The sequence below is a fragment of the Neobacillus sp. S1227 genome (genome assembly GCF_055385255.1).
The window spans coordinates 3,561,713-3,677,055 of the sequence record NZ_AP038276.1 but is presented as its reverse complement, the minus strand read 5'-3'; the positions used below and the strand labels follow the sequence as shown (position 1 = coordinate 3,677,055).

General features: G+C 40.8%; 113 protein-coding genes, 1 other RNA gene, 3 pseudogenes and 1 riboswitch (1 of these 118 cut by a window edge). Of the genes and pseudogenes, 96 read left to right on the top strand and 21 right to left on the bottom strand.

What is annotated here, in order from left to right; all coding sequences use genetic code 11:
* On the bottom strand, positions 1 to 887 hold the 5' portion of the coding sequence (gene speD, locus ACZ5AE_RS18325; RefSeq protein ID WP_464566039.1) for an adenosylmethionine decarboxylase. It extends 424 nt beyond the left edge of the window; the window shows 887 of its 1,311 coding nt (coding positions 1–887); the start codon lies at positions 885 to 887; the stop codon falls past the left edge of the window.
* 704 nt (positions 888 to 1,591) lie between these two features.
* On the opposite strand from speD, the gene ACZ5AE_RS18320 reads away from it, so the two are divergent.
* A complete protein-coding gene (locus tag ACZ5AE_RS18320) occupies positions 1,592 to 1,897 on the top strand; it encodes a BC1872 family protein (RefSeq protein ID WP_464566038.1) in 306 nt (101 codons plus the stop codon).
* 176 nt (positions 1,898 to 2,073) lie between these two features.
* On the opposite strand, the gene ACZ5AE_RS18315 is transcribed toward ACZ5AE_RS18320, so the two are convergent.
* Positions 2,074 to 2,967: an aldo/keto reductase gene (locus tag ACZ5AE_RS18315; RefSeq protein ID WP_464566037.1), complete on the bottom strand. Its 894-nt coding sequence runs from the start codon at positions 2,965 to 2,967 to the stop codon at positions 2,074 to 2,076.
* A gap of 174 nt (positions 2,968 to 3,141) precedes the next feature.
* Here ACZ5AE_RS18315 and ACZ5AE_RS18310 point away from each other — a divergent pair, with 174 nt between their 5' ends.
* The 8 genes from ACZ5AE_RS18310 (at position 3,142) to ACZ5AE_RS18275 (ending at position 8,224) form a co-directional block, all read left to right on the top strand.
* Positions 3,142 to 3,282, top strand: coding sequence for a hypothetical protein (locus ACZ5AE_RS18310; RefSeq protein WP_464566036.1), 141 nt, complete (start codon positions 3,142 to 3,144; stop codon positions 3,280 to 3,282).
* Positions 3,283 to 3,567: 285 nt separating this feature from the next.
* Complete coding sequence (locus ACZ5AE_RS18305; RefSeq protein WP_464566035.1) at positions 3,568 to 3,762, top strand: hypothetical protein; 195 nt, start codon at positions 3,568 to 3,570, stop codon at positions 3,760 to 3,762.
* 32 nt (positions 3,763 to 3,794) lie between these two features.
* Positions 3,795 to 4,373, top strand: a complete 579-nt coding sequence (locus ACZ5AE_RS18300; protein ID WP_464566034.1) for a DUF2087 domain-containing protein — start codon at positions 3,795 to 3,797, stop codon at positions 4,371 to 4,373.
* Between the two features lie 64 nt (positions 4,374 to 4,437).
* Positions 4,438 to 5,673: an MFS transporter gene (locus ACZ5AE_RS18295; RefSeq protein ID WP_464566033.1), complete on the top strand. Its 1,236-nt coding sequence runs from the start codon at positions 4,438 to 4,440 to the stop codon at positions 5,671 to 5,673.
* A gap of 118 nt (positions 5,674 to 5,791) precedes the next feature.
* Complete coding sequence (locus ACZ5AE_RS18290; protein WP_213119029.1) at positions 5,792 to 5,914, top strand: YjcZ family sporulation protein; 123 nt, start codon at positions 5,792 to 5,794, stop codon at positions 5,912 to 5,914.
* A gap of 111 nt (positions 5,915 to 6,025) precedes the next feature.
* A complete protein-coding gene (locus ACZ5AE_RS18285) occupies positions 6,026 to 6,748 on the top strand; it encodes a ZIP family metal transporter (RefSeq protein WP_464566032.1) in 723 nt (240 codons plus the stop codon).
* Positions 6,749 to 6,955: 207 nt separating this feature from the next.
* Positions 6,956 to 7,483 carry an N-acetyltransferase family protein gene (locus ACZ5AE_RS18280; protein ID WP_464566031.1) on the top strand — a complete coding sequence of 176 codons (528 nt, stop codon included), beginning with the start codon at positions 6,956 to 6,958 and terminating at the stop codon, positions 7,481 to 7,483.
* A 228-nt stretch (positions 7,484 to 7,711) separates the two neighbouring features.
* A complete protein-coding gene (locus ACZ5AE_RS18275; RefSeq protein ID WP_464566030.1) occupies positions 7,712 to 8,224 on the top strand; it encodes a DUF3231 family protein in 513 nt (170 codons plus the stop codon).
* 62 nt (positions 8,225 to 8,286) lie between these two features.
* On the opposite strand, the gene ACZ5AE_RS18270 is transcribed toward ACZ5AE_RS18275, so the two are convergent.
* Complete coding sequence (locus ACZ5AE_RS18270; RefSeq protein ID WP_464566029.1) at positions 8,287 to 9,399, bottom strand: CdaR family transcriptional regulator; 1,113 nt, start codon at positions 9,397 to 9,399, stop codon at positions 8,287 to 8,289.
* A gap of 145 nt (positions 9,400 to 9,544) precedes the next feature.
* Between ACZ5AE_RS18270 and ACZ5AE_RS18265 the strand changes: the two genes are divergently transcribed.
* From ACZ5AE_RS18265 to ACZ5AE_RS18195, 15 genes are all read left to right on the top strand, one after another.
* Complete coding sequence (locus ACZ5AE_RS18265; protein ID WP_464566028.1) at positions 9,545 to 10,708, top strand: glycerate kinase; 1,164 nt, start codon at positions 9,545 to 9,547, stop codon at positions 10,706 to 10,708.
* 107 nt (positions 10,709 to 10,815) lie between these two features.
* Positions 10,816 to 11,784 (top strand): 2-keto-3-deoxygluconate permease, encoded by a 969-nt coding sequence (locus tag ACZ5AE_RS18260; protein WP_464566027.1) that lies wholly within the window; start codon positions 10,816 to 10,818, stop codon positions 11,782 to 11,784.
* 237 nt (positions 11,785 to 12,021) lie between these two features.
* Complete coding sequence (larA, locus tag ACZ5AE_RS18255; RefSeq protein WP_464566026.1) at positions 12,022 to 13,284, top strand: nickel-dependent lactate racemase; 1,263 nt, start codon at positions 12,022 to 12,024, stop codon at positions 13,282 to 13,284.
* Between the two features lie 277 nt (positions 13,285 to 13,561).
* On the top strand, positions 13,562 to 14,377 hold the full coding sequence (locus ACZ5AE_RS18250; RefSeq protein WP_464566025.1) for a formate/nitrite transporter family protein: 816 nt from the start codon (positions 13,562 to 13,564) through the stop codon (positions 14,375 to 14,377).
* Between the two features lie 258 nt (positions 14,378 to 14,635).
* Positions 14,636 to 17,608 carry a formate dehydrogenase subunit alpha gene (fdhF, locus tag ACZ5AE_RS18245; protein ID WP_464566024.1) on the top strand — a complete coding sequence of 991 codons (2,973 nt, stop codon included), beginning with the start codon at positions 14,636 to 14,638 and terminating at the stop codon, positions 17,606 to 17,608.
* Entirely contained in the window at positions 17,608 to 18,087 is a 480-nt protein-coding gene (locus tag ACZ5AE_RS18240; RefSeq protein WP_464566023.1) for a helical membrane plugin domain-containing protein, read from the top strand. The genes fdhF and ACZ5AE_RS18240 overlap by 1 nt, the downstream gene beginning before the upstream one ends.
* A 96-nt stretch (positions 18,088 to 18,183) precedes the next feature.
* Positions 18,184 to 18,546, top strand: a complete 363-nt coding sequence (locus tag ACZ5AE_RS18235; RefSeq protein WP_464566022.1) for a Na-translocating system protein MpsC family protein — start codon at positions 18,184 to 18,186, stop codon at positions 18,544 to 18,546.
* Between the two features lie 14 nt (positions 18,547 to 18,560).
* Positions 18,561 to 19,370: a formate dehydrogenase accessory sulfurtransferase FdhD gene (gene fdhD, locus ACZ5AE_RS18230; RefSeq protein WP_464566021.1), complete on the top strand. Its 810-nt coding sequence runs from the start codon at positions 18,561 to 18,563 to the stop codon at positions 19,368 to 19,370.
* A 108-nt stretch (positions 19,371 to 19,478) separates the two neighbouring features.
* Entirely contained in the window at positions 19,479 to 20,360 is an 882-nt protein-coding gene (locus tag ACZ5AE_RS18225) for a LysR substrate-binding domain-containing protein (protein ID WP_464566020.1), read from the top strand.
* Positions 20,361 to 20,499: 139 nt separating this feature from the next.
* Positions 20,500 to 20,868 (top strand): CidA/LrgA family protein, encoded by a 369-nt coding sequence (locus tag ACZ5AE_RS18220; protein WP_464566019.1) that lies wholly within the window; start codon positions 20,500 to 20,502, stop codon positions 20,866 to 20,868.
* Complete coding sequence (locus ACZ5AE_RS18215) at positions 20,868 to 21,542, top strand: LrgB family protein (RefSeq protein ID WP_464566018.1); 675 nt, start codon at positions 20,868 to 20,870, stop codon at positions 21,540 to 21,542. Before ACZ5AE_RS18220 ends, ACZ5AE_RS18215 begins: the two co-directional genes overlap by 1 nt.
* 123 nt (positions 21,543 to 21,665) lie before the next feature.
* Positions 21,666 to 23,843 (top strand): transglycosylase domain-containing protein, encoded by a 2,178-nt coding sequence (locus tag ACZ5AE_RS18210; RefSeq protein ID WP_464566017.1) that lies wholly within the window; start codon positions 21,666 to 21,668, stop codon positions 23,841 to 23,843.
* 199 nt (positions 23,844 to 24,042) lie between these two features.
* Positions 24,043 to 24,465: a MarR family winged helix-turn-helix transcriptional regulator gene (locus ACZ5AE_RS18205; protein WP_464566016.1), complete on the top strand. Its 423-nt coding sequence runs from the start codon at positions 24,043 to 24,045 to the stop codon at positions 24,463 to 24,465.
* Positions 24,407 to 25,843 carry an MFS transporter gene (locus tag ACZ5AE_RS18200; protein WP_464566015.1) on the top strand — a complete coding sequence of 479 codons (1,437 nt, stop codon included), beginning with the start codon at positions 24,407 to 24,409 and terminating at the stop codon, positions 25,841 to 25,843. The genes ACZ5AE_RS18205 and ACZ5AE_RS18200 overlap by 59 nt, the downstream gene beginning before the upstream one ends.
* A 40-nt stretch (positions 25,844 to 25,883) precedes the next feature.
* Complete coding sequence (locus tag ACZ5AE_RS18195; RefSeq protein ID WP_464566014.1) at positions 25,884 to 26,330, top strand: PaaI family thioesterase; 447 nt, start codon at positions 25,884 to 25,886, stop codon at positions 26,328 to 26,330.
* 116 nt (positions 26,331 to 26,446) lie between these two features.
* Here the strand turns inward: ACZ5AE_RS18195 and ACZ5AE_RS18190 are convergent, their stop codons facing one another.
* Positions 26,447 to 26,749, bottom strand: coding sequence for a hypothetical protein (locus ACZ5AE_RS18190; protein WP_464566013.1), 303 nt, complete (start codon positions 26,747 to 26,749; stop codon positions 26,447 to 26,449).
* Positions 26,750 to 26,940: 191 nt separating this feature from the next.
* On the opposite strand from ACZ5AE_RS18190, the pseudogene ACZ5AE_RS18185 reads away from it, so the two are divergent.
* A pseudogene (locus ACZ5AE_RS18185) lies at positions 26,941 to 27,417 on the top strand (NAD(P)-dependent alcohol dehydrogenase); the annotation flags it as partial.
* Between the two features lie 869 nt (positions 27,418 to 28,286).
* Here the strand turns inward: ACZ5AE_RS18185 and ACZ5AE_RS18180 are convergent.
* Positions 28,287 to 29,393 (bottom strand): histidine kinase N-terminal domain-containing protein, encoded by a 1,107-nt coding sequence (locus ACZ5AE_RS18180; protein ID WP_464566012.1) that lies wholly within the window; start codon positions 29,391 to 29,393, stop codon positions 28,287 to 28,289.
* Positions 29,394 to 29,606: 213 nt separating this feature from the next.
* Positions 29,607 to 29,715: riboswitch (TPP riboswitch) on the top strand.
* 75 nt (positions 29,716 to 29,790) lie between these two features.
* Between ACZ5AE_RS18180 and tenI the strand changes: the two genes are divergently transcribed.
* From tenI to ACZ5AE_RS18160, 4 genes are read left to right on the top strand one after another with little or no spacing between them, the layout of a single operon-like run.
* Complete coding sequence (gene tenI, locus ACZ5AE_RS18175) at positions 29,791 to 30,474, top strand: thiazole tautomerase TenI (protein ID WP_464566011.1); 684 nt, start codon at positions 29,791 to 29,793, stop codon at positions 30,472 to 30,474.
* Positions 30,471 to 30,674: a sulfur carrier protein ThiS gene (gene thiS / locus ACZ5AE_RS18170; protein WP_464566010.1), complete on the top strand. Its 204-nt coding sequence runs from the start codon at positions 30,471 to 30,473 to the stop codon at positions 30,672 to 30,674. Before tenI ends, thiS begins: the two co-directional genes overlap by 4 nt.
* 1 nt (position 30,675) lies before the next feature.
* The gene (locus ACZ5AE_RS18165; protein WP_464566009.1) at positions 30,676 to 31,443 is read left to right on the top strand and encodes a thiazole synthase; all 768 of its coding nucleotides are present in this window, start codon (positions 30,676 to 30,678) and stop codon (positions 31,441 to 31,443) included.
* A complete protein-coding gene (locus ACZ5AE_RS18160) occupies positions 31,440 to 32,459 on the top strand; it encodes a thiazole biosynthesis adenylyltransferase ThiF (RefSeq protein ID WP_464566008.1) in 1,020 nt (339 codons plus the stop codon). Before ACZ5AE_RS18165 ends, ACZ5AE_RS18160 begins: the two co-directional genes overlap by 4 nt.
* A gap of 50 nt (positions 32,460 to 32,509) precedes the next feature.
* Here the strand turns inward: ACZ5AE_RS18160 and ACZ5AE_RS18155 are convergent, their stop codons facing one another.
* The gene (locus ACZ5AE_RS18155) at positions 32,510 to 33,040 is read right to left on the bottom strand and encodes an HD domain-containing protein (protein ID WP_464566007.1); all 531 of its coding nucleotides are present in this window, start codon (positions 33,038 to 33,040) and stop codon (positions 32,510 to 32,512) included.
* A gap of 231 nt (positions 33,041 to 33,271) precedes the next feature.
* Here ACZ5AE_RS18155 and ACZ5AE_RS18150 point away from each other — a divergent pair, with 231 nt between their 5' ends.
* Positions 33,272 to 33,463 (top strand): hypothetical protein, encoded by a 192-nt coding sequence (locus ACZ5AE_RS18150; RefSeq protein ID WP_464566006.1) that lies wholly within the window; start codon positions 33,272 to 33,274, stop codon positions 33,461 to 33,463.
* A gap of 115 nt (positions 33,464 to 33,578) precedes the next feature.
* Positions 33,579 to 33,758, top strand: a complete 180-nt coding sequence (locus ACZ5AE_RS18145) for a hypothetical protein (RefSeq protein WP_464566005.1) — start codon at positions 33,579 to 33,581, stop codon at positions 33,756 to 33,758.
* Between the two features lie 71 nt (positions 33,759 to 33,829).
* On the opposite strand, the gene rnpB is transcribed toward ACZ5AE_RS18145, so the two are convergent.
* Positions 33,830 to 34,214, bottom strand: an RNA gene (gene rnpB / locus ACZ5AE_RS18140) — RNase P RNA component class B.
* A 621-nt stretch (positions 34,215 to 34,835) separates the two neighbouring features.
* Here rnpB and ACZ5AE_RS18135 point away from each other — a divergent pair.
* Together ACZ5AE_RS18135 and ACZ5AE_RS18130 are read left to right on the top strand one after the other, a co-directional pair.
* Positions 34,836 to 35,885 carry a hypothetical protein gene (locus tag ACZ5AE_RS18135; RefSeq protein WP_464566004.1) on the top strand — a complete coding sequence of 350 codons (1,050 nt, stop codon included), beginning with the start codon at positions 34,836 to 34,838 and terminating at the stop codon, positions 35,883 to 35,885.
* Positions 35,872 to 36,642, top strand: a complete 771-nt coding sequence (locus ACZ5AE_RS18130) for a hypothetical protein (RefSeq protein ID WP_464566003.1) — start codon at positions 35,872 to 35,874, stop codon at positions 36,640 to 36,642. The genes ACZ5AE_RS18135 and ACZ5AE_RS18130 overlap by 14 nt, the downstream gene beginning before the upstream one ends.
* 161 nt (positions 36,643 to 36,803) lie before the next feature.
* Here the strand turns inward: ACZ5AE_RS18130 and ACZ5AE_RS18125 are convergent, their stop codons facing one another.
* The 4 genes and pseudogenes from ACZ5AE_RS18125 to ACZ5AE_RS18110 all read right to left on the bottom strand — a co-directional run bounded on the left by ACZ5AE_RS18125 (position 36,804) and on the right by ACZ5AE_RS18110 (position 38,127).
* The gene (locus tag ACZ5AE_RS18125; RefSeq protein ID WP_464566002.1) at positions 36,804 to 37,214 is read right to left on the bottom strand and encodes a GNAT family N-acetyltransferase; all 411 of its coding nucleotides are present in this window, start codon (positions 37,212 to 37,214) and stop codon (positions 36,804 to 36,806) included.
* Positions 37,215 to 37,316: 102 nt separating this feature from the next.
* Positions 37,317 to 37,523, bottom strand: a complete 207-nt coding sequence (locus ACZ5AE_RS18120; protein ID WP_464573758.1) for a hypothetical protein — start codon at positions 37,521 to 37,523, stop codon at positions 37,317 to 37,319.
* A 15-nt stretch (positions 37,524 to 37,538) separates the two neighbouring features.
* Positions 37,539 to 37,685 (bottom strand): annotated as a pseudogene (locus ACZ5AE_RS18115) (recombinase zinc beta ribbon domain-containing protein); the annotation flags it as partial.
* Between the two features lie 166 nt (positions 37,686 to 37,851).
* On the bottom strand, positions 37,852 to 38,127 hold the full coding sequence (locus tag ACZ5AE_RS18110; protein ID WP_464573659.1) for a hypothetical protein: 276 nt from the start codon (positions 38,125 to 38,127) through the stop codon (positions 37,852 to 37,854).
* Positions 38,128 to 38,286: 159 nt separating this feature from the next.
* Between ACZ5AE_RS18110 and ACZ5AE_RS18105 the strand changes: the two genes are divergently transcribed.
* The 14 genes from ACZ5AE_RS18105 (at position 38,287) to ACZ5AE_RS18040 (ending at position 48,698) form a co-directional block, all read left to right on the top strand.
* Positions 38,287 to 38,703 carry a MarR family winged helix-turn-helix transcriptional regulator gene (locus ACZ5AE_RS18105; protein ID WP_464566001.1) on the top strand — a complete coding sequence of 139 codons (417 nt, stop codon included), beginning with the start codon at positions 38,287 to 38,289 and terminating at the stop codon, positions 38,701 to 38,703.
* 66 nt (positions 38,704 to 38,769) lie between these two features.
* Entirely contained in the window at positions 38,770 to 39,168 is a 399-nt protein-coding gene (locus tag ACZ5AE_RS18100; RefSeq protein ID WP_464566000.1) for a DoxX family protein, read from the top strand.
* Positions 39,169 to 39,291: 123 nt separating this feature from the next.
* A complete protein-coding gene (locus tag ACZ5AE_RS18095) occupies positions 39,292 to 40,230 on the top strand; it encodes a ring-cleaving dioxygenase (protein WP_464565999.1) in 939 nt (312 codons plus the stop codon).
* 23 nt (positions 40,231 to 40,253) lie between these two features.
* The gene (locus ACZ5AE_RS18090; protein ID WP_464565998.1) at positions 40,254 to 40,862 is read left to right on the top strand and encodes a flavin reductase family protein; all 609 of its coding nucleotides are present in this window, start codon (positions 40,254 to 40,256) and stop codon (positions 40,860 to 40,862) included.
* A gap of 25 nt (positions 40,863 to 40,887) precedes the next feature.
* On the top strand, positions 40,888 to 41,499 hold the full coding sequence (locus ACZ5AE_RS18085; RefSeq protein ID WP_464565997.1) for an alpha/beta hydrolase: 612 nt from the start codon (positions 40,888 to 40,890) through the stop codon (positions 41,497 to 41,499).
* A 44-nt stretch (positions 41,500 to 41,543) separates the two neighbouring features.
* Complete coding sequence (gene rpiA, locus ACZ5AE_RS18080; protein ID WP_464565996.1) at positions 41,544 to 42,236, top strand: ribose-5-phosphate isomerase RpiA; 693 nt, start codon at positions 41,544 to 41,546, stop codon at positions 42,234 to 42,236.
* Positions 42,237 to 42,238: 2 nt separating this feature from the next.
* Positions 42,239 to 43,225, top strand: a complete 987-nt coding sequence (locus ACZ5AE_RS18075) for a ring-cleaving dioxygenase (RefSeq protein ID WP_464565995.1) — start codon at positions 42,239 to 42,241, stop codon at positions 43,223 to 43,225.
* A 449-nt stretch (positions 43,226 to 43,674) separates the two neighbouring features.
* The gene (locus tag ACZ5AE_RS18070; protein WP_464573658.1) at positions 43,675 to 44,193 is read left to right on the top strand and encodes a LemA family protein; all 519 of its coding nucleotides are present in this window, start codon (positions 43,675 to 43,677) and stop codon (positions 44,191 to 44,193) included.
* On the top strand, positions 44,193 to 44,921 hold the full coding sequence (locus tag ACZ5AE_RS18065; RefSeq protein WP_464565994.1) for a TPM domain-containing protein: 729 nt from the start codon (positions 44,193 to 44,195) through the stop codon (positions 44,919 to 44,921). The genes ACZ5AE_RS18070 and ACZ5AE_RS18065 overlap by 1 nt, the downstream gene beginning before the upstream one ends.
* Positions 44,922 to 45,292: 371 nt before the next feature.
* Complete coding sequence (locus ACZ5AE_RS18060) at positions 45,293 to 46,000, top strand: GntR family transcriptional regulator (protein WP_464565993.1); 708 nt, start codon at positions 45,293 to 45,295, stop codon at positions 45,998 to 46,000.
* Between the two features lie 3 nt (positions 46,001 to 46,003).
* A complete protein-coding gene (locus ACZ5AE_RS18055; protein ID WP_464565992.1) occupies positions 46,004 to 46,846 on the top strand; it encodes a fumarate hydratase in 843 nt (280 codons plus the stop codon).
* A gap of 11 nt (positions 46,847 to 46,857) precedes the next feature.
* Entirely contained in the window at positions 46,858 to 47,442 is a 585-nt protein-coding gene (locus tag ACZ5AE_RS18050; RefSeq protein ID WP_464565991.1) for a FumA C-terminus/TtdB family hydratase beta subunit, read from the top strand.
* Between the two features lies 1 nt (position 47,443).
* The gene (locus ACZ5AE_RS18045; RefSeq protein WP_464565990.1) at positions 47,444 to 48,514 is read left to right on the top strand and encodes a tartrate dehydrogenase; all 1,071 of its coding nucleotides are present in this window, start codon (positions 47,444 to 47,446) and stop codon (positions 48,512 to 48,514) included.
* A 37-nt stretch (positions 48,515 to 48,551) separates the two neighbouring features.
* Positions 48,552 to 48,698 carry a hypothetical protein gene (locus tag ACZ5AE_RS18040; protein ID WP_464565989.1) on the top strand — a complete coding sequence of 49 codons (147 nt, stop codon included), beginning with the start codon at positions 48,552 to 48,554 and terminating at the stop codon, positions 48,696 to 48,698.
* A gap of 574 nt (positions 48,699 to 49,272) precedes the next feature.
* On the opposite strand, the gene ACZ5AE_RS18035 is transcribed toward ACZ5AE_RS18040, so the two are convergent.
* The 3 genes and pseudogenes from ACZ5AE_RS18035 to ACZ5AE_RS18025 all read right to left on the bottom strand — a co-directional run bounded on the left by ACZ5AE_RS18035 (position 49,273) and on the right by ACZ5AE_RS18025 (position 50,956).
* Positions 49,273 to 50,331: a DctP family TRAP transporter solute-binding subunit gene (locus ACZ5AE_RS18035; RefSeq protein ID WP_464565988.1), complete on the bottom strand. Its 1,059-nt coding sequence runs from the start codon at positions 50,329 to 50,331 to the stop codon at positions 49,273 to 49,275.
* 404 nt (positions 50,332 to 50,735) lie between these two features.
* Positions 50,736 to 50,819: pseudogene (locus ACZ5AE_RS18030) on the bottom strand (NAD(P)-binding domain-containing protein); the annotation flags it as partial.
* Between the two features lie 8 nt (positions 50,820 to 50,827).
* A complete protein-coding gene (locus ACZ5AE_RS18025; RefSeq protein WP_464565987.1) occupies positions 50,828 to 50,956 on the bottom strand; it encodes a hypothetical protein in 129 nt (42 codons plus the stop codon).
* 208 nt (positions 50,957 to 51,164) lie between these two features.
* Here ACZ5AE_RS18025 and ACZ5AE_RS18020 point away from each other — a divergent pair, with 208 nt between their 5' ends.
* The 16 genes from ACZ5AE_RS18020 (at position 51,165) to ACZ5AE_RS17945 (ending at position 68,453) form a co-directional block, all read left to right on the top strand.
* Positions 51,165 to 51,722, top strand: coding sequence for a TRAP transporter small permease (locus ACZ5AE_RS18020; protein ID WP_464565986.1), 558 nt, complete (start codon positions 51,165 to 51,167; stop codon positions 51,720 to 51,722).
* The gene (locus ACZ5AE_RS18015; RefSeq protein ID WP_464565985.1) at positions 51,719 to 52,987 is read left to right on the top strand and encodes a TRAP transporter large permease; all 1,269 of its coding nucleotides are present in this window, start codon (positions 51,719 to 51,721) and stop codon (positions 52,985 to 52,987) included. Before ACZ5AE_RS18020 ends, ACZ5AE_RS18015 begins: the two co-directional genes overlap by 4 nt.
* Positions 52,988 to 53,078: 91 nt before the next feature.
* A complete protein-coding gene (locus ACZ5AE_RS18010; RefSeq protein ID WP_464565984.1) occupies positions 53,079 to 53,939 on the top strand; it encodes an HpcH/HpaI aldolase/citrate lyase family protein in 861 nt (286 codons plus the stop codon).
* Between the two features lie 114 nt (positions 53,940 to 54,053).
* The gene (locus ACZ5AE_RS18005) at positions 54,054 to 55,406 is read left to right on the top strand and encodes an MmgE/PrpD family protein (RefSeq protein ID WP_464565983.1); all 1,353 of its coding nucleotides are present in this window, start codon (positions 54,054 to 54,056) and stop codon (positions 55,404 to 55,406) included.
* Between the two features lie 72 nt (positions 55,407 to 55,478).
* Entirely contained in the window at positions 55,479 to 56,945 is a 1,467-nt protein-coding gene (locus tag ACZ5AE_RS18000) for an SLC13 family permease (protein WP_464565982.1), read from the top strand.
* Between the two features lie 91 nt (positions 56,946 to 57,036).
* A complete protein-coding gene (locus tag ACZ5AE_RS17995; RefSeq protein WP_464565981.1) occupies positions 57,037 to 57,702 on the top strand; it encodes a GntR family transcriptional regulator in 666 nt (221 codons plus the stop codon).
* Between the two features lie 59 nt (positions 57,703 to 57,761).
* Entirely contained in the window at positions 57,762 to 59,117 is a 1,356-nt protein-coding gene (locus ACZ5AE_RS17990; RefSeq protein ID WP_464565980.1) for an MmgE/PrpD family protein, read from the top strand.
* 53 nt (positions 59,118 to 59,170) lie between these two features.
* On the top strand, positions 59,171 to 60,688 hold the full coding sequence (locus tag ACZ5AE_RS17985) for an FAD-binding protein (RefSeq protein WP_464565979.1): 1,518 nt from the start codon (positions 59,171 to 59,173) through the stop codon (positions 60,686 to 60,688).
* A 28-nt stretch (positions 60,689 to 60,716) separates the two neighbouring features.
* The gene (locus ACZ5AE_RS17980; protein WP_464565978.1) at positions 60,717 to 61,562 is read left to right on the top strand and encodes a fumarate hydratase; all 846 of its coding nucleotides are present in this window, start codon (positions 60,717 to 60,719) and stop codon (positions 61,560 to 61,562) included.
* A gap of 12 nt (positions 61,563 to 61,574) precedes the next feature.
* A complete protein-coding gene (locus ACZ5AE_RS17975) occupies positions 61,575 to 62,153 on the top strand; it encodes a Fe-S-containing hydro-lyase (protein ID WP_464565977.1) in 579 nt (192 codons plus the stop codon).
* Between the two features lie 118 nt (positions 62,154 to 62,271).
* Positions 62,272 to 63,213 (top strand): hydroxymethylglutaryl-CoA lyase, encoded by a 942-nt coding sequence (locus ACZ5AE_RS17970; RefSeq protein WP_464565976.1) that lies wholly within the window; start codon positions 62,272 to 62,274, stop codon positions 63,211 to 63,213.
* Positions 63,214 to 63,227: 14 nt separating this feature from the next.
* A complete protein-coding gene (locus ACZ5AE_RS17965) occupies positions 63,228 to 64,028 on the top strand; it encodes an enoyl-CoA hydratase/isomerase family protein (protein WP_464565975.1) in 801 nt (266 codons plus the stop codon).
* A 296-nt stretch (positions 64,029 to 64,324) separates the two neighbouring features.
* The gene (locus ACZ5AE_RS17960) at positions 64,325 to 65,494 is read left to right on the top strand and encodes an acyl-CoA dehydrogenase family protein (protein ID WP_464565974.1); all 1,170 of its coding nucleotides are present in this window, start codon (positions 64,325 to 64,327) and stop codon (positions 65,492 to 65,494) included.
* 58 nt (positions 65,495 to 65,552) lie between these two features.
* Positions 65,553 to 66,770 (top strand): CaiB/BaiF CoA transferase family protein, encoded by a 1,218-nt coding sequence (locus ACZ5AE_RS17955; RefSeq protein WP_464565973.1) that lies wholly within the window; start codon positions 65,553 to 65,555, stop codon positions 66,768 to 66,770.
* A gap of 112 nt (positions 66,771 to 66,882) precedes the next feature.
* On the top strand, positions 66,883 to 67,866 hold the full coding sequence (locus ACZ5AE_RS17950) for a quinone oxidoreductase family protein (RefSeq protein ID WP_464565972.1): 984 nt from the start codon (positions 66,883 to 66,885) through the stop codon (positions 67,864 to 67,866).
* 74 nt (positions 67,867 to 67,940) lie between these two features.
* Positions 67,941 to 68,453, top strand: coding sequence for a DUF3189 family protein (locus ACZ5AE_RS17945; protein ID WP_464565971.1), 513 nt, complete (start codon positions 67,941 to 67,943; stop codon positions 68,451 to 68,453).
* Positions 68,454 to 68,553: 100 nt separating this feature from the next.
* Here the strand turns inward: ACZ5AE_RS17945 and ACZ5AE_RS17940 are convergent, their stop codons facing one another.
* On the bottom strand, positions 68,554 to 68,865 hold the full coding sequence (locus tag ACZ5AE_RS17940; protein WP_464565970.1) for a hypothetical protein: 312 nt from the start codon (positions 68,863 to 68,865) through the stop codon (positions 68,554 to 68,556).
* A 247-nt stretch (positions 68,866 to 69,112) separates the two neighbouring features.
* Here ACZ5AE_RS17940 and ACZ5AE_RS17935 point away from each other — a divergent pair, with 247 nt between their 5' ends.
* From ACZ5AE_RS17935 to ACZ5AE_RS17915, 5 genes are all read left to right on the top strand, one after another.
* Positions 69,113 to 69,325: a hypothetical protein gene (locus tag ACZ5AE_RS17935; RefSeq protein ID WP_464565969.1), complete on the top strand. Its 213-nt coding sequence runs from the start codon at positions 69,113 to 69,115 to the stop codon at positions 69,323 to 69,325.
* Positions 69,326 to 69,482: 157 nt separating this feature from the next.
* A complete protein-coding gene (locus tag ACZ5AE_RS17930) occupies positions 69,483 to 71,090 on the top strand; it encodes a sigma 54-interacting transcriptional regulator (protein ID WP_464565968.1) in 1,608 nt (535 codons plus the stop codon).
* Positions 71,091 to 71,258: 168 nt separating this feature from the next.
* Entirely contained in the window at positions 71,259 to 72,410 is a 1,152-nt protein-coding gene (locus ACZ5AE_RS17925) for an iron-containing alcohol dehydrogenase (protein ID WP_464565967.1), read from the top strand.
* 18 nt (positions 72,411 to 72,428) lie between these two features.
* Positions 72,429 to 73,820, top strand: coding sequence for a hypothetical protein (locus ACZ5AE_RS17920; protein WP_464565966.1), 1,392 nt, complete (start codon positions 72,429 to 72,431; stop codon positions 73,818 to 73,820).
* Positions 73,821 to 73,875: 55 nt separating this feature from the next.
* Positions 73,876 to 75,294, top strand: a complete 1,419-nt coding sequence (locus ACZ5AE_RS17915; RefSeq protein ID WP_464565965.1) for an NAD-dependent succinate-semialdehyde dehydrogenase — start codon at positions 73,876 to 73,878, stop codon at positions 75,292 to 75,294.
* 676 nt (positions 75,295 to 75,970) lie between these two features.
* On the opposite strand, the gene ACZ5AE_RS17910 is transcribed toward ACZ5AE_RS17915, so the two are convergent.
* A complete protein-coding gene (locus tag ACZ5AE_RS17910) occupies positions 75,971 to 76,342 on the bottom strand; it encodes a winged helix-turn-helix transcriptional regulator (RefSeq protein WP_464565964.1) in 372 nt (123 codons plus the stop codon).
* 199 nt (positions 76,343 to 76,541) lie between these two features.
* Between ACZ5AE_RS17910 and ACZ5AE_RS17905 the strand changes: the two genes are divergently transcribed.
* The 3 genes from ACZ5AE_RS17905 to ACZ5AE_RS17895 all read left to right on the top strand — a co-directional run bounded on the left by ACZ5AE_RS17905 (position 76,542) and on the right by ACZ5AE_RS17895 (position 80,408).
* Positions 76,542 to 77,765: an MFS transporter gene (locus ACZ5AE_RS17905; protein WP_464565963.1), complete on the top strand. Its 1,224-nt coding sequence runs from the start codon at positions 76,542 to 76,544 to the stop codon at positions 77,763 to 77,765.
* 13 nt (positions 77,766 to 77,778) lie between these two features.
* A complete protein-coding gene (locus ACZ5AE_RS17900) occupies positions 77,779 to 78,624 on the top strand; it encodes an aldo/keto reductase (protein WP_464565962.1) in 846 nt (281 codons plus the stop codon).
* 1,514 nt (positions 78,625 to 80,138) lie between these two features.
* Complete coding sequence (locus ACZ5AE_RS17895) at positions 80,139 to 80,408, top strand: AEC family transporter (protein ID WP_464573657.1); 270 nt, start codon at positions 80,139 to 80,141, stop codon at positions 80,406 to 80,408.
* A 118-nt stretch (positions 80,409 to 80,526) separates the two neighbouring features.
* Here the strand turns inward: ACZ5AE_RS17895 and ACZ5AE_RS17890 are convergent, their stop codons facing one another.
* Positions 80,527 to 81,909, bottom strand: coding sequence for a chloride channel protein (locus ACZ5AE_RS17890; RefSeq protein ID WP_464565961.1), 1,383 nt, complete (start codon positions 81,907 to 81,909; stop codon positions 80,527 to 80,529).
* A 338-nt stretch (positions 81,910 to 82,247) separates the two neighbouring features.
* Here ACZ5AE_RS17890 and ACZ5AE_RS17885 point away from each other — a divergent pair, with 338 nt between their 5' ends.
* The 5 genes from ACZ5AE_RS17885 (at position 82,248) to ACZ5AE_RS17865 (ending at position 88,861) form a co-directional block, all read left to right on the top strand.
* Complete coding sequence (locus tag ACZ5AE_RS17885) at positions 82,248 to 84,089, top strand: S9 family peptidase (protein WP_464565960.1); 1,842 nt, start codon at positions 82,248 to 82,250, stop codon at positions 84,087 to 84,089.
* 239 nt (positions 84,090 to 84,328) lie between these two features.
* Complete coding sequence (locus tag ACZ5AE_RS17880; RefSeq protein ID WP_464565959.1) at positions 84,329 to 85,102, top strand: MurR/RpiR family transcriptional regulator; 774 nt, start codon at positions 84,329 to 84,331, stop codon at positions 85,100 to 85,102.
* Positions 85,103 to 85,231: 129 nt separating this feature from the next.
* Positions 85,232 to 86,833 (top strand): PTS transporter subunit EIIC, encoded by a 1,602-nt coding sequence (locus ACZ5AE_RS17875; protein WP_464565958.1) that lies wholly within the window; start codon positions 85,232 to 85,234, stop codon positions 86,831 to 86,833.
* Positions 86,834 to 86,901: 68 nt separating this feature from the next.
* Entirely contained in the window at positions 86,902 to 88,227 is a 1,326-nt protein-coding gene (locus ACZ5AE_RS17870; RefSeq protein ID WP_464565957.1) for a 6-phospho-alpha-glucosidase, read from the top strand.
* 139 nt (positions 88,228 to 88,366) lie between these two features.
* The gene (locus tag ACZ5AE_RS17865; RefSeq protein WP_464565956.1) at positions 88,367 to 88,861 is read left to right on the top strand and encodes a PTS sugar transporter subunit IIA; all 495 of its coding nucleotides are present in this window, start codon (positions 88,367 to 88,369) and stop codon (positions 88,859 to 88,861) included.
* Between the two features lie 676 nt (positions 88,862 to 89,537).
* On the opposite strand, the gene ACZ5AE_RS17860 is transcribed toward ACZ5AE_RS17865, so the two are convergent.
* On the bottom strand, positions 89,538 to 90,254 hold the full coding sequence (locus tag ACZ5AE_RS17860) for an urease accessory protein UreH domain-containing protein (RefSeq protein WP_464565955.1): 717 nt from the start codon (positions 90,252 to 90,254) through the stop codon (positions 89,538 to 89,540).
* Between the two features lie 180 nt (positions 90,255 to 90,434).
* On the opposite strand from ACZ5AE_RS17860, the gene ACZ5AE_RS17855 reads away from it, so the two are divergent.
* Together ACZ5AE_RS17855 and ACZ5AE_RS17850 are read left to right on the top strand one after the other, a co-directional pair.
* On the top strand, positions 90,435 to 91,106 hold the full coding sequence (locus tag ACZ5AE_RS17855; protein WP_464565954.1) for an AraC family transcriptional regulator: 672 nt from the start codon (positions 90,435 to 90,437) through the stop codon (positions 91,104 to 91,106).
* A 217-nt stretch (positions 91,107 to 91,323) separates the two neighbouring features.
* A complete protein-coding gene (locus tag ACZ5AE_RS17850; RefSeq protein WP_464565953.1) occupies positions 91,324 to 91,698 on the top strand; it encodes a nuclear transport factor 2 family protein in 375 nt (124 codons plus the stop codon).
* Positions 91,699 to 91,832: 134 nt separating this feature from the next.
* Here ACZ5AE_RS17850 and ACZ5AE_RS17845 read toward each other — a convergent pair whose 3' ends face one another.
* On the bottom strand, positions 91,833 to 93,314 hold the full coding sequence (locus ACZ5AE_RS17845; protein WP_464565952.1) for an aldehyde dehydrogenase family protein: 1,482 nt from the start codon (positions 93,312 to 93,314) through the stop codon (positions 91,833 to 91,835).
* 518 nt (positions 93,315 to 93,832) lie between these two features.
* Here ACZ5AE_RS17845 and ACZ5AE_RS17840 point away from each other — a divergent pair.
* From ACZ5AE_RS17840 to ACZ5AE_RS17755, 18 genes are all read left to right on the top strand, one after another.
* Positions 93,833 to 94,600 carry a carboxymuconolactone decarboxylase family protein gene (locus tag ACZ5AE_RS17840; protein ID WP_464565951.1) on the top strand — a complete coding sequence of 256 codons (768 nt, stop codon included), beginning with the start codon at positions 93,833 to 93,835 and terminating at the stop codon, positions 94,598 to 94,600.
* A gap of 24 nt (positions 94,601 to 94,624) precedes the next feature.
* Positions 94,625 to 95,710, top strand: coding sequence for a TRAP transporter substrate-binding protein DctP (dctP, locus tag ACZ5AE_RS17835; RefSeq protein ID WP_464565950.1), 1,086 nt, complete (start codon positions 94,625 to 94,627; stop codon positions 95,708 to 95,710).
* Between the two features lie 150 nt (positions 95,711 to 95,860).
* Positions 95,861 to 96,607 carry an SDR family NAD(P)-dependent oxidoreductase gene (locus ACZ5AE_RS17830; RefSeq protein WP_464565949.1) on the top strand — a complete coding sequence of 249 codons (747 nt, stop codon included), beginning with the start codon at positions 95,861 to 95,863 and terminating at the stop codon, positions 96,605 to 96,607.
* A 56-nt stretch (positions 96,608 to 96,663) separates the two neighbouring features.
* Positions 96,664 to 97,665 carry an NADP-dependent oxidoreductase gene (locus ACZ5AE_RS17825; protein WP_464565948.1) on the top strand — a complete coding sequence of 334 codons (1,002 nt, stop codon included), beginning with the start codon at positions 96,664 to 96,666 and terminating at the stop codon, positions 97,663 to 97,665.
* A gap of 69 nt (positions 97,666 to 97,734) precedes the next feature.
* Positions 97,735 to 98,484, top strand: a complete 750-nt coding sequence (locus tag ACZ5AE_RS17820; RefSeq protein WP_464565947.1) for an SDR family NAD(P)-dependent oxidoreductase — start codon at positions 97,735 to 97,737, stop codon at positions 98,482 to 98,484.
* A gap of 248 nt (positions 98,485 to 98,732) precedes the next feature.
* Positions 98,733 to 100,856 carry an acetate--CoA ligase family protein gene (locus ACZ5AE_RS17815; protein WP_464565946.1) on the top strand — a complete coding sequence of 708 codons (2,124 nt, stop codon included), beginning with the start codon at positions 98,733 to 98,735 and terminating at the stop codon, positions 100,854 to 100,856.
* 31 nt (positions 100,857 to 100,887) lie between these two features.
* On the top strand, positions 100,888 to 102,120 hold the full coding sequence (locus ACZ5AE_RS17810) for an acyl-CoA dehydrogenase family protein (RefSeq protein ID WP_464565945.1): 1,233 nt from the start codon (positions 100,888 to 100,890) through the stop codon (positions 102,118 to 102,120).
* A 60-nt stretch (positions 102,121 to 102,180) separates the two neighbouring features.
* Positions 102,181 to 102,600: a PaaI family thioesterase gene (locus tag ACZ5AE_RS17805; RefSeq protein ID WP_464565944.1), complete on the top strand. Its 420-nt coding sequence runs from the start codon at positions 102,181 to 102,183 to the stop codon at positions 102,598 to 102,600.
* A 37-nt stretch (positions 102,601 to 102,637) separates the two neighbouring features.
* Positions 102,638 to 103,432: an enoyl-CoA hydratase/isomerase family protein gene (locus tag ACZ5AE_RS17800; RefSeq protein ID WP_464565943.1), complete on the top strand. Its 795-nt coding sequence runs from the start codon at positions 102,638 to 102,640 to the stop codon at positions 103,430 to 103,432.
* Positions 103,433 to 103,528: 96 nt separating this feature from the next.
* The gene (locus ACZ5AE_RS17795; protein ID WP_464565942.1) at positions 103,529 to 105,148 is read left to right on the top strand and encodes a long-chain fatty acid--CoA ligase; all 1,620 of its coding nucleotides are present in this window, start codon (positions 103,529 to 103,531) and stop codon (positions 105,146 to 105,148) included.
* Positions 105,149 to 105,614: 466 nt separating this feature from the next.
* Positions 105,615 to 106,679 carry an LLM class flavin-dependent oxidoreductase gene (locus ACZ5AE_RS17790; protein ID WP_464565941.1) on the top strand — a complete coding sequence of 355 codons (1,065 nt, stop codon included), beginning with the start codon at positions 105,615 to 105,617 and terminating at the stop codon, positions 106,677 to 106,679.
* A 156-nt stretch (positions 106,680 to 106,835) separates the two neighbouring features.
* Positions 106,836 to 107,294 carry a TRAP transporter small permease gene (locus ACZ5AE_RS17785; protein WP_464565940.1) on the top strand — a complete coding sequence of 153 codons (459 nt, stop codon included), beginning with the start codon at positions 106,836 to 106,838 and terminating at the stop codon, positions 107,292 to 107,294.
* 38 nt (positions 107,295 to 107,332) lie between these two features.
* The gene (locus ACZ5AE_RS17780; protein WP_464565939.1) at positions 107,333 to 108,646 is read left to right on the top strand and encodes a TRAP transporter large permease; all 1,314 of its coding nucleotides are present in this window, start codon (positions 107,333 to 107,335) and stop codon (positions 108,644 to 108,646) included.
* 106 nt (positions 108,647 to 108,752) lie between these two features.
* The gene (locus ACZ5AE_RS17775; protein ID WP_464565938.1) at positions 108,753 to 110,660 is read left to right on the top strand and encodes a sigma 54-interacting transcriptional regulator; all 1,908 of its coding nucleotides are present in this window, start codon (positions 108,753 to 108,755) and stop codon (positions 110,658 to 110,660) included.
* A gap of 64 nt (positions 110,661 to 110,724) precedes the next feature.
* A complete protein-coding gene (locus ACZ5AE_RS17770; protein ID WP_464565937.1) occupies positions 110,725 to 111,603 on the top strand; it encodes an SMP-30/gluconolactonase/LRE family protein in 879 nt (292 codons plus the stop codon).
* A gap of 84 nt (positions 111,604 to 111,687) precedes the next feature.
* On the top strand, positions 111,688 to 111,993 hold the full coding sequence (locus tag ACZ5AE_RS17765; RefSeq protein ID WP_464565936.1) for a hypothetical protein: 306 nt from the start codon (positions 111,688 to 111,690) through the stop codon (positions 111,991 to 111,993).
* A 38-nt stretch (positions 111,994 to 112,031) separates the two neighbouring features.
* Positions 112,032 to 112,532, top strand: a complete 501-nt coding sequence (locus tag ACZ5AE_RS17760) for a flavin reductase family protein (RefSeq protein ID WP_464565935.1) — start codon at positions 112,032 to 112,034, stop codon at positions 112,530 to 112,532.
* A 46-nt stretch (positions 112,533 to 112,578) separates the two neighbouring features.
* A complete protein-coding gene (locus ACZ5AE_RS17755) occupies positions 112,579 to 113,130 on the top strand; it encodes an NADPH-dependent FMN reductase (RefSeq protein WP_464565934.1) in 552 nt (183 codons plus the stop codon).
* Between the two features lie 1,079 nt (positions 113,131 to 114,209).
* Here the strand turns inward: ACZ5AE_RS17755 and ACZ5AE_RS17750 are convergent.
* Both ACZ5AE_RS17750 and ACZ5AE_RS17745 read right to left on the bottom strand, forming a co-directional pair.
* Positions 114,210 to 114,470: a Spo0E family sporulation regulatory protein-aspartic acid phosphatase gene (locus ACZ5AE_RS17750; protein ID WP_464565933.1), complete on the bottom strand. Its 261-nt coding sequence runs from the start codon at positions 114,468 to 114,470 to the stop codon at positions 114,210 to 114,212.
* A 263-nt stretch (positions 114,471 to 114,733) separates the two neighbouring features.
* On the bottom strand, positions 114,734 to 115,255 hold the full coding sequence (locus ACZ5AE_RS17745; RefSeq protein WP_464565932.1) for an ECF transporter S component: 522 nt from the start codon (positions 115,253 to 115,255) through the stop codon (positions 114,734 to 114,736).
* Between the last annotated feature and the right edge of the window lie 88 nt (positions 115,256 to 115,343).

Here is a 115,343-nt window from a genome sequence, read left to right as displayed (position 1 = left end):
ATGATGACATCATATTCTTTCATTTTGCCCTTTAAATAAAGCTTCGCATCCAAAATATGAATCTTCAGCCTGTTATCTTTCAAAGAACCCTCATTAACATCAACAAATGCTGGTTCATTTGTAGCAAGCTTGATAATCATCGGGTCAATTTCAACTAGGTCGATATGAACGACATCATGATATTTAATGACTTCCCGAACGGCAAGGCCATCCCCGCCGCCCAATATCAGTACCCGTTTCCTTGATTTTGCGAGTTCCATCGCGGGCAGGACCAAGGCTTCGTGGTAATGTCTTTCATCCAGCGAAGAAAACTGGAATTCTTCATTTAGGTACAATCGAAGGTCCTTTGCCTCGACAAGCAAAATGTCATTGAGCTCACTCGTTCCATGGTAGAGGATATGGTGCCCTCCATTCTTAATTTCCTTAAGAATTTTCATGTCCCATGCATTTCCCGGGCGTCTGTTGGCTAAGGGCCTTGGATGTGGCTCTTTTAAATATTTAGGAGAAATCTGCCTTTCCATCCCTCTTTCAATTTCAATCACAGTGGCCCGCCCGGCACCGATTTTTCTAAGGAATTTTCTTAAGACAGGCCAAGCATCCTGAGGGGAGCAGGTATATAAATCAAAGGCTGCATACGCGTATTCGGGCCAGGTATGAATGGAAAAATGGGAGGTCGAAATCGCGATGATTCCCGTTACTCCTTGAGGTGAAAAGGCATGAAAGTAAGCCAGTAGAATTTCCAATTCCAGCTCATGGAGTGTATCAAGCATCAAGGTTTTTAATTCATCAGCGTTATTTAAGAGCTCCGCCCGACAATCGTAGGCATCCACGATGAGGTGTTGACCTTTCATCTCCATACTTCCAGCCCTTTCTCCATTTTGATTCATTTTGTTGTTTAAAAAAAATTTTCATAAATAAGGTATGTGAATGTAATTCGGGAAGTGATAAACATGCAAAATCGAACAAGCAGAAAAAAACAGAGAAGTGTTCTCATGTAAGTCCTATGCTATGAGGCCAAAGCAAGCGGGAAAAACCAAAGAAGTGTCCTCATGAAAGGTTCATGAGGACAAAACAAACAGAAAAACCCAGAGAAGTGCCCTCATGAAGGGCTTATGAGGACAAAGCAAGCAGAAAAACCCAGGGAAGTGTCCTCATGAAAGGTTCATGAGGACAAAACCAGCAGAATAACTCAGAGAAGTGTCCTCATGAAAGGCTTATGAGGACAAAACAAGCAGGAAAAACAAGGGAAGTTCCTCATGAAGGCTTATGAGGACAAAGCAAGCAGAAAACCCCAGGGAAGTGTCCTCATGAAGGGCTTATGAGGACAAATCAAGCAGGAAAAACAAGGGAAGTGTGCTCATGAAGGGCTTATGAGGACAACAAAAAAGGCAGAAAAACAAGGGAAATGTCCTCATAGAAAGACCCATGAGGACAAAAAAAGCAGAAAAACCAGAGAAGTGCCCTCAAAACGTCCATAGGGATAGTCAATAAATTAACAAGATCAATCTAGCGTGTGTGAAAATTGATACAGGCTTCAGCACATGAAAATGGTAAAATAGGAAAATCAATTTAGGATAGGGAGCTAGAGGCTATGAACAAAACTGAAATAATTGCGCGCAGAATACTAGGCTGGAAGTTAAATAGATGGGATCGATGGTATGATTTTGAAAAGGGAATTTTCATATCAGTAGATGAGTTTCAGCCCGAGCAGAACCTAGAGCACGCGATGCTAATCGTTGGAAGATTGAAAGAGTTGGGATTTACATATAAAACAGACGGGAATTGCCAGGCGTGCTTTAATGATGTTTGTGAAACCGGGAATACGCTGGCAGCGGCCATAACCGAGGCAGCCTTTGCAATCGCTGATAATAGTTCGGTTCCGGATGAATGGCTATAATTTATATAATGATATTATGTGAACTTAAACCTGTATATTAGCGACCGAATTGTTCACACATTCGGTCGCTGCAGCCCGGTCTGCTTTTTTGGCAGAAGCTCGGTTCAGACATCATGAATAATAGAATAAATGCCAGGTACCGTCCGAAAAAGGCAAGCTGCCTGGCACTTTTATCTTTAAATAATATCCAGGGGGACTTTGCTTACGGGTGCAGGGAAAACCTCTTCAAGTCTAGCTAATTCCTCTGTTGTTAATTCAATACAGGCAGCCGCCGCATTTTGCATGACGTGTACAGGTTGGACGGCTTTTGGAATGGCAATCACCTGATTGGAACGGATACACCAGGCTAGCACAATCTGCAATGGCTGCACATTGTGACTGTGTGCAATATTGAGAATGGTAGAATCACACAGCAGCTGTCTTCTTAAGGAACCTCCCTGGGCGATCGGGCTATAGGCCATTATGGGCATTTGATGCTTCCTTTGCCATGGGAGCAAATCAAATTCAATTCCACGTGAGCCTAAATGGTATAAAACTTGGTTGATTATACAATTTGTCCCGTTGGCGGCCGAAACTAGCTCTTCCATATCATCCGTGTCAAAGTTGGACACACCCCAGCGCTGAATTTTTCCCTCTTTTATTAGTTTCTCCATTCCTTCGATGGTTTCCTCAAGTGGAATTCGGCCCCGCCAATGTAACAGATATAAATCCAAATAATCTGTTTGCAGCCGTTTTAAACTGTTTTCACAGGCTTCGGCTATTTTATTTTTTCCAGCGTTATGAGGATAGACCTTGGAGACTAGAAAGACCTTCTCCCTGAGTCCTTTTATAGCTTCTCCGACAACTCGCTCTGCACCGCCATTACCGTACATCTCAGCCGTATCAATTAACGTCATGCCGAGTTCAATTCCAAGCTGGAGGGCTTTTATTTCCTGCTCTTTTGCACGGATGTTTTCTCCCATATTCCAAGTTCCCTGTCCCAAAACCGGTACAGACGAACCATCAGGAAGGGGAATTACACGCTTATTTAGGGTTTCCCTGATTTCAGATATTTTCCTGCTTTCAACCATTAAACCCGCCTCCTATATCCAGCTTTCATATAGAAAATAATACCATATTAACTAGTAATACGACCGGTCGGAAGTGGTAAATTTAAAAATAAAAATCTCAAAAAATATGCACGTTTTTTAACAATCGTCATATATTAGCTTCTGTGTGAGAAACTACGCAGGAAGGAAGTATGGATGATGAAAAAAAGCCAAGTATTAACACCAATCAAGAACAAGGGCAAAGATCTTGGAAATGGCGGATTTAAGATCGTTGAAATCAATGTGACTGACCCGTCTGAAAATTTATTTGCTGTGTGTACGCCTGTTAAAAAATAATAAAAAGACTATCCAGAAAAACTATCTTTTTTGTAAAAATACATAGAAAGATAGTTTTTTTTAGTTAATAGGATGTTAGAAATTTCAACTGCGCCTCTGTCTTCGTTCGATCGGACTCGCCAATCTGCGAGTTTTTATTTATTTCTCCTAATTTAGTGTTTTTCATATATGTAAGCGCATACATTGGTATTGAGCAATGGAGGTGATACCTTTGATGTATATTTATGGTAATGACTATATTAAGTATTTAAACGATGACAGCGCAGGACATTTGACCTACGATCAATGGAAAATAAAAAAGAGTCAACAGGACACCGATCAATGTGTTTCATGCGGAGCGGTAAAGGAACACTTACAGCCTTGTCCGAAATGCAGACATTAACTGTTATGTTTGAAAAATCCACCAAGCGGTGGGTTTTTTTATTTGCTAAAAAAGCCACTGGCTTATTGCAAATGAATCTAAATTCGAATAATATCTAATTAGATAATTATTAAAGTAGGTGTATGCAAACATGCAATTAAACAAAATCGTGGAATTTCATAAAGCCCTTGGTGACCTTACCAGAATCAAGATTATCGCTCTGCTGCAGCAAGGCCCTTTGCACGGTCAGGCGATTGCCGGAAAGCTGGGACTTAAACCGCCAACGATTACCCATCACATGGCCAAATTAAGAGAGGTGGGGTTGATCAAGGAGCGGCGTGATAAAAACACCATCTATTTTTCTCTCAATACAAAAATATTAGAGATGAGTGCCAAGGCGATATTGAAAGTTGGTACGGGAGGGGGAGCAGAAATGGAAATGTCAGTAACTGCTGATGAAAGGGAAGCAATTATAAAAAATTTCTTTACCAATGAAGGTAAATTGAAAACCTACCCAGCGCAGCGAAAGAAAAAACTTGTCGTGCTTGAGCATATGGTCAAAGGACTGGAACTGGGGAAAGTTTATCAGGAAAATGAAATCAATGAATATTTAAAACAATACCATGAGGATTATGCAACGTTACGGCGTGAACTGATTATGTGCCAGTTTATGTATCGTGAAAATAATCAATATGAGTTAAATCCAGTTGAGGTATGGTGGTTGAAATAAATTTTTTTACACATCTAATTAGATGGTTATGAAATTAGGTGACAGTGAAAGGAGTTCCTGGGAGATGGCTCTTGCCTTTATAAAAAAGGAAAAACAATACCAGAAGTTATTTCTGGCTGGAATCGTGAATGGAATCGGCGACCGCTTTAGTTCTGTTGCTGTCTTAGCTCTTGCGATCGAATTAACAGGGTCAGGCTTTGCAGTCGGCATGACGCTAGCGATTCGGCTGTTGCCCTTTGTTATCTTCGCGCCAATTGGGGGCAGGCTGGCAGACCGTTTTTCAAGAAGAACCATTTTAGTGGCAACAGACCTCATCCGCATCGTGTTTGCTTTATCGTTTCTATTAGTTCATGGGAAAGAGGACCTTTGGATTGTTTATGTAAGTACCTTCATGTTAGCGGTGGGCGAGGCTATTTATGCGCCAGCGAGAAAAGCAGCGATACCGCTGCTTGTCAACAAAGCCCATCTGATAAAAATAAATAGTCTGGAACAAGTATTGGTTGGGATTGTATTAATCGTCGGCGCCTTTTCAGGGGGGATTGTTTCTTACCTATTTGGGGCCGGATTAACCTTTTTGATTAATGCGGCCTCTTTTTTAGGTGCAGCAATTATCATTTCTTCCATCACATTTCCTGATGACAACTCCCTTCAGGATGAAAAGCAGTATCAAAAGGAAAAGCTGATTCCAACCATAAAAAAGGTAATTTTATTGTCCGTCCCGGTCCAAATTCTTCTTTTCTGTGAAGTGGTTATTGCGTCTATGAACGGCATTGATAATGTGCTGATTACCGTGTATGCCATAAAGGAGTACCATTTGGGTGATATAGGTGTAGGGCTCTTTTATGGGGCGTTGGGGATTGGTTTAACGTTAAGCTATTCTGTCGCCAACCGTCTGCGAAAAAATATTCTCGGGATTGGGTTGGCCTGTCTCATGCTCGAGGGGGCTTTCCTTATAGTATTGAGCCAAACCCATTATATAGCCGCAGCGTTTCTTGTGTTTTGCGCGTCTGCTTTTATGTCGGGGATTGGGAATGCCTGTTTTGATACTGTTCTAATGAAGGAAATTCCTGAGGAACACCAGGGAACAATGTTTGGGTTATTAGCATCCATTGGCAATCCATTATTAGGTGTTTCGATGCTTTTATCAGGGGCCGCTTTAGAATACCTGACCCCGCGAACCTTGGGGTTAATTGGCGGCAGCGCGTATATGTTCATCGCCATTTTCCTGATGGTCTTCCTTTCTATTAAACGTGTGCGGGAAAGGGAAACCATACCGAGTCCGCCATTTTTGAAAAAATAAGCGATTGTAAACCGAGCGGTGACAAACATCCATTTTTAAAAAGCTCGTATTTTCGCATTTACGTTTATGGTCAAGGCTGCATAAGAATAATTAAACCAATTAGAGAGGTGACTTCATTATGTGCGGCTGGTGCGGTTGCGGTGGTTATGGCTATGGTTTCGGGTATGGCGGCTTTAGCCCATTTGTATTAATAGTTGTATTGTTTATTCTTTTAATTATCGTTGGGGCTAGCTTTTATTAATTATAAGTAAAAAATGAGGTGTTCTTTGAAAGCACCTCATTTTTAATTGGTAATCTTTTTTCAGAGCGGTGAATACATAATGAGGAATAAACAAAAAAGGGGAGGATTATCTTGACCACAACTGTGTTGCTCGTTGTTTTAATCTCATCTCTTGCCTATATTCTTGGCGGATTTCTAGTTTTATTAAGGAAAAATTGGTCGGAAAGAACCTTATTATCACTGGTTGCTCTAAGCGCTGGATTGTTATTATCAATTGCTCTTTTGCATTTAATTCCACACGCTCAAGAAGACTTTCATGACAGCAGTTTGTTTGTAATGATTGGTTTCCTGATCATGTATTTTATTTTTCTGCCAGGGTCATTTAATCAGAAAAATGGAATAGAATATGGCGGGAAGTCTAGTGTAACGGGATTAACAGTGGGTATGCTGCTCCACAATTTATTTGAGGGATTATCCATTGGTATCAGCTATTCTGCCTCTTTTGAATTAGGTATTTTTGTTACCATTGCATTGGTGATCCATAAAATACCGGAGGGACTGTCCTATACTTCGGTCATGCTGGCCTTTTTAAATGGTCGTAAAAAAACAGCCATTTATCTTGTCATTCAGGGACTTTTCACCTGGGTGGGAGCAGGAAGTGCGGTTTTGCTTTCAGAAGTGAAGGATTTTCAAGAAACAATTGCAGCTATGTGTTTATCTGTAACAGCTGGGATTTTCCTATATCTTAGCGGGTCCATGTTATTGCCCTTAATTAATCGGGGAACCTTTAAAAGCACGCCTCTTTTCTTTATTGGTGGAATCTTGCTATTTTTTATCATACATAGTGTGGTCTAGCGCCAGGTGCAGGATCCCAAAATTGAACAATTGATAAAGTCGTAAAGAGCTGCGAAAGCAAGCAACTCTTTTCTTTTTTAGGAAGAGACTCTTAATTAGTCGAAATAGAAAAAATATGTCAGATTTTCTGACAAAGGAATATATAAACAACCTATATATTTGATACATTTGATCCATATTTTATAAATAGGGATTTGGGGGATTTTCATGGAAAATGGTGTAGGTGGTAGTAAAAATTTAAAAATAGAGAGATGCGTCTCTATTGAAGAACATTTGAACGAACTATCAGCACTTCTCACCCAGGTTGTTCGGGATGGAGCTTCGATTGGATTTTTACCGCCATTAAAGGAAAACGCGGCAAAGAAATATTGGGAATCTGTCTTAAATCCAAAGGTGATCTTATTTGTTGCTAAGATCAATAATATCATCGCCGGAAGTGTTCAATTACATCTATGTTCAAAGCAGAACGGCAAACATAGGGCTGAAATTGCCAAGCTCATGACTCATCCGAATTTTCGCCGAATTGGTATTGGGCGTTACCTAATGGAGAAGGCTCATGAAACTGCCATTCAAATGGGGAGAACTCTAGTTGTGCTTGATACCAGGGAAGGTGATCCGTCTAATAGACTTTATACTTCTCTTGGTTACATTCAAGCTGGTCGGATTCCAAACTTTGCAATGTCTGAAAATGGGAAATTAGATGCAACGATTATATACTATAAAAATCTGATTTAAAAGTTTGAGGTAACAATGGGGTGAAAGACTTTCTTCGCTCCTTTTGTTTAAACTAAAAGAAGACTCACTTTCACTAAAATAATGAGGCAAAGAACCGTCCCCGTGCATCGTTTTAAATAAAGTAAAAATCATCGTTAATTTTTCAGATTTTGGGAAACCTATTGGATGTGCTTTAGGAAAGGTGGCACGAATATGAATAATTTTTCCAATAATTTAAGGAGGATTGCGATGGGAATTTTAAGTGGAAATCCAAAGGAGGAGCCGATGCACTATGGCGAAGTATTCGATCTTTGGGCATCAGTTCTAGTTGGTAATGGCAAGATTGCAGGTTATCAAACGATGATAAACCATACAGGGGACGATGATTTAAAGAAATTATTAAAAGAAGCAATTGAGCTTTGTCAGCAGGAAAAGAAACAAGTGGAAGAACTTTTAAAAGAAAATGGAATTGGGTTGCCTCCAGCGTCACCCGAACCTCCGGAAGCTTGTTTAGAAGATATTCCGGTGGGAGCGCGCATTCCAGATCCCGCTATTGCAGCTGGTCTTTCTGCCGATATTGCAGCGTCATTAGTGACTTGCAGCCAAGTTATAGGTAAATCCATTCGGGAAGATATCGCCATGATGTATGTTCAAATCCATAACCAAAAGGCAGCGCTTGGTGGTAAAGTTCTTCGGTTAAACAAAGAAAAAGGCTGGCTTATCCCGCCTCCGTTACATCCAAATAAACAGGGTGACTGTTAAGAATATTAGGATGAAGACAAATTTGTCTCCATCCTTTATTTCATCATTGTTAAGTTAATGAACTATAGCCTGGATTCCGGTCTATCCAAGTTCAATTTTTTAGTGGTCCAGATCGCCAGCTGCAAAGTCAGAGCATCCCTAAAATCTTTGGGATCGTACCCTGTTTCTTCTTTAATTTTATTTAACCGATAAATTAATGTATTTCGATGGATAAAAAGGGCATCAGCTGTGTTTTGGATGTTTAGATTGTGATCGAAAAACGCTTCCAATGTCTCCAAGTAGCTTTTCAATGTACTATTCATAATTCGTTTAGAGAATTTTTCTGCATCTTCCCACTTGGTCTTATAGATAAGGGCTTTTGATTCGACCTTGGAGAAGGGGACGATTTCCAGCTTAATATCGGTAATATCGAGCGCGAGGTCACAGTCCAAATAAGATTCATGAAAATTCTTTATATCGTAAAAAGGAGTGCTGAATGATAGGCGGTGGGAGACCTTAAGGCGCCTCAGTTCATGAGCAATCCTATCAAACACTTTTGATGTTTCAGTCAGGGTGCATTCCGAAAAGGCGATAAAAATTCTATTTATGTTAATGAAGCCAATAATTGCATTTTGTCCACTAATCGTTAATTCCAATTGTTTTATAAGCGTATTGTTAGAGATGGAACGCTCGTTCATTTGGATTATGCATGAAATAAAAGGGGGATGAAGCTGTTTATCCAACAAACTTAGTCCCCGTTCAATATTAGTAATAGACGGTACCGATTTTAGCAATTCTTCTAAAATCATATCCTTGGTTCGCTGCTGCCATTCAAGCTGCGTGGAAATATAATTTTGCATGATCATGAGCTCCGTTGTCATTTTGACTAATCCTCCGAAATCCTGTGTTTCGATAGGATTTCCGGTAATGCCTATGACTCCAACGATGCTGTCTTTAAACACGATAGGCAGATTTATTCCCGGCTGAGAACCTTTTAATCCTCTTGCCTGCTCCTCTGAAATAGTTACTGTTTTACCGGTCTTTAAGACTGCTACAGCTCCTTCATGAATATCTCCTATTCTCGAAGAATCCCCGGAAGCAATGATGATCCCATGTTCATCCATTATGTTTATATTGCGATCAAGGCGAAGCGAGGTTTCCTTTACAATGGTGGAAGCGATTTCCTTTGTTAACATAATTCCTCCAATAAATTAGTTATACCTAACAAAAAACAATATATTTTTTTTGATATTTTTGTTTATTATACACGATGAATTACAAAAGTAGAAAAAGTATAATAATTCTATAAATTTAATGAAAACGTTTTCCGAGGAGGTTGCCATGAAAATAGTAATCGCCCCTGACTCTTTTAAAGGCAGCATGAGTTCAGTAGAGGCAGCAAGCTCAATTGAAAAAGGAATTCTCCGAGCGTTCCCTGCGGCAGAAACAGTCTTATTGCCCGTTGGCGACGGCGGAGAAGGCACATTGGAAACGCTTGTATCCGCAACGAACGGAAATACTGTTCCGGTGAATGTTACAGGTCCTTTAGGGGACAAGGTTTCAGCAGAGTACGGTGTTTTGGGTGACGGTGAAACATGTGTAATCGAAATGGCAAAGGCATCGGGACTTGCACTTGTGCCGCCATCTCAGTTGAATCCGTTAAAAGCAACAACCTACGGAACTGGGGAATTGATTAAACGGGCACTTGATGATGGATACAAATCCTTCATTCTCGCAGTAGGCGGTTCAGCCACTAATGACGGAGGAGCTGGAATGCTGCAAGCTCTTGGCTTAAAACTTCTAGATGCAGATGGCACTGAGATTGGCTTTGGCGGTGGAGAACTAAGAAAAGTTGCAATCATCGATATGTCATTATTTGATACGAGAGTTGCAGATTGCAAGTTTCTTATCGCATCAGATGTCCAAAATCCTTTAATTGGTCCCGATGGTGCATCTAGTGTCTTCGGACCTCAAAAAGGAGCATCACCAAATGATGTGGATTTTCTTGATGCATGTTTATCTAATTTTGCAGATGTCATTGAAAAAACAACAGGGATCCATATTCATAATCTTCCCGGATCAGGTGCGGCGGGAGGGATTGGCGGTGCTTTTCAAGCCTTTTTCCCATCCAAGATGAGACGAGGTATTGATGTGGTCATTGAGTATACCCGGCTGAATCATCTGGTCGAGGGTGCGGATCTTGTCATTACGGGCGAGGGAAGAGTAGACTTCCAAACTGCTTCCGGTAAAACTCCAATGGGAGTGGCACAGGTTGCACAATTAAAAAATATACCTACAATCATTCTGGCAGGTTCTGTTGGTAAGGGTATTGATGCGCTTTATCAATATGGCGTTGTAAGCGTTCAGAGTATTATTAATCGCCCGATGGATTTAAATGAGGCAATGGAAAATGCAGGAGAATTAACAGAATTTGCCGCAGAGCAAATCGTTCGATCGTTTTTTTATCAGAAGAAGCTGATTGAAAACCAAGTTAAGAATGGTTAAAAAGTAAAATCAGTTGATAATTCTAAGTTCAATTGCTTTTCGAAGATTCACTTTAGTGTTTGTCATTGCAAGTAATTAATATTATCCTAGAGAGGAGCTTTAAATCTATGAAAATCAAAGCTACACTTGATAGAATTCCTGGTTCGATGATGCTGTTCCCCCTGCTCATTGGTGCAACACTAAACACGCTATTCCCAGGCACTCCTACTTTTTTCGGGTCATTCACCGGGGCACTTTGGGGAGGAGCAATGCCAATACTAGCAGTATTCTTCTTCTGCATGGGTACAACCTTAAGTTTTAAAGCTACACCTTACATCGCCAAGAAGGGCGGCGCGTTACTATTAACCAAAATTGGTGTGGCAGCCATAATCGGTATCATAGCGGCACAGTTTATCGGTAATGGAATGGTCCTTGGAGGATTGTCAGTATTGGCGATTGTTGCTTCCATGAATGATACAAATGGTGGTATGTACATGGCGTTGATGGGCCAATTCGGTAAAGCTGAGGATGCCGGTGCATACTCTATCATGTCACTTGAGTCCGGTCCTTTCTTGACAATGGTTTCTCTAGGTCTTGCCGGCCTTGCTGGTTTCCCATGGCAAACGATGGTTGGCGCGATTTTACCAATGGTTTTAGGGATGATTATTGGAAACTTGGATCCGGATTGCCGTGAGTTTTTCGGAAAAGCAGCTCCTGTTTTAATCCCTTTCTTCGCATTTGGACTTGGCGCCGGGCTGGATTTCAACAAAGTCGCAACTGCCGGTTTAACAGGAATTTTATTAGGTATTGGTGTTGTAGTTATTACTGGTTCAGCTTTATTCGTTGTAGACAAATTGACAGGCGGAAATGGAATTGCAGGACTAGCCGCCGCTACCACTGCAGGTAATGCTGCTGGTGTTCCTGCTGCCGTTGCTGCTGCCAACCCTGCTTATGCAGAGGTTGCTGGGTCTGCAACAATCATGGTAGCAGCGAGCGTCATTGTAACAGCAATTTTATGTCCAATTGTTACTGCATGGTATGCAAATAGACTTAAGAAAAAAGAGCAATTTAAACTTCAAGTGAACAGAGCAAGTTAACGATATCTGGAAAATCATCCGTTATTCAATATGGATTAATACTTGATCAGCATTAATTATGCTTTAAGGTGTTTAACAAAAGGCAATGTAAAGCAACGATAAACCCCTGAGAGCGATCTCAGGGGTTTGGCAGTTAGGGTGTCTTCTCCTAAATGGAGATAAATAGTTTGAAATGCCGACCTAACTGGCAGCACGATAGCATTTCCTGAAAACATTTGCGAAAGAGAGTGTATAGACATGAAAACAAACCTGTTGTACGGCCAAAACGGACTTGAAATTGAAGTCCCTGATCATTCATTTGTTGTAGAACCAAAAGATCTGCCTGCGATGGAAAATGAACGGGAAGCGATTAAACAAGCATTAAGGAACCCAATTGGAACCCCGTCCTTAAAAGAGATGGTCAAGTCTACAGATACGGTTGCCATTGCAATCAGCGATATTACCAGACCAACCCCGAACCATATTCTTGTCCCGTTATTAATTGAAGAATTAAGCCACGTTCCATTGGAGAATTTTGTTGTCATCAATGGAACAGGGACTCATCGCGATCAGACCAGAGAAGAGTTTGTGCAAATGCTCGGTGAATGGGTTGTCGATAATATCCGAATCATCAATAATAACTGTCATGATAAAAGCACCCAGGTAAACATCGGACGAAGCAAATTTGGCTGTGATGTGTATCTCAATAAAGACTATGTCGAAGCCGATTTCCGGATTGTAACTGGATTTATTGAACCTCACTTTTTTGCTGGATTCTCCGGAGGGCCAAAAGGAATCATGCCAGGCATTGCCGGGATTGATACGATTATGACCTTCCACAATGCCAGAATGATCGGCGACCCGCTGTCAACATGGGGAAATATGGTCAATAACCCAGTCCAGGACATGACAAGGGAAATCAATGGACTTTGTAAACCACACTTTATGTTAAATGTTACACTGAATAAAGAAAAAGAAATCACAAACGTATTTGCAGGAGAGTTATACGAAGCCCATGACAAGGGATGTGCTTTTGTAAAGGAACATGCTATGGTCCGATGTGATGAGCGGTTTGATGTAGTCATTACCTCCAATTCTGGATATCCGTTGGACCAGAATCTTTATCAGGCCGTCAAAGGGATGAGCGCTGCACAAAAGATTGTTAAAAAAGGCGGGGCCATTATTGTTGCTTCAGAATGCTCTGATGGACTGCCAAGTCATGGGAATTATGCAAAAATCTTTGAGTTCGCAGACAGTCCGCAAGGCTTACTTGACCTGATCAACAATCCTGAATTTAAAATGTTTGACCAATGGCAGGTGCAAAAACAGGCGGTAATCCAAGTTTGGTCAGATGTTTACGTCTATTCGAAGCTAACAGACGAACAAGTCAAGGGTGCCATGCTTAAACCAACACATAATATTGAGAAAACACTTGAAGAACTTAAACAGGCATATGGAGAAAACATGACTGTGGCTGTCTTACCGCTAGGGCCGCTGACAATTCCATATGTTGAAGAGTAGTAGTTTGAAATAAAAAAAGTCACAAAATGTTCACAAAAAATAACAAATATGTTATCTTATAAAATGTTATTAGAAATAGAATGTTCATTGATGAAATGTAACATGATGTCGCACTTTCATTCTGTTATTCTATTTTTATAGTTGGCGGGAAGGATTTCTAGTATTTTTAAATGCTTAGATATTAGCCCATCATAAACGGTTTATGTGAATTTGTTTGCATGAAACCGCTTTATGGTGGGCTATTTTTATTGAAAAAATACATAATGGAGGAAAATATATGGCATTTCATAATCCTGATCAAATTGCCCGAAAAGTAGTTGAAGCTGGCGCGAAAAAAGCAGTAATGCCGATTCGTCATGCCCTGCTGTTAGGTTTCTTAGGAGGAGCGTTTATAGCATTGGGCTTTCTATTAGACATACGTGTAATTGGCAACTTGCCAAAAGAATGGGGGTCATTCGGCTCATTTCTCGGCGCTTCGGTTTTTCCGGTCGGCCTCATGCTGATTATTATTGCCGGCGGCGAACTGCTCACGGGAAATATGATGGCCTTGCCGATGGCAGTATTGGCTAAGCGGGCAACAATCCTGCAACTAATGAGGAATTGGCTGCTGATTGTTGTTAGTAACTTTGTCGGTGCTATCTTTGTAGCTTACTTCTTTGGCCATGTGGTGGGCTTGACAGAAACAGGACCATTTTTGGAAAAAACAGTGGCAATCGCCCAAGCAAAAACAGGCGAAACTTTTGTTCAAGCATTAATTTCTGCAGTCGGCTGTAACTGGCTGGTCTGTTTGGCGGTGTGGATGGCATTTGGTGCTGAAGACATTGGTGGAAAGATGTTTGCAATTTGGTTCCCTATCATGGGATTCGTTGCAATCGGTTTCCAGCACGTCGTGGCCAATATGTTCGTGATTCCAGCCGCCATTTTTGCCGGCAGCCTCAGCTGGACCGATTATTTTAGTAACTTTGTACCGGTATTTATTGGCAATGCCATTGGCGGAGGAATTTTCGTCGCCTTGATCTACTGGATGGTATATAAAGAGACATTACGGACTAATGCTTCACATGCATTAAACAACATAAAAAAGGCCGTTTAACAATCTAACTTGCTTTAGTTCGCAAAAAATATAAATTTATGATATATTCATAGTGTTAATGTTAAAATTAGTGAAGAAGGCATTGAAATCAGGTAACAGTTGTTGCTTTGATTTCCTGCTTGTCACAGATAATATGGCGGGAATGATCGCTAGTATATAAAAAATATGCTCAGAAATTCTCCCCCCATGAAACGGTTTATACCAATTAGGTATAGCAACTGTTTTATGGGGGTTTTTTGTGTTTAGGAGGGACGTATTTTGTCGGAAAAAGTGAATGTGTTTATTAATGGAACCGCGCGTGAGATTGAGGCGGGAACTCGAATCTTGGATTACCTTATTTCACAGGATATCCAGCATCCACATGTTTGTTATTCAGAAATTCTTGGTCCAGTCCAAAGCTGTGATACCTGTATGTGTGAGGTGAACGGCACGATTATGCGGGCCTGTTCGACTGTCATGGAGGAAGGGATGAATATCCTGACAGCATCTGAGGTGGCGAAAAAGGCGCAGGAAGAAGCGATGGACCGGATTTTGGAAAATCACTTATTGTACTGTACAGTCTGCGACAATAACAACGGCAATTGCCGTGTCCATAATACAGCGGAAATGATGGGAGTCGAACATCAAACTCGTCCCCACCGCTCAAAGGGATATGAAGTGGATATGTCCCATCCATTTTACCGTTATGACCCGGACCAATGTATCTTGTGCGGACGCTGCGTGGAAACCTGTCAGGACCTGCAGGTCAATGAAACATTGACGATTGACTGGGAGCGCCAGCAGCCTCGTGTGTTGTGGGATGGGGGAAAAAGTATCAATGAATCTTCCTGCGTTTCCTGTGGACAGTGTGTCACGGTTTGTCCATGTAATGCCTTAATGGAAAAATCGATGCTTGGAAATGCCGGATTCATGACCGGAATCGAAGATGACTTACTGACGCCGATGATTGACCTTGTCAAAGCGGTGGAGCCGGATTACCAAACCATCTTTGCTGTATCCGAAGTCGAAGCAGCCATGCGTGACACACGCATTGAGAAAACAAAAACAGTTTGTACGTTCTGCGGTGTCGGCTGCTCATTTGAAGTCTGGACAAAAGACCACGAGATATTAAAAATTGAACCATCTGAAAATGCCCCAGTCAACAGCGTATCTACGTGTGTGAAAGGGAAATTCGGCTGGGATTTTGTCAATTCAAAAGAGCGGATTACCACACCATTAATACGTAAGGGCGATGTGTTTGTTGAAGCCTCTTGGGATGAAGCCTTAGATCTTGTGGCTGAAAAATTAGGCGGCATCAAAAATATGTACGGAAGCGATGCATTAGGATTTATTGCTTCTTCAAAAATCACTAATGAAGAGAACTACCTGATTCAAAAATTAAGCCGTCAGGTATTTGGCACCAACAACGTGGATAACTGCTCCCGTTATTGCCAATCGCCGGCGTCTTGGGGCTTGCAGCAAACAGGCGGCATCGGCGGCGATTCTGCAACAATTCAAGACATCGCCGGCGCAGGACTGGTGATTTTGGTCGGCTGTGCGCCGGCAGAGGGACATCCTGTTCTTGCCACACGAATTAAAAGAGCACATAAGCTTCATGGACAAAAGCTGATCACCGTTGATGTACGCAAACATGAAATGGCCGACCGTGCCGATTTGTTTGTACGTCCAAGACAAGGTACGGATTATGTTTGGCTGTCTGCTGTAACAAAATACATCATTGACCAAGGCTGGCATGATGAAGAGTTTATTCAAAAGCATGTGAATCATTATGATGAATTTATAAACATGATTGAGCCTTATACTCTTGAAGAAGCAGAAAGAATGACCGGTATTTCACAAAAGGCATTAATCCAAATGGCGGAAATGATTCGGGATGCAGACGGAACCGCAATTTGCTGGGGTATGGGTGTAACGCAAAACATCGCCGGTTCTCATACATCTGTTGCCATTGCCAATCTTCTGCTTTCTACTGGAAATATGATGCGCCGCAATGCAGGGGCATTCCCGCTTCGTGGACATAACAACGTACAAGGTGCTGCTGACATGGGCACGATGCCAAATATCTTCCCTGGCTATCAGCAAGTAGCAAACGACGAAGTTCGTACAAAGTTTGAAAAAGCTTATGGCGTAACACTACCTGCAAAGCCTGGTCTTGATAATATTGAGATGCTTGAAGCAATTGATAAGGGCGAATTGAAAGGAATGTATATCGTCGGGGAGGACATGGCATGGGTGGATGCCGATTCCAATCATACTCAAGCAATGCTTGCTAAACTCGATTTCCTTGTCGTTCAAGAAATTTTCTTAACGACAACGGCTCAGTTTGCAGATGTGATTTTACCAGGCGTGCCTTCCCTTGAGAAAGAGGGTACATTCACCAATACAGAGCGCCGTGTCCAACGATTATACCAGGCATTGGAGACAACTGGTGACAGCAAGCCTGACTGGTGGATTCTACAGCAGGTGGCAAACCACATGGGCTTTAACTGGAATTATACCCATCCAAGTGAGATTTTTTCAGAAATGGCAAGCTTGACCCCGTTTTTTACACATTGTAACTACAATGTGCTTGAAGGCTGGAACAGCTTTACATGGGGATCGCCAGACGGAACGGACACGCCTGTTCTATACCTGGACGGCTTTAACTTCCCTGATAAGAAAGCTCGATTCGGCTTGTTTGATTACGTACCACCGGTGGAATTCCCGGATGAGTTTGACTTAGCTCTTGATAACGGACGTTTACTTGAACACTTCCATGAAGGGAACCTTACGCATAAATCAGAAGGGCTTCAGTACAAGTTCCCGAAAGTTTTTGTTGAAGTTTCACCAGAGCTTGCCAAAGAGCGTGGGGTGAAGGATGGCACGATTGTCCGTCTCGTTTCACCATATGGTGCGATTCGTCTTCCGGTTCTTGTAACAGACCGTGTTGAAGGAAAAACCGTGTATGTCCCAATGCACTCCTCAAGCCATGAGAGCGCCGTAAACTTGTTGACAGGCGGGGCGGTTGATGTTGTAACACATACACCTGCTTATAAACAAACAAAGGTGCGAATGGAAGTGCTGCAAACAGAGGGAGAAAATCCGCTGCCAAGATTCAACCCGCGCAACGCCACACGCACTCCGCAGATGGGTCTTGAAATCTACCGGAAATGGGAACGCGGCGATTACGTGCCGATTTCAAGTGTCAATGAACATGTACAGCCTGGCCTGTATGACAGGAGGAACGCATAGTGGCTCAGCCAATTAAAAGCATTAAAAAAGTAGAATTGACAGAAGAGCAACAAAAAACGCAATCCTTGGAGAGTCTTCTCTCCGAGGTTGCCCAAAATAAAGATTCCTTGCTGGATACGCTTCAACTGTTGCAAGAGCTTCACAACAGCGGTATTTTGGATGCGATGAACAGCCTTGTCAAAGCAAAAGAGCAAGTGGCAAAAATTGCGGTTGGCCAAATGACACGAGAGCCCGTTACGAATCTCATCAACAACGCAATGGCAGCAGGCGGCGCCTTGACGACGCTTAATCCCGAAATGACAAAAAAGCTGATGAATGGCGTTGCAAATGGTTTGGAAAAGGCCGAAAAAGGACTCCAAGCCAATTCGAAAGTAGGAATACTTGATTTATTGAAGGTATTGAACGATTCGGATATCAATAGGGCAATTGGTTTTGGTTTGAATCTCTTGAAGGGTGTCGGGGAAGGCTTAAAGGATTAAAGGAGGGGGAAACCCATTTGATGATTTTAAAATGAATGGGTTTCCTTGTTTCAATCGAAAACTATTCTGAGACGACAAATGAAGGGGAAGTCGATAATGGGAAAAAATTTAGAACACCAATTTAGTATGCTGGTTCGGGAAATCAGAAAAGAGTACGTTGGAAATGGCCCAAAAGAAATTAGTACCCGATTCGTGGAAAGCTGGGCAATAAGTGAAATGAAAGGCAACCTTACGAATGTAGAGAAGTTTATGATTAACTCTGAACAAGGAAAGCAAACCGTTCATGAGGCTCGGACCAAGCTGGTAAAGGAAATCTATAAAAGACAAGAGGTTGTGGATAAGTTTGAAACCTTAATGGGAGCTAGAGTGCTGCGGCTCTTTTCCGATATTAATATTGACGAAGATATCGCTATGACTGTTTTTGTTTTTGATAAATCAATAGATCAAAAAGGTAAATAAGGGAGACAGGGAGTATGGACCAGCAAATGCAGGTAACAAACCAGGTGCTGCGATATGAAAATGGTGTCGTGCAGCTTGTTGAGGATGTGGTTGTGACGGAATATCCAATCACGATTATGTTAAATGACCAAGAATTTGCTACCCTCGTATGCAGCCCGGAGGATATTGAGGAACTTGTCGTCGGATTTTTGGCGTCAGAGGGGATGATCAGCCGCTATGAGGATATTAAGGAACTTCAGTTTGTTGAAACAACAGGGAAGGTCTTGGTGACGACACATCGGATCAATAAATTGAATGAAATGTTCCACTCAAAGCGCTACATCACGTCGTGCTGCGGAAAAAGCCGGCAGAGTTTTTATTTTTATAATGATGCCAGAACCGTTAAGCCGATTGAAGTGAAAAATAAAGTGCTCACCGTCGACGATTGCTTCCGTCTGATGGAGATGCTGCAGGAATCGTCAACAATTTTCCAAGGTACGGGCGGTGTTCATAACGCAGCATTATGTGACGAAAACGGAATTATTGTCGCGAGAACCGACATTGGCAGACATAATGCTTTGGATAAAATTTATGGCTACTGTTTGAAGCATCACATTTCCATCGAGGACAAAGTGATTGCTTTTAGCGGGCGCATCTCCTCAGAGGTATTATTAAAGGTAGCAAAAATTAGATGCGGAATGGTCTTGTCAAAATCAGCGCCAACAGAACTGGCACTAAGGTTGGCAGAAGAACTGGGGATTACGACTGTAGGCTTTATCCGAAATAATGCTTTAAATATTTATACAAACTCGGAACGAATCATGACACCTGAATTTGTGAAATAAGGGGGTACCGCTAGTCGTTGCTAAGCGGTATTTTGTTTTTTGATAGTATTGGTATGTTCCGCTGATATGTTAAAATTCTTCTAGAGAATCCTTATGATGAGGTGTTTTATGGAATTACGCCAATTAAATCTATTTATGGAGGCTGCTAAACACAAAAGTATTACCAAGGCAGCGGAGAGTGTGCACATTTCACAGCCTGCCTTGAGTAAATCGATTATGGCATTAGAGGAAGAGCTTGGTATGACCTTGATTGTCCGCAGCAATAAGACAACGAATCTCACAGACGCAGGGAATGTGGTGCTAGAATATGCCCAAAAAATTTCCGTCCTGCTTGATGAAATGACTAAGACATTAAATGATATGACCGATCTGAAGAGGGGAGAAATAAACATGGGCCTGCCGCCCTTTATCGGAAGTTTATTTTTTCCAAAGGTAATGGCTAAGTTTCATCAGGCATTTCCTAATATCAAATTAAATATTACCGAGTACGGTGGAGCGAGGGTGGTCAAGAGCGTTGATGAAGGGGAATTTGAGCTTGGTGTTACTGTTCTGCCAATTGATGAACAGGATTTTCAAGTTTACCCGATTGTAGAAGAAGAAATGATGCTGGTGGTTCATAAAGACCATCATCTTGCTGCTCGTAAACAAGTAGAGATCAAGGAATTGGCAGAAGAGGAATTTATCTTTTACCATGAAGAATTTTCATTAAATCAGATTTTAAGGAATCAATTCTTTATATCTGGTGGATTTGAGCCGAAGATCTTATTTAAAAGCACGCAATGGGATCTGATGTCGGAAATGGTGGCAGCCAACTTGGGAATAACCGTTCTTCCACAATCCATTTGCAATCGGTTAATGAATAAGGATTTAAAAATCATTATCCTAAGGCCAGTCACCTTATGGAAGCTCGCCGTCATTACCAAAAAAGACCGCTATATTTCCAATGCTGGGAGAACCTTTATTGACTTTATTTTGAATGAATCATTATAACTTTGAGTTATGAAAATCATTCTAAATATGTATTTTACGAATATAAGAATTCGTCGTAACATTACTCTATAGTTTAAATCGAGAAGTAAAAGGAGCATGAAGGTTTCTCCTTTTTCTTCATTTGGAGAGGATTTTTACGATGAAAATTGGAGTTATTATTTTACAGATATTATTCATACATGTTTTTTTATTTCTCGGAGCTGCACTAAAAGAAATCGTTCCACTTCCTATACCTGCTTCGATGTTTGGTTTGTTCCTATTGTTTTTGGCACTGTGCCTTCATATCATTAAGCTGGAATGGATTGAAAAGGGCGCCAATTGGCTGCTGGCAGAGCTGCTGTTATTCTTCGTACCGTCCGCAGTAGGGATTGTGAATTATGATGAAATCATCAGTTTTCAAGGAGCCGAAATCGTCGTATTGATTGGGGTCAGCACCGTCATTGTCATGGGAATGACAGCCTTAATCGCGGAAAAAGTAACAAAAAGGAAAGGAAGTGAGCAGCTTTGATGATGGTATTGTGTATTTTAGGAACTTATCTCATCTATCGTTTATCGAAAAAGATTTATGGGAAATGGCCGTTTCCTTTATTTCATCATTTACTGCTTGCACCGATTCTGTTAATCGTCGTCATTTCAGTCATGCATGTTTCCGCTGATCAATATTTGGATGCAACAAAATGGCTGACACATATGCTGGGGCCGGCTACGGTTGCATTTGCGATACCTATTTATAAACATTTGCCAACGGTCAAAAAATATTTAGGCACCATTATTATCAGCACTATTAGCGGATCGTTGGTGGCGATATTTTCAACTTTTGCACTATCAAAAATAATCCATTTGAAATATGATTTTATGGCGTCAATCCTTCCGAGGTCCATTACAACTCCGTTTGCCATTGAGGTTTCAAAAGAGATTGGCGGACTGCCAACGTTAACAACTGTGTTCGTTATCTTGACTGGCGTGATTGGCGGTGTTGTCGGCCCTTCCGTGATCAAATGGCTATCCATCCAGACGCCGATTGCCAAAGGCCTTGCACTCGGAATGGGCGCCCATGGGGCAGGAACAAACAAAGCACTGGAATATGGGGAGCAGGAAGCGACATTCTCGTCCCTGGCTATGATTTTTGCTGCTTTTATAACCTTAATGTTGGGGGCATTGCTGATTCCGGCGATAATTTAGTGAATATCCCCATAAACGGAGCATTCCTTACGAATATGTTTATATGTAAAAAAAAACATGGGGACGGTTCTTCTGCTTTTGAGGCAGAAGAACCGTCCCCATGCATCATCGGAGAGAAGACAAATGACAGAAGAAACTTATCAATCTCGTGAGGAACGAAAAAAAGCGGAGAATACTAGGCAGGGCCACCAGAAAAGAAAAGGATTACCCTTAAAAGGGTCGTTGTTAAAAAAGGTGGTCCTGATCTGTTTGGTGATTGGACTTGTATCAACCGGGGCAGGGGCGATCACGTTCGCATCGATGGTGAAGGGTACACCTGAATTGGATGCTTCCAAATTAATCGACCCTCTATCGACGAAATTTTATGATAAAGATGGAAACTTCATTTATGAATACGGGAAGGAAAAGCGGACGAAAATCTCGTATGAGCAAATTCCGGAAGTGCTGGAGAATGCATTCATTGCCACGGAGGATTCCCGTTTTTATGACCATCATGGCATTGACATCAAAAGGACGGCGAAAGCCATTTTTGTCAATGTAACAGGGGATTTCGGATCACAGGGCGGGAGTACGATTACGCAGCAGGTCATCAAGAACTCATTTCTGACACGTGAAAAAACATTGAAGCGAAAGGTGCAGGAATGGGATTTGGCGTATCAGTTGGAGAAAAAGTATTCTAAGCACGAAATCTTAATGATGTATTTGAACAAGATCTACCTTGGCAACCACTCATACGGAGTGGCGGCCGCAGCAAAGAACTACTACGGGCTAGAGCCAAACGATTTGAAAAAGTTGACACTCGCGCAGGCGGCGTTGCTGGCCGGACTGCCGCAAAGTCCCAATAATTACGACCCAACCAAGCCGGAGAATAAAGAAGCGGCTGCCAACCGCCGTAATCTAGTCTTAAGCTTGATGCATCGGCATGGCTATATTACCGAAAAACAGATGGAGGAAGCCTCAAAAGTTCCAGTCACAGAAGGGCTTATTCCAAAAAGTGAGCAGCAAGGAATGCCATATGAAGCATTTTTGGATGCTGCAGTAAAAGAGATTAAAGGAAAGCTGAAGGATGTAGACGTTAGCACCGACGGGTTAGCGATTTATACGACATTGGATCCGAAAGCACAGAATTATGCAGACAAAATCATGAACACCAATGAAATCATTGCTTACCCGGATGCGAAGTATCAGGGAGCGTTTGTCTTTATGGATACAAAAACGGGGGAAGTCAGGGCAATTGGCAGCGGCCGAAACGAGTACCAAGCCGACTTTCTTGGCCACAACTTGGCGGTTGACATCAATCGTCAGCCGGGTTCCACCTTTAAGCCGATACTTGATTATGGTCCCGCAATTGAAGAATTAAAGTGGTCTACGGCCCATTTAATCAATGATAAGCCAACAGCTTACTCAACCGGCCAGCAGATTTCTAACTGGGACCATCAATATCATGGAATGCTGACCATCCGCTCCGCGCTGCAAAACTCTTATAATATCCCAGCCCTTCTCACACTTCGAGAGGTTGGTCTTGATAAAGCGAAGAACTTTGCCGAACAGCTTGGCATTACCTTTAAAAATGATCAGGTCTATGAGTCTTATGCAATCGGAAGCAATACCGTCAGTCCTATAGCTATGGCTGGGGCTTATAGCGCCTTCGGAAACGGGGGAGTCTACAATAAACCGCATTTTGTCCAAAAGGTTGTTTTGGCAGACGGCACAACGGTGGATTTTGCCGAGAAACCAAAACGTGTTATGCAGGATTACACTGCCTATATGGTCACCGATATGTTACGGACTGTCGTCGATGCAGGAACAGGAACAACCGCCAATATCTCCGGTTTGGATGTCGCGGGAAAAACGGGAACTACCAATTTTGACGCCCAAACCCGTGAGAAATATGGATATCCAAACAACGCAACCAATGACAGTTGGTTCGCTGGTTACACACCCCAGTACACGATGGCGGTCTGGACGGGATATGCACAAAACGGTACTGGCACCTATCAGGAAGGAAATACGACGAAAATTGCCCAATATATGTTTAAAGCGATGATGCAATCATTTGGAACCGATTCTTCGAATTTCCAGCAGCCTAACAGCGTGTATGAAGTCAATAACGAATTGTATATCAAAGGTGTCGCTTCCGCTGAAGTACCGCCAAAGCCAATTGAAAAAGTAAAAACTGAAATCGAAAATGGCTGGAATAATTGGAAAGAGAAACATAAAAAGAACGAAGGGAAAAAAGAAAAAGATAAAGAAAAAGAAAATGGCAAAGGCAAGGACAAAGGGAAAAATAAAGAAGAATAACCTGTTCGAAAAAATTTTCAGGCTGTCGACTAAGTCGGCAGCCTTTTATTGTGGAAAAATAGTTAAGTAGCCAAAGGTAATTAAAGATGGTTGAGTGTTCCGTTAAATTCGTTTGTATACCAATCACTTGTATACAAACGAATTTGAATATGTTATATTCTTACTAGTCAGAAAATTAAATCAATATTGGTGGTGGATTATGGAAAAATACAATATCTGTGTTCATTTTCTTTTGGGAAAAGCATTGCAAAAGGTGAACCAAGTTAGTAAATCCAAACTATCATCTTACGGTGTGACACCTGTTCAATATGCACTGCTTCGTCAGCTGTGGAGAAAGGATGGACAATTTGGTTATGAAATAGCTGAACGACTTCTGCTGGACAGTGCAACCATAACTGGGATTATCGACCGCTTGGAACAAAACGGGTTTATCGAAAGGCGAGTTGATTCCAATGATCGCCGTAACAAACTAGTTTTTCTGACAGAGAAAGGAAAATCGATGGAAGTGCCACTACGTCAGAAGATGGATGAGATGAACGAGGAAGTGATGTCTGATTTGAAGGATGAGGAGATTCAGCAATTTAAAAGAATACTTTATGACATTGGAATTGCGAACAAGTAATGAAGGTTTGAATAATAGAAATTTAAGCGCAAAGGATGGTTTCAACTTGAACGATAGAATTATTATCCCGATATGGGCAATTGGGTCATTTTTGGTCCTCATGAATACGACGATGTTCAACGTTGCCCTGCCAACCATCATACACGAACTGCACATAACAGCCAGTAAAGGCTCCTGGATTGTGTCGGGGTACTCCATTGTGTTTGCCTTATCAACAGTCATCTTCAGTCGATTATCCGATTATGTGCCGATCCGGAAGCTCCTGTTCGTTGGTCTAACCTTACTTGGGGCGGCATCCATCCTAGGTTTTTTCACCCATAGATTTGGTATTCTTATGGCTGCTCGTTTGATACAGGCAAGCGGTGCCGGTGCCGTGCCAGGATTAGGTATCGTATTGGCGAGCAGATACGTGCCCTTCGAACGCCGTGGGCGGGCCATTACCATTATCGCATCAGGAACATCTCTTGCTTTTGCATTGGGACCAGTGATTGGTGGAGTAATCACCCAGTTTATTGGCTGGAATGGACTTTTTCTTATTACCTGCATGGTTATTCCATTGGTACCGGTATTGTGGAAGCTGCTGCCACAAGAAAACCCCACTGAATTCAGATTTGATATTTCCGGTGCAGCCCTTACTGCAATTGCAGTGGTATCGTTGTTGGTTTGCGTCATGCAATTGTCCCTATGGTTTCTGCTCCTAAGCTTTGGTGCACTCGCCGTGAACATATGGCACTTACGCAAGGCGAAAAATCCATTTGTACTCCCCAACCTGTTTCTACATCACGGTTACCGCAAACTTCTAGTTGTTAGTTTTTGTGCTTTTATCCTGAATATGTCGATGCTTTTTATGCTGCCTTTATTGTTGGCGGATGGGTTTCATATGCCTGCAGGAGCTGTAGGGTTGATGATGTGTCCTGGATCGTTATTATCCGCCATTATGATTAGGAGGGTTGGAAGATGGATTGACCAGTATGGTAATTACCGCTTCCTCATCATCGGGCATTTTCTTATGGCTGCAAGTATCGTTATGATGACATTGCTGGTACAAGTATCTCCATACATCATAATGTTTGGTTATATCATATTCGCTCCGGCTCTTTCGACGATAATATCGGCTTTGTCGAATGAGGTATCTCGCATTTTAGCTAAGGACCAGATTGGTTCTGGTATGGGGTTAAGTCAACTCAGCCAATTTTTTGGAGGCTCATTAGCAGTCGCAATTTGTGGCGTATTAATCAGCTGGCAAGCGAAAATACCCTTTATTTCCTCATTTCAGCACATCTATGTTTTGCTGATTATCGTTCTCGTGGCTTCTCTCTTCATCCTTATCTGGTATGGAAAGAGAGCACATAAAGCAGAAATAAATATTCAAGTTTAATAGATTCTAATCATAATAATAAATTTGGAAGGTGAAGATTGTGAGTCGCTTAGAAGGTATGAAGAAAATGATGACAGGTGAAGTACCTATTGCACCAGTTGCGGAAGTACTTGGGTTTCAAGTGGTAGAAGTGGAAGAGGGTAGAGTTGTGATTGAAATGGAAGCTTCTGATCGGTTACATAACCCAATGGGGACGCTGCACGGAGGGATACTGTGTGACATTGCGGACGCTGCGATGGGATATGCTTTTGTCACAACGTTAGCCGAAGACGAACTGTTTACGACCGTCGAAATTAAATTTAATTTCCTTAAACCAATTTTTAAATCGAAGCTTCGAGCAGAGGGGAAACTCATTAAGAAAGGCTCTACAGTAGGATTGCTGGAATGTCATGTATATGATGAAAAGGGAAGTCTTGTGGGGCATTCAACTAGTACATGTATGATATTAAAAGGCAATCCTGAACGAAAGAGAGTGCAGCTAAAATAAAACGTGGGGAAGGTTCTCATGCTTCTGAAACATGAGAACATTCCCCTTGTGTCACCCAAATGGCGGGTTTGCTGGAAAATAGAGCAAAGCCTTTTTTATGTGAATTTTGGTGGGGGTTAATCGTAGCGGACTTGATCTTCTCCTTCAACAATTAATTCTAATTCTGTTAAAAAGTTGAGCTGAAGCGGTGCGGGTAAACGCTCGATTATTTTAGTGATTTCAGGAAGATTTTCTGCATCATCGATGGTGGCTGGCGGTTGGTCCAGCTGCCGATACCAAACCTTTAATTCGTCAATAAACTCATAAAAATGCAGTTCAAACCGTTCGGCACATTCTTCGCTATCATCCTCTGAAGCGGTCTTCATCATTTCCCAATCTTCAAGAGCAGCTTCCAGTTTTTCATTAACACGATTTATCACATCATCACTCCTAGGTTTTTATTATCTAAGAAAGGCTGTGCACCAACGTTCCTCCAACAAATTCCTACTATGGTTCTGAGTATACAGAAGCGTACCCTATAAGACAAAGGATTCGTCACTTGTTAAGACTATTGGTCTAATTCGTAATCCTCAAATCATATGCATGAATATAACGGAATAGAGGTGGGGGAATGAAAGCAGTTGTGTACACGAAGTACGGTACTCCCGATGTTCTTAGCTTAGGAGAGGTAGATAAACCTACACCTAAAGATGATCAGGTACTGGTTAAGATTCACGCAGCATCTTTGAATTTTGGCAATCTAGTTCTTTTAAAAGGTAAACCGTTTTTAGCACGCTTTGCCTTTGGTCTGTTAAAACCAAAATACTCGATACCAGGAGGCGACATAGCAGGCCGGGTTGAGGCAGTAGGCAAATTTGTTACACAGTTTCAGCCAGGACAAGAGGTGTTTGGAGACCTATCCGCCTGTGGTTGGGGCGGTTTTGCTGAATATGTATCTGTTCCAGAAAAAGTATTAGCGTTAAAGCCAGAAAAGCTGTCATTTGAAGAAGCCGCGGCGGTACCAATGGCAGCAGTTACAGCCTTACAAAGCATACGTGATAAGGGCAAGATTCAAGCAGGACAGAAGGTTTTAATCAATGGTGCCTCAAAGCATTCAAGTATTTTGAACAGGGGCATGCACAAGGTAAGGTAGTTATTTCAGTTTGAAAACTATTATTTTGACGTAAATTTTTGTATCTTTCAAAAGTTCGGTATCATAAAAAGGTTTTAATAATCCCGAGCCGTTAGATCATTCAAAAGTTTGGTAGCATAGAAAGGTTATATGACCCCGAACTAGCGAATCATTGAAAAGTTCGGTAGTATAGAAAAGCTATATGCCCCAAAACCGATGAATCCTTAAAAAGTTTGGTAGGATAGAAAGGCTATATGAGCCCGAACCGATGAAACCATAAAAAGTTCGGTAGCATAGAAAGGGTATATGAGCCCGAACCGAAGAATCCTAAAAAAGTTCGGTAGCATAGAAAGGGTATATGAGCCCGAACCGAAGAATCCTAAAAAAGTTCGGTATCATAGAAAGGCTATATGAGCCCGAACCGATGAAACCATAAAAAGTTCGGTAGCATAGAAAGGCTATATGTGCCCGAACCGATGAAACCATAAAAAGTTCGGTAGCATAGAAAGGGTATATGAGCCCGAACCGAAGAATCCTAAAAAAGTTCGGTAGCATAGAAAGGGTATATGAGCCCGAACCGAAGAATCCTAAAAAAGTTCGGTAGCATAGAAAGGGTATATGAGCCCGAACCGAAGAATCCTAAAAAAGTTTGGTAGGATAGAAAGGGTATATGAGCCCGAACCGATGAATCCTAAAAGTTCCGTATCATAGGAAGGTTCTATAAGCCCGAACAGGCGAATCATTGAAGGTTCGGTCGAATAGAAAGGCTAAATGAGTCCAATGACTTGTTTTAAACGTTTTCTTTTTTACAACAAAAAACACCGCATTTGCGGTGCGCATGAATTCTAATTCTTTTTAATAGGTAATGTAAGTTGAAAGGTAGTATAATGATTACCTGATTTACATTCTATTTCACCGTGATGTTTTTCAACAATATTCTTACATACGAATAAGCCGATACCGGTACCTAGTTTCTTCGTAGTGAAGAAGGGCTCGAAAATTAAGTGTACTGTTTCAGGATCAATAGTAGGGCCATTATTCGAAATACGAATCTTGATTTGCTGATTATCTATATTTGTTTGGATATCAATTTTTCGCAGATGTTCTTCTTCACACACTGCGTCAACGGCATTTATTAACAGGTTTAGAAAAACTTGTTTTAACTCATTTCTATCGCCAGTAACACAAATATCGGCATCGATATTTGTACTAATATGGACATTACCGTCGACGATGCTTGGATAGAGGAAATCAAGCACTTCTTCTATTAATAAATGGATGGTTATATCTTCATTCTGGCTTTCTGCCAGCATGTTCAGTTTGGAAGTATGAAGGAACTGAGTAATTCTGAACTTAAGCTGCTCTAATTCTTGGCTGACGACATCTAAATAAGGTAGATTAGGATGCTCGTGTTTTAATAGTTTTATAAAGCCCATAACGGAAGTTAGCGGATTGCGAAATTCATGAACAAAGCTCGAAGACATTTGTCCAAGAATCGCCAACCTGTCCTTATGTGTTTGAGAAATAAATAAATTTTGTTCTTGTAGTTTCTTATCTTTGATCTCGGTGTACTTAGAAACAGCATAATAACTGAATAAATCAAACTGTTTATTGACCAAGTCAATAGTAGACTTCAGATATTCTTGGGTGAGTTCGGAAAGGTTTAAGTATTTAATAATAATACTCCTGCCCAGATTGACATTATAAACAAATTCCCCAATATTGATATTAGCCTCGACGCGTTCCAAGGCTACTTTGTGAGCTAAGGATTTAACATCTTCATCTGAGAATCCATTTAAAATAGAATTTATTATGAGATGGTACATTAAATACCCATTCTTTAAAATTAGTCCCGGATTATCCTTGTGGTGATGTATAATAATTTCCTCTTCCCAAAAATTTAGAAACTTTAGTTCATTCTCAATTAGAAATTGGCCAACTTTTTTATCCATACAAAGCCTGCTTTCCACTATATTAAGCTGATTATAGCATAAAAATTTGATGAATGGGGATGGTTCTCATATCTCAAAATAGGTATATATATAAAATATTTCAAAATAATTTGATTAAAAGGACGGGCAAATATTCAGTTTGAAATGTTTGACTTTTCTGATTAATGTGTTAACATAAACCCATAAAAGGTATATGTTCAAATGAATATGAATCAAATCTGCTAGAGGTGCCTTTTTAAAAGGCTGAGATTGAAGTGTGACTTCGGGACTCTATGAACCTGATCTGGTTAATACCAGCGTAGGGAAGTGGACAACGGGATTTTTGGAGAGCAAAATTTTCATTTCTAAATTTCGGCCACTTTCTTACAAAAGGAAGTGGCTTTTTGTTGTGCCTGTTTTGCGCTTCCATAGACCAGAGAAATCGAATCAAAGGGGGGCTTGTATTTTTACTAGTCTAAAAGAAAAAGAGCTGCATCTTATATCCAATGGCAATATGCCGATTGACCAGTTGGCTGAAATAGCTAAGAATATTCATCCATTTGTAACTGCACTGCACTTGCGTGAAAAACAAAAATCAGCAAAGGAACTTTTTCAAGCAGTCGAACTTTTAACAAATGTAAACGTCCCACCTGCAAAAATCGTGATTAACGATCGGGTAGATGTTGCAATCGTGGCAAAGGCCCTTGGGGTTCAATTAGCCTATCATAGTTTGGACACTTCATGTGTAAAAGAACATTTTCCTCAACTACGGGTCGGGACTTCCATTCACTCCTACGAGGAAGGACAACAGGCAAAGGAGAAGGGTGCTGACTACCTTTTATACGGGCATGTTTTTCCCTCCCAATCAAAACCGGACAAGCCCTCAAAAGGGCTTCGGGAATTGACTAGGCTTACCCAAATGGATATTCCGGTGATTGCCATTGGCGGAATAACACCAGAGAATACAGGGCAGGTAATCAAAGCGGGGGCAAACGGGATTGCTGTCATGTCTGGTGTGTTAGAAGCGAGTGATCCCATTCTAGCCGTAAAAGCTTATATCAAAGTATTGAAAAATTATTCGGGGCAGGAGGTAAGAACATGAAGGTTACCTTAAATGGCAAGTTGACCCAAATACCAGACAATAACATATTTGTCTCAGATGTTCTCAAGCATTATAAAATCCACGATAAGGTAGTGGTAGTAGAAGTGAATGGTGAAATATTATCCAAGTTAGAACACCAAAGTACTAGATTAGCAGATAAAGACCGAATTGAAATAGTTCATTTTGTAGGAGGCGGTTGATATGTTAAAAATTGGTCCATTATCCTTTCACTCTCGTTTGTTGCTAGGAACGGGGAAGTATCCAAGCTTCGACATCCAAAAGCAAGCGGTCGAAGTGTCTGAAGCAGAAATCCTTACATTTGCAGTTAGACGGATGAATATTTTCGAATCGAGCCAGCCGAATTTCTTAGAGCAGCTTGATACCAATAAATATACGTTACTGCCAAACACAGCAGGAGCGAAAACAGCTGCAGAGGCTGTCCGAATCGCTAAGTTAGCAAAAGCTTCAGGCTTATGTGACATGATTAAAGTTGAAGTGATCGGCTGTGATAAAACGTTACTTCCTGACCCGATTGAAACGTTAAAGGCCACCGAAGAATTGGTGAAGGAAGGCTTTATTGTACTCCCTTATACCTCGGATGATGTGGTGTTAGCCTGGAAACTTCAAGAAGCAGGCTGCCATGCTGTCATGCCAGGGGCGTCGCCAATCGGTTCTGGTCAAGGGATTATCAATCCGGTAAACCTCCAGTTTATTATTGAACAAGCCGTAGTCCCTGTCATTGTCGATGCGGGCATAGGATCGCCTGCTGATGCTGCTTGTGCAATGGAATTAGGAGCTGATGCGGTGCTATTAAATACTGCAGTTTCAGCAGCAAAGGATCCGGTTAAAATGGCAAAAGCGATGAAATTGGCGATTGAAGCGGGAATGCTTGGTTATGAAGCAGGCCGAATTGAGAAAAAACGATATGCGACAGCCAGCAGCCCTAAGGAAGGAATGAGTATCGGGTGAATGATCGATACTCTAGGCAAGAGTTGTTTTCACCGATAGGAAAAGACGGCCAGCAGCAAATTCTCAATAAACATGTACTCATCATTGGAGTTGGGGCACTTGGATCTGCAAGTGCTGAAGCACTCGTCCGGGCTGGCATCGGCAAATTAACCATAGTGGATCGGGATTATGTCGAGTGGTCCAATTTACAGCGGCAACAGTTATTTACAGAGGAAGATGCGAAAAATAGAATTCCAAAAGCAATCGCGGCCAAAAATCGGTTAACAGCGATTAACTCTTCTGTGAATATTGAGGCCATCATTGCACATGCATCAGCCCTAGAGCTTGAAGTCTGGGCAAAAGACGCAGATCTGATAATGGATGCAACGGATAATTTTGAAACAAGAATGATGATAAATGATGTCTCGCAAAAAGTCGGAGTTCCCTGGATTTACGGTGCTTGTGTGGGAAGCTATGGCATTTCCTACACGATCATTCCTGGAAAAACGCCTTGCCTTTCTTGTTTACTTGAAACAGTTCCTCTGGGAGGGTTAACCTGTGACACAGCAGGTATAATTAGTCCAGCCGTAAACATGGTTGTCTCCTTCCAAATAAGTGAAGCATTGAAAATTATGGTTGGAGATATGGATTCATTAAGAAACAAACTTGTTTCCTTTGATTTATGGAAAAACCAATATAGTGCAATTAAGGTAGATAAGTTGAAGAACAAGGGTTGTCCTTCTTGCGGGGAGCGGCGCACATATCCATATTTATCATTTGAACATCAAATGAAAACGGCGGTCCTTTGTGGAAGAGATTCTGTCCAAATCCGCCCATCCGTTCCAAGCGTGCGTGACTTGGAAGCATTAGAAAAAATATTGGCAAAACAAGCAGGTATCGTACATCTAAATCCGTACCTTCTGTCTTTTACCGTCAATGCTAATCGGTTAGTTATTTTTAAAGACGGAAGAGTTTTGGTACATGGCATCAAGGATGTTTCGGAAGCGAAAGCGCTGTACCATCGATACTTGGGTTAAAGACAATAAAAATGATTTAGGCACGTTTCCGATAATACGGACCGTGCCCTTTATTTTTTACAGTTCAGATTTTTCAATTCTTCCTCAACCATTTTGTCTAACCGCTCAATCATCCTTATGGCTTTATCATGATCCATTTTTCGATAATGGTGCATGCCGCCTTGCTCCTCGTCCACCTCATCGGCTAATTTGACAATTTCCTGTAATGGTGTACGGTTGATGAAACCTTCCGGCATATAAGAATCTGTATGGAATAAAACGGCCAGTGCAATTTCTTTGGCTATAATCGGATTTTCTCCCAGCCGAATCAACAATTTATGGGCTCTTTCTGCCCCCTTAATTGCATGTATATCATTCTGTTTATATAAATCATAATCCCATTTGCCATTGCGATACCAAGTGTAATGACCCATATCGTGCAGCAACGCTGCTTTCGTTGCCAGGTCAACAGAAACGCCGCGTTCTTTTGCCAACTTAAAGGCATGGTAGGCACATGCAATAGCATGTACAATTCCAGACCGGCTTAAATATTTTTTTGCAATATGATGATTGAAAATTTGAATTAATGTTACTTCTCTCATTTTAATCACCTTCTTAAAAATTGTTATCTTGTATTATAAAACAATTAATGTTGTTTTGTTAGAAAAATTCTTGATTTGACAGAAATATTTATGGAAGACAATAGAATGGCTGCTTAAAGAGAAGAAGGGTTTTTTCAAGGAGAGGGATTCAACATCGTTGATGACTTTCTTTTTTTATCTTTTATTTTTCATAAAATTCTGTTAGAATCACTCCGATAGGAGGTGTCTTACATGAGCAACAACATAACCGAACTGCTAGGTCCTCCATACGATCAACTTATGGATGCCAAGGTAGATAAAAGCCCTAGTGAAGTCGTGATCACGAATAACGATGGCGAGACATTCTACATAATTTCAGCTGAAGAATACGAAAATGGTCCGAAACAACAAGGGTATAAAATCGTTGTAGCAGAAGGGGAGTAATTTTTTACTCCTCTTTATTTTTTGATTTCATTTTCTAAAATATTCCTCGATCAAATTTCTTCCAGGTTCATTTTTTTGATGGTTAATCGGAATAATAAGGGTGGAGGTGATTGGATTGAAAAAAGAAAACAAATTTCCTGTAGCGATGAATGATATGGGGACACCCGCAGAAATGAGTCCTGTCGAAGATTTAACGGATGCAGATACAAAGGCACCAATTGTCGAAGTTAATCAACCGGTTGATGCACAGGATCCACTTGAAATAAGAAGCCGCGGGTCAGTGACTGTTTTGTAGACTAAAAATAAAAACAGGTAAAACTCTTAAGTTTTACCTGTTATATCACTTTATTAATTTGCACATGAAATGGCTGTAAGCCAGGTTTTGTACTTCCGTACTGCAAACAGCGCCAAGCCTCGTACAGGAAGTAGTAGTCATCTATCTATCAACCATTGGTTGATCCATCCGTTAGGTTCATTTCCCGCGGGATGGTGCCCCGACCAAAATTTGGGTTGCTCGCTCGCGGGGTTTACCCGTTCCACCTTTTCCGTTTCCAGAAAAGCATCGTCACTGTGGCACTTTCAGGTTATTCTCAGCATATCCCTAGAGACTTAGCATGATTTCACCGCCGTCAGCCAATACAAGGATTGACTGCCCACCTTTGCAGATGGCACGAACACTACAGGCATCTCAGCACTGTGCGAGCCTGGACTTTCCTCAGCTCCTAAAAAGGAACCGCGACTACTCACCATTCCATATGTCCCTCGCATAGAAGCGACAATATCTAATATAACAGGAATACGATTTAAAATCCATGGTAGATAATTCCATTGATGCCGAATTCATATTCGAATTAAAGTGAACCAATAAAACAATTGTGGAACAATATTGGTTCCATTGCCTTGGTGCCTTCACTCACACAGGCATTTTGATGGACAGATAGCATAAAATCAGCAAATTGAAAATATTTATGTAGGAGTACAAGCAATCGTATCCGTCAATCAAAAGCTTCTGAAAAAGGGCTGATGTTTTGAACAAAAATAACAATGTGCTGATCGTCATGTTTTTAATATTTATCTTATTGATTGTTCTAATAATCAATGTGATAATTCACGTTAAAATTTATGTCGTATATAGTTCCGGTGTTGGACCCATTTTCTTAATAGGCTTAATCATTTTTTTAATTCTTTTATTTTATTTTAAAGGTTAAAACCTTATTATGTCAGGCATCTGAGTATGCCTGGCTTTTTATTTTTTTTATAAAAAAATGCAAAGGAAGGTTAGAAAAATCTAGAAATTATAGTAAGATGGTATATATCATCTTAAATATGGCAATAGAGAGTTTTAATTATAAAAAATAAGAGGTTATGTAGCATGAGCGTCGATTTGCTTGCTAGACTTGAGGAAGAAAAGGATCAATGGTTACATAAAGCAATGGATCGCTTTAATGAAGAGTTTTCGTGCTTTGATGACAAGACAGTACTCTCACCGGAAAATCAAATAATGCAAATGAAGAGCATTCATAGACAGAACAATCTTGATCTGGACAGGATGGAAAAGGAAATAAAGCTGATAAAGGATAGCATCGAAGAAGAAGAGCCGGTTTATCAAAATCTGACCAAGGCAGTCCAGCATTTACATGAGGAAATAAATGATTATGAAAGCCTGCTATCGGGGTTGGCTGCTATTCAATTGGAAAAATTCAACTGTCTTTTAAAAACGAAATTTGAAATTGATTCGAAAAAAGATCAAGTTGTGTTCAAAGAAAGGAAAACGACCAAGCTGATAGAGGCCTTTAATGAGGCAGAATCGGAGATGGCGGAGTTCTATCGAAAGCAGCTAGATGATATTGAAAGAACATTAGCGCGAATTTTTCACGATTTCGCTCCTGACACAAGCTATGAATTCCAATCCAATCCGAAGGCGTCGAGCCTTTTCTTGAAGCATGGAAGGGGTCTTGACCAGTACTTAGTCCTGAAACACTTTGAAGAGGATTTTCGGATTGTGGCAGATACATTAAATGAAAACAACACGCTAGTTTACGAGTATTATATAAACCAATTGAATCATGTTAAGCAAATTGGAAAAAGAAATCTTTTGCAGCAGTCAGCGGCTAAGAAGGAACAGCATCAAATCGCCTCAGAAAAAGCAGCCGAACTAAAAGAGCAAAAAATGCAAAAAGAATTGAGCTTGGCAGCGCTAGAAGAACAATTTACGAGGGTGCTCTGGAAAAAAAACGAAGAAATAGAACGGCTCCAAAGGCTAGATGAAATTTTAAAAGAAGAATTTGTAGAAGCTGTCACTAAATGGCAGGCAGAATTGTTTGGAGAGCAGACGACAGATGTGGAACGCTGGTTGTATCATCAATACAGCCAAATGATGTTAAAGCAAGCAGAAAGGATTATTGGAAATGAGCACTTCTAACAAAACCGTGGATGAAAAGTATAATGAAGCGATTCAATCGTTAAAAAAAATCAATAACCTTCTTTTTTATGATGAATTAAAGACACTATTAAAAGATCGGGAACAAACGATTGCCGAATTGAATGGTGAAGTATATGAGTCTGTTCAAGATATGCGGCAGTCGTTGAGTCAGTTTCCTTTAGATATCCGTGATAAGCTAAAGGAAGAAATCATCGATCCACAGTCGGAATTGTTTGACAGTAGGATGCATCATTTCAATGAAACGTTAACTTTATTGGAAAAAAAGATTGCCATGTGGCATCAGCAATATCAGGATTATTTAACGATGACGGAACAGCTGCTAGAGGATTTAAAAGAACGGCAGCGCAATGATTATAAGTTCATGGAAATGCAAACAGAAAAGGTCCTGGAGGCTATTCGGTCATCACAGGAGCAGGTTGGTGTTCTATTTACCCAGGGAATTACCGACCAAGCTTCCATCACGAATATTAAGTATGAAGCCATGAGTGAAAGATTATCGGACCTTTCTAAGAATCTTCATCATGTTGAGGCCAGCCTGCTGGCTGATGTGGAGCAATTGAACCTAAAACAGCAGCAGGGTTTTAAAGAATTTCAGGAACAATTGGATGAAAAATGGAAAGAGGACGCTGATTCTGCTGTTAAGAAGGAAGAGTTATTAAAAAAGTGGCTGATTGGGTTGGCTGTAGGGCAGGGAGTTTCGATTCTATTAGTGTTAGTGGTATTATTATTTATGTAAAAGACCGATTGCTTGCCATTAATCGAGGATTAGGGCGTTATGAAAGGTTCATAACGCCCGATCGAGCGGAAGCTCCCGAGCCCCAGTCAATTATGAAAAGGGTTATAACGACCAAGCGAGTGGAAGCCCCCGAGATCCGGTCGTTATAAAAGCAACTATGCTTAACGCTGTCGTGCAATCACAAAACCGTTATTTATTTTCTCAAATCCAATGCGCGGATAATATTCCATTGCAATCGGAGAAGCCAGCAAGATGAGCGTCACTTCATCTCCAATTTGTTCTTGTAACAATCTGACCAGTTCCCTGCCAATCCCCATTTTTTGATAGGCTTTGTCTACAGCTAAATCCGATAAATAGCAGCAATAGTTGTAATCGGTAATAGCTCTAGCTACTCCGGCCAGTTTTTCATCAACCCAAGCCGTAATTGTAATATCAGCATGATCAAGCATCCGCTGCAGTCGATCTAAATCGTCAACAGGCCGTTTAATGCCGGATGCTTTAAAAACTGCAGAAAGCTCTTCTGTACTGATTGAAACATTGATTTTGTATGTGATTTGTAAAGATTTTTTCATTTTTCCATCCTCCAATTTGTTAAGATTAAGATAATTGTAATGGATGGATGGCTCCCCAGATAGGACCAGATGGAGAGGTTTTAATGGTGCCAGTTTTCAAAATTATGAAACATCCTCGTATTGCCAACCCAAATCATATACCCTAAAGTTCGACCCATAGTAGTTGTTGCCATCAAATAGTCTTATTTCGTCAATCAAAGGATTGTAAAACTTAATGACCAATCTATGTTTGCTTTCAAAAACAATATGATTTAATTGCTCTTCTAGCAATCTATCTAAATAATCCTTCTCGTCCCAATACAATCTCATTCCTATCACTGATTTTAACCAATTCTCTTCCACGATATTTGGATTACACGTATGATGATGCGTATTTCCCTGACATACCCACTTAACTGGTCCATTTCCGGGCTTTCTTCTAAATGGTTTCATACAAAAATTACAGTAGATTTTTCCTGCAAAGAATGACATAAGAACCACTTCTTTCCCTTTTTTAAAACTATTATATGAACAAGAATCTAGCAATATTCATTTAATAGTAAAGATAGTTGCAGTTAAAAGGAGTTTTTAGGTAAAAAATGATAGAGCCTGCAGAAAAGGCCAGGTACCATTCCTAAAAACGGAACGCGCCCTGGCACTAAGCATTTTTTCTATAAATTAAAATTGTATTTTTTAATGCAGCATAATTCCCGATGGCAGCATATCCATAAAACCATCCCATAAAGATACCTGCCTTCAGGCTGTGATGGTGGCTGATAAATATGGCAAATATTAAGCCGAGTGCCAATGCGACTAATGGGACATATTTTTTTGATATTTTAAAAAAAACCTTTGAGAGCTGTGTTAGGATCATGACGACAGGAACTGCAATAACAGCATCCCAAAAATTTGTATAAATTGTGGGGAAGTCCATAAAATGTTTCACCTCTAAGGGATAATCTTTCCTTATTCATTAAATTTAAACTATGTACAAATTCTTTAAAAAAGAGGATTGACAAAAGGGATATAAAGTTTTATTATTATCTCAGATTCAAGATAAATTAATTCAAGATTTTGAAAGGAGGTGAAGGAAATGAACAGGAAATGCTCTAATTTGCCCTTTCTAGTTTTAATGCGGACATCAAAAGCTATTCATGATCGCATTAAAGATGAAATGGCAAAAAACAATCTTGGTATTACGGAGTTTTCTGTTCTGGAGGTACTTTATCAAAAAGGGAAACAAACCATTCAACAAATTGGAAATTGCATATTAATCTCGAGTGGTTCGATGACCTATGTAATAGATAAGCTTGAAAAAAGAGGTCTGCTCTGCAGAAATGCCTGTCCGGATGATCGCCGGGTAATTCACGTGACCTTAACGGATGCAGGAAATGGCTTAATGGATGAGATCATGCCAAAATATCATGAATTCGTGAATTCCATGTTTGTTTCATTAAATTTGGATGAGGAAGAGGCATTGGTCAGGCTTTTAAAAAAAGTAAAAGTGTAGATTAAAAAAATTTTTTTAAAAACAATATCTCGAATTCGAGATAAAAACAATTAGGAGGCTTTTAAAATGTTAAATATCGGTTTATTAATCATTCGTTTGGTAATTGGTTTATTATTTGTGGGACACGGTGCACAAAAATTGTTTGGTTGGTTCGGAGGTTATGGATTGAAAGGTACCGGGGGTTGGTTTGAATCCATTGGCATGAAACCAGGAGTAACCATGGCACTCCTTGCAGGTTTGGCAGAGCTTATCGGGGGATTATTGTTTGCTTTAGGATTTTTAACCCCGCTTGCTGGAATTATGATTGCAGGAACGATGGTAATGGCGATTATTAAGGTTCATGCTCCAAACGGATTATGGGCAACAGCAAATGGATATGAGTATAATTTAACCTTGCTGGCAGTTGCAATTGGTGTAGCTTTAATTGGTCCCGGCCAATATGCATTAGATGCCTTTTTATTCTAAAAAATCTTGAATTGAAGAATCTTAAATTTAAGGTGAAAGTAAACAGATTTTAATTAATGGACTAGGAATAAACTAAAGTATCGAATTCATTTAATTAACTCACGAAAATGGGAGTGTTTAAGAATGAGTAAGAAAACAATGGGTATACACCATATCACAGCCATTGTCGGACATCCACAGGAGAATGTAGACTTTTATGCCGGCGTTTTAGGGCTGCGCTTGGTCAAGCAAACCGTCAATTTTGATGATCCGGGAACTTATCATCTCTATTTCGGAAATGAAGGCGGAAAACCAGGAACCATTATTACCTTCTTTCCTTGGCCTGGTGCCCGGCAAGGTGTGATCGGAGACGGCCAAGTAGGAGTAACATCATATGTTGTTCCTAAAGGAGCGATGGGATTTTGGGAGCAGCGATTAGCAAAGTTCAAAATCTCTTTCACAAAAATAGAACGCTTTGGAGAGCAATATTTAGAATTCGATGATCCACATGGACTTCATTTGGAAATTGTCGAAAGAGAAGAAGGGGAAGCTAATCCATGGAGCTTTGGGGGAGTAACACCAGACGTGGCGATTAAAGGATTTGGCGGAGCAACCCTTTTGTCGGCACAGCCCGATAAAACAGCGGAATTGTTAGAAAAGGTAATGGGGCTCGAATTTGTTGGGAAAGAAGGAGACTTAGCCCGTTATCGTTCAACAGCTGAAATCGGTAATGTGATTGATCTAAAGTTAACGACAATTGGACGCGGGCAAATGGGTGTTGGTACTGTACACCACATTGCTTGGCGGGCAAAGGATGATGAGGATCAATTAGATTGGCTGCAGTATGTTAAGCAGCATGGATATGGCGTAACTTCTGTAAAGGATAGAAATTACTTTAATGCGATTTATTTTAGGGAGCATGGAGAAATTCTGTTTGAAATTGCAACGGATCCTCCAGGATTTGCGCATGATGAATCACCAACGACAATGGGTGAAAAATTGATGCTCCCATCGCAGTATGAACCACATCGGTCAAAATTAGAACGGGCGTTACTGCCAATTGAGGTTAGAGCATTAGACTGATATTTCAAGAAGGGACTGATTTTTTGCTATCGATAGATCCTGCAACAATTACGGAAAGAGAAAATTATAAATTCTTGATAGGAAGCATTATCCCAAGGCCTATTGCGTTTGTCACATCGATATCGAAGGATGGGGTGTTGAACGGTGCACCATTTAGCTACTTCAATATTGTGTCAGCCAACCCCCCAATGATTTCTTTATCCATTCAACGTTCAGCAGGGAGGCAAAAAGACACAGCGCGAAATATCCTGGAGTCCAAGGAATTTGTAGTCCATATCGTTGATGAACAAAATGTAGCAGAAGTGAACAAAACAGCAGCAACTCTTCCTCCTGACCAAAGTGAAATAGACTTAACGAATTTAACACCAGTGGAAAGCGTGAAAATTTCAGTCCAGGGAGTAAAGGAAGCGAAGGTCAGGATGGAATGTTTATTAGAGCATTCAATAGAATTGGGAGGAAAAGATTCTCCCGGGTGTGATTTGATTATCGGTAAAGTTGTTCAATATCATATAGAAAGCAGCATTTATGAAAATCGAAGAATAGACCCGAGGGGCTTATCTGCTGTAAGTCGATTGGCGGGAAATAGTTATGCCAAAATTGGTGACATTTTTGAAATCGATAGACCTAAATAGTTCCACGTTCTGGAGGGAAACAAGAATGAAACATATATTCAATAAAGGTAAAGACCAAACAAAACCCACCTTTTTATTGCTTCATGGGACAGGTGGCAATGAATTAGACCTGCTGCCGCTTGCGGGCATGATAGACGATGAGGCCAATGTTTTAAGTGTTCGCGGGAATGTATTAGAAAATGGTATGCCGCGATTCTTTAGAAGGCTGGCGGAAGGAATCTTTGACGAAGAGGATCTTATTTTTCGAACAAAAGAGCTAAATGAGTTTCTTAATGAAGCAGCTGTAAAGTATAGTTTCGACCGAAACAATATCGTTGGGATTGGTTACTCAAATGGAGCAAATATCGCAGCAAGTTTATTATTTCATTACCAAAATGCCCTAAAAGCAGCCATTCTTCATCATCCAATGGTACCGCGAAAAGGAATTGAGCTTCCTGATTTGACTGGAACGTCGGTGTTTATAGCTGCGGGGACGAATGATCCAATCTGTTCACCAATGGAATCTACTGAACTTCAATCGTTATTACAAAACGCTAATGCAGCAGTAGAGCTTCACTGGGAGAATCGAGGACATCAATTAACGGTAGATGAGGTAAATGCTGCGGCAAATTGGTATCGGAAGGTAATAATTAAATAATAATAACTGCATCCGAAAAAGCATGGGAAAAGGAGGCGGAGACCTTGAATGAAAAGAAAATAGTGGGAGAACTAGCAGCCGATTTCATTGAGGACAGGATGGTAGTAGGGCTAGGGACTGGTTCAACCGTTTATTTTACGATTATGAAACTTGGAGCACTAGTGGAAGCGGGGCTTTCCGTTCAAGGAATCCCTACCTCGGTTCAAACTGCAGAATTAGCAAAAAAATTACAAATTCCATTAGCAAGTATGGATGAGGTTAAAAAAATTGATATTGCAATTGATGGGGCAGATGAAGTCGATTCTAACCTGAACCTCATTAAGGGTGGCGGCGGAGCTTTAGTTCGGGAAAAAATCGTAGCCAGGGCAGCGGAAAAATTTATTGTAGTGGCAGATTCTTCGAAAATGGTAAAAACATTGGGCAGCTTTCCGCTTCCTGTGGAAGTCGTTCCTTTTGGGGCGCTGCAGACTGAGAATTATATTAGGGAATTACAAGTGGAAACTAAATTGCGTCAAAAGAACCGAAAGCCGTATCAAACGGATAATGGCAACTTTATCATTGACTGTTCTTTTCCTGGCATCACAAAGCCACAAGAGTTGGAAAGTATCCTAAGTAACATTCCTGGTGTGGTGGAAAATGGTTTGTTTGTTGGCATGGCGGATATGGTGATTACATTAGATAAGAACCAAAAGCCAGTTTTACTAGATAGAGGAGAATATTACAACGGGAGGAAGTAAATATGAACAAATTAAAGGGTATACATCACGTTACAGCGATTACAAGCAGCGCTGAAAAAATTTATGAATTTTTCACATATGTTTTAGGGGTGCGTTTAGTAAAGAAAACTGTGAACCAAGACGATATTCAAACATATCATTTATTTTTTGCAGATGATGTAGGCGGTCCAGGTACCGACATGACATTCTTTGACTTCCCCGGAATTCCAAAAGGGGTTCATGGGACCGACGAGATTTCAAAAACATCCTTTCGTGTACCGAATGATGCAGCATTAGAATATTGGGTAAAACGGTTTAACCGATTAAATATAGAACATACCGGAATTAAAGAACAATTTGGTAAGAAAACACTATCATTTGTGGATTTCGATGATCAGCAGTACCAATTGATTTCCGATGAGAACAATCAAGGTGTAGCTGCTGGCATACCATGGCAAAATGGACCAATCCCATTAGAACATGCCATCACTGGATTAGGGCCGGTCTTCGTCCGGGTCTCCAACTTCGATTACTTTAAAGCCATTATGGAAGAGGTATTCCTTTTTAAAGAAATTGATAAAGATGGCTCTTACCATTTGTTTGAAACAGGAGAAGGCGGGAATGGCGCACAGGTGATTGTTGAGTATAATGCCATTCTTCCCCGGGCACGTCAAGGGTTTGGTACTGTACACCATGCAGCGTTCCGAGTTGAGGACCGTGCTGAAATAGATGAATGGACGAGCCGAATGCAATCCTACCGCTTGCCGAATTCCGGTTTTGTGGAACGTTATTATTTTGGTTCATTATATACAAATGTTGCTCCGCAAATCCTGTTTGAAATTGCAACAGATGGACCGGGCTTTATGGGGGATGAACCATATGAAACACTTGGTGAAAAACTATCATTACCGCCATTTTTTGAATCGAAACGCGAGCAAATTGAAAAACTGGTCCGTCCAATTGACACAGTAAGAAGTACAAAAGTGTTTGAAAAAGAATCGGAAGTCTAAAAATTCTTATGTGCATGGCAATACTTTCAATTCAAGTTTTCCCTGATATATGGATAAGATGGTGGGAGAATATAGCGGAAGAAATACTGCTATATTTTCCTACTTTTTTTATATTTTTACTAACATCAAAAGAGTGACAGAAGCTGATTCAGCTTTATCATGTAAGTACGGAAATGGTTTTAAAAAATATAATGACCTGAAATGGTCACGTAAGATAACACAAAGAAGCTGATTTAAAAGCATGTTAAGTGCTTTAAGTTCAGCTTTTTTTGCGTTTTATCAATATAAAATCATTAAGCCCTGTATTTGTACTTTCAGAAAATATTCCCAAAAGTGGGGCACTTATTTTCAAGCGTTTATATACTGTGTAAGGAAAGGGCGTGGTTAAATTGAAACAATGGTTAGTTGGAATAGGTATAGTTGCCGCGATTATTGTTGTTTTCGGCTTTATGTTGATGTCCAGTTATAATAATTTCGTTGATTTGGAGGAAAATGTTGACCAGTCTTACGCTCAAATTGAAAATCAACTGCAAAGAAGACTGGACCTGGTACCTAACTTAGTAAATACCGTAAAAGGGTATGCGGCCCACGAAGAAGAAGTCATTACTTCTATTGCAGATGCACGTGCAAGGCTTGCCGGTGCGAAAACGCCAGAGGAAGAGGCGACTGCTAACGCTGAATTAACTGGGGCTTTGAGCCGTTTGCTGGTTGTGGTTGAAAACTATCCCGATCTAAAAGCAGATCGTCAATTTACACAATTAATGGATGAATTAGCTGGAACAGAAAATAGAATTGCCGTTGCACGCAAGGATTATAATGACCAGGTTGCGGTTTATAACAAAAAAGTAAAAAGCTTCCCGGGAGTAATGATTGCAGCAATAACAGGTTTTGATGAAAAAGAATATTTTGAAGCAGATCCCAAGGCCTCTGAAGCTCCGAAGGTTGATTTTGGAGGAGGCAACGGATAATGAAGGCAAAGAAGGCCATCAGCTTTCTTTTGGTGTTTTTGACTATTTTCCTTTTTGGAGGAAAGGCATATTCGGAGGATGTCCTAATCCCAGAACCAGTTGGCGACATTTACGTCCAGGATTTTGCCCATATATTAAATGATAAGGAAAAACAGGAATTACAAAAATTAGGAAGAAAGGTTGAAGACCAAACAACTGCGCAGATTGTCGTTTTAACGGTCCCAACAATAGGCGGCCGCTCCATCGAGGAATATGCCAATGAAGCATTTCGGCAATACGGAATTGGAAACAGCAAGGACAACAATGGTGTGCTCCTCCTCTTATCCATGAACGAGCGAAAATTGAGGATTGAAGTTGGCTATGGTTTGGAAGGGAGGATTCCTGATGGAAAAGCAGGCAGAATTCTTGATGAATATGCGATTCCTAACTTAAAAAGTGAACAGCCCAATATAGCCGTTATCGAAACATATAAGGCACTGGCAAAAGAGGTTCTCGCCGAAAATGGTGAAGCTGGCGACCAGCCAAATGGGGATGAAGGAGTTGGCATTCCAAGTTGGTTGATTTTTCTTGTGGTCATTATCCTGGTGTTTCTTGATTTCCAATTTTTTGGAGGGACGCTGACCTATCTCGTTCTTTCCATTCTGTCAAGAGACGGAGGAAAAGGGGGCGGCGGCCGAGGTGGAGGGGGAGGTTCATCAGGCGGCGGCGGTTCAAGCCGCGGCTGGTAATCCTTTTATAAAAAACGAACTGAAAAAGAGGGTTGGAGTGCCAACCCTCTTCAATTTCTTACCATAGGCCATTCTCATATCGGAAAACTGCAAAATACCAGAGCGGCACACTCATCACACCGTTTTACAAAATGGAGATATACATAAGTTGGTTAATACTAATCTGTTTGAAAAAAATGATGTAACCTTTCAATAAAGTTTTTAGGAATACGTAATACTTGTAAAATATGAAGCATAGTGGGGGTCTTTTGAGTAGAAAAAGATTAAAATTTTCCAGTAAATTAAATTGAGATTTGAAATATCTGAAAATTTTAATTATAATAAATGTATAACACTCGACTGTCGACAAAAGGTAAAAACGGATTCAAATAATGAAAAAAAGTAAATGGAAAAGAGGTGAAAATATGTTGGAATGCAGTCCATTGCAAAAGCCTTTACCGTATTATCAACAAATTCAACAATCGATAAAAGAAAGCATCTTTAGTGGTGCCTACAAACCTGGTGATCGCTTATATGAGGCGCAAATTGCAACGTTTTATAATACTAGCCGCAGTCCAGTAAGAGAAGCAATTCGGGCGCTGGTGATCGAGGGACTGCTAGTTATGGATCAAAAGTCACAAATATCCGTCTACAAACCAAATTTACAGGATGTACGGGATATTTACGAATGCCGGATTTCTCTTGAATCTACTGCTGTTGAACTGACTGCGGAACGAGCAACAGAGGAACAGCTGCACGAGTTGGAAAAAACGTTAGTAGAGACAGAGCAAGCAATAAAGGAAGATAGGCCTGATACTATAGTAGCATGTAATGCCCGTTTTCACGAACAAATTATTCAGTACAGCGGGAATTCAAGATTAAAGATGCTTGTAGAGGGTTTAAATGGCTTAATCTACTATTACCGTGTTTTAAACATTCAAGGAGAAGACCGTGCCCATGATATTTTAAAAGGTCATAGGGAGATTTACTTGGCGATCAAAGATAGAAACCCGAAAGAAGCAGCTGATAGATTAAGAGAGCATACGCAAGAGGATCTAAATAATATCGTTCATGTAATTGAACAATTTGAGGAGAGATAATTTTTGCGAATCGTTCATGTAGATGAGATTATTGAAACCGTTGCTAAGCTTTGTTGGGAGGCTTGCTATTACCTGCCGGAAGATGTATTAGCAGGTTTTAGACGTGCAGAAAAGACAGAAGCATCTCCAATCGGGAAAACCATCCTGCAGCAGTTATTGGAAAATGCCGAGGAGGCCAAGGTCAATCACATGCCGTATTGTCATGATACAGGAATGGCCGTTGTTTTTGTGGAGGTTGGACAAGATGTCCATATTACGGGCGGGAACTTTTTAGATTCAATCCAAGAGGGGGTCCGCACTGGATATCGAGAGGGATATCTGAGAAAATCAGTTGTCGGGGACCCGCTCATTCGCGTGAACACCGGGGATAACACACCAGCAGTCGTACATACCGAAATCGTTCCCGGTGACCAGATTAAAATCACGGTCCTTCCTAAAGGCGGGGGCAGTGAAAATATGAGTGCGATGAAATTTTTACTCCCTGGAGAAGGGATGCAAGGAGTTAAAAATTTTGTTTTACAGACAATTAAAGAAGCTGGCGGAAAAGCCTGTCCGCCCGTTGTTGTTGGAGTGGGGATTGGCGGAAGCTTTGATAAAGTAACCTCATTGGCGAAACATGCTGTATTAAGGGAAATCGGTGTCCATCATCATGAACCGCATATTGCGCAACTCGAAAAAGAACTCCTTGAGGAAATTAACAACACTGGTATTGGGCCGCAAGGGTTAGGCGGGACTAGTACGGCGCTATGGGTCCCAATTGAAACCTATGCTTGTCATATTACAGCGCTGCCGGTAGCGGTAAACATTCAATGTCATGCTGCTCGTAAAAAGACGGCTGTGTTATAGGGGGGAACGTGATGGCAGAATATCGGTTAAAAACACCTCTATCAGATGAGGATATTCAAAAACTGCAAATAGGCGACCAGGTTCTCCTGACAGGGACTATTTACATGGCTCGCGATGCCGCCCACAAAAGAATGGTCGACCTTCTTGAAGCAGGTCAGCCTTTACCGGTCGATTTAAGGGGCGAAATCATTTTCTATGCGGGTCCATGTCCGCCAAAACCGGGGCAAATCATTGGGCCAGTGGCTCCGACAACAGCCTATCGTATGGATCCCTATGCTCCTGCCATGTATGAATACGGAGTAAAAGGAACGATTGGTAAGGGGCCAAGAAGAGAAATGGTCAAAGAAGCGTGTAAGCAATTTGGTGCCATTTCCTTTGCTGCAATCGGCGGGCTCTCCACGATTTTAAGCAGAAGGGTAACAGATGTTGAGATCGTGGCCTATGAGGATTTAGGTCCAGAAGCAATCCGGCGGCTTGAGGTAGAAGATTTCCCGTTACTGGTTGCCTATGATGCGCACGGTCAAGATTTGTATGAACAGGAAATAGCCAAGTATGAAAATTACAATAAAAACGTGAATAAGGAAGTAGGTATATAATATGAAGAAACTAGAAATTGCTGTTATTCCAGGGGATGGGATTGGGAAAGAAGTAGTGCCTGTTGCGACAAAAGTTTTGGATACAATAGCCGAAATACATGGCGGTTTGAAATTTGAGTACAAAGAGTTTCCTTGGAGCTGTGATTATTATCTAGAACATGGAAAAATGATGCCAGATAACGGATTAGATATCTTGAAAAACTTTGATGCTATTTTCCTGGGGGCAATTGGAAACCCTCAAGTTGTTGCAGATCATGTTTCTTTATGGGGGTTATTAATTAAGATTCGCAGAGAATTTGAGCAATCGATTAATATTCGGCCGGCTAAATTTTTTAAAGGATTGAAATCACCTTTAGTTAATCCAAATGACTTTGATTTAATTGTGGTCAGGGAAAATAGTGAGGGTGAGTATAGTGAGGTTGGCGGAAGGATTCATCGAGGGGAAGATGAGGTAGCCATCCAGAACGCGATTTTCACTAAAAAAGGCACAGAACGTGCAATGCGGTATGCATTTGAACTGGCGAAACAGAGAAGAGGCCATGTCACATCCGCAACAAAATCGAACGGAATTTTCCATTCCATGCCGTTTTGGGATGAGGTGTTTAATGAGGTAAAAGCAGATTATGCGGATATTCAAACCGCATCCTATCATATCGATGCGTTGGCTGCCTTTTTCGTAACAAGACCGCAAATTTTCGACGTGATTGTCGCTAGTAACTTATTCGGGGATATTTTAACAGATATTGGCGGCGCCATCATGGGAAGTATCGGGATTGCTCCTGCAGCGAATATTAATTTAAACGGGAAGTACCCTTCCATGTTCGAGCCTGTACACGGTTCTGCCCCAGATATTTATGGTAAAGGAATTGCCAACCCAATCGGACAGGTGTGGACTGCGAAGATGATGCTCGACCACTTTGGCGAGCATGAACTAGGCCAGAAGCTTTTGGATGCCATCGAAGATGTTACCAATGAGGGAATTAAAACTCCGGATATTGGCGGAACATCCTCCACCATTGAGGTTGGAGAAGCTATTTGCAGCCGCTTGAAAGAGGTTTGTTCGGTGTCTTAAATAATCGTGGTTAATATAAGAGAGGCTGCTCAAATGGATGTTTGAGCAGCCTCTTTTTTGTTCTTATGGACGTTTTATGAAGACGTTTGATGCTTTAGGAATTGGATTTTGTTCCCATGACGGCTTCATTGAGGAAAGAAAGAGCTTTGGAGGAATGGATTTTGTCCTCATGGCGGGTTCATGAGGACAGAATGAGCTTAGGGAGAATGGATTTTGTCCTCATGACGGCTTCATGAGGACAGAATGAGCTTAGGGAGAATGAAAGTTGTCCTCATGGCGGGTTCATGAGGACAGAATGAGCTTTGGGAGAGTGGTATTTGTCCTTATGACGGCTTCATGAGGACAGAATGAGCTTTGTGAGAATGGAAGTTGTCCTCATGGCGGGTTCATGAGGACAGAAAGAGCTTTTGGGAGTTGGAAATTGTCCTCATGGCGGGTTCATGAGGACAGAATAAGCTTAGGGAGAATGGAAGTTGTCCTCATGGCGGGTTCATGAGGACAGAATGAGCTTTGGGAGAGTGGTATTTGTCCTTATGACGTCTTCATGAGGACAGAAAGAGCTTAGGGAGAATGGAAGTTGTCCTCATGGCGGGTTCATGAGGACAGAATGAGCTTAGGGAGAATGGAAGTTGTCCTCATGGCGGGTTCATGAGGACAGATAAAGCTTAAGAAATCTGAATATGTCCTTATGACTGCATTATGAAATGAAAAAACCCCTAATCTATTAAAACCAACATGGATTAGGGGTTAATAAACTACTATTTATTCTTGCTTTCTGCATCCTTAATGATATCTTCACCGATTTTCTTAGCCCATTCATCATAGATTGGCTGAAGTTCTTTCTTAAATGCTTCAATTTCAGCTGGTGAAAGCTCATTAATCTTGGTTTGACCACGATCTTTTAGCTTTTTCAAGGATTCATCATTTAGCTTTTTAGCAGATTCGCGTGCAACTTTTGTTCCTTCTTCTACACCTTTTTGAACAATGGCTTTTGTTTTTTCATTCATGCTGTCCCAGAATTTCGTATTAGTTAACAGAGCATAGTCCACACGAGTGTGTCCCATTACAGTCGTATACTTCTGCACTTCGTCGAATTTCTTTGATTCGATATTACTAAAAGTGTTTTCTTCTCCATCAACCGTACCTTGCTGGAGGGCAGTGTAAAGCTCGTTGAATGGAATGGATACGGAACCAGCATCAAGCTTGCCGTAAATTTCTTCGAGCAACTGTCCACCTTGAGTACGAATCTTTAAGCCTTTTAAGTCTTCCGGTTTCGAAATGGCTTTCTTGTTATTTGTCATATGTTTTGCACCATTTGGCCACATTGCAACACCAAGCACGCCGTCCTTTTCTAAGCGTTTAAAGATTTCCTGGCCTTTTTCACCATCCCAGAAAGCTTCTGCAGCTGCATCGTCTTTAAACAAGAATGGCATAGCAGGGACGTTAAAGCCAGGGTCATTACCGACTAACTTAGACATGTCCGGAATGATAAACTGAACGTTATTGGCTACTAGGTTCTGATATTCATCCTTATCGCCAAATAGCTGGCTGTTTGGATAAACTTGTACCTTGATTTTACCACCGGATTCTTTTTCAATATATTCCTTCATCGCAAGGGCACCGGCTTGTTTAGGTGTGTTTTCTGCCACTACGTGGGAGATTTTGATTGTCAATTCTTGAATGCCATCACCAGATTTGCCCTTTTCACCGCCGGATGAGCTGCTGCTTGTTTCTTTTGAGGAAGAGCCGCAAGCTGCAAGGCTAAATACCAGCAGAAGTGTTACTGCTACTACTAATAGTTTCTGAATCTTTTTCATTTGATTTCCCCCTTTTTTAATAAATAGCGTAATACAAATTGATTAATGTCTGACCGCTTCCAATTGGACCCGCATGAAACAGGTTACTCCCCATAGGACTTAGCAAACGCTTACATCTGATAAGTGATTAAGGTACTTAGATAAATTAATTCTTTTTTTCTATTAACCTTTTAAAATTCTTCTAGTTTCATCTAGGTAGTAGCTGTTCATATCAATGGTGATTAAAGGATCATGGTGAGTGTGTTGGTCTGAGGCGTATGGGTCAATAATTTCGTCAATGACTCGATTTTTGATCTTAGATGAGGGATGCATGAGTATGATATTTTGTACATTGTGAATCCAATCAATAAGATTGCCTGGTTTCCCGCCATAGCTCTGGAATTCATTGATCACGGAATTGCTTACATCGGGCTGTATACAGTATATCCGCTATTTAATAGGTTTTTTGCCATAGGAAAGCCCATGTTACCAAGCCCGATAAAACCTATTTACTGAATCATGAAGGAAAAACTCCTTCAAGCTCTTTATGTAAAGAGCCAATCTGCGGTTGAGCACGTCCGCTTGTAATGACGACAGCGGCGGTCACAATTTTTCTTATTTCAAATTCTATCTTTAACCCCCTCATTATAATGGATTTTGGATACAATCTACGCTCGAGTTGTTTCAACAAATGCTGATAATTCCACTATAACAAAAACAATAAACGTTGTGAATACACAAAAAATATAAAATAAATAAAATTTTCTGTTTATTTTTTAGAAACTATCTTGTATATTTTAAATTAGGTCCAGTTGTAGATTGGATACAATCCACAGTATAAGGAGTTGATTTTTATGAAGAAACTCTTTAAATGGCTTGATCACATCGAAGAAGGTTTAGCAGGAGTGCTGTTTATTGGAGGAGTAGTTGTAAGTTTGTATGGGGTTTTTACAAGGTATGTTCTCAATGCACCAGAATCATGGATTACGGAAATATTTGAATTTCTGCTTACATGGTCCATTTTTATCGGTTTTGGGCTGGCGCTGAAAGACAACCGGCACATTCAAGTGGAATTATTATTTGACGTCTTGCCAAAAGGTTTAAAAAGAATCGTAGCCACAATTAGTAATTTAATCGGCGGTGCATTTTCCTTCTACCTTGCTTATTCTTCTATTGAATTAATAACGTTATCAAAAGAACAAGGAACGAAAACAATTGATGTAGGTATTCCAATTTGGATTTCATATCTAGTCCTCCCAATCGGAATGGGCTTACTGGGACTATACTTTTTTGTAAAGGCTTACAGAGCAGGGAAAGGCGATCAAAGCGAACTTATCGGGGAAATTGAACAGTTATATGAATCAATGCAAAATACCGAAGGAAAACCAGGTGAGAAAGGGGTAGGAGTATGAATCCAGTCTTAATGCTATTTTTACTTTTTGCTGTTCTATGCTTATTACGCGTACCGATCGCCGTTAGTTTAGGATTATCAAGTGTTATTGCTTTATCAATGGCGGATTTTACCCTTTACACTGTTATTCAGAAGATGTTTAATTCATTGAACTCAGCCACATTAATGGCCATTCCGGGCTTTGTATTCGCTGGAATTATTATGTCAAAAGGCGGGATCTCACACTATTTAATTGAGGCATTAAAATCATGGGTAGGGCATATCCGCGGCGGGCTTGCGATTATCACCATCCTTGCTTGTATGATCTTTGCAGCTATTTCTGGTTCCAGCCCTGCAACAGCAGCTGCTGTCGGAAGTATTATGATTCCAGCAATGGTGGAAGCAGGATATGGTAAAAGATATGCAATGGGGCTTGTAGCGGCATCAGGTACACTGGGAATTCTGATCCCACCTTCGATTCCATTAATCATTTATGGAACGGTTGCCGAAGAATCAATTGGTAAACTGTTCTCTGCTGGAATCATCCCTGGATTAATGTTAGGCGGAATTCTTTTAATCTCTGCGATTATTCATGCCAGAATCCATAACTTTGGTAAATTGCCAAAACAGTCGATGCAAGAAAGATGGAGAAAGACAGCAAAAGCTTCTTGGGGATTTTTTCTGCCAGTCTTGATTTTAGGCGGCATCTATTCCGGTGCCGTAACACCAACAGAGGCTGCATTTGTATCTTGCTTCTACGGATTATTTGTTTCTATCTTTATCTACAAAGAAATGCCTTTTAAAACATTTAGAGAAGTGACGAAGGAGTCTATCAACATTACGTCGATGATTTTTCTAGTTATTGCATCGGCGATGATTTTTGGTATGTTCCTGACAACAGAACAAGTGCCGCAGGCCTTCGCTACCTGGATTGAAACAAGTACAAGCAATAAATGGATCTTTATGATTGGTGTCAATGTTATGTTCTTTATTCTGGGTATGTTCCTAGAAGCTGTCGCCATCATTTTAATAACACTGCCAATTCTTTTACCTGTATTAGCATTATTTGATATTAACGTCATCCATTTTGCGATTATTATGACGATAAACATGGAGTTAGCGATGATTTCTCCTCCTGTTGGGCTTAATCTATTCGTCGTCAGTGGAATCACGAGGGAAAAGGTCGGGGAAGTTGTTAGAGGGGTACTGCCATTCTTTGCCCTTATGGTTCTTGCGCTTGCTATTGTGGTCATTTTCCCACAAGTATCCTTGCTTTTAGCAAAATAACCTAATAACGATAATAAGAGAATCTGCTTACTCATTTAGTAGGGTAAGCCAGTTCTTTTTCTGTATCCAATATCCTAAAGGGAGGAGTACTATGAAATTGAGCAGATCCTATTTATTTGTTCCATCAACCTCCACTAGAATGTTTGAAAAAGCGCTGGCAAGTGCTGCTGATTGTATTATTTTTGATTTGGAGGATGCTGTTGCCGTCTCTGAAAAACAAGAAGCAAGAGAACGTGCAAAAATTTTTCTGCTAAACAATCAGCCGGAGAAAAATGTGTTGATCAGAATTAACGATATGACCACGAATTTTTGGAGGGAGGATCTAGAAGCTGCTATCGAGGCGGGGGCCAGTGGGGTTATCGTACCAAAGGCTGAAAGCTCGATTAGCATGAAGACATTATGCGAAACAGCTGTTATTTGTCTCGAAAGACAGAAAAGAGATTTCCAATCCTTTGCTGTTATCCCGTTAATTGAAACCGCCAGAGGAGTGACCTTTGCCTATGAAATCGCCTCTGCTCATTATTTGATTAAAAGATTAGCATTTGGGTCGATTGATTATTCATTGGATGTCGATTGCGAGTTAACGGATGAGGGAACAGAATTGCTTTTTGCCAAGTCGCAGGTGGTAACGGCATCAAAAGCAGCGGGCATAGGGGGTCCAATCGATTCAGTATATCCTGATCTTGCAAATGAAGCGGGGCTCATAAACGAGTCCCAAAGAGCAAGGAGGCTAGGGTTCAAGGCGAAGCTGGCCATCCATCCTAAGCAATTGCAGCCAATACACGAAATTTTCTCGCCAAGCAAAAAGGAAATGGAAGTGGCATTAGAAATTGTCAATGCCTTTGAAGCTGCTGAGCAGCAAGGGATTGCCTCAATTGCGGTTGGGAATAAACTGGTGGATTATCCAGTTTATAAAAAAGCAAAAGCGTTATTGGAATCGGTAATACTCTGATATTCATTATTGATACGAATTGAAAATTTATTTGCGAAATCAACACTTAAATTTTCGAAACTAGAACCTATATTTGTGAATTGAATACACAATCGAATGATGGAGGAAACCCAAATGGTAACTGAAAATTTAGCCTTACATATTACCAATACTTCTTACGAGGATTTTAGCCAGAATGCGATCAGAGAAGCGAAAAGAAGTCTATTAAACTGGCTTGGTGTAGCTATCGGCGCGGCAAACCATGAATCGATGGATATGGTGCTTAACGTATCAAAACTCACAGCCAGTCAGCCGCAGGCAACTGTGTTGGGAAGAAATGAAAAGGTAGATATATTGTTTGCGAGTCTTTTAAATGGGATGTCTTCACATATTTATGATTTTGACGATACCTTACTAGAAACGGTATTACATCCTTCAGCTCCAGTCTTTCCAGCGATTCTCGCTTATGCCGAGCAGCAAAAGAAGACGGGGAAGGATGTTCTTGAAGCGTTTATCATTGGCTGCGAGGTCGAAGCGAGGCTTGCCTTAAGTGTCTACCCGTCTCATTACTGGCGCGGTTGGCATATTACCGGCAGTGTGGGCGGTATTGGGGCCGCTGCAGCAATTTGTAAGCTGATGGGTTTAGATATTGAAAAAACAATTTATGCTCTGGGAATTGCAGCAACCGATCCAACTGGATTACGGGAAATGTTTGGCACGATGACAAAGCCTTATCACCCGGGAAAAGCGGCAATGAATGGACTTTTAGCAGCACTTGTGGGCGCTCAAGGTTTTACTTCCTCCAAAAAACCCCTTGAAGCAGAGCGCGGATTCTTGAATGTCTTATCTGAAGAGAATAAAGCAGAGTTAATTACGGAACAATGGGGCGAAAAATGGGAAGTAGAGAAAAATAGCTACAAGCCTTTTGCTAGCGGAATCGTTACCCATCCGGCAATTGATGCGATTATTACGATCCAAAAGGAACACAAACTTCAAGCAGAAGAAGTGGAATCTATTGTAATCACAGCACATCCGCTTGTGAAAGAACTTACGGGTAAAACGGCGATTACGACAGGACTGGAAGGAAAATTTAGTGTCTATCACTGTGTCGCTGCCGGATTCTTTAACCTAAAGGCAGGCGTCTATGAATTTACAGATGAATATGTGAACGACCCTTCTGTAAAAAATCTTCGCGACAAAATAAAGCTTGTTATCAATGAGAAGATAAAAGAAGATCAGGTCCAATTAACTGTAAAGTTAACAGATGGCCGGGAAATCTCCCTTTTTGTTGAACATGCGATTGGTAGTGCGGACACCCCGATGACAGATGATCAAATCAAAGAGAAATTCTTGGATGTCACAGGAGAAATCATCTGTTTAGCGGCAAAAAATGAGCTCATTGACCTTATCGACCGCTTCGAAGAGGTCGAGGATTTGACTTCGTTTTTCCAGCTATGCCAGCCAAAAGAAACTGCCCATCTATACTAAACAAGTCACCGAGGGAACAGCGGTCAGGTTCCTGAGGTGATTATGTATTTCTATCGAAAAAAGGAGAGAATTATGGCTTTCCCAAATACAAGGGTGAAAGTAAATGTTGTAGCGAAGCCGAAGCAAAGGTCTTCCATCGAAGTAAAAAAAATCATCCTATTGCTTCTTGGCATCGCGTTGATGGTGGGTGTCTATTTCATCCTTCCCGCCAACTATACAGGATCAGCCAGAATGATGCTGTCATGTTTGGTACTGAGTGTATTCTACTGGACGTTTGAGCCGATTCCGATTGGCTTAACGGCAGTAATTCTACTAATCTTAATGCTTGTTTTCGGGGTAGTCACAACGGATATCGTCTATAGTGGATTTGCTTCGCCTGCTGTATTTCTGATCATTGGCGGGATGATGTTGGCTAAAGGGGTTAATGATACACCTCTCACCAAAAGAATTGCCTATCTTTTTTTATCAAAATGGGGAGGTACGGCTAAAGGGCTCTTAGGAAGCATTCTTATCATTCCGCAAATCCAGTCCTTTTTTATCCCGGCGGCTGCAGTCCGGGCACAGCTGATGCTTCCGATTGCGACGATGTCACTAGATACCATCGGAGAAAAGGCCAAAGGGAATCTTAGAAAAATGATTCTTCTTGGTGTGGCCTTCGGAGGGACGGTCAGCGGTACAGCGGTGATGACGGCTGCGATTGGGAATATTTTAACGGTGGAATTATTAAAAGAGTTTGTAGGGATTAAAATCACCTATATTCAGTGGTTCACCTATACCTTCCCAATTTGGCTCATCATGATCCCAATCCTATGGTTTACCTTATTGAAAAGCTTCCCGTTAACAGAAGAAGAGAAGCACTTTCCACATGTACAACAAGAACTGGAAAGTAAGCTGGGAGAATTAGGGGCGTTAAATATTGAGGAGAAAAAGTGTTTAGCTATCCTCCTCATAATCGTTGCCTTATGGTTTACAGAGCCCCTGCATGGGCTGCACCCCAGTGTTCCTGCACTGATTGGGGTGGTGTTAATGGCATTACCGGGAATCGGCTTCACCAGCTGGGGAAATTTAGTGAAAATAAATTTTGATACCGTCCTGCTGATGGGAGCAACATTGTCTCTAGGATATGCTTTCAATAAATCAGGAGCGGCCAAGCTGATTGGGGAAAGCTTAAGTTCGGATTGGATTCTCTACTTTCTCCACTCACCGGTTGTCGCCGTCATCACGATTCTCGTAATTACCCATATCCTTCATTTAGCAGTAGCAAATGTTTCAACAGCAGTCGTCACCCTTGTTCCGATTTTTATCGGATTATCAACGAAAGCAGGGGCAGACCCTGTGCTAATTTGTTTGACAGCCTCAATAGCCTGTTTACATGGCTATATTCTAGTGGTTGAAGCCACACCAAATATCATTGTCTATAGCTCTGGCCGGATTCAGCAAAAGGAGTTCCTCATACCAGGATTGTGGTTAACGGGTCTAATGAGTGTCATTGTGCTTGTTATTGCGGTTACTTGGTGGAACTGGCTTGGACTACTATAGGAAAAATTAATAATAAATTTGCAAATCTATGGACAATTGAAAACGGATTCTGTATCCTATTCAAAAATAGGATAATAAGAGGTATTTAAATATGCTTGAGAAAAATCGACTTATGATAGAAAACAGAGATACCTTGCATTTAAAAGTATGTAATATTATTCGCGAAGCCATTTTAAAAGGAGAGTTAAAACCAGGCCAACGCCTTAAACAATCGGAGCTTGCCGATGCGATGGGTGTCAGCCGGATGCCAATCCGTGAAGCGCTGCAAAAACTAGAAGCAGAAGGGCTGATCAAGCTTGAGCCGCATAAGGGGGCAGTCGTAAAGTCGATTGAAGTGAAAGATATCGAAGAGATATATGCTCTCCGTACAGAATTGGAAAAAATGGCTGTCTACCAAAGTGTGGAGCATTTAACTGATGAAGACCATCAACAATTAACTACCTTGGTAGAGCAAATGGAAGCGAGCGAAGATGTGGATGACTTTATCCGTTACAATATTGAATTTCATCGACTACTAATGAAGCGGAGCAGCTGGGAGCGGCTCAATTCCTTCATCAGTACCTTATGGAATGGTCTGCCGCAGCAAACTCCTCATATTTTAAAAGGCCAAAAGGAAACATCGAATGTGGAGCACAGAAGTATCTTAAATGCCGTGTTAAACCGAGATAAAGAAACTGCAGCGAATCTCGTTTCCAATCATATTTCGCGAACAGGCAATATGTTAGTGAAAAGATTAAAAGAAGAGGGAAAAAAATAGCCCTCTCTTTTTCAAAAAATTGTATCCAATATCCAAAATAGGAATGTGAGGGAAGTAAAATGACATTATCGAAAAGATTAGCTGAATATGTGTGCCAAACGAGTTTTGAAGATTTACCTGAACATGTCGTGGAATTTACGAAAATTTGTATCCTGGATTGGTATGGCTCTGCCGTCGCTGGAAAAGACATGCCGCCTATTCAAGCGGTGAAGGAGCTTGTCGAAGAATGGGGCGGGCATGAACAAGCTAGTCTTGTCACGGGAGGAAAATCCTCATTAGGAAATGCAGTCCTAGTTAATGCCGCTTCCAGCCATATTGTGGAGCTCGACGATATTCATAAATCTTCTATAATACATGCCGGCACAGTGGTCATTCCGGCGGCTGTTGCCGCAGCAGAAGCCTATAACCTAAGCGGCAAAGAATTGATTACCGCAGTGGCCGCCGGCTATGAAGTCTGTTACCGAATTGGAGAGGCTGTGTCGCCATCGCACTATTATTTCTGGCATAATACCGCCACTTGCGGTACATTTGGATCCGCTGCAGCTGTGGCGAAGCTATTAAACTTAAATGTGGAGCAAACGATGCACGCGCTCGGAAATGCCGGCACTCAAGCGGCAGGACTGTGGGAATTTATCGAAGATGGGGCAAACACCAAACAATTGCACACCGCTAAAGCAGCCTACAACGGGACACTTGCTGCTCTCCTTGCGAAAAAGAACTTCACGGCTGCCACAAAAATTTTAGAAGGAAAAAGAGGGTTCTTTGAAGCGATGGCTGAATCGGCAGACCCATCGAAAATCACGAAGAATCTTGGGCATGAATGGAAGATCATCGAGAACAGCTTTAAGATCCATGCTTCATGCCGCCATACCCATCCAGCCATCGATTGTATCCTCGACATCATGAATGAACATTCTATTGCGTATCAACAGATTGATAGAATCACGATTAAGACTTATCAAACCGTCCTGCATATTACCGACAAACCAAACCCTGACAGTATCTACGCCTGTAAATTCAGCAGTCAGTTTTGCGCTGCACTTGCCGCTGTAAGGGGCTCCGCTTCGTTACGGGATTTTACTAATGAGAGCTTACAAGATTCCGAGATTTTAAATCTTATGGAAAAAGTAGATGTAGTCGTCGATGCCTATTATGAAGGAGCCTATCCGGAAAAATGGGGCGCCAAAGTCGAACTCGCTCTTAGAAACGGAGAGATCTTTGAACAAGCAACCGATTATCCAAAGGGTGACCCTGAAAAAATGGCCACAAAAGAGGAACTAATCCAGAAGTTTATCATGATGACTGCTGAAAAATTAGAACATCCTGAAGAAGAAGTGGAAGCGATTTTTAAATTAGATTCAATCAACACAAGGGAATGGCTGAGAAAACAAGAAATCAGCCATTTACAGCAGTAATGGAGGATATCCTTATCTCATATCGAACTAAATTATTGGGAGTGATTTGAAAAATGCCCATGAATGTTGATGTCATCGTGATTGGCGGGGGACAGGCCGCCCTTGCCGCAGCGATAGCGGCCAGGGAAGAAGGGGCACGTGTTGCCATAATCACCAAAGGGAAAGCGGGATTCGGCGGTTCATCCGTTATTTCAGATGGCGTCCAATCAGCCATTTTTTCAACAGGGGATTCGCCTGAAACCTTTTTCGAAGATATTATTCGCGGCTCCCGAAATCTATCAAATCCAAAGTTAGCGAGAATCTTGGCAGAGGACTGCACAGTCAGGGTTAATGAGCTAGAGAGTAAATTCGGCATCCCCTTGGAACGAGAGCGGAAAATCAGTACGCCCGGACACTCTTTTCCGCGCAGGGTTTATGCTGCAAATGGCCTCGGAAAAAACACAACAAAGGTATTAAGACAATACGCGTTGGAAATCGGCGTGGAATTATTCGAGCAGTCCACCTTGATTGATTTAATCAAGGTGGACCAAGTGGTTGTTGGTGTGGTTGTTGAAAAGGCAGCGGAATTACATGCTTTTTACGCATCTTCAACGATTCTTGCAACTGGCGGTTTCGGAGGGCTTTATGCGTCTACTGATAATCCCAAGGATGTATCAGGAGAGGGGATTGGCATGGCGTGGAGACATGGAGCCGAACTTGTCGATATGGAGTTTGTTCAGTTTTATCCGTATCGGCTGCAGCATCCCGCGAACGTCGATGTTATGACAAGGATTTTTGGAAAAGGAGCTGTCCTATTAAATAAGAGTGCGGTACGGTTTATGGAGGATTTTCCAAGAAAAGAACTCGAAACACGTGATATCCTAAGCTACGAAATGTTCAAGCAAAACGATGTGTACCTTGAACTATCTAATGTTTCTAAGGAGGATTTAGAGAAGGACAGTCCATATGTATATCGGCTTATTAAAAAAGGATATCAAGGGGAATGGAAGATGTACCCTGTTCAGCATTATTGCATGGGCGGGATCAAGGTAGACGAATGGGGCAGAACTAGTTTACGAGGTTTATATGCCTGCGGTGAAACAACTGGCGGGCTCCACGGGGCGAACCGGCTTGGAGGAGGTTCCCTGACAGAAGCACTTGTGTTTGGGCATCGGACCGGCACAATCGCGGCTCGAGAAGGTGTGCCTGTTCCAAAAGCGTTCGAGATCCCAGCTTTAGCAGAAAACACTTTACCTAATGGAAATGAGTTGGAGGTATCACATCGCCTAAAGGATATCATGTGGAGCCTGGTTGGAATCGAAAGAACCACTAGTTCCTTAAAACAGGCGGAAAAAGAATTAGACCTGCTGGCGGCGGGATTAACTGAGGAAATAGGAGTCACGGCACTTCAACTCCAAGATAAAGTTCGGGCAGCATGGGCAGCCGCATTTGCTGGAGCGAGGAGGAAAGAAAGCAGAGGGGCCCATATCCTTCAGGATGTAAAAGAAGAACAGAAACAATGGGAAGGAAACCTTGTTATTAAAGGAAAAACTATTGAATTCAGGCAAGAAATCGTGAGTGAAAGGACGTAACTTTTTAAACATAAAGGGGAAGATGGCTGTGCGAACGATTTATTATGAAGAGATTGTCAATCAGGTGGCCAACTTGTGCCAAGAGGCCAATTTTGAGCTGGGCCAGGATGTTATTCAAGCCTTTCAAGCTGCCTTGAAAAAAGAAACCTCCGAAACGGGGAAAGACATTTTAGAGCAATTGCTGCAGAATGCTGATATCGCTAGGTCCGAGCGTGTGCCGATGTGTCAGGATACAGGAGTTTCCGTTTTTATTGTCGAAGTCGGTCAAGATTGCCACATTAGCGGCGGCAGTCTCTACGATGCCATTAATGAAGGGGTTAAGAAAGGGTACGAAGAGGGCTATTTAAGACACTCAATTGTTGACCATCCGATCACAAGGGAAAAGAGTAAGGGCTATAATACACCGTCGATTATTCATATTGAATTGGTACCGGGTGAGGACCTGGTCATACATATGTCTGCCAAAGGCGGTGGCAGTGAAAATATGAGTGCCTTAAAGATGTTGAAGCCGGCTGATGGCTTGGACGGAATCAAGGACTATATTTTAAGCATTGTCGCCCAGGCAGGGCCGAATGCATGTCCACCGTTAGTGGTTGGAGTCGGGATTGGCGGGAATTTCGAGCGCTGTGCTTATTTAGCGAAGAAGTCGTTATTTAGGCCAATTGGTCATCGCAGTGAACGGCCGGAAATCGCGGAGCTGGAGAAGGAATTGATGGGAAAAATCAATGAGCTGGGTATTGGCCCGCAAGGAATGGGAGGGAATACAACGGCTCTTGATGTGAAAATCGAAATTGAACCTTGTCATATTGCCGCGCTGCCCGTCGCTGTGAATTTGAATTGTCATGCCAGCAGGCATAAAGAGGTCAGAATTTAGGGGGGATCATCAGTGTCAGCTATTCACATCACCAATCCAATATCCGAACAAGAATTATTGAAATTAAAAGCGGGTGATCGAGTATTATTAAGCGGAACCATATATACAGCTAGGGATGCTGCCCATAAAAGAATGTTCGAAACGCTGCAAAAGGGGGAAGAACTGCCTTTTGATGTGGCCGGGCAAACCATCTATTATGTCGGGCCAACCCCCGCCAAGCCAGGGGCAGTGATTGGTTCAGCAGGCCCGACTACCAGCGGCCGGATGGACAAATATACTCCGTCATTATTGGAACTTGGTTTAAAAGGAATGATTGGAAAAGGCTACCGCAGTGAAGAAGTCATCGAATCGATGAAGCAAAATAAAGCCGTTTATTTTGCTGCCATCGGCGGTTCCGGAGCACTGATTGCTAGAACCATTCAATCTGTAGAAGTAGTCGCTTACGAAGACCTGGGCCCAGAAGCAATTTATAAATTAACGATTAGTAACTTTCCGGCCGTGGTCATCATTGATAGTGACGGAAATGACTTTTACAAAATCGGAAAACAGCAATTTTTTGAGCAAAACCAAGTAAAAGGTGCTGACAGTTAAGGTCGGCATCTTTGAATTAAATTTATGAATATTCGAAAAACTATTGAAATTGTATTTTGGATACAGTATCCTATTTATATACAAAAACATCATTTTCCGGATGGAGGAACCGAATCCGATGAAATTAGCTGATCAAGTCACGATTTACGAAGTTGGCTTACGGGATGGGCTTCAGTTAGAGTCAAAAGTATTAACGGTGGATGAAAAAGTCGAGATTTTTTCTTTATTACATAAGGCAAATATATCCCAAATTGAATTTGGTTCATTCGTGCATCCAAAACTCGTCCCGCAAATGGCAAATACTGCTGCATTTTATGAGCATTTAAAGTCTTTTCCTGAAATGAACCTCACAGCTCTCGTACCTAATTTAAAGGGGCTTGAGTTAGCCAAACAAACAGGTGTAAAGTCCGTTAATTATGTTTTTTCAGCAAGTAATACGCATAACGAACAAAATGTTCGGCAGACCACCGAACAGTCATTGGAAAACTTCAAGCATTTAGCGCAATTTGCATCAGATAACGATTTAAATCTTAACGTTACAGTTGCCACCTCATTTGGCTGTCCCTTTGAAGGCACAGTCCCGCCGCACCGCATCATGAATCTCATTGAACAGCTTCTCTTACATAACATCAAAAGAATTACATTAGCAGACACAACAGGAATGGCAAATCCGAAACAAGTCTATCAATTGACGAGGGAAGTTGCGACTGAATGGAAGAATGCTGAGTTTGGCTGCCACTTCCACAATACAAGGGGAATGGGGCTTGCCAATATCCTTGCCGGTTTAGAAGCAGGGATCACCGTTTTCGACGCATCCTTAGGCGGGATTGGCGGCTGTCCATTCGCTCCTGGTGCAACTGGGAATGTTTGCACGGAGGATGTGGTCCATATGTTAGAAGAGATGGGCATCAGTACTTCTATCGATCTTGATAGTTTAATCGAAGCTTCCCATCGGCTGGGGGAATTACTAGAACATGACTTGCCAGGGCAAGTCGCAAAAGCAGGGAAAAGCTCACGCATGTACCCTGTACCCAATAAAACTTCAGGTTCTTTATGTTAAGGAGATGAGCATATATGCTAGTCAAAACCTATGAAACTATCAAATTAGAGCGAGCGGATAGCCATCAAGGTATCGCGGTTTTAACCTTGAACCGTCCAGAATCCATGAACGCGTTGAACACAAAAATGGCATTGGAATTAATCCAAGCTTTTGAGGAATTAAAATACGATGAAACAGTCCGGGTTTTAGTGCTCACTGGTTCAGGTACAAAGAGCTTTTGTGTGGGTGCCGACCTGAAAGAGCGGAACGGCATGTCCCAGAAGGACTGGAAGAAACAGCATGATTATTTTGAAAAAGTGACCGAGTTTATCCGCGAATTCCCGTATCCGGTGATTGTTGCCATTAATGGCTATGCACTGGGTGGCGGCCTTGAAATGTCGCTAAGCTGTGACATTCGTACCGCAGCTGAGGGTGTCGGACTCGGGCTGCCGGAGGCAAAACTAGGATTAATTCCTGGCATCGGCGGCTCTCAATTGCTTCCTCGTATTCTTCCAATTGGGTTAGCGAAGGAAATGTTGTATACCGGAAAACGAATTTCCGCTGAAGAAGGTAAGCAATGGGGACTAATTAACCATGTTTTTGAGAGGGAAGCGCTCTTGGAGGAAACAATTAAACTAGCTGAAACTATTGCGATGAATGCACCGCTATCCTTAAAAGCCTTAAAGAAAGCGGTTAATAAAGGGACTGAAACCGATTTAACCACGGGCCTTGTTTTAGAATTAGAAGCTTACTATAGATGTGCGAACTCAGAGGACCGGTTGGAAGGCATTTATGCCTTTAATGAGAAGCGTGCTCCGGAGTGGAAAGGGCGATAAGGGGTAGCTCTAGGCTCAGGTTTGGGGCGGCTACTCTCGGATGATGGTGCCTTACTCTCGTATGGACCGGGGTTACTGTCGGATAAATCGAGTTTACTGTCGCATAAACCAGGATAACTGTCGGATAGGCGAGATTAACTGTCGCGGGAGAACGTAACTGTCATATAGACTGGAGTAACTGTCGCATAAGCCGGCTTTACTGTCGGATAAAGCGGAATAACTGTCGTATAGACTGAATTTACTGTCGCAAGACCATTTCCCAAAGAAAAATGAAAATGACTTGGAGGTACCTAAAAATGTCAAATACAAAACTAGTAGAAAACACAGAACACGAAATGATCCGGAAAAGCGTTCGTTCCTTATGTGAGCGCTTTCCAGAAGAATACTGGCGGGAAACTGATGAAAAAGATGCCTATCCTACCGCCTTTGTCCAAGCGCTAACCGAAGAGGGATGGTTATCCGTATTAATTCCCGAAGAATACGGCGGTGCTGGACTAGGAATGACGGAAGCTTGCATCATTTTAGAGGAAATCAATCGCTCAGGCGGCAACTCCGGTGCCTGCCACGCTCAAATGTATACCATGGGCGCTCTTCTCCGCCATGGGAATGAGGACCAGAAACGAAGATATCTTCCTAAAATCGCGAGCGGCGAACTTCGCCTGCAAGCATTCGGCATCACCGAACCTACCGCTGGAAGCGATACAACCAGCATCCAAACCTTTGCTGAAAGAGTCGGAGACAAATACGTGGTTCATGGTCAAAAAATCTGGACATCAAGAGCGGCGCATTCCGATTTAATGTTGTTATTAGCTAGAACGACTCCAAAAGACCAAGTAGCGAAAAAGACTGATGGGTTAAGCCTGTTTATTTTAGACATGAAGGAACAAGCGGATAAAATCGACATCCGCCCGATTGATACGATGATCAATCATGCGACAACAGAAGTATTTTTTGAAGGGGCAGAAATTCCGGTTGAGAATCGAATTGGGGAAGAAGGAAAAGGCTTCCGCTATGTGCTAGGCGGAATGAATGCAGAGAGAATTCTCATCGCCTCTGAATCGATCGGGGATGGCATGTACTTTGTTGATAAAGCAGTCCAATATGCTAATGAGCGCGTAGTCTTTGGCCGTCCAATTGGGAAAAACCAAGGGGTCCAATTCCCGATTTCTAAAGGCTATATGGATATCCAAGCCGCTAAATTGATGAGAGATAAGGCAGCTGAAATGTTTGATGCTGGAATGGATTGCGGGGCCGAGGCGAACATGTCAAAATATCTGGCATCTGAAGCAACCTGGCGCGCAGCGAATGCCGCAATGGATACATTCGGCGGCTATGGTTTTGCAAAAGAATATAATATCGAACGGAAATTTAGGGAAGCACGTTTGTTTATAGTAGCGCCGATTACCAATAACCTGGTTGTAAGCTATGTTGGACAGCATGTCCTTGGATTACCGCGTTCATTCTAAAATAACATCTCGAGGACCTTTTTCAGATGGGTCCTCTCTTTGAAAAGGGGGAGCCAAGATGCCAGGACCATTAAGCGGCATTCGAGTGGTGGATGTAACAACGAATGTTTCAGGGCCAAGTTTAACGATGATTTTAGCCGATTTAGGCGCAGAGATTATTAAGATTGAAAGACCCGGTATTGGTGACGATTCAAGAGGGATGGGACCTTTTTGGGAAGGGGAAGGTGTTTATTTCCTTCATATTAACCGTAATAAACAGTCGGTCGTCATCGATTTAAAAAAGGAAAGCGGCCTAGAGATTGTGTACGATCTTGTCAAGACGGCAGACGTTTTTGTTGAAAACTTCCGATATCAAAAAGCAGAAAAAATGGGCCTTGGTTATGAAAAACTAAAAGAACTGAATCCTTCGTTGGTCTATTGCTCATTATCAGCGTATGGCCAAGATGGTCCACTTTGCGACCGCCCCGGTTACGATGCCATTGCCCAAGCAGATTCAGGCATTATTGGAATTAACGGTGCGGAAGGGGCAGAGATTGCCCGTGTTCCAGTATCGGTCCTCGACCAAGGGAGTGCGATGTGGGGAGCCATTGGGGTCATTTCGGCACTTTTTCATAAACAAAAGACGGGAGAAGGACAATTAGTCACTACTTCCCTTTATGAAACCGGCGTCTTCTGGGTCGGCTATCACATGCTGTCATGGCTTGCGACAGGAAATGAACCTAAGAAAAACGGTGCTGGTCATACAGCTTTTGCACCATACGGGGCCTTCCATGCAAGCGACGCACCTGTTATCATCGGAATCTCCAATAATTCCTTATTCAAACGTTTATGTAAGGTGCTCGGAAAGGAAGAATGGGTCGAGGATCCGCGCTACAAAAATAACCCTGATCGGGTAGAACATCGAGAAAATTTAAGAGTGGCGATTGAAAACATTCTCCAAGCTAAAACGGCGGACGAATGGGTACAGTTATTAGTAGATGCGGGAGTCCCGAGCTCAAAGGTTAAGAAAATATCGGAAGTGGTCCAGGATCAGCAGACAGAAGCGATCAAGATGTTTACAGATGTTTCTCATTCGTCCATTAATAATTTCAAACTGCCAAGACTGCCTTTTGAGCTAAGTGAATCGCCTGTAGCCATTCATAAAGCTCCGCCTAAACTGGGCGAGAACACAGAGGAGATATTAGGCAAACTTGGTTATAACAAAGAACAAATAGAACAGCTTATAAATGACGGGAGCATCCAAATAGGGGCTAATAAGCTAGAATCGCATAAATAGTTTACGAGGAACCCGCTGCCATTGTAGGCAGTGGGTGTTCGTTTGTTTCTTGACAATTGCAAATGGCAGGAAATACAGTAAATGTAAAAGGGAACAGAGAGGGGAAAACGAAATGAAAGCGATAGTCGTCACCGGCTTTGGCGGTACAGAGAACCTAAAATACGTAGATGTTGAAATGCCAGTTATAGATGAAAACGAAGTTCTAATTAGAGTTGTGAAAACTAGTGTGAACTTCGCTGATATTAAATCAAGATACGGCCAAAAGGGAGCTTCCCTCCCATTTATCCCAGGTTTAGATGCCACAGGCTTTATTGAAAAGATAGGGAGCAAGGTATCGGGGCTTGCAGAAGGACAAAGAGTCATCGCCTTTCCGAAAGATGGTTCGTATGCGGAATATGTTGTGGCATCGGGCCAATTAGTCTTTCCCATTCCAGATGAATTGGATTTCAAGACAGCAGCAGCTTGTCCGATTGTGTCTTTTTTGTCCTATCGTTTATTGAAAAATATCGCTGCCATTCAAAAGGGAGAAACGGTATTAGTACATTCGGCTGCTGGCGGAGTAGGGACAACTGCCATCCAAGTTGCCAAGATATTAGGAGCAGAAAAGATCATTGGGACTGTTGGCAGCAGGGATAAAATAACCACGGCTAAAGAAAGCGGAGCGGACTTTGTTATTTGCTATGAGGAGGAAGATTTCGCGCCCATTGTAAATGAGATCACTAATGGGCAGGGGGTGGATATTGTTCTCGATTCCATTTCTGGCGCCGTCACGGAAAATAGCTTTAATTGTTTAGCGCCGTATGGCAGGTTGGTCCACTTCGGTAATTCCAGCGGTCATATAGGAAATATAAAAACAGTAGATTTACATGCTAGCTGTAGAAATGTATTGGGTTTTAGTCTAGGGACAACGAGAAAGCTAAGGCCGCATTTATTAAAAGAAACGGCTGAAGAAGTGTTTCCACTTTTAGTGAATAACCAACTGAATATTAAAGTGGGACATGAATACAATCTGGAAGAGGCGGCAGAGGCCCAAACCCTAATGGAAAATAGGCTAAATAAAGGGAAAATATTATTAAATGTTGATCCAAATTTTTAAAATAAAACATTGGTTAAAAAATGGAACAAATAGCCATATTAAATATAGATAAAATATGTTAGGGAGAATCCCCCATGATCTATATTTATAACGACTATGGCGGTACACATACTACTTCTTTGGCTGCCGCCTATCATTTAAATCAATTACCTCAGTCGGAAAGAAAACTAACTACCGAAGAAATATTAAATGTAAAGTATTTTAACAAACTGACAAAAAAAGATTTTGGAAAGCTCATTTTTCATGGTACGGATGAGGATGGGAACAAAGTTTATACGATCGGCCGTAAAAGGAACAAACTCGTTGTACCAGCGATGAAGGAAATGATTTTACTACTTCATGAGAAATTTCAATTTGATGAAAAAATCGTTTTTTCCAATACCTCACCAACCGTACCGCTTTCTATGTCTTTTGGGGGATTTTTTTCGAGAGGCTTGAAGATAGACTTTATTGGCGTACCGTTACTAGTGAGAGGTGCCAAGCAATGCTGTGATAATATTTATCGGTTGGTTGAAAATACGAAAGAAGTTGGAAAAACCCCATTCAATGAGAATGTGATTATTTTAGACAATGAAATGTATAAGTAGTACAACTTGTCGGAGAAACAGCTATGCCAGGATTTGTTATTGGCAAAAAACGATGAAAAAAAGCTGCAACGATTGCAGCAGAAGCGAGGGACAGATTCTGTTATTGTAAATGCTTTGGCAAGGGGACAATATGATCATTATTCTTAACTTCTTGGAAAATGTCCTCTTGGCTTTCGACCTGGTGCTGTTTATTTAGTAGGTTTAAAATTTCAATTATATGAGTAATTTGCGAATTACTAGGGAGCAAATTAACCATTGTTTGTTTGAAATCTTCAAATTCCTTTTTCGTTACAGGTTGAGCATCGTGCTTCAACTCAAAACCTAATTGCCCATTTGGTTCGAGAGTTGCCCATTTTACGTACCTTCCAAATATAATCCCATTCCATATGATAAATAACCACCATTCATTCAAACAGAGTTACTGATAGGTTCCCCAAATTCCCCTCTATTATCCAACAAGCAAGGATAGAAAAAATATCCATCCCTGCCACACACACTTTTGCACTTTACCGATTTCAACTTGAGTTCCATAAAAGTTTGGTTCGGATAAAACATTTTTCCTGAATTCTATTAAAATAATTTTCATTTTTTTAGTATTTATGTCCATACCTTTATTACTAATCTGCATTTAATAGTAATAAGAAAGGTGGTGGACAAGTATGAGTGGTGAAAATTTTGTTAACCAAGCTCATCGTCTAGTAGGTCAAGAAGTGGAAGTTATTACAACAGAAGGCACATATAGAGGTACACTATTATCTGTAGGCAGTGACTCTCTTGTATTAGAATCACTAATAAGAGGCCGTAGAGTAAGATTGATTCTTCGAATAGCGCTGATTATTGCTCTTTTCAGGTTATTTAGAGGTATTTTTTAAGAGCCGCCTTTTTAAAGCCAGTAGGAAATCCTGGCATTTTTTTTTGAAAAAAGTGATACATAAATCCATTGATACGCTGGTAAATCCTGTGACTTAACACAAGAAAGGATTATAGTAAAATAAGATATAAAAGATAATAGATAAAGCTGGTGAAAATATGAAACTAAAAGCGACTGATTCTGTGCAGCAGGCGATGTTTCTCTTCACTTCAACTAGTGAGGAAATGATTGAAGTAGTCGATGATTCTGGAGAAACAGTTGGCGTCTTTACGTTAAACGATTTAAATGAGGCCATTCAAAAAGGGAAAGTGCACGAGTCAATTGAAAAGCTGATGGGCACAACGCCCGACAGCCGCTTTAAACCTGAACACCGTAAAGCCAAGGAATCGGAATACGACAAGCTGATTTCAAGCAAAGTTTTTACAGATGTCATCGATTCCTCTTATGATGGTATTTATATTACAGACGGAAACGGAATCACCATTAAAATAAATAAGGCATATGAACGAATCACAGGAATCAAAGCGATCCAGATAATCGGTTTACATATGGACGAGCTTGTGAATGCAGGCTACATATCTAAATCTGTATCGACACAGGTTATTAAAGAAAAGCGTCCCATTACCATGATGCAGACACTTCAAAACAAAAGGAAAGTGATTGTTTCAGGAACGCCTATTTTCGGTGAAAACAATGAAGTCGTCTATGTCATCAACAATGTCCGCGATATTACAGAACTGATTCAGCTAAAGCTTGAAATTGAAGACCTCCAGGAAATTAGGGATCTGCGGAAGTCGACCGAGGACATGAACCAGAACGGGCATAACCTCGAATCCATTGTGATCACCGAGGAAACGGCCAAGGTATATAATCTTGCGATGCATGTCGCTAAAACAGATGTGAAGGTATTGCTGCTAGGGGAAACCGGTGTTGGCAAAACACTAGTTGCCAAGTATATCCATAAAAACAGCAAGCGCGCAGGCCGCAGCTTTATCGAACTAAATTGTGGTGCCTTCCCGCCAAATTTGATTGAAGCAGAGTTGTTCGGCTATGAAGCAGGGGCTTTTACCGGCGCAAGCACGAAGGGGAAAAAGGGGCTTATGGAAATAGCTGACCAAGGGACACTTTTCCTCGATGAAATCGGGGACCTGCCCCTTGAGCTGCAGGTAAAGCTGTTAAAGGTGATGGATGAGCAAAAATTTATTCCAGTCGGCTCCACGAAAACGAAGGAAGTCGATGTCCGGATTATTGCTGCCACTCATAAAAACTTGAAGAAAATGGTGGAGGACGGAAAATTCCGTGAGGATTTATATTACCGGTTAAGTGTTGTTCCTATTACCATACCACCGCTCCGGGAGCGAAAAAAGGAGCTAATTCCATTAATCGACCATTACTTGCAGGTATTTAACTCCAAATATAAAATGGCCAAGAGCCTTTCCATCGAGGCCCTGGATCGGCTCTGCGACTATCATTGGCCGGGAAACATTCGGCATCTGATGAATGTAATGGAAAGAATTGTAGTGACAAGCCTACACGATGAAATCGGCTTGCGTGATTTACCAGAGGAGTTCCGAGAAAAGGAAAATCACTCATTTAGCAGTCCAAACGAAGACTTGCCGTTAAAGGCTGCCGTTGAGCAGTTGGAAAGAGATTTAATTAAAAAAGCATTAAAAACATACAAGACAACGAGGAAAGCCGCCGAAGCATTAGAAGTTAGCCAGGCAACCATCGTCCAAAAAATGAAAAAGTGGAATTTTTCCGATTAAAAAAATAATCAAACTGTATTGTTTGATTATTTTTTTAATCATTTGTGACGCATCTGTGAACAATTAAAAAATAGAAACCGTTTACCTATCAGTCTTTTTGTTGAATTTTAAATTTTGGCACGTTTCTTGCAATAATATTAGCGAACAACGAAAGGGGAAGAATATACGATGAATCTTATTTCAACTTTTAAAATTGCTAATAAACTGATTACCGGTAACGGTGCCACTGAAAAACTCCTAGAAGAAGCGACACGGTTAAATATGAAGAACCCGCTGATTGTCACTGATGAAATTTTAGAAAAAATCGGTGTGGTTGATAAAATCATCACACTTTTGAAAGGGCTTCCGCATGGCGTGTATACAGGAGTTAAGCCTGAACCGGAAATTGCTCTCGTTGAAGAATGTAAAGGGGTCTTTACATCCGGCGGCCATGACGGCCTAATCGCTCTAGGCGGCGGAAGCGCTATTGATATTGCCAAGGCGGTTTCCGGCTTCGCTCGTTTTGACGGTCCGATTGAACAGCTGTTCGGAACAGACCATGTTCCAAAAAAAGGAGCTCCCATTATTGCGATCCCGACAACAGCCGGCACAGGTTCAGAAGTAACCAATATTGCCATCCTGTCGGATACAGAAGCACAGTTGAAAAAAGGGATTGTTAGTGATTATCTGCTTCCGGATGTAGCGATTGTCTCACCGGAAATGACCCTGACAATGCCGAAATCAGTAACAGCGGCAAGCGGCATCGATGCACTTGTCCATGCCATTGAAGCGTATATCTCGGTCAACGCGTCCCCAATTACAGATGCGCTTGCTATTGGGGCTATCAAGATGATTGCAAAGTACCTTCCGAAAGCGTACGCCAATCCAAACCATATTGAGGCAAGAGAAAATATGGCGACCGCAAGCTTAATGGCTGGCATGGCATTCGGAAATGCCGGGGTTGGTGCTGTCCATGCACTTGCTTACCCGCTTGGCGGAAGGTACCATATTGCCCATGGAGTCAGCAACGCGTTGTTGCTTCCATATGTAATGGAATGGAATAAAATTGCCTGTGCCGAGCGCTTCCGTGATATTGCCGAAGCCCTTGGACAGAACACAGCGGGGCTTTCAGATAACGAGGCTGCTGACCTTGCAGTGGAAACAATGAGAGCTTTAAGTGCGATGGTTAATATTCCAACAGGCTTGCGCAGCTTTGATATTCCTGAAGAAGACCTCCGTTCAATGGCTGAGGATGCCTCACAAATTACAAGACTATTAAAAAATAATCCAAGAGTCCTATCAACGGACGATATTCAAAAAATCTATCAGTCTGCCTATTAGAACAGGAGGAGAATTCACATGTGGAAAAATCGTAAGGATGGCCAGGAATCACCTTATATTCCGGCCGGTCCATTCAAACTAAGACTGCCGTTTATCCATTATAAATTAGAGTGGCCGGATTATGTACAAGGCTTGCTGATGTGTGCTGTTGACCTGGGAGCGATCACTCTTTTGGCCGACCATTTAGGTATGCCATTTGAAGTTGCGCTTGCAGTTGTTGTGTTGAATGGACTTTTATATTTAATGCATCATTTACTTGGTGATCCGGTGATTCCTGGCTGGATTACACCCGCAGTCCCCTTAATTGTCTTATTTGTAAAAGAGTTTCCTGAAGGGCCTGATCGGGTCTATGCACTAATAGCATTTCAGCTTACCCTCGGGGTATTATCCATTTTCTTGGGTGTCACTGGTCTGGCGAACAAAGTAGTCCGGATTGTGCCTAATGCAATTAAGTCGGGAATAATATTGGGAGCGGGAATCGGAGCAATCGTATCCATTTTTGAGGTGGGTGGAAAATTTGAATTATTCCCATATACTATCACGATTTGTATCGGGTTTGTCTTCTATTTAATGTTCTCTAAGCATTTTGAAGCGATAAAACAAAAAAATAAGGCCATGGTGTTACTTGGAAATTTAGGGATTTTACCTGCTGTTTTATTGGCAGTGATAGTAGCCCCACTTGTTGGAGAAGCGAAATGGCCGGATATTCAATGGGGAATTAGTAAGCCTGACTTTGCCACGCTATGGGCAGAGTATACAGTATTTGGTCTGGGTTTTCCTGCATTCGCCTTTTTTGTTAAAGCGATACCAGCCGTGCTTGCTACGTACTTAGTGGTATTTGGTGATGTGCTGAAAGCTAAAGCCATCCTTTCTGATTCAGATGAAGTCCGAAAAGATGAAAAAGTAGACTACAATGCAAATCGTGCCCACTTAATATTTGGCGGCAGAAACATGGTAATGAGTATGATTGGTCCTGATATCACTATGTGCGGACCAATGTGGGCTGCCATGCAGGTTGTAGTAGTGGAACGTTTCAAGGAAGGCAAAAAAGCAATGAACTCGATCTTCGGAGGAGCTGGTTCTTTCCGTTGGGGTACAAATACAGGGTTATTTTTATTGCCTATCGTTAGTCTATTACAGCCGATTCTAGGCGTGGCGTTGGCTCTGACTCTATTAGTTCAAGGTTATGTAAGTGTACGCATTGGTGTTTTACAGGCAAAAAGTCAGCGTGATTTAGGAATTGCTGGTGTAGTGGCGGCTATTTTGGTCATAAAAGGAGCTACTTTGGCGTTTGCAGCAGGTATCCTATTGTGCCTATTAATTTACGGTAAACAATTCTTCAAGGGTGAAAATGACAAGACTTTCACAAAGGATCTGCAATCCAAAGAGGAATTAAAACAAGTTTCATAATATTTTTTAGAAAAGGGGGCTTCCCCTTTTTTCATGTCATAAGGAGGCATTATCAATGGAAAAATACTCACTATTTATTAATGGCGAATGGACTGGAAGTGAGCTTGACACATTTGAAGTGACAAACCCTGCTACTTCAGAAGTCATTGCCACCGTCCCAAACGGCGGTTATGCAGAAGCAAAACAGGCAGCGGATGCTGCTTATGAGGCATTTAAGGAATGGTCAGCATTTCCTGCGTATGAACGGGCAGAAATCATTTGGAAGTGGCATAAGCTGATTGACGAAAAGAAAGAAGACCTTGCCAAAACGATGACGATGGAGCAGGGCAAGCCTTTCAAAGAAGCGGTGGGCGAAATTGCTTATGCAAATGGATTTTTATCGTGGTATGCAGAGGAAGGCAAAAGAGTGTACGGTGAGACTATCCCTGCAAGTGATAGAAACAAACGATTATTCGTGCACAAACAGCCAGTTGGCGTGATTGCTGCAATCACACCATGGAATTTCCCGGCAGCGATGATCACACGGAAAGTGGCGCCTGCATTGGCGGCGGGCTGTACAGCGGTTGTCAAACCGGCGGAACAGACCCCACTTACTGCTTTCAAGCTGGCTGAATTAGCGGAAAAAGCCGGGCTTCCTAAAGGAGTTCTCAATATTGTAACGGGAAAAGCCCAAGAAATCGGTCAGGCTTGGCTTGAAGACACCCGTGTTAGAAAGCTGACCTTCACTGGCTCAACTGAGGTTGGCAAACAGTTGATGCGCGGCGCTGCCGATACAGTCAAAAAAGTTTCTCTTGAACTCGGCGGACATGCTCCTGTAATCGTTATGGAGGATGCGGACCTTGATAAAGCGGTCGAAGGTGTTCTTACTTCAAAATTCAGAAACGCGGGCCAGACTTGCGTTTGCTCAAACCGAATTTATGTCCATGAAAGCATTCAGGAGGCTTTTACGAGCAAACTTGTGGAAAAAGTTCAGGAGCTCCGTGTCGGGAACGGTCTCGAGGAAGGAGTTGATATTGGACCATTGATTAATGAGGCCGCTATCGAGAAAGTGAACCGTCATATCAGTGATGCTCTTGAAAAAGGCGCCAAAGTTGAAACAGGCGGAGAAGTAGTTAAGGACCTGTTCTTTGCACCGACTGTTATTACCAATGTCAATGATGACATGATCTGTATGACAGAAGAAACCTTTGGCCCGCTCGCACCCGTTACTACCTTTAAAACCGAAGAAGAAGCGATTGAGCGTGCCAACGACTCCATCTATGGCTTGGCAGCCTATGTGTTTACAGAAAATATTTCACGTGCCATCCGAATTTCAGAAGCATTAGAATATGGAATTATTGGTCTGAATGACGGTCTGCCATCCACTCCGCAAGTGCCATTCGGAGGCTTTAAGCAAAGCGGACTTGGACGCGAAGGCGGCCATTACGGAATTGAAGAATTCTTAGAAGTGAAGTATGTTTCGCTTGGATTATAAAATAAAAATAGGCCTGCACGCTGTTACATGTAACAGAGTGCAGGCCCATCTTTATTTGTGCTGGTAGTAAACAGGAAGATAGGAGAGATTATTTACTGGAGACCTTAATGTCTTAGCCTAAGTCAACCAGCATAGATGGGGTCGTGTGTAACAATTCTATTTGTAGGAGTGTAAAGAATGTCAATAGAACAGGTTGTTCAGAAGCAAATTGAATTTTATAACAAAGGAGATATCGAAGGATTTGCCAGCACATAGGCAGATGATATTACGGTATATACTTTTCCCGACAATTCGATAACTTTAAGCGGTAAGAAGGCATTAATTGAAAGGTATTCGGAAACATTTACAAGGAAAATGTCCGCTGAAATCAGAAATAGGTCAATTGTCGGCAATAAGGTAATTGATTGGGAATTCGCTACGAACGGAATGACTGGAGAAACCGTCAGTTTAATGGCTATTTATGAAATAGAGAATAATTTAATCTCTAAGGTTTGGTTCATTCGAGAGTAAAATGGATAAGTGATTCTAATATAGATTTGCAATCTAAAACATTGGCTAAAAATAATTCTTAAGAATTTAGCCTGCTATTTCTGGCTATCGGCTGTAATGAAGGCTTACTATTCAAAATGCAAGCTTGATTAATAAGCCTTCGTTCCTTTCAAAAAATGGCATACCATTATTTCAAACGATCATTAAGTACACTTTCCTCCAAAACGGCGAATTTGTCCCCATAAACCTTTGTAATATGCTTTTCACCCCAAGCACATAAGGAATCAAGTATGCCTTTTAAACTTAATCCATATTCACTGAGTTCATATTCCACTTTTGGTGGTATTTGATTATGCACAATGCGGTTTATGACTCCGTCATCCTCTAATTCACGCAATTGCTGAGTCAACATTTTTTGTGTAATGTTTGGCATCAGCCGTTTCAATTCACTTGTGCGCTTTTTGCCGTGTGTAAGATGGCAAAGGATCACACACTTCCATTTTCCTCCTATAACCTCCAAGGTGGCTTCAACGGCAATATTATATTTCTTATTATTCATAGTGTACCTCCAATTTTATAGGCACTAAAAAGTACCTATCGTACTCGCAGGTGCCTATGGCACTTTAAAGTACGTTCTTTTCTATTAGACTGATATGTTCCATAATAACATTTGCCGGTCAAACTTCAACTTATTCAATTTTTATCTGCTAGCAGATTGAAGAATACAACAACACTGTGTACAGGAGGAGAACCATACTATGACCTTTGATAAGAAAAAGAGTACATTGGCGCTCTTGGCATTGGCAGTGAGCGCATTTGCGATTGGAACAACAGAATTTATCAGTGTAGGTTTATTGCCGCTGATAGCGAAAGATTTACAAATCTCGGTTACAACAGCTGGATTAACAGTTTCTTTATATGCATTAGGGGTAACATTTGGGGCGCCGATCCTAACGTCGTTTACATCTAGTATGTCACGTAAGTCCCTATTACTTTGGATCATGATTGTTTTTATTATTGGCAACAGCATTGCTGCAAGTGCTGGAAGTATTGGTGTTTTACTAGTTGCCCGTGTTCTTTCCGCATTTTCACATGGTGTGTTCATGTCGATAGGATCGACAATTGCCGCTGATTTGGTACCTGAAAACCGCCGGGCAAGCGCCATTGCCATTATGTTTACAGGGCTCACGGTCGCAACGATTACAGGTGTTCCTTTCGGGACGTTCATCGGCCAAGAATTTGGCTGGAGAACCTCATTTATGATAATAGTTGCAGTTGGAATCATTGCTTTGATTGCTACTAGCATCCTTGTTCCATCTCAATTGCGGCAAGGTGTTCGTACAGCATTTCGCGATCAGCTTAAATTATTGTCAAATGGCCGTTTATTACTTTTATTTGCGATTACGGCCTTGGGGTATGGTGGGACGTTCGTGGTCTTTACGTATTTATCTCCATTGCTTCAAGAGATTACGGGATTTAAAGAAGGAACAGTTGCTGTGATTTTGCTTGTATACGGTGTAGCCATTGCCATCGGAAATGTGATTGGCGGGAAGGCAGCAAACCGAAAGCCGCTTGCGGCATTACTTTATATGTTTATCGCACAAGCAATCGTTTTATTTATCTTAACGTACACTGCTCCATTTAAGACTGCGGCCCTTATAACTATTATCCTTATGGGGTTATTGGCTTTTATGAATGTGCCGGGACTGCAGGTATATGTAGTGATGTTGGCTGAACGGTTTGTACCAAGTGCGGTTGATGTGGCTTCTGCCATCAACATAGCAGCTTTTAACGCCGGAATCGCCATTGGTTCCTACCTAGGTGGTGTCATAACGGATTCCATTGGGCTCATTCATACCCCATGGATAGGGGCATTGATGGTGGCAGGAGCAGTGGTACTAACAGGCTGGAGCAGAGCTCTAGAGCGAAAAGATGAAAAAACAGCTGACACGAATCAAAAACAAATTTTTCAATACAATTAGGAGGTAAATTATAATGACAGCAAAAAATTTAAATGATACAACTACATTAAATAACGGTGTACAAATGCCATGGTTTGGCATCGGAGTGTTTAAAGTAGAGGAAGGTCCGGAATTGGTTCAGGCAGTAAAAACAGCGATTAAGCATGGATATCGCAGCATCGATACAGCAGCTATTTACGGAAATGAAGAAGGAGTCGGACAAGGTATAAGAGAAGGAATGCAGGAGGCTGGCATTTCCAGAGAAGACTTATTTGTAACCTCGAAGGTTTGGAATGCTGATTTAGGATACGATTCTACCATTGCAGCCTATGAAACAAGCTTAAAAAAACTCGGTTTAGATTACTTAGATTTATTTCTCATTCACTGGCCTGTAGAAGGTAAATATAAAGAGTCTTGGAAAGCATTAGAGACTCTTTATAAAGAAGGCAGAGTGAAAGCAATCGGCGTAAGTAATTTTCAGATTCATCATTTAGAGGATTTAATGAAAGACGCGGAAATTATTCCTATGGTGAACCAAGTGGAGTACCACCCGCGTTTGACTCAAAAAGAGCTCCAAGCGTTTTGCATGGAACACGGGATTCAAATGGAGGCATGGTCCCCGCTCATGCAAGGCCAGTTACTAGATAACCAAGTGCTGCAAGAAATCGCGGACAAGTATAATAAATCGATTGCTCAAGTGATTTTGCGCTGGGATTTACAAAACGGGGTTGTGACGATTCCAAAATCCACAAAAGAACATCGCATTGTTGAAAACGCGTCAGTATTCGATTTTGAGTTAACAGAAGAAGACATGAAACGAATTGATGGCTTGAACCAGAATCACCGTGTTGGTCCAGATCCTGACAATTTTGACTTTTAAATATGACGAACAAGGACTCATCATTAAGATGGGTTCTTGTTCAGTTTGATAAAATATCTTATTTTCCTTATTTTTAATATGGTAAGATTAATATTGATTTAATGATTATGGAAATAAGAGGTAATAGAGATAATGGATGAACAGGACTGGATCATCTTAAAGGTACTTTACGAAAATAGAATATCACGAAAACGGCTGAGAGTTTATATATATCCCAACCATCAACGGATTGGGTTATTGAATCCTTCCTAGTGTTCTTATTCAGGAGCATCAACACCTTTACCGGATCATTCTAAAAGATAAAATGGGGAACCCTATTGTAAGAAGAACATGGATGTTCTCTCATGAAAAATCTCTTGAGACCAAAGTGATTGAAGAGTTTGTAGAATTTGTGATAGAACTGGATTTTAAATCTACTATTTAAGAAAGCGTGGGCAAATGCTCATGCTTTTTTAACGTGAAATTCCGCGTGAAGTATGGGATTGGAAAGTAAAATGGTGATTTTGGAAAGTATTTCGTGAAAAAGTAGAAGTAAATTGATCAACGTGGAAAGTATCAGTTCGAATTTGGAAAATAACCACTCCGAATCGGAAAATATATCCAATTTAATGGTAATTTTTCAAAAGAAATCATTGGAAAATTACCAAAGCCAGGCTGGGAACCTGGCTTTTTTGTGTGAAATATGGGATAGGAAAGTAAAATGGTGATTTTGGAAAGTATTTCGTGAAAAAGTAGAAGTAAATTGATCAACGTGGAAAGTAACAGTTCGAATTTGGAAAGTAACCACCCCGAATCGGAAAGTATATCCAATCAAATGGAAATTTTTCAAAAAGGTCATTGGAAAATTTCCTGAGCCAGGCTGAGCACCTGGCTTTTTTCGCGTGAAATATGGGGTAGGAAAGTAAAATGGTGATTTTGGAAAGTATTTTGCGAAAAAGTAGAAGTAAAATGATCAACGGGGAAAGTATCAGTTCGAATTTGGAAAGTAACCACCCCGAATCGGAAAGTATATCCAATCAAATGGAAATTTTTCAAAAAAGGTCATTGAAAAATCACCTGAGCCAGGCTGGGCACCTGGCTTTTTTCGCGTGAAATATGGGGTAGGGAAGTAAAATGGTGATTTTGGAAAGTATTTTGTGAAAAAGTAGAAGTAAAATGATCAACGGGGAAAGTATCAGTTCGAATTTGGAAAGTAACCATCCTGAATCGGTAAGTATATCCAATCAAATGGAAATTTTTCAAAAAAGGTCATTGAAAAATCACCTGAGCCAGGCTGGGCATCTGGCTTTTTTCATTGGTGTCATTCCATTTTTGTATGATTATCGATAATTTATTTGTATTTCAACTATTGGGATATTGTTTTTAAAATGAAATTGTTAGATGGAGGGAAATTCACAGAAACTTATTACATTTATAACGGCGGAAGAAGGGAAGGAGATCGAGGCAATCCTGACGGATGAGATCGAGGGGACCGTTGGATTTAGTGTTATGATCTACATTAAAAGTGCAAAAAAATAAGAACCTTCTCGCTGCCATTAGTTCTAAGCCTAATCAGACGTCTCATTTTTTCACCGTGTATGGCATTGATCATCATCTTAACCTTGGAGCTGGATGGTATTACAGCACAGTCATTGTTTATTGCGAGCTCTTTTCCAACTTCAAGAAATAGTTCGTTGTTTGCACTGGAATATGGAAACCATCCTGAATACGCAGCACAAACTGTTTTGGTGTCAACCATATTCAGTATGATGACGGTAACGACAGTTATTTTTTCTGCTCATTAGTAATTTCTTAAATAGTCTTTTTTAAAAAATAAAAGTCCGGACAAAATCCCTTGAATAAAGGAAGAATTGTCCGAACCGGAGCAGCACTAATACAAAGAAATCAAGAGGTTAGAATTTTTTAAAGCTTTTTCGGACGTTTAAAATGCATATTCAATCGTTTTTGCTGGTGCTGAAATCGCCTGATCCTTTTTAAAAGGGTATAGGATACATGAATTTTCTCATTTTCTAAGGCAATGTCAGGCACTAATCTCATCCACAATGATTTAGGGTATGCCACGAGTTGATCAGGATACACACTTCTATGGCCAATTGTGATATAGGCTGTAATACAGGCGGCCACTACATAAATTGCAGTTGAACTTCCAAATAACTCGTAGCCCATAAAAACTGCAGCAATTGGGGTATTGGATGCTGAGGCAACAACGGACACCATACCAACCGCTGCCCCCAAGGCGGGATTGACCCCAAGAAGTTGGGCTAGTACATTCCCTGCGATGGCACCAATCACAAACTGCGGTGTCACAATTCCTCCGTAGAAACCAGAGCCCAACGTAATCGAAACAAGTAGAATTTTCCAAAACCAACCAAGATAAGAAACCTGCTCGCCGCTTAAAGCTTTGTCCATAATGGGCAAGCTTAACCCAAGGTAATCTGTTGGGATCATTAATATAAGCAATGATAAGATGAGCCCGCCTACAAATGGCATCATTGGCGGCCAAATATGGAATCTTTGCTGAATGGAACTGAATAATTTCCGCGCTCTCTCAAAGGATTCAATAAATAACCATGAAATAAGACCACAAATCATTCCGATGAGAAGAATTTTAATAAATAATCCATTGGAAAACTGCTGAGAAAGCTGGACAGGATAATAATCATATGTAATTCCCCAAAATTTGCTTACCTCAAAGGAAGTAACACCCGCAATCACCGCAGGAAAAATAAAATCATGGCGGATTCGTCCAATTGTTAACACTTCAATTCCATAAATAGCTCCTGCAATTGGCGTTCCGAATACACTGGCAAAGCCGGCGCTGACCCCGCAGGCAACAAGTCGTTTTTGGAGCTCGGGATTTAAATGGAGGAGATAGCCAAACCAGGAAGCAAGCGTCCCCCCTATATGGGAGCATGGACCTTCCTTACCGGCAGAACCGCCTGAAGCAAGTGTAATAATCGCAGCGATCGGTTTAATAGCGATTGTCTTATATGGCATCAGACCTGATTGTTCATGAACAGCAGCAATGACAGAATCCTTTTTATCCTTGGATCCATACCGATAGCCAAAATACAAAATCAATCCATTCAAAAGCCCGCCAATCGGCAAAAGAATCATACTCAGCCACAAAGGAAGGAGAGAGGTTTTATCTGTAGAAAAATAAAGCCCTTTTAAAAACAGACTGGTCCCTGTCCCTACAATAGCCCCGGTGATAGTAGCCAATAAAAACCAGCGAATGATCGTTGCTATCATCACGAGCGGCTCAACATATCGAATGCGTGACATTTATCAACACCCCCTTTAAAAAAATAGCACTTGATAAAAGGGATGTCTAATGGTAGGGCTTTAGGAAGGGGGGATTGGAAATTTCGGAGTGGGGAACACCATCCTCTGTCCCAAAGAATTATTGGTCGTAATCACAGTTTATTATACTTATTGATATTTTCATAAGTATCTAGTTTATTAATTAAAAGCAGACGAAATAATAAACCCGTCCAAAAAGAATAACTTAAAAGGGGCCTAAATATAATGGATTCGATGGCATGAAAATAGGCCACTACAGCACCATATTTAAACTCAGGAAAGAGATTTTATAATCCCTTAAACGATTGGGAGGGATGTTTTTGTTTAAAGAGAGTATAGACCCTTATTTACACGTTCGCTATGCCAAGAATCCTGTTTATACCCCAGATGGTCAAAAGCTTTGCTTTATTGCAGATTATACGGGCACTCCACAGGTTTGGGAACTCAATCGCGGGGAAGAATGGCCTGCTCAAATTTCTTTTACAAAAGAAAGAATTACCTTTGTTGGACTTGTTAAGGGTACTTCTGACCGGATTATTGGGATGGATGTGGGCGGTAATGAGAATCAGCAGCTGCACTTACTCAAGGAGGATGGGACACTGATTGAATTGACCAAGTCACCCAATCATGTTCATCGCTATGGGGGCAGCTCTCATGATGGAAAATGGATTGTCTGGTCAAGCAATCGCCGGAATCCAGCATTTTTTGATATTTATATTCAAAGTTTAGAAACACTGGAATATCATCCTTTGTTAACCGGTGATGGTCTTTTTACAGCGGTGGAATGGTCACCTGACGGAAAATCATTATTGGTCCAAAAGACGAATTCTCCCCTGGATAATGATTTAGGGATACTTGATCTGACAACAGGGTCCGTTGATTGGATAACAGAACATAAAGGGGAAGCGAGTTTTCGAGAAGTCCATTTTAACAAGGATGGAGATCATATCTATGTTTTAACGAACAAAGATAGCGAATTTTTCGGGCTTGCACTTATCCATATCAAAACCAAGCATTTTGTGTGGCTAGAGCAAGGAAATTGGGACTTTGAAGAACTCGAAATGAATAAAGATAAAAATTTGTTAGCCTTTTCCGTGAATGAGGGAGGAGTATCAAAGGGGGTACTTTTAGACATAAATCGAAGTTACCTTTATTCGTGGAAAACACCAACTGGAATAATAAAAGATTTAAGATTTTCCCCTGATAACAAAAAACTGGCTTATGTTTTCAATGGCCCGGCATATCCATCTGATATTTGGGAGTTAGATTTAGCAAGCATACAGTCGGAGAGACTTACCTATGTATCCCGTTCCCCAATCCTGCAAGATAAATTAGTTGAGCCAGATCTTATAAGTTATCGCTCATTTGATCATCTTGAAATTCCAGCATATTTTTATAAACCAAGGACTACAACTGAAAAAATTCCTTTAGTTATTGTCATTCACGGCGGTCCTGAGAGTCAGTCTCGTGCTGTATACAACCCAGTCGTGCAGTATTTAATCGGTAAAGGGTATGCGGTGTGCACACCAAATATCCGTGGAAGTACAGGTTATGGAAAAACGTTCACGAAATTAGATGATGTCCGAAAAAGAATGGATGCCTTGCAGGATATAGTTTTTTTAGTGGAATGGCTAAAGGTGAATGAGAACATCGATTCTAATAGGATAGGAATAATGGGAGGCAGCTATGGAGGATTTATGGTCCTTGCAGCCATCAGTCACTATCCGCAGCTATGGTCTGCCGCGATTGATATTGTGGGTATGTCGAGCCTTAGAACGTTCCTTCAAACCACCCATCCTTGGCGTAAGAAGCTTAGGGAAGCGGAATACGGAACGATTGAAAGAGATGGTGACTTTTTTGATAAAATCGATCCTTTGAATCATGTAAGTCGCATTACCACTCCGTTATTGGTGATCCATGGGGAAGGTGACCCTCGTGTTCATATTAAAGAATCCGAGCAAATCGTCAACAAACTGAAGGAAAAACAACACCCTGTTGACTTTATTCGGTTCGACGATGAAGGCCATACGATTTCAAAGCTAAAAAACAAAGAAATTGCCTACAAGGCAATCGTAGACTTTCTTGAACGAAGTTTTGGAAATGAAGACAAAAAAAGCAGGGGATTTAAAAGGAGCCGGGAGTATCCTTTCTTCTTTAATTGAATCTCAGGCAAAAAGGACTGACCAAACTGGTTAGTCCTTTTTGCCATGCACACAAATGGCGCATTGCACTTCTGTTACATGAATAGTAAAGAGTAGGATAAACAGCCTGCCGATAAGAATAAATTAAGAATTGTAAATTTCTTGTTTTGCTCGTCCTGTTAGTTTGTAGTAAAACTCCTATTCCGATATAATGAAAACTATTGATAGCAAGGGCTTGGCCGAGTGAGAGTGGGTAAAATATGATTGATATCAGTAAAATTGTTCAAGGGAAAAATTTAACCGAGATAGATGTTCAGCTTGTACAATATATCATTGAAAACATCGACACTGTTTTGCAAATGGGTGTACGGAAAATAGCAAAAGAAAATTTCACTTCTCCAGCGACTGTCATCCGCCTGTCCAAAAAATTAGGCTATACCGGATTTGTCGATATGTATTATCAGCTTCTCCCTCTTGTCAAAAAAGCAGATTTACCGCAAAGCGGCGTGTTGGAGAATTTTTTTGAAATTAGTGAGAAGGATTTCTTGGACCATAATTCGCTGGAAGATATCCAATCCTTTATACACAATGTATTAAACCTTAAGCAAAGCTATATTTTTATTTATGCCACTGGTTTTTCCGCTATTGCAGCAGAATACTTATATAAAAAATTATTGGTATTGGGCAGAAAAACTATTTTTGCAAGCGGAACTGATTCGGTTGGTGTTTTCGAAAATAATTTGGAAGATATCGGGGCCTTGGTCGTCATTTCTAAATCTGGTGAAACACAGCTAATCATCGATAAATTACAGGCAGCCAAAGAGCATCAGATTTTTACAGTGTCCTTTACAAAAGAAACAGACAATCGGATCGCTGAGCTTTCCGATTTGAATTTTAAAATCATTGATCACAGTAAACTGGACGATCGAAATATGCTGCCAAACAGCTTTTTTCCGAGTCTAATGCTGATGTTTGAATTTATCATCAAGCAGTATCTTGAAACTATTTTGACTAAAAAAGAAAACAGCGGGTGAAACGTGTTTCAATGTGTGAAACACGTTTTTTATCATGTTGAATCTATCGACTATGAAACGGTTACATTGTATTCTAAACCTGTCGACGAAAACGAATACAAAAAACAAAATACAGGAGGGGAAGGCAAAATGAAAGCGAAAGTCATGGATGGCATGCAGCGCTTTTCAAAAGCGATGTTCATTCCGGTACTTATTTTGCCGATTGCGGGTATTTTGATTGCCCTGGGGAACCTATTAACTAATCAAAGACTATTAGAAGTCATCCCATTTTTAAATAATCCGATTACGACCGGATTTGGAACGATCTTAACTGGATCATTGGTTTCGATTCTCGGTAACCTGGGACTTATTTTCTGTGTCGGGATTACAGTCGGTTTAGCGAAAAAAGAAAAAGCTGTTGCTGGATTCACCGCGTTGTTAGGCTACTTGGTGTTTGTCAACGCCATGAATAAATTTATGCAGCTGAGCGGGGTTCTTTATGAGGGAGAAACTTTGCAAGGAACTGGACAAACCCTTGTATTAGGTGTGCAAATCCTTGACATGGGTGTGTTCCTTGGACTAATCCTTGGTATTATCACCGCAATGGTTCACAACAAATTCATTGATACAGACTTTAAAGGCGCGTTTCAAATTTACGGCGGCTCACGATTTGTCTTTATCGTCCTGATCCCAGTCGTTGTGCTATTATCCATCGCTCTTACCTTCATTTGGCCGTATTTCCAAACTGGCATTAACAAGCTTGGAACACTGATCAACCACAGCGGAAGCTTCGGTATTTTCTTATACGGAGCATTGGAACGCTTGTTGATCCCAACTGGATTGCACCACCTAATTTACACACCATTCTTATACACAGAATTGGGCGGCAGTGCAGAAGTTGGCGGCAAAGTATTCGAAGGCGCAAGAAATATTTACTATGCGGAAATTGCCGATCCAAGCGTAAAAGAGCTTTCCCCAAGTGTTGTTTGGGATGCTCGCGGTATTTCCAAAATGTTTGGTTTAATAGGTGCTTGTTTAGCCATGTACCACACTGCCAAGCCTGAAAACAAAGCAAAGGTAAAAGCTATTTTAATTCCAGCTGCGGTTACTTCTTTTATCGCGGGTGTTACAGAACCAATTGAATTCTCATTCATGTTCGTTGCACCATTGTTATTTGTAGTTCACGCATGCTTAAGCGGTTTAGCGATGGTAACATTCCATCTATTTGATGTACGTGCAATCGGCCCGAACGGTATGATTGACTTCCTATTGTTCAACCTGCCACTTGGCATCCAAAAAACACACTGGCCAATGTATATCTTAATCGGTTTAATCTTCTTCGTGATTTATTATGTAGGCTTCCGCTTCTTGATTGTGAAATTTAACTTCAAAACAATCGGAAGAGAAGATGATGGAGGAGAAACAAAACTATATTCGAAGAACGATTATAAAGCAAAGAAAAGCGCTGGTAACGCAGGTACTTCCGCACCTCAAGGTAATCAGGGACTTGCTCCTGTGATCGTTGACGCGTTAGGCGGAGCAAGCAATATCAATACTGTAACTAATTGTTATACACGACTTCGTTTAACACTTGAGCATCCAGAGAGAGTGAACGAAGATGTCTTGAAAAAACAAACAGGTGCTAGTGGTGTCATTATTAAAGATAAAAATGTTCAGGTAGTCTATGGCTTACAAGTAAACAACATTCGACAAGCAGTTGACACCTACTTGGGATTAAACACAAACGAATAGAAATCTTTACAGAAATAAACATGTAACTACTAGAGAAACAGATTAGAAAGTAGAAGGGAATGGAGAACATGAAGAAATTTTCAGTAGTAATTGCAGGCGGAGGCAGCACCTATACACCGGGGATTGTAATGATGCTATTGGATAATCTAGACCGTTTCCCGCTTCGAAAATTAAAATTATATGATAACGACGAACAAAGACAAGCAGTCTTAGGAGAAGCACTTGCGATTGTCATGAAGGAAAATGCACCAGATATCGAGTACTCATTCACAACCGATCCAGAAGAAGCGTTCACCGATATTGATTTCTGCTTTGCCCATATTCGTACAGGAAAATATGAAATGCGCGAAAAAGATGAAAAAATTCCATTGAAGCATGGTGTTGTCGGCCAAGAAACCTGCGGACCTGGCGGAATCGCGTATGGAATGAGAAGCATTGGTGACATGATCGAGTTAATTGACATTATGGAAAAATATTCACCGGATGCTTGGATGTTAAACTATTCCAACCCTGCAGCCATCGTTGCAGAAGCCTGCCGCGTGCTTCGTCCAAATTCCAAGGTATTGAACATTTGTGATATGCCTGTCGGAACGCTGCGCAGAATGTCACATATCATTGGCAAAGAGCCAAAGGACTTGGAAGTACGTTATTTCGGATTAAACCACTTCGGCTGGTGGACAAGCGTTAAAGACAAAGAAGGGCATGAATACTTGCCGCAAATTCGTGATTATGTGGCTGAGAACGGCTATTTGACCCAAAAAGAAGTCGATACCCAGCATACAGACGCAAGCTGGCAGGAAACACATAAAAAGGCGAAGGATCTGTTAGCGGTAGATCCAAGATTCTTGCCTAACACCTATTTGAAATATTACTTCTACCCAGATTATGTGGTAGAACATTCTAATCCGGAATTCACACGGGCCAATGAAGTCATTGCCGGCAGAGAAAAGACGGTCTTTTCAACAGCAAGAAACATCATCGAAAGAGGTACAGCAGAAGGATGTGAATTTGAAATGGGCGCTCATGCTGTATTTATCGTCGACCTTGCTCGTGCCATTGCCTTCAACACGCACGAAAGAATGCTGTTAATCGTAGAAAACAATGGTGCTATTGCCAACTTTGATGACGATGCTATGGTTGAGGTTCCTTGTATTATTGGCAGCGACGGTCCAGAGCCATTAAGCCAAGGAAAGATTCCTGAATTCCAAAGAGCATTAATGTACCAGCAGGTAACAGTTGAAAAATTAGTCGTCCAAGCCTATATCGAAGGCAGCTACCAAAAATTATGGCAGGCACTTACCCTGTCAAAAACAGTACCTAGCGCCAAAGTAGCCAAAGAAATCCTCGACGACCTAATCGAAGCTAATAAAGCCTACTGGCCTGAGTTACACTAATAATAAAGCATGGAGACGTTTCTATTGCTTCACTTGTCTCCATGGGAGTAAATTAATAAGTGTTGAGGAAAAGGCGAAAAAAGCTTAGTGCTTTTTCGCCTTTTCCTACAGATAATTATACATATTGGAGGAGTACGGAATGTTTAAGAAGTTATTTGGAAAAAAAGAGTCAACAACGATGTCCCTCGTTTCACCGATTACTGGAAAAGTGATCAAAATTGAAGATGTTCCGGATCAGGTATTCAGCCAAAAAATGATCGGAGATGGAATTGCCGTTGAGCCTGCTGAAGGAGTGGTTGTGGCACCGATGGATGGCGAGATTGCGCAAATTTTTCCAACCAATCATGCTGTTGGAATTCGAAATAAAGATGGTTTGGAAATCCTTATCCATATCGGGATGGAAACTGTCGCGATGGGCGGAGAAGGCTTCGAAGGCCATGTTAAACAAGGTGACAAAGTAAAAGCAGGTGACAAGTTAGTTACATTTAACTTGGATTTGGTTAAGGAAAAAGCGGAAAGCACCATTTCACCTGTTGTAATTACGAATATGGATTCAGTGGACACCTTAACTAAAACAGAAGAAAGTTCTGTAACACGTGGGGAATCTGTTTTGCTGCAGGTGAAAATGAAGTAGAAAAAACATTCGGTGTTATTTAAGCTATTTTCAGTGATATTTCCTAATTAAGAGAAATTTCTCCGCTTATTTATCAAACTGTTTTAGCGTCTAATGACTTGTACAACATACGGAGTAGTAAGTAATAAAAGATAATACAAAAAAGGCTTAAAGATGAAAATATCTCTAAGCCTTTTTGACTGTGAAAATATCCTTTGATTTATTTTGTTAAATTTATGTGACTTGCTACCTGATTAGGTCTGTGAATTAACGTTCTGCACCCCATAAGTAAGCGAATTTTGCCATATTTTATTTCCTCCAAAGTTTATTTTGATTCGATACAAATAAAAAGATACGACCTAAACCTAAGTTGAGGTCATATAGATGATAATAGTTTTTATCAAGGAAAACTTTTTGTGTTAAGGAAACTTTTTAGAGGAATGCAATAATATAAGAATAAAGGGAGTGATAATGGTGTTTCCATCTAAACGAATTAAGAAAAAAATCCTATTACATTCCTCCTTATGTAAAGTGTTAGGGATTATTAGTGACCAAGAATATAATACAATTGTAAACAATAACAGTTTTCATGAACATTAATTATAGATGTAAAGAACACTATGGCCGCTTTTTATTCAGCGTACAATTTAGGAGAGATAAAGAAGAGAGGTGGAAAATCCACCTCTCTTCAATGAAACTACTGTATCCAAAGTTTAAATAACCCTTCAGTTACCCCCAAGTTGTACATATAAAATATCCCAAACACGATACTAATCACGCCTGTTATTTGAGTAAGTGATCTATTCAGTCTAAATTTTTTTGAGCTGAAAACGAATGGAATTCCGATAATGGTGGTAAAGAAAAGCATCCCAATAATTGTTCCTGCACCGAATATAAGGATATAAATGGCAGCTTCCCAAACACTATTAACTGTACTCATGGTTAGAAGAACCATCGCTCCGCTTCCAGCAAGACCGTGAATTAAGCCAATCACCATGGATTTTAAGTATGAGACATTTTTATGTTTATGTTTATGCCCGTGTTTGCCCATATGAGTATGAGAGTGAACATGTTTATGTTCTTCTCCATCGTGTTTATGCTGATGCAGGTGGATATTTTTAATGGATAGGAATGTTGAAACTCCAAGATAAACAAGCATTATTCCTACTAAAAACTCTAATGACATAGCCCATTTTTCAGGTATTTCGCCTTTCATTAGAATAATAATAATCCCGATAATAAATAATGTAGCAGTATGACCAATCCCCCAGAACACTCCGGCTAAAGACGAACGTAATAATTTTTTACTTTGACTGGCAATGGTAGATACAGCTATCACATGGTCTGGTTCTATCGCATGCTTGATACCAAGCACAAATCCCAGAGTAAGAACCGATAAAAATCCTACCTCCATTAAATAACCTCCTTGAAAAATAGAAAAAAAGCAAAAACCATACATTTATAAGTTTGATGGAATTTAACAAAAGAATATAGAATGGTTATAGCATTATTCAATAATATCATAGAATGTGTTATCTTTATTGCTAAAATTATAAAAACCATGGAATAAGATTAAAAGAGGGAGAGGTTGTCAATGACGATGATCCAAAACAGAAAATTACATATTTTAAATGGACTAGCTATGTATAATTTTTACAAAAAGACAAATTTTCTTGAACATGAATGGATGGTCCCCTTTAATGAGGCGATGTGTTATGGAAACACTAGTCTTAATCTGTTTTCAAATGAATTCATTGAAATACGTGCGAAGGTCCATAAAGTAACGCCGAAACAATACACTGAACATACACTAACCCCATTGGAGCCTTTTTTTTACGGAAAATATACGAGTATAGCCTTATGGTTTGATGCCGATATGTTTTGTCAAATCAATATTCTTACCATTCTTGCTTGGTTAGACCAGTCTAAGTATTCTGGTGCGATTGAGCTTAATATAGTCGGAGAACAGTTTAAGCCAGTGAGCCATTTTACCATCAAGGCTGAAGGATATTATGCCATTTACAAACAAGTATTGATTGATAAAACTATGCCTGAAAATATCTACCTAGAACCATTAAAGAAGGGGATAGAGATGTATTTGAGTTACCTTAATAAAGACAATGATCTTATGATGTATATTCAAAAGCACCAAGATGCTCCAGAGGAAGAACTTATGTTAGCTTTACTGAAAAAATTTAAAGATTATGGGTTAGGAGATACACAGTATTTGGAAATAATAAAATCTCAACGACAAAAATACTTATAAAAATCTATTTGGAGCAAGTTCTTAGAAACTTCTAATACACGTCTGCAAAACAACTTTAAAATAAGAAAAATGAAAGATAATGATCTGAGCTGAAAAAACATTGTTGATTATAATTAAGATAGATGTATCGAGATCCAAATTATTGAATCGCATGTGACTAACAATAATTACAAAGAGTTAGCCTAAAAGTTACAATTTAAGGAAAGGAAGATTTACAATGAAGAACTCTTTAAAAGAATATGCTGTGTCGTTTTTGCAATTGGTTGCGTCGGGAGAAGTGCGCGAAGCATACAGAAGGTATATTAGTCCGGATTTTCGCCATCATAATCCCTTTTTCCATGGAGATGCTGACTCGCTAATGCTCGCAATGGAGGAGAATGCTGTCCAGAATCCTAACAAAAGCCTAGAAGTAAAACGTGTCATTGAAGATGAGGAGATGGTTGTAGTATACTCCCATATAAAACAAAATCCTGATGACCTTGGGGGGGCTGTGGTCCATATATTCCGCTTTCATAACGACTCCATCGTTGAATTGTGGGATGTGGGTCAGCCCATACCGGAGAATTCTCCCAATGAAAATGGCGTGTTTTGAGTAGGATTCCTTCCCTAACTGTATACATATAAGAAAGACCATCCAAATGGATGGTCTTTTGGACATAGGGAACCCTATTGTACTGTTGCCAAAGTAAACCTATTCTGATTAAGTTTAATTCAAGCAGCCTAACCTTAATCCATATTAACAAAAACACTTTTCACTTCAGTATAGGCATCAAGTGCATAAGATCCCATTTCACGTCCCGTTCCGGACTGCTTGAATCCACCAAATGGCGCTGCTGCATCTACAGCATTATAACTATTCACCCAGACCGTACCAGCTTGTAATTTACTAGCCACATAATGGGCATTGCGAACATTCTCAGTCCAAACGGCTGCAGCAAGACCATAAGCAGTGTTATTGGCACGTTTGATCACTTCATCTAAATCGTCAAACGGCATGGCAACAAGGACGGGACCAAAAATTTCTTCCCTTGCAATGGTCATATTGTCTTCAACAGCTGAGAATATCGTCGGCTCAACAAAGTAGCCACTATCGAATGGATTTCTTCCTCCCGTTAACATTTCAGCCCCTTCTTGTTGTCCTTTTTCAATATAGCTCATCACGCGATTTTGCTGTTTTTCCGTTACAAGTGGTCCCATTTGCGTATTCGTATCTAGGCCCGGGCCTTGTTTTATACTTTTTGAATAGGAGACAAGGTCAGCTACGACATTATCATACGCTTTCTTTTGGACAAACAGACGTGAACCAGCAGTGCAAACTTGTCCTTGATTAAACATGATTCCCATCAGTGAACCAGGGATGGCTTTTGTCAAATCGGCATCTGGAAGAATAATATTAGGTGACTTACCACCAAGTTCCAATGTCACTCTTTTGATAGAGTCAGATGCAAGCCGCATAATCTGTTTTCCCACTACAGTTGAACCAGTAAAGGCGACTTTGTTAACCATTTCATGCCTTACCAGCGGTTCGCCTGCTGTAGGTCCAAACCCTGGAACAATATTGACCACTCCATCAGGGAAACCGGCTTCCTGTATTAACTTAGCTAAATACAAGGCCGACAGCGGCGTTTGCTCTGCTGGCTTTAATACAATTGTACAACCTGTCGCAAGTGCAGCTCCTAATTTCCAAGCAGCCATTAATAATGGAAAGTTCCAAGGAATAATTTGTCCGACTACACCTACAGGTTCATGCCTAGTATAGGTGAAAAAATTACCGTTTACCGGGATGGTTTGCCCAACGATCTTAGTTGACCAGCCAGCATAATATCGGAAGTGTTCAATAGCTGTCGGGACATCAAAGAATTTAGATTCATTAATAGGTTTTCCATTGTCCAATGTTTCAAGTTGTGCGAGCTCTTCCAAATTCTCTTCCATTAGGTCGGCTAATTTATAAATGAGCCGGCTCCGATCTGCAGCAGTTAGCTTAGACCATGGGCCATTGTCAAATGCCTCCCGTGCAGCTTTTACTGCCCGATCAATATCTGCTTCTTGGGCTTCATATACGGTGGTAATGATTTCGCCGGTAGCCGGATTTTTGGTTTCAAATGTCTTTCCGCTTACTGATTCAACCCATTGCCCATTGATAAATAGTTTTTTAGTACCTTTAATATATTCTATTACCTTTTCTTTTAATACCAATGTTTGCTCCATTTATAACCTCCAATTTCTAGATTTTGTCATCCCTCATATTTCTTGGTAAATACGTTAATTCAAACAAGCTAGCTGTATCCACCTCCTTAACTTTTGTTAATGCAAAAAGCATGCCAAATGTAATTTATTAGGTAGTTCTTGTAATTTCATATATTAATTTTGTTATTGCTAAAGCGGATGCATTACTACAGAAAACAAAAAGGCTATTAATATGGGGAAATTAGAAATTTCAAAAATATTTGTTTCGGCAAGCACAAAATATCGGACAATTAAAATTTTGGTTCCATGTTACAATAACGAAACAGAATGTTTCATTTTTACTACGCTTAAAAATAAAAAATACTCGATTTCATGAGTAAAATACCTTCATCAGTTTATTAAAACTATAAAAAACAATAGAAATAGATAGGTATAAGAATGGATGTACTATATGTTTTTTTCTAAAACGACTTTTGGCACAATAGTTGCATATGTAAAGATACAAGGCATTGATTTTGAAAAACAAGGAGGATTAAAATTTGGTTAACCAAGAGACTACAAAAACCAGCGAGTTAGTGAATGATCATGAAGCATCTTACAAAAGGGACTTGGGATATTGGAACCCTACGTTAAGTTATTTAGCAGAAAAAGACCCGGAATTCTTTGAGATTTATAAAAAATTAGTAGCTACTCCTTACAAAAACAACATTCTCGACGCAAAGTCCCGGGAGTTAATTAATGTGGCATTAAGCTCAGCACCTACTAATTTAAGCAAAGATACACTCAGAATTCACATTGAAAACGCGATTAATCAAGGGGCTACTGAACAAGAAATCTTAGAAGTTTTTAAACTTGTGAGTGTGCTAGGTATGCATACCTGTGCTGTAGGGGTTCCTATTCTAGTTGAAGAAACGGGCGCCTTTGCGGATACAAAATTGAATGTACATCAGGAGGAGTTAAAGGAAAAGTTTATTCAAAAGATGGGCTACTGGCATTCATTCCGAGACACTCTGATATTAAATGATGAGCCCTTTTTTGAAAGTTATTATCAATTTCTGACAAACCCTTGGGAAAATGACATTCTAAGCCCGAAATTAAAGGAATTTATTTACATTGCCGTTGATATTGCCACTACACACTTATTTGCTGTTGGAACTAGGGTCCATATTCAGAGTGCCTTAAGACAAGGGGCGACATTTGAGGAAATTATGGAAGTTTTAAAGATAACCAGTGCTCAAGGTGTTGATACTTTTTATGCGGGAATTCCGATTTTAAGATCGGTGCTAGCTGAAAAGGGTAATAAATAAAACTATTTTATAGGGGGAAGGTATATGAAAAAACGAAATTTGATTATCTCCATTCTGTTACTGGCAGCAATTCTTTTAACAGCATGCGGCCAGGCAAAGGAATCGTCAACATCATCCAAGAGCTCCACAAAAGCAAGTAAAGATGTAATTGAAATAAACTACAATGATCTTGCTCCACCTACTCACCCATATACGAAACAAGTTGCCGAACCTTGGGCAGAATATGTTGAAAAGGAAACAAATGGAAGGATAAAAGTTCATGTTTTCCCAAGCTCAGCACTAGGAAAACCTGACACAGGTTATGATGATATCAGTGGTGACGTGTTTGATGTGGGACTTTTATATGCGAGTTCTGACAAAAATGATATCTTGTTCCCATTATCAATTGGAGACTTACCTTTTGCCATTCCTAACCCTGAAGTTTCGGTAAGTGTAATGAATAAATTTTACGATAAATTTATGAAAGATACATTCAAAGATGTTGTCTGGCTCGGTGCTTCATCTACAGATACAGCCCAGCTATATACTTCCGATCCTATCGAAACCGTAAAAGATATAAAGAATCGGAAAATAGTTAATAGCCTATATTCTAGAAATGAACTGATCAAAATGTGGGGAGCTGCCCCTGTATCAATTGATAACTCACAGTTATATGAATCGGTGGAAAAAGGTATGGCAGATGATATTATCTACAATACAACCGGCGCCATTGGGTTTAATTTAAATGAAGTGGCTCCATATATGACAAGGATTGATTTAGGGGTTTCCTCAAATGGATTGTTCCTAAATGCAAACGTATTCAATAAGATGCCAAAAGATCTTCAAACGTTATTTGTGGAAAAATTAGGTCCAAAACATCAAGAATTAATGTCAGAACTTTACATGAGCTCCATGCAAAATTCTATCAAAGAATTTGAAAATAGAGTGAAAGATAAAGGTGGAAAGGTAATCACACCGAGTAAGGAGGAATCAAATAAATTCAAAGCACCTGCGGAAAAATTGTGGGACAACTGGGTAGCGGAAGCAAATAAAAAGGGCTATCCTGGTGATGAAATGATGAAGTACTTTAAGCAGCTGTTAAAGGATGAGGGAGTAGAAATTCCATTTTAATAAAATAGAATAGAAGCTATTATGTAAAAAAGAATTTCACTCAAGACTAGGAATGTTTTTTCCTAGTCTCCTCTTTTATTTATTAATCTGACCAATTTTTATATTAATACTTAATAAATGATTTTAATAGATAGAAAGGATGATTGAAGCATGTCATTAAAAAGATTAGAAAATAAGATTGCTATGATTACTGGAGCCGGTAATGGAATTGGGAGAGGAACAGCCATTTTATTCGCTCAACACGGGGCTAAGGTTGTGATAACGGATATTGATGAGGCGGGGCTTCACGAAACATTGCAGCTCATCCATGAGAATGGAGGAGAGGCAATCTCCTTAAAACTTGATGTTTCCAAAGAAGAGGAGTGGAAAGAAGTTATTTCGATAGTAGAGGAACAGCTTGGCGGATTAGATATTCTGATGAATAATGCCGGTATTGGAGGAAGGGTTGGCTTAGCGGAAATCTCTTTGGAAAGATTTGAAAAGGTCCAATCTATTAACTCTACTGGTGTTTTCTTGGGAATGAAATATGGATCGAATTTGATGAAAAAGACTGGCGGCGGTTCCATTATTAATACTTCATCCATGTATGGAATAGTCGGTAGTCCCAGTAGTATAGCCTATCATGCTTCAAAAGGTGCTGTAAGACTTATGACCAAATCCGCAGCGCTTGAGCTGGCAAAAGACTCGATCCGAGTGAATTCGATTCATCCTGGCGTAATTGAAACCAACATGTCCGGAGCGAAAAACGGTGAACATTTCTTAAAGGATAAAACACCATGGCCTCATTTGGGAAAACCAATTGATATCGCGTACGGCGCGCTTTATTTAGGTTCTGATGAGTCCCGTTTTGTAACAGGTACGGAGTTAGTGATTGACGGTGGCTTTACCGCTCAATAATACTAACTTGCAGGTTGTTCCCCTTTTAGATGCAAAATGGTCAGGAGTGATTCGTTTTGAGGAATCGAAAAATATTATTGGCAAGCAGGCCAAAGGGAATGCCGAATCAAAACCATTTCGAGATGATTGAAGAAGCGGTTCCGGAGATTAGGGATGGGCAGGTACTAATAAAGACCCATTATCTTTCTGTCGACCCCTATATGCGCAGAAGGATGTCAGCTGCCAAATTATATGCAGATCCATATGAAGTGGGACAGCCATTTATTGGCGGCATGGTTGGCAAGGTGGTGTCATCGAAGAACTCAGTTTATCATGTTGGCGATTTTGTGGAAGGCCGCTTGGAATGGGCGGAATATAATGTGTCTAGGGGCGATGATATCCGCAAACTCGATCCGGAGTGGGGACCCGTTACAACAGCCTTGCATGTACTTGGAATGCCGGGATTAACCGCATATTTTGGACTGATGTATATTGGATCCCCAATCGCGGGGGAAACCGTTGTCGTTTCAGGAGCTGCCGGGGCAGTCGGCACGGTTGTAGGGCAAATTGCTAAGTTGAAAGGCTGTCGGGTGGTTGGGATTGCCGGTACAGATGAAAAATGTACCTTTTTAACGGAAGAATTAGGTTTTGATGCCGCGATAAACTACAAAACGGTGGATAGCCTTCCACATGCACTTAAAGAGGCTTGTCCTGATGGTGTAGATATTTATTTCGATAATGTTGGAGGAGCCATCAGCGACGCTGTTGTAACGTTAATTAATTTCCAGTCTCGAATTATTATTTGTGGACAAATTTCACAGTACAATTTGGAAGAGTCAGAACTGGGACCAAGGATAGCAGGAAAACTTCTTAATACAAGTTCATTAATGAAAGGCTTCATTGTCTCCGATTATGCTGAACATAATATGGAGGGCCTCCTTCAGCTATCGCAGTGGGTAAGGGAAGGAAAAATAAAATATCGTGAAACCATAGTTAAGGGGTTCGAAAACACAGTGAACGCATTCCTTGGCCTATTCCACGGTGACAACATTGGCAAGCAACTTGTGAAACTACTATGATGATATCTCCATTAATTTGAAAATAAATCAGTCATTGGTAAGAGTTAATATGAAAAGGGGATAGTACCCATGACCACAAAAAGATTAGAAAATAAAGTCGCTATTATTACTGGAGCTGCGAATGGCATTGGCAGAGAGGAAGCCATATTATTTGCTGAAAACGGTGCAAAGGTAGTTGTAACCGATATTAATGAAGAAGCACTTCAAGAGACTGTCCAAGCCATCAGAACGCAGGGCGGAGAAGCAATTGGCATCAGGCATGATGTCTCTGTTGAAGAGGATTGGCAGGAAATTATCTTAAAAACAGAAGCAGAATTTGGCCAATTGGACGTTCTTGTAAACAATGCGGCGATTTTAAGCAGAAATGGATTAGCAGAAACAACAGTGGATGAATTTTTAAAGATTCAATCCATTAACTCGGCAGGCACTTTTTTAGGAATGAAATATGGAGCCGAGTTAATAAGGAAAACGGCAGGAAAGGGCTCGATTATCAATACTTCTTCTGGTTCAGGCTTGGTTGGTACTCCAGGGAGCACTGCCTACCATGCCTCAAAGGGTGCCGTTAGGTTAATGACCAAATCTGCTGCATTGGAACTGGCTAAGGACTTTATTCGGGTGAATTCCATTCATCCAGGAGTCATTGAAACAGCGATGTCGGGCGGCAAAAACGGCAAACACTTTTTAAGTGAAAAAATCCCTATGAAATGCTTAGGGAAACCGATTGATATTGCCTATGGCGCCCTTTATTTAGCTTCGGATGAGTCTCGATTTGTCACTGGTTCTGAATTAATCATCGATGGCGGTTATACAGCTCAATAAAAATAATTGAAAAGACACTTGGGATGCAATAATTCCAAGTGTATTTTTTTGTTCAGACAGGAACGTATTATTCTTGAAACCACGATGTTTCAAATATGAAACGTGAAAAAATGGATCTTAAAAGAATCTCCCCATTTTGAGGAGAAAACCCAGTAATGGATGGTTTTTATGAAAAAAATTAGGTTGGCACGATTATTGCAAGTATATAAATACAAAGGTATTTATTACAAATTGAAAGGAGTAATCGAATGGCTTCACAGAAAAGTTTAGAGGCTCTATTTCAACCTAAGAGTATCGCGATTATCGGGGCGAGCCCCGACAGCAATAAATTGGGCGGGAGACCTTTAAATTATTTACAAAGAAATGGCTATGAAGGCCGAATTTTTCCAATAAATCCAAATTACAACGAAATAGCTGGTTTGAAGTGTTATTCCAGTCTTCTAGATATAGGAGAAGAAATCGATTTAGCAATCGTTTCACTGCCCAGCAAATTAGTGGTCAACGTATTAAAACAATGTGCTGAAAAAGGGGTCAAGGCAGCAGTAATATTTAGTTCCGGCTTTTCCGAAATCGGTGAAGAGGGAAGAAAACTGCAAGAAGAAATGACGGCGATTTCCAAGAAAAGCGGGATCAGGATACTAGGACCCAATACACTGGGAATGTTTAACCTTAAGCATGGGGTATTTGCAACCTTTTCGACCATCTTGGAAAAGCAAACGCCCCTTAAAGGAAATATTGGTTTCGTCAGCCAAAGCGGGGCATTTGGTTCCCACGTTTTTACGCTGGCACGGCAAAATTTTATCGGTTTTAGCCATTTTGTTGCAACTGGAAATGAAAGTGATATCGATGTGGCGGATTGTATCGAATACCTTGCTGAAGACCCGGATACGGATGTAATCGCTTGCTACATGGAAGGCATTAAAGATGGCAATAAGCTAATAAATGCATTCAAGCTTGCTGCTAAAAAGAAAAAGCCAGTCATTGCTTTCAAAGTTGGTAAAACATATGCAGGGCAAAGAGCAGCCCTTTCGCATACAGGATCCCTGGCAGGATCGGATCAAGTGTTTAATGCCATTGCCAAACAATATGGAGTCTACCGTGCCGAAACGATTGAAGAATTTATCGATGCAGCCTACGCCTGCTCCATGCTTCCGCTCCCAAGAGGAGATAAAACGGCTGTTTTTACAGTCTCGGGCGGAGTCGGCATTCTGCTGGCAGACCAATTGACAGAGGCATCGTTAATCGTACCGGAGCCTTCCATTGAAGTGCAACAGCAGCTTAGTGATCTTCTTCCAATCGCTGGGGTAAAAAATCCAATTGATACAACCGCACAATTAAATACGAGACAAAATTTATTAGAAGATTTTATGGAAATTGTTTTTTCCAGCGGGGAGTACGACTCCGCTATTGTTTTCCTGGCTTTTGGCGGACTGTATCCGGAACATTCGCAAAACCACATTCGTTCCATTTCTAACATTGCCAAAAAGTATAAAGAAACTCCGATAATCACCGTTTCGCTTAACTCGGAGGAATCGAAAAAATCATTTATGGAAAACCGGTTAGCTGTTATCGAGGATCCTTCCCGGGCAGTAAATGCCATGAAGGCTCTTAAATATTACAGCCAATTCTATAAGGAAGAATCCGAGATTGCTAGAATGGACGGAATAAACAGCCTATCATTTGACAATCTTCCATCCGTGCTGACAGAACATAAAAGTAAAGAAATACTAAAACAAATCGGAATTCCAATCACGAAAGAACAACTTGCTGCAACACTCGCTGAAGCAAAAATATTGGCTAGAGAAATAGGGTATCCTGTCGCCCTTAAAGGGATGTCTCCGCAAATCTTGCATAAGAGTGACAAAGGACTCGTCCAATTAAACATAACGAACGAAGAAGAACTTGAGGAGAAATTTACCTTTATTAGGCAGCAAATAAGCCAGGTTGAAAATGCAGATTACGAAGGTATTTTAGTCCAGGAAATGCTGTCAAAGGATTCTGTGGAGATGTTCATTGGAGCGAATCAGGACCCTGTTTTCGGGCAGATGATTCTCGTCGGTTTAGGCGGAATTCATATAGAGGTGTACAAAGATGCAGTCATGCGAAAGGCCCCTATTTCTGAGGAAACTGCGGAAGAAATGCTGGAGGAACTTCGCAGCAATGCCTTATTAAAAGGTTTTCGCGGGTCAGCACCTCGGGATCTGAAAGCCTTAAGCAGGGTAGTGGCAAACTTTAGCCAGTTCATCTCCACCCATGATGAGATTGAGGAAATCGATCTAAACCCAATCATGGTACATGCTGAAGGGGAGGGCGTAACTGTTGCGGATGCCCTGATCACGTTAAAGAAGAAAGCACTTTCAAATATTCAATAATAATAGATTAAAAATTTAGGAGTGAAAGAACATGGATTTTACAATTCCAGAGGAAACACAAGAAATTATTAAAGGGTTAAAACAATTTATTGAAAAGGTAGTATTACCGCTTGAAAAGGAAAATCATGAGCTGTTATACAATGAACGAAACTACTATACGGAGGATGGACGCCATCACCCTAAAGTGGAGGAATTGCGGAAGATTGTTCGGATGGAGTCGGCAAAGGCTGGCTACTATACAATGTTTGGTGCAGAAGAGCTTGGCGGAGAACAACTTGGGCCCATGACAGCATTGCTCGTCCAAGAGGCTATTAATATATCGTATCCATTCAATAAGCTGGTTGATCCAATCGTCATCCCGTCACCTTTTACCAATGGATTATCACCAATTTTAACCGGTTTAAAAGAGGAATTGAAAGAGAGATATTTAGACGGAATCCGTTCTGGGGAAAAAACACTTTGCTTTGGTTTAACCGAGCCGGATGCAGGGTCAGATGTTTGGAGCATTAAAACAACCGCAGTAAAAGAAGGAAATGAATGGGTCATCAACGGCAGCAAACAATGGATTACAAATGCTGCCCACGCTGATTATTGCATGCTGTTCGCCGTGACAAATCCGGACTTGAAAGCGCAAAGAAAAGGCGGCATTACCTGTTTCTTCGTTGAAACAGGATCAGAAGGGTTCTCAGTAGATTCAGTCATTCCGGTCATGGGCGAGCTGGGAGGTGAGGCATGTATTATTAGCATCGATAATCTCCGAGTGCCGGATGAAAACGTCATTGGGGAAGTGGATTATGGCTTCTCCATCGCCATAAATGGAATTAACACTGGAAGACTTGGTATGAGTGGAAAATGTATCGGTTCAGCACAATGGGCTTTAAAGAAGGCAGTCGAGTATGCAGAAATTCGCAAAACCTTCGGAAAGCCAATTAAAGAACATCAAATGATTCAAGCGATGCTTGCAGAATCTGCAATGGATATTTATGCAGCCAGAAATATGGCCCTTAACTGTGCCTGGAAGATTGAAAATAGTAAAAAACAACCTCGTAAGGAAATTTCAATGGTAAAGGCTTTTTGCACGGAAATGATGGGAAGAGTTTATGATCGGGCTATGCAGATCCATGGCGGGGTTGGGATTTCCAATGAGCTTGGATTAGAGCAGGGATACCGCCTGGCAAGGATTGTAAGGATTCCGGATGGAACCTCAGAAATCCACCGCCGTACCATTGCAAAAAGTCTGCTAAGCGGAGATTTAACATTCTAATCGTTTTTTGAACTGATTGGGACGTTCACCGATAACAAAATCATTTTTAGGGAGCTTGCTATGAAAAATGAATTGGTTCTTCGTGAAGAAGAATGGATGAAAAATAATCGGTTTCGGGATTTAATCGGCCTTCAAATTGAGGATATTGGTGATGGAACCGCAACTTTATCCTTGGCAGTACAGGACCAATTGCTGCAGGGGGCAGGAATGGTTCACGGCGGTGTGATTACTACATTAATAGATTCGGTGATTGGTTCGGCAGTAAGGAGCGTCATGGCTGATCATATGATTAGTTTAACCGCTGAGCTGAACATCAACTTTTTTCGGCCGGCTGTACAAGGAAGAATATATGCAGAAGGCAGAGTCATTAACAGTGGGAAATTGCTGGCAGTAGGGGTCGGAGATGTCAAAGACGAAAATGGGAAATTGCTGGCTACTGGCAGGGCGACGTATGTTTTAAAAGAAATCACAAAGAAATGAATGGTCAACTATTAAAACGAAAGATTGGTGAATTTATATGGAAGAACAATTAGTCCTCATTGAGAAAAAAGGAAAAATTGCCTATGTAATCTTAAATCGGCCGGAAAAATTAAATGCACTAAGCAGGGAGCTGTTCCAAGCCTTCGACAAGGCCCTTGACGAGCTTGAAAAAGACCAGGATATTAGTGTATTAATCATTAAAGGAAATGGCAGGGCTTTCAGCGTAGGCTACGATGTCGGCAAATACAAGGAGCCAAGCGTAACGGAGGACAGAGATTACTTGGAAGAATGCACAAGGCGCTGGATTAGACTTTGGGAATATCCGAAGCCGGTCATTGCACAGGTTCAAGGATTTGCTTTAGCGGGCGGAACCCAGATGCTGGCTTGCTGCGATATTGTCATTACGGATAAGAAGGCCCAATTTGGTTTCCCATCCTTGCCTCTCGGCGGAGGATTTGTCGGCATCTATTGGGGCTGGCATGTCGGTCCGCAGCGCGCCAAAATGTTAGACCTGACCGCAGGAAGCCGGATAAGTGGAGAGAAAGCTGTCCAATACGGGTTTGCAGCAGAGTGCTTTGATGCGGATTGTCTTGAGGAAGAAACATTAAAAATAGCAAGAGGCATTGCTAAAACTCCAGCGGATGTATTGAAGCTGAAAAAGATGGCCCATAATCGGATTATGGATTTACAAGGGTTCCGTACTGGTTTAATGTATGGCCCAGAACAAGATGCAATTATCCATACTGCAGAAGGAATCAAGCTAATGTACCGTAAAATCAATGAACTAGGTTTAAAAGGCACAATTGACTGGTTTAACAGCCAGGAAGTCTAACAAAAAGTATATTTAAATAATAGTAGTCTATTAAACAGAGGGGGATTTGTGCTTCATGCATTTTTCTCCCCAAAAATAAAACAGGGAGGGATGTTTATGATGGAGACGCGGCTGACAATTGACAAACTACTGTACAGGGCAGAAAAGTACTTTCCAAAGAAAGAAGTCATTTCTAGAACTGAAAAAGGCATTATCCGCTTAACCTATGAGGAATTTGCGAAAAGAACCCGTTCTTTGGCGAGTGTGTTGCAAATGCTTGGAGTTAATAAAGGTGATCGGGTTGGGACATTTGCCTGGAATGATCACCGGCACTTGGAGGCGTATTTTGCGATTCCCAGCATGGGGGCGGTGCTGCACACAATCAATATCAGGTTATCTTCCGATGATCTGGCATATATCATCAACAATGCCGAAGATAAGATCCTGCTTGTCGATAAAGGGCTTTTTCCATTAATTGAGAGCATAATCGATAAAATTCCTACAGTAAAGGCGATTATCATCATGTCAGAAGACGGTGAGCTTTCGCAAGCTTCCGAAAAACCTCTTTATAATTATGAATCGATCCTTACAACTGGTGATAGTAGTTACTCTTTTCCAGATGATATAGACGAAAATGAAGCTGCGGGACTGTGTTATACTTCGGCAACGACCGGAAATCCAAAGGGTGTAGTATCTACTCATCGAAGTATCGTATTGCATAGCATGATGCTCGGTCTTACCGATACGATGGGCCTGTCTGAGGAAGATCGAGCGATGCATGTAGTACCAATGTTTCACGTAAACGCGTGGGGATTTCCTTTTGCATCCGTATGGTTTGGCACTACCCAAATATTGCCGGGTCCAAACTTTACTTCGCAAATACTCTTGGAATTGATAGAGTCTGAACGTGTAACATTAACGGCAGGTGTACCGACTGTCTGGATCGGGGTTCTAAATGAATTGAACAGAAAGAGTTATGATTTATCCAGCCTGCGTTATATCCTTTGCGGCGGATCGGCGGCACCGAAAGGGTTGATTTCCACATTTATGGAAAAATATAATGTCCCGGTCATGCATGCTTACGGGATGACAGAAACGGGCCCTGTTGCTACAGTCAGCAAACTAAAAAGCTATCATCAAAACCTATCAACAGACGAAAAAATCAGCCAACTTACCAAACAGGGAATACCAGTGCCTTTGATAGATATTAATGTCATAAACGAGTCTGGCGAAGTAAAAATGGACGGAGAAGAGATGGGAGAGGTCCTCTTTAGGGGGCCATGGATTACCGATCATTACTATAGAAAGCCGGAGCAGACGGCAGAGGCTGTCAAGGATGGGTGGCTTTATTCCGGGGATATTGCAACGGTTGATGAGGCAGGGTATATCAAAATAGTAGACAGAACGAAAGATTTGATCAAAAGCGGTGGCGAGTGGATTTCTTCTGTCCAGCTGGAGAATGCGCTTATGACCCATGAAGCAGTATTTGAAGCCGCAGTCATTGCAATTCCCCATCCAAAATGGCAGGAACGGCCAGTAGCCTTTGTCGTTTTACACCAACATTTTAAAGAAAAGGTGACAAGGGATGAGCTGCTAGCTTATTTAGCACCCCAGTTTGCAAAATGGTGGCTGCCTGACGACATTTTATTTATCCAGGAAGTACCGAAAACAGGTGTTGGAAAGTTCCTAAAAAGAAAACTTCGCGAAGAATATGAGAACTTTTTTGTAAAAGAGTAGACCGAATATAATTTCCAACTTTTGTGTTTCAAATGTTTTAACTTGTTTCAATATGTTTCAAAATGTTTCAATTTTGAAACGCTTTTTTTATAATGCGGCACATCACAATTGTTTGGATGGATAAAAGGTTGGTTTTAATAGGGGACTTTTTCCTTGTAAGTAAAGAAATTGCGGTGGCCCAGTAGGGGTTTTAAAGACTTAAAGTCATTAATAATAGAGTTGGCACAATATTTGCATTATTAAAAATAAAATGAATTTTCCCGCTTTATTAATGAAAACCCCTACAATTATCGTGTTTTAAAGGGATTTTGTCTGAATATGTCAAATTGATATGTTTAGGAATCTTCCTGATGTAAGGGTTTTCAGCAGAGCTATCCATTCCAATAAAAATTGAATAGTTCGAAATTGGGGGTTTAAATTCTTTATTAATATTAAATAACTAATAAATTTTGAAAGGGATGTTACTATGACAAATGTTGAAAAAGAAATGAGTTTCGGTCTATTTTTCCTGAATTCTAAATCACCTTTTAAAACGGAAGACGAAGAAATAAGAAATGGTTTGGAACAAATTAAAGTAGCGGATGAAATAGGGTTCCACAGCGCTTGGATTGCGGAACATAATGCGAGAGACTATGGGGTTGTCACTTCTTCAACCGTTTACTTAGCTGCTGCGGCGGCCCAGACGAAAAGAATCAAACTAGGATCTGCGGTTGCTAGGTTACCTTTGCACCACCCAATGCAGTTAGCAGAGGAAATGACTTTAGTTGACGTCATCAGTAACGGCCGTCTTTATGTAGGAGTTGGAAAAGGGTATGACAAATTAGAATTTGATGCATACAATGTCGATTTCGATGAGAGACATGCTAGGTTCGAAGAATCTCTAGATATTTTAAAAGCAGCATTAACTAATCCGAGGATTTCTTATTCAGGTCAATTTTTTAACTTCAATGATATTCCAATTAACCCAAGGCCAATTCAACAGTCTGGACCGCCCCTCTTCGTAATGGTTTCTGGAAATGACGCGTCCATTATCAATGCTGCAAAAGATGGCTACTCGTTTGTTTTAGGCGGAATCAAAAATGATGACACTCTTCATAAAATCAATTTGTACCGGGAAACGGCCCTTGCAGCTGGATACACGGAGGAATACGTAAACGAAGCAATGGCCCGATCAGGCAAGCTCCTATTCGTATATATTGCTGAAACTGATGAACAGGCGTATGAAGAATTTGAAGAAGGTTTAATGTGGTATATGTCTGAACGGGATAATCGTCCGGTGTTTGGAGTAGTTCAGCGGGATAAAGTGCTTGATTATAATGAATTCCTTAAATCTGAAAACGCGATTGTCGGCTCTCCTGAAAAAGTTCGAAGAGATATTGAAAAATTCCAAAAGGAAACAGGTCTGAATAACATTATTTGTTGGATGAACATCGGCGGCCAGCCTAATGATCGGGTGCTTAAATCAATGAATTTGTTCGCCAAAGAAGTAATGCCATATTTCTGCAATGTAGATGCTTACCAAAAAATTTAAAGTCGTTTCTGGAAAAATCGCAAGATAGAAGGATGCAGCTTAAAAGGGGCTGCCGGAAAATTCTTAGTGGAATGATTGGAACCGGCAGGCCCTTTTATTGAATCATAAAATCTTTCCCTTATGTAAAAAGAATGAATAGAAAGGGGATTTGGTACTTTGTTTAATAAAATCATTAAATATATAACAGACATTAATAAATGGATTGCTTATGTCGGCCTCTTGCTGATGGTGGCCCTTGTATTTTGCTTTTCTGTATCAAGGACAATCGGCGTTCCAATAATTGGGGATATCGAAATTGTTCAATTTCTAATGGCTGTCATCATTTTTGCATCCCTGGCTTTTACAGAATCGGAAAATTCCCACATTTCGATAGGGATATTTACGGAGAAATTGCCTTCCTCCCTGCAAAATTTTTTAGGGATTATTGGAAAATTGATTACATTAGTTTTCTGCTTGCTCGTTATCTGGGTTTTCATACAGAAAATGGAATACTCAACTACATCTTTGCTCTTAAAAATTCCTTTATATCCTTTTAAATATTTATTGATTATTGGATTTGCAGCATGGTGTTTGGAAATCATCAAGAAATTTGCAGGTAAAAAATTCATCGATTAGGAAAATTTTCGACCAAGGGTTAGATAAAGGAGTGATATATGTTGTCCATTACTGCTGTAAGTATTATCGTCATAATCGCGGTTTTTGTCCTGATGTTTCTCCGGGTTCCCATTGCTGTCTCGATGGCGGTTCCAGCCTGTTTAGGGATTGTGTATTTAAAAGGATGGGAAACCTTGTTTTCCGTTGTTAATACCAATGTTTGGGAACAAAGCTTTTCTTATACATTAAGTACAATTCCCTTATTCGTCCTGATGGGACAGTTACTATATTATTCGGACCTGACGACCGAATTGTTCACGGCCTTTCGGAACTGGCTTAACCAGTTAAAAGGCGGTTTGGGCATTGCCACAGTCGGTGCTTCTGCTATGTTTGCAGCCGCTTCTGGTTCCAGCTTGGCCACAACAGGAACGATGGGAGTCATGGCTGCCAAAGAAATGTTAAATGCCGGATATAGCAAAAGCTTAACAGGAGGTTCTATAGCAGCCGGAGGCACACTCGGAATTTTGATTCCACCAAGTACAATGTTTATCGTCTATGGAATGATGACCGAGCAATCAATTGGGAAACTGCTAATTGCAGGAATCCTTCCAGGGATTCTCCTGACTCTATTATTTATGCTTGCGATTTCAATCGCTATATTCATAAATCCAAACCATCATGTAAAGACGAAAGATGAGGAAAAGATAAGCTGGAAAGAGAAATTTAGCTCTCTAAAACCTACTATTTGGATCGTCGTTTTGTTTATCATTGTTATTGGCGGTATGTACGTCGGATTTTTCAGTGCGACGGAATCTGCCGGAGTCGGTGCTCTTGGTGCATTTGCAATTGGCTTTGCCCGCAAGAAATTGACGAAGGAGAAAATCACGGCTACTGTCTATGAAACAATTAAAACAACAGGATTTATTTTTGCCATCGTAATGGGGGCATTTATCTTAAACTATTTTTTGATGATAACTAGAGTTCCGCAAATGATTTCAGACTTTCTTTTCTCGAGAGATTTATCCGCAACGGTGATCTTTATCTTGATTATTCTCATGTACATGGTGCTAGGCTGTGTTATGGACTCCCTCTCAATGGTAGTTGTTACGATTCCAATTATACTCCCATTAGTTGAAGCACTTGGGTTTGATTTGATTTGGTTTGGTGTCATTATTGTTTTAGTAGTAGAAATGGCCCTAATCACTCCTCCGGTGGGAATGAACTGTTATGTGTTGAATGGAGTCGTAAAAGAACTGGATTTAGTCAGTATATTTAAAGGTGCTATCATCTTTGTCATTCCAATTCTAGTGTTAATAGCATTACTGTATATTTTCCCTGAAATTGCATTGTTCTTGCCAACCTCTGTTAAATAGTTCTTTTGTATTCAGAATATTTTGATTACGTGTTGTATAATAAATGTTGTAGTCAAAAATCAAATGAAGTTTAGCAAAGTTAAAGGGAAACTTGGGAGGATCGAAAATGGCAAGACTTATTATATCAGGCTCAGCTCCATTGGATAACCTAATCAAAAGGGCAATAGAAAAGAAAAATAAGTCGATAAAAGGGCTCGTCATAGAATCAATGGAAGGCCAGCGTATTCTTGATAACAAGAATATCATCACGAATGAAGATGTTGTTATTTGCGGTTCAGCAATTTACAAAGTTTTTAAAGACCAAAATGATCGAGGGCAATTCGTTCCGATCAGGCTTCAAGTCAACGATTTCCTAGATGCACTTCAAAAAGGATGTCAATACAGCGATGAAGTCAATCTAGTCAATTTTAATGATTATATAATTGATAAAAAAATAGACCAATTTGAATCGCTATTTCAAGTCAAGATTCATCAATATACGTACGAAACATGGGAAGAAGCCGAGGCAATCATCGCACAGCTTAAGGAAAATCGCCAGTCTGTTGTCATTGGTGCAGGGTTGATTACAGGACTTGCGAAAGAGAATGGAATGCATGGAATTGTCTGGTACGGAGAAGAAAGTATTAACTTGGCGGTGGATATTGCTTTAGGTATTCTAAATGCCCGTTTCGAAGAAAAAAGAAATTCTCAAAGAGAAAATTACATTATGGAGAACTTTAATGAAGGAGTAATTATATCCAGCGAAACGGGACATATCGTCAATGTCAACCGCAAAGCCACTAGTCTCCTTGGAATCGAGGAAAAAGACCTGCGTGGATTACATGTCAAAGAAATTCTTGTTAACACAAATGGTATTGGTAATATTGAATGGAAAAAAGGGATAAAGGAACAAATTGTCTCCTATAAAGACAAGAATTTCTTGCTGAGTACATTTCCGATTGTTGTAGACCAACACTTTGATGGGATGGTTGGTATTTTTTCTGATATTAATGCCGTTCAAGAAAGCGGTAACAGGATTAGAAGGAAAATGTATAGCAAACCCAATACGGCTGAATACCAATTTGAAGACATTGTTGGTGCAAGCCAAGGAATTGTAACGACAATCAAAAAGGCAATTAAATTTTCTAGGACTGATTCCAATGTGTTAATTCTTGGGGAAAGCGGTACAGGGAAGGAATTATTTGCTCAAAGCATCCACAATAAAAGCTATCGGAAGGACCAGCCCTTTATTGCCATCAACTGTGCAGCTGTACCTGATAACCTGCTAGAATCTGAATTCTTTGGATATATAGAAGGGGCGTTTACGGGAGCAAAAAAAGGAGGAAAACCAGGACTCTTTGAAAAAGCACATAATGGGACTGTGTTCTTAGATGAAATTGGAGAAATTCCATTAAGCTTGCAGGCAAAACTTCTTAGGGTTCTCCAAGAGAAAGTGGTCATGCGTGTTGGCAGCACGACCCCCATTCCTGTTAATGTAAGGGTTATTTCGGCGACAAACGTAAATTTGATCGACAAGGTTAAAAATAATGAATTTCGAACGGATTTATATTATCGAATTGCAGTCTTAAATTTGTTTCTTCCGCCATTAAGGAACAGACTATCAGACCTTGAGCCTTTGGTGAAGTTTTTTACAACGAAACACTATCCGCAGTTTGCTCAATTAATCAATGAAAATAGTAAAGAGATCGCTTATCTTATGTCTCAGCATAAGTGGCAGGGGAATATAAGAGAATTGGAAAATACATTGGAGAGAATGTTTGCTTACTTAGAACATCCTTTTATGGTTACCAGAAAAGAATTGGTAAGGAACCTCCGTGAAGCAATCGATGAAAATAGTATCGTTCTGCAGGAAGAAATAGGGGAACAAGATACCTTTCAAGATGTAATCAAACAGGTAGAAAAGAAGCAGATTTTTGAAGCCATTAAGGCAGCAAATGGAAGCAAAATAGAAGCTGCTAAATTACTAGGCATCAGCCGCAGTACTTTATGGAGGAAACTGAATCAGCCGGATTAATTTGTGATGAAATTTCAAAAAATTGTGTCTGTTTACGATAATCTAGTGAAATGAGGTTTAAAGTGTGAACGAAACGAAGGACTTTGTAACCGGATTAACCTTTAGTGAGGGCCCTAGATTCTATAATGGTTACTTCTGGTTTTCTGACTTTTTTAGCAAACAGGTGTTGAAGGCTGATATTGACTCCGGAGAAGTCGAAACAGTTTGCCAATTAGATGATCAACCATCGGGCTTGGGATGGCTCCCTGATGGAAGGATGCTTGTCGTATCTATGCTGAATCGAAAAGTTTACCGACTGGAAAATAATGGGGAGCTAACAGAATACGCAGATTTGAATCCTATTGCGACTTTCCATTGCAATGACATGCTTGTTGACAAAGCAGGAAGGGCCTATGTTGGAAATTTCGGCGGAAATCTTTCCTCATTAGCGAAAAAGTATGGCAGGGAAGCGTTAAAAAATATGGAACTGCCGACTGCGGTCATTGCTTGTATCGAGCCGGATGGAAATGTTAAGGTTGTCGCTGATAACATGGTCTTTCCAAATGGGACTGTTTTGACCAATAATGGAAAAACGATGGTGATCGCAGAGACGTATGGTAATCGTTTGACCGCATTTGATGTTGAAGAAGACGGAACCCTCGTTAACCGGCGGGTATGGGCTCAATTTGAAAATATTTATCCAGATGGCATTTGCATTGACTCAGAAGGAGCGATTTGGGTATCTAATCCAATCGAATCTATGGCCTATCGGGTGATAGAAGGGGGAGAGATAACAGATAAAGTTCAAACAAGCCAAAATTGTTATGCCGTCGCATTAGGCGGGAAAGAAGGAAGGACCCTTTATTGCTGCACAGCACAAACTTCCGACCCTGTTGATTCGGTGCAGTTGAAATCCGGAAAAATAGAAATAGTTGAAGTGGAAGTTCCGGCTAAACTTGATTGAAGTATACAAATGCTCTGATCGAATTAGGTGTCTGCCAGATCCGTTTTCAGGATGAATATTTTAATAGGAAGGGAGGTCCTGGTTGTGGTAACACCTAACGTAAATGTTCCAGACTATACCTTTCAAAAAAGTATTGAAATGAACTTCGGGATCAATCGCGGAATTTATAACAGAATTGATGAATGGTTTTTCGAACAGGGGATACAAGATGTGATCAAAAGAAGGCAGGTTATCGTTGAATTTTCCTGTTTTGTTGTAGAGCCCAAGATGAAGATTGGAACACCGGTAAAGACGAGATTCGGAAACGGCGGCCTAGTGAAGAGTCTGAATGAATTCTGGAATGTCAGGCCATCGGTAAAACAGGAACCATTAGAAAAGGTTTATCTATAATTCGAAAAATTTGGTTATTTGAGAGGAGAAAAATACAGATGACAAAAACAATGGAGAAAGCAAATATCTTCAAAAAAATTATGGGGCAATATCCAACTGGAGTGACGATCGTAACTACAATGGATGAAAATGAAAACCCAGTTGGATTGACTGTCAATTCGTTTGCTTCTGTTTCAATTGACCCGTTATTGGTGCTTTGGTGCATCGATAAAAGATCATCGGCTCTAGATGCATTCCTACAAGGGGGAAAATATGCAGTACATACCCTTACTGCAGATCAGGCAGAGGCATGCTGGGCGTTTGCTGGAAAGGAAAATGACCGTTTTTCAAAAGTACAATGGGAAACTTCTTCAAATGGACTACCGATTATACAAGATTCACTTGGAATTTTCGAGTGCAAAACCGTTAATAAAATCGATGCTGGTGACCACTTTATTCTTTTAGGAGAAGTAATCGATCTTTCCTTTGCCGAAAAGGCTCCTCTTTTGTATTATAACCGGAACGTTGGCCCGATTCCTGAAGGATGGCCGAACCAATAAAATCTCTTTCTAATTCGATTTGTACTTTCTAAGGAGGGAAGCTGAAATGAAAATTTTAGGGGTATCAGGAACAATTGTCGGGAGTAAAACAGCGATTGTGATCGGCAAAATCTTAGATACAATAAAAATCGATAATCCTGAGTTGGAAATAGAATTTTTGGATCTTAGGGATTATCAACTTGAGTTTTGTGACGGCCGTCCAATCTCAAATTACACTGGTGATACAAAAAAGGTAATCGACCAAATGATGGGGGCGGACGGATTTATATTCGGAACCCCGATTTTCCAAGGTTCGTTTAGCGGTGCGTTCAAGAATTTAATAGATTTGATTCCGCCGTCTGCATTCAAACATAAAGTGATGGGATTTGTGACGACTGGAGGAAACCAACAGCATTTTCTAGTCGCCGAAAATCAGTTAAAACCGCTTGCTGGGTATTTAAACGGATATGTCATCCCAACCACCATTTTTGCCCATAACAGCCAGTTTAATGATAAAAATGAAGTAGAAGATGTGGGACTATTGGATAGCATTCGTGAATTTAGCCAGCAATTTTGTTTTATGAGTGAAGGTTTAATAGGAGTCAAGCAAAACCAATGAAAAAACAACTTCATTTTTATAACCATTAAAAGTGCGGGCAGTCAATTAAACAAAATTGGCTGCCCATGTCCATGTTATAAAACCTTAAAAAAATGATTTCACCATCTCAGTGGTTTCATTGCATTTGGTGCACCGATATTCCAATTCAAGTGCATCTTCGTAAATATGATGAACAGTTTCTTCCCTGCATTTCTCACAAAACCTCATTTTTTCTATCTCCACAGCCACAGTAATTCCTCCGTTTCGGTATTAATAATTCCTAGCCTTCCCTTTTTCTACAATAAAAAGCATTGTTTTTTTTTATCAAGATTCGGAAAATTTAAAAAAAGTACATATTTAAGTTTTCATGCTCAACTGTAGACGCACAGGAAGGGATTGAAATTAAGATTAAGGCTCTTTTCGTAAAGTTTGTTGTTTTTGGGAATAACACTGTCCGTTCTTTTCCGCTACAGGCGCTCAGCAAACCCGCGGGGAGGAAGTCGAGCCTCCTCGACGTTCCGTCTGCGGGGTCTCGACCTTTCCTCTATTTCCCGCAGGAGTCAAGCGCCTTTCGCTCCAATCCACTCGGTGTTTTCAATATAGTTAAAAGCAACAATCTCTGAGAAAAGAGCCAAGATTAAAAACGGCTGGTTTGAGGAACCCCGATAAATGGAGGACCGTCCCCGGATTATCGATAATGGGAATTGAATAAAGGGATGGGCTGAAAGCGCAAAATAAAGCTAGTGTCGGTTCGCTGATACTAATTTCGATGTGGGAGGAATTAGTTTGAATATACTTGGTTTCGTTAGCTTGGTTATGACATTCATCTTCAAGTTTAGATTCTTTATAAGGATGGTAAAGAACATGAGGTTGGGCGATTTATTAAGAATGCCCATCCTAACATAACTTAGTATGTAAAAACTAACGATTTTCCACATTGTCTAAAAGGTAAGCACATTTCTGTGTTTGCCTTTTTTTGTCTAAGCTTCTAAATAGTGTTCAGGGCAGCCAATGCCCTTACTGAAAATTGAAAAAATAGAAGTGCCAAAGGACCATTGTAGAGAATGTATCGCGAATGGCACTTCAAGCGTAATAATGCTTCAGAACCGTCCCCATGTATCATAGCCTAACCGGACGATCCTATGGGTGCTTTTATGTAGAAATAGTAAATAATCAATGTAATCAAGTATAGGGTTAAAACGTTTCGGTTGGGATAATATTCTGTTATATTCATTCAAAAGGTCATCCAGCTCTTGACTGCAATAAATAGTTTCTTCACTATCAAGTCCTTTTGACATCCCTAAGTGAATCATCTCGGCTCTTTTACTACGTATAGCTTCTGCTAATTTTGCTTGTCTCATCGCAAAAACACACCCCGAAAATGTTTGTTTAAATGTTCGTTTAATAATTAAATCAACAACAAAAGTATTATAACATTTTCAGACTTCGATAGAACGTTTTCGATAAAACATGGTATAAAAAGATAAAAAGCGACGAAATTCTTTAAATTTCGACGCTTTGATCATAGGGAGGATCCTTGTGCATTACCTTACAAGTTCTACGTTACGTGGTGTGTTCATGAGCGAATCGCCGAAGTGAAAAAGAACCGTCTCCATGCACCAGGTTACTCTCTTCTCTTTAGGCGTCCTACAAGAGGGACTACAATGATGCCTGCTATTACGACCTGCATGATGTTTCCGGGGATGGAACCGAATGGCTGGATCCAATTCCCGTAGAGGATCACTTCGGTGAAATAGTAGCCTATAACTTTTATGACTAGTGCAGCGAGAACGGCCAGAGTATAAACGAGAACTCTTTTCCCAGGTACCTTTTCGGCAATGAGACCGACTGTAAAGCCCATTGTACCAACGATGACAAAGGTAAACGGTGACCATAATGCCCATCCTGAGACTATATCAAACAAACCCATACCAAACGCCCCAGCAATGGCTCCAGTTCTTTTGCCGTAAACCAAGGCAGCGATAAAAAGAGGAACGTTACCCAAATGGATTAAACCACCGTTCCCCATGATTGGGAGCCTTAAGTTGATGAACATCGTGGCAACGAAGGTTAAGGCAATGAAAAGTGCACTGATGACAATGTCTTTTGTTTTTGTTGATTCTGTTGTTGAAAATGTCGAATTCATATCTAACCTCTTCTTTTCAAAAAAGTAATATTATATATCAAATATTAAATATATACTTAAATCTTTTAGAAGAAAAGTAAATTTTTGT

What these genes read in the sequence shown, in the direction of transcription:
- ACZ5AE_RS18320 (WP_464566038.1), top strand. Translation starts at nt 1,592, where the DNA reads ATGAACAAAACTGAAATAATTGCGCGCAGAATACTAGGCTGGAAGTTA.
- ACZ5AE_RS18315 (WP_464566037.1), bottom strand. Translation starts at nt 2,967, where the DNA reads ATGGTTGAAAGCAGGAAAATATCTGAAATCAGGGAAACCCTAAATAAG.
- ACZ5AE_RS18310 (WP_464566036.1), top strand. Translation starts at nt 3,142, where the DNA reads ATGATGAAAAAAAGCCAAGTATTAACACCAATCAAGAACAAGGGCAAA.
- ACZ5AE_RS18305 (WP_464566035.1), top strand. Translation starts at nt 3,568, where the DNA reads ATGGAAAATAAAAAAGAGTCAACAGGACACCGATCAATGTGTTTCATG.
- ACZ5AE_RS18300 (WP_464566034.1), top strand. Translation starts at nt 3,795, where the DNA reads ATGCAATTAAACAAAATCGTGGAATTTCATAAAGCCCTTGGTGACCTT.
- ACZ5AE_RS18295 (WP_464566033.1), top strand. Translation starts at nt 4,438, where the DNA reads ATGGCTCTTGCCTTTATAAAAAAGGAAAAACAATACCAGAAGTTATTT.
- ACZ5AE_RS18290 (WP_213119029.1), top strand. Translation starts at nt 5,792, where the DNA reads ATGTGCGGCTGGTGCGGTTGCGGTGGTTATGGCTATGGTTTCGGGTAT.
- ACZ5AE_RS18280 (WP_464566031.1), top strand. Translation starts at nt 6,956, where the DNA reads ATGGAAAATGGTGTAGGTGGTAGTAAAAATTTAAAAATAGAGAGATGC.
- ACZ5AE_RS18275 (WP_464566030.1), top strand. Translation starts at nt 7,712, where the DNA reads ATGGGAATTTTAAGTGGAAATCCAAAGGAGGAGCCGATGCACTATGGC.
- ACZ5AE_RS18270 (WP_464566029.1), bottom strand. Translation starts at nt 9,399, where the DNA reads ATGTTAACAAAGGAAATCGCTTCCACCATTGTAAAGGAAACCTCGCTT.
- ACZ5AE_RS18265 (WP_464566028.1), top strand. Translation starts at nt 9,545, where the DNA reads ATGAAAATAGTAATCGCCCCTGACTCTTTTAAAGGCAGCATGAGTTCA.
- ACZ5AE_RS18260 (WP_464566027.1), top strand. Translation starts at nt 10,816, where the DNA reads ATGAAAATCAAAGCTACACTTGATAGAATTCCTGGTTCGATGATGCTG.
- larA (WP_464566026.1), top strand. Translation starts at nt 12,022, where the DNA reads ATGAAAACAAACCTGTTGTACGGCCAAAACGGACTTGAAATTGAAGTC.
- ACZ5AE_RS18250 (WP_464566025.1), top strand. Translation starts at nt 13,562, where the DNA reads ATGGCATTTCATAATCCTGATCAAATTGCCCGAAAAGTAGTTGAAGCT.
- ACZ5AE_RS18235 (WP_464566022.1), top strand. Translation starts at nt 18,184, where the DNA reads ATGGGAAAAAATTTAGAACACCAATTTAGTATGCTGGTTCGGGAAATC.
- fdhD (WP_464566021.1), top strand. Translation starts at nt 18,561, where the DNA reads ATGGACCAGCAAATGCAGGTAACAAACCAGGTGCTGCGATATGAAAAT.
- ACZ5AE_RS18225 (WP_464566020.1), top strand. Translation starts at nt 19,479, where the DNA reads ATGGAATTACGCCAATTAAATCTATTTATGGAGGCTGCTAAACACAAA.
- ACZ5AE_RS18220 (WP_464566019.1), top strand. Translation starts at nt 20,500, where the DNA reads ATGAAAATTGGAGTTATTATTTTACAGATATTATTCATACATGTTTTT.
- ACZ5AE_RS18215 (WP_464566018.1), top strand. Translation starts at nt 20,868, where the DNA reads ATGATGGTATTGTGTATTTTAGGAACTTATCTCATCTATCGTTTATCG.
- ACZ5AE_RS18210 (WP_464566017.1), top strand. Translation starts at nt 21,666, where the DNA reads ATGACAGAAGAAACTTATCAATCTCGTGAGGAACGAAAAAAAGCGGAG.
- ACZ5AE_RS18205 (WP_464566016.1), top strand. Translation starts at nt 24,043, where the DNA reads ATGGAAAAATACAATATCTGTGTTCATTTTCTTTTGGGAAAAGCATTG.
- ACZ5AE_RS18200 (WP_464566015.1), top strand. Translation starts at nt 24,407, where the DNA reads ATGAGGAGATTCAGCAATTTAAAAGAATACTTTATGACATTGGAATTG.
- ACZ5AE_RS18180 (WP_464566012.1), bottom strand. Translation starts at nt 29,393, where the DNA reads ATGGATAAAAAAGTTGGCCAATTTCTAATTGAGAATGAACTAAAGTTT.
- thiS (WP_464566010.1), top strand. Translation starts at nt 30,471, where the DNA reads ATGAAGGTTACCTTAAATGGCAAGTTGACCCAAATACCAGACAATAAC.
- ACZ5AE_RS18165 (WP_464566009.1), top strand. Translation starts at nt 30,676, where the DNA reads ATGTTAAAAATTGGTCCATTATCCTTTCACTCTCGTTTGTTGCTAGGA.
- ACZ5AE_RS18155 (WP_464566007.1), bottom strand. Translation starts at nt 33,040, where the DNA reads ATGAGAGAAGTAACATTAATTCAAATTTTCAATCATCATATTGCAAAA.
- ACZ5AE_RS18150 (WP_464566006.1), top strand. Translation starts at nt 33,272, where the DNA reads ATGAGCAACAACATAACCGAACTGCTAGGTCCTCCATACGATCAACTT.
- ACZ5AE_RS18135 (WP_464566004.1), top strand. Translation starts at nt 34,836, where the DNA reads ATGAGCGTCGATTTGCTTGCTAGACTTGAGGAAGAAAAGGATCAATGG.
- ACZ5AE_RS18130 (WP_464566003.1), top strand. Translation starts at nt 35,872, where the DNA reads ATGAGCACTTCTAACAAAACCGTGGATGAAAAGTATAATGAAGCGATT.
- ACZ5AE_RS18125 (WP_464566002.1), bottom strand. Translation starts at nt 37,214, where the DNA reads ATGAAAAAATCTTTACAAATCACATACAAAATCAATGTTTCAATCAGT.
- ACZ5AE_RS18120 (WP_464573758.1), bottom strand. Translation starts at nt 37,523, where the DNA reads ATGAGATTGTATTGGGACGAGAAGGATTATTTAGATAGATTGCTAGAA.
- ACZ5AE_RS18110 (WP_464573659.1), bottom strand. Translation starts at nt 38,127, where the DNA reads ATGGACTTCCCCACAATTTATACAAATTTTTGGGATGCTGTTATTGCA.
- ACZ5AE_RS18105 (WP_464566001.1), top strand. Translation starts at nt 38,287, where the DNA reads ATGAACAGGAAATGCTCTAATTTGCCCTTTCTAGTTTTAATGCGGACA.
- ACZ5AE_RS18100 (WP_464566000.1), top strand. Translation starts at nt 38,770, where the DNA reads ATGTTAAATATCGGTTTATTAATCATTCGTTTGGTAATTGGTTTATTA.
- ACZ5AE_RS18095 (WP_464565999.1), top strand. Translation starts at nt 39,292, where the DNA reads ATGAGTAAGAAAACAATGGGTATACACCATATCACAGCCATTGTCGGA.
- ACZ5AE_RS18085 (WP_464565997.1), top strand. Translation starts at nt 40,888, where the DNA reads ATGAAACATATATTCAATAAAGGTAAAGACCAAACAAAACCCACCTTT.
- ACZ5AE_RS18075 (WP_464565995.1), top strand. Translation starts at nt 42,239, where the DNA reads ATGAACAAATTAAAGGGTATACATCACGTTACAGCGATTACAAGCAGC.
- ACZ5AE_RS18070 (WP_464573658.1), top strand. Translation starts at nt 43,675, where the DNA reads ATGTTGATGTCCAGTTATAATAATTTCGTTGATTTGGAGGAAAATGTT.
- ACZ5AE_RS18065 (WP_464565994.1), top strand. Translation starts at nt 44,193, where the DNA reads ATGAAGGCAAAGAAGGCCATCAGCTTTCTTTTGGTGTTTTTGACTATT.
- ACZ5AE_RS18060 (WP_464565993.1), top strand. Translation starts at nt 45,293, where the DNA reads ATGAAAAAAAGTAAATGGAAAAGAGGTGAAAATATGTTGGAATGCAGT.
- ACZ5AE_RS18050 (WP_464565991.1), top strand. Translation starts at nt 46,858, where the DNA reads ATGGCAGAATATCGGTTAAAAACACCTCTATCAGATGAGGATATTCAA.
- ACZ5AE_RS18045 (WP_464565990.1), top strand. Translation starts at nt 47,444, where the DNA reads ATGAAGAAACTAGAAATTGCTGTTATTCCAGGGGATGGGATTGGGAAA.
- ACZ5AE_RS18040 (WP_464565989.1), top strand. Translation starts at nt 48,552, where the DNA reads ATGTTTGAGCAGCCTCTTTTTTGTTCTTATGGACGTTTTATGAAGACG.
- ACZ5AE_RS18035 (WP_464565988.1), bottom strand. Translation starts at nt 50,331, where the DNA reads ATGAAAAAGATTCAGAAACTATTAGTAGTAGCAGTAACACTTCTGCTG.
- ACZ5AE_RS18025 (WP_464565987.1), bottom strand. Translation starts at nt 50,956, where the DNA reads ATGAGGGGGTTAAAGATAGAATTTGAAATAAGAAAAATTGTGACCGCC.
- ACZ5AE_RS18020 (WP_464565986.1), top strand. Translation starts at nt 51,165, where the DNA reads ATGAAGAAACTCTTTAAATGGCTTGATCACATCGAAGAAGGTTTAGCA.
- ACZ5AE_RS18015 (WP_464565985.1), top strand. Translation starts at nt 51,719, where the DNA reads ATGAATCCAGTCTTAATGCTATTTTTACTTTTTGCTGTTCTATGCTTA.
- ACZ5AE_RS18010 (WP_464565984.1), top strand. Translation starts at nt 53,079, where the DNA reads ATGAAATTGAGCAGATCCTATTTATTTGTTCCATCAACCTCCACTAGA.
- ACZ5AE_RS18005 (WP_464565983.1), top strand. Translation starts at nt 54,054, where the DNA reads ATGGTAACTGAAAATTTAGCCTTACATATTACCAATACTTCTTACGAG.
- ACZ5AE_RS18000 (WP_464565982.1), top strand. Translation starts at nt 55,479, where the DNA reads ATGGCTTTCCCAAATACAAGGGTGAAAGTAAATGTTGTAGCGAAGCCG.
- ACZ5AE_RS17995 (WP_464565981.1), top strand. Translation starts at nt 57,037, where the DNA reads ATGCTTGAGAAAAATCGACTTATGATAGAAAACAGAGATACCTTGCAT.
- ACZ5AE_RS17990 (WP_464565980.1), top strand. Translation starts at nt 57,762, where the DNA reads ATGACATTATCGAAAAGATTAGCTGAATATGTGTGCCAAACGAGTTTT.
- ACZ5AE_RS17985 (WP_464565979.1), top strand. Translation starts at nt 59,171, where the DNA reads ATGCCCATGAATGTTGATGTCATCGTGATTGGCGGGGGACAGGCCGCC.
- ACZ5AE_RS17970 (WP_464565976.1), top strand. Translation starts at nt 62,272, where the DNA reads ATGAAATTAGCTGATCAAGTCACGATTTACGAAGTTGGCTTACGGGAT.
- ACZ5AE_RS17965 (WP_464565975.1), top strand. Translation starts at nt 63,228, where the DNA reads ATGCTAGTCAAAACCTATGAAACTATCAAATTAGAGCGAGCGGATAGC.
- ACZ5AE_RS17960 (WP_464565974.1), top strand. Translation starts at nt 64,325, where the DNA reads ATGTCAAATACAAAACTAGTAGAAAACACAGAACACGAAATGATCCGG.
- ACZ5AE_RS17955 (WP_464565973.1), top strand. Translation starts at nt 65,553, where the DNA reads ATGCCAGGACCATTAAGCGGCATTCGAGTGGTGGATGTAACAACGAAT.
- ACZ5AE_RS17950 (WP_464565972.1), top strand. Translation starts at nt 66,883, where the DNA reads ATGAAAGCGATAGTCGTCACCGGCTTTGGCGGTACAGAGAACCTAAAA.
- ACZ5AE_RS17945 (WP_464565971.1), top strand. Translation starts at nt 67,941, where the DNA reads ATGATCTATATTTATAACGACTATGGCGGTACACATACTACTTCTTTG.
- ACZ5AE_RS17935 (WP_464565969.1), top strand. Translation starts at nt 69,113, where the DNA reads ATGAGTGGTGAAAATTTTGTTAACCAAGCTCATCGTCTAGTAGGTCAA.
- ACZ5AE_RS17930 (WP_464565968.1), top strand. Translation starts at nt 69,483, where the DNA reads ATGAAACTAAAAGCGACTGATTCTGTGCAGCAGGCGATGTTTCTCTTC.
- ACZ5AE_RS17925 (WP_464565967.1), top strand. Translation starts at nt 71,259, where the DNA reads ATGAATCTTATTTCAACTTTTAAAATTGCTAATAAACTGATTACCGGT.
- ACZ5AE_RS17920 (WP_464565966.1), top strand. Translation starts at nt 72,429, where the DNA reads ATGTGGAAAAATCGTAAGGATGGCCAGGAATCACCTTATATTCCGGCC.
- ACZ5AE_RS17915 (WP_464565965.1), top strand. Translation starts at nt 73,876, where the DNA reads ATGGAAAAATACTCACTATTTATTAATGGCGAATGGACTGGAAGTGAG.
- ACZ5AE_RS17910 (WP_464565964.1), bottom strand. Translation starts at nt 76,342, where the DNA reads ATGAATAATAAGAAATATAATATTGCCGTTGAAGCCACCTTGGAGGTT.
- ACZ5AE_RS17905 (WP_464565963.1), top strand. Translation starts at nt 76,542, where the DNA reads ATGACCTTTGATAAGAAAAAGAGTACATTGGCGCTCTTGGCATTGGCA.
- ACZ5AE_RS17900 (WP_464565962.1), top strand. Translation starts at nt 77,779, where the DNA reads ATGACAGCAAAAAATTTAAATGATACAACTACATTAAATAACGGTGTA.
- ACZ5AE_RS17890 (WP_464565961.1), bottom strand. Translation starts at nt 81,909, where the DNA reads ATGTCACGCATTCGATATGTTGAGCCGCTCGTGATGATAGCAACGATC.
- ACZ5AE_RS17880 (WP_464565959.1), top strand. Translation starts at nt 84,329, where the DNA reads ATGATTGATATCAGTAAAATTGTTCAAGGGAAAAATTTAACCGAGATA.
- ACZ5AE_RS17875 (WP_464565958.1), top strand. Translation starts at nt 85,232, where the DNA reads ATGAAAGCGAAAGTCATGGATGGCATGCAGCGCTTTTCAAAAGCGATG.
- ACZ5AE_RS17870 (WP_464565957.1), top strand. Translation starts at nt 86,902, where the DNA reads ATGAAGAAATTTTCAGTAGTAATTGCAGGCGGAGGCAGCACCTATACA.
- ACZ5AE_RS17865 (WP_464565956.1), top strand. Translation starts at nt 88,367, where the DNA reads ATGTTTAAGAAGTTATTTGGAAAAAAAGAGTCAACAACGATGTCCCTC.
- ACZ5AE_RS17860 (WP_464565955.1), bottom strand. Translation starts at nt 90,254, where the DNA reads ATGGAGGTAGGATTTTTATCGGTTCTTACTCTGGGATTTGTGCTTGGT.
- ACZ5AE_RS17855 (WP_464565954.1), top strand. Translation starts at nt 90,435, where the DNA reads ATGACGATGATCCAAAACAGAAAATTACATATTTTAAATGGACTAGCT.
- ACZ5AE_RS17850 (WP_464565953.1), top strand. Translation starts at nt 91,324, where the DNA reads ATGAAGAACTCTTTAAAAGAATATGCTGTGTCGTTTTTGCAATTGGTT.
- ACZ5AE_RS17845 (WP_464565952.1), bottom strand. Translation starts at nt 93,314, where the DNA reads ATGGAGCAAACATTGGTATTAAAAGAAAAGGTAATAGAATATATTAAA.
- dctP (WP_464565950.1), top strand. Translation starts at nt 94,625, where the DNA reads ATGAAAAAACGAAATTTGATTATCTCCATTCTGTTACTGGCAGCAATT.
- ACZ5AE_RS17830 (WP_464565949.1), top strand. Translation starts at nt 95,861, where the DNA reads ATGTCATTAAAAAGATTAGAAAATAAGATTGCTATGATTACTGGAGCC.
- ACZ5AE_RS17820 (WP_464565947.1), top strand. Translation starts at nt 97,735, where the DNA reads ATGACCACAAAAAGATTAGAAAATAAAGTCGCTATTATTACTGGAGCT.
- ACZ5AE_RS17815 (WP_464565946.1), top strand. Translation starts at nt 98,733, where the DNA reads ATGGCTTCACAGAAAAGTTTAGAGGCTCTATTTCAACCTAAGAGTATC.
- ACZ5AE_RS17810 (WP_464565945.1), top strand. Translation starts at nt 100,888, where the DNA reads ATGGATTTTACAATTCCAGAGGAAACACAAGAAATTATTAAAGGGTTA.
- ACZ5AE_RS17805 (WP_464565944.1), top strand. Translation starts at nt 102,181, where the DNA reads ATGAAAAATGAATTGGTTCTTCGTGAAGAAGAATGGATGAAAAATAAT.
- ACZ5AE_RS17800 (WP_464565943.1), top strand. Translation starts at nt 102,638, where the DNA reads ATGGAAGAACAATTAGTCCTCATTGAGAAAAAAGGAAAAATTGCCTAT.
- ACZ5AE_RS17795 (WP_464565942.1), top strand. Translation starts at nt 103,529, where the DNA reads ATGATGGAGACGCGGCTGACAATTGACAAACTACTGTACAGGGCAGAA.
- ACZ5AE_RS17790 (WP_464565941.1), top strand. Translation starts at nt 105,615, where the DNA reads ATGACAAATGTTGAAAAAGAAATGAGTTTCGGTCTATTTTTCCTGAAT.
- ACZ5AE_RS17780 (WP_464565939.1), top strand. Translation starts at nt 107,333, where the DNA reads ATGTTGTCCATTACTGCTGTAAGTATTATCGTCATAATCGCGGTTTTT.
- ACZ5AE_RS17775 (WP_464565938.1), top strand. Translation starts at nt 108,753, where the DNA reads ATGGCAAGACTTATTATATCAGGCTCAGCTCCATTGGATAACCTAATC.
- ACZ5AE_RS17760 (WP_464565935.1), top strand. Translation starts at nt 112,032, where the DNA reads ATGACAAAAACAATGGAGAAAGCAAATATCTTCAAAAAAATTATGGGG.
- ACZ5AE_RS17755 (WP_464565934.1), top strand. Translation starts at nt 112,579, where the DNA reads ATGAAAATTTTAGGGGTATCAGGAACAATTGTCGGGAGTAAAACAGCG.
- ACZ5AE_RS17750 (WP_464565933.1), bottom strand. Translation starts at nt 114,470, where the DNA reads ATGAGACAAGCAAAATTAGCAGAAGCTATACGTAGTAAAAGAGCCGAG.
- ACZ5AE_RS17745 (WP_464565932.1), bottom strand. Translation starts at nt 115,255, where the DNA reads ATGAATTCGACATTTTCAACAACAGAATCAACAAAAACAAAAGACATT.